This window comes from Parafrankia sp. FMc2 (assembly GCF_041008525.1).
GTDB lineage: Bacteria > Actinomycetota > Actinomycetes > Frankiales > Frankiaceae > Parafrankia.
The window spans coordinates 1-115,343 of record NZ_JBFLUG010000003.1 but is presented as its reverse complement, the minus strand read 5'-3'; the positions used below and the strand labels follow the sequence as shown (position 1 = coordinate 115,343).

At 72.4% G+C, this 115,343-nt stretch carries 92 protein-coding genes and 2 tRNA genes; 55 read left to right on the top strand and 39 right to left on the bottom strand.

What is annotated here, in order from left to right:
- Window positions 1-99: 99 nt before the first annotated feature.
- The gene (locus tag AB1460_RS02410) at window positions 100-606 is read right to left on the bottom strand and encodes a PPA1309 family protein (protein WP_071089294.1); all 507 of its coding nucleotides are present in this window, start codon (window positions 604-606) and stop codon (window positions 100-102) included.
- Between the two features lie 88 nt (window positions 607-694).
- Between AB1460_RS02410 and AB1460_RS02405 the strand changes: the two genes are divergently transcribed.
- A complete protein-coding gene (locus AB1460_RS02405) occupies window positions 695-3,781 on the top strand; it encodes a UPF0182 family protein (protein WP_368958881.1) in 3,087 nt (1,028 codons plus the stop codon).
- Window positions 3,782-3,998: 217 nt separating this feature from the next.
- Window positions 3,999-4,075 (top strand) — tRNA-Met (locus tag AB1460_RS02400).
- Here the strand turns inward: AB1460_RS02400 and AB1460_RS02395 are convergent.
- The 3 genes from AB1460_RS02395 to AB1460_RS02385 form a co-directional block, all read right to left on the bottom strand.
- Window positions 4,054-6,024, bottom strand: a complete 1,971-nt coding sequence (locus AB1460_RS02395; protein WP_368958880.1) for an ABC transporter ATP-binding protein — start codon at window positions 6,022-6,024, stop codon at window positions 4,054-4,056. The two genes, AB1460_RS02400 and AB1460_RS02395, sit on opposite strands and share 22 nt — an antisense overlap.
- Before the next feature lie 177 nt (window positions 6,025-6,201).
- Window positions 6,202-6,468, bottom strand: coding sequence for a DUF6907 domain-containing protein (locus tag AB1460_RS02390; protein WP_018634502.1), 267 nt, complete (start codon window positions 6,466-6,468; stop codon window positions 6,202-6,204).
- A 131-nt stretch (window positions 6,469-6,599) separates the two neighbouring features.
- On the bottom strand, window positions 6,600-7,088 hold the full coding sequence (locus tag AB1460_RS02385) for an Lrp/AsnC family transcriptional regulator (protein WP_368958879.1): 489 nt from the start codon (window positions 7,086-7,088) through the stop codon (window positions 6,600-6,602).
- Window positions 7,089-7,278: 190 nt separating this feature from the next.
- On the opposite strand from AB1460_RS02385, the gene AB1460_RS02380 reads away from it, so the two are divergent.
- Window positions 7,279-8,733, top strand: coding sequence for an aspartate aminotransferase family protein (locus AB1460_RS02380; RefSeq protein ID WP_368958878.1), 1,455 nt, complete (start codon window positions 7,279-7,281; stop codon window positions 8,731-8,733).
- A 65-nt stretch (window positions 8,734-8,798) separates the two neighbouring features.
- Here AB1460_RS02380 and AB1460_RS02375 read toward each other — a convergent pair whose 3' ends face one another.
- Window positions 8,799-10,193 carry an NAD(P)/FAD-dependent oxidoreductase gene (locus tag AB1460_RS02375; protein WP_368958877.1) on the bottom strand — a complete coding sequence of 465 codons (1,395 nt, stop codon included), beginning with the start codon at window positions 10,191-10,193 and terminating at the stop codon, window positions 8,799-8,801.
- Window positions 10,194-10,452: 259 nt separating this feature from the next.
- Here AB1460_RS02375 and AB1460_RS02370 point away from each other — a divergent pair, with 259 nt between their 5' ends.
- From AB1460_RS02370 to AB1460_RS02360, 3 genes are all read left to right on the top strand, one after another.
- Entirely contained in the window at window positions 10,453-11,967 is a 1,515-nt protein-coding gene (locus AB1460_RS02370) for a gamma-aminobutyraldehyde dehydrogenase (protein ID WP_368958876.1), read from the top strand.
- A gap of 24 nt (window positions 11,968-11,991) precedes the next feature.
- A complete protein-coding gene (locus AB1460_RS02365; RefSeq protein ID WP_368958875.1) occupies window positions 11,992-13,014 on the top strand; it encodes an alpha/beta fold hydrolase in 1,023 nt (340 codons plus the stop codon).
- 591 nt (window positions 13,015-13,605) lie between these two features.
- On the top strand, window positions 13,606-13,803 hold the full coding sequence (locus AB1460_RS02360) for a hypothetical protein (RefSeq protein WP_084691931.1): 198 nt from the start codon (window positions 13,606-13,608) through the stop codon (window positions 13,801-13,803).
- 459 nt (window positions 13,804-14,262) lie between these two features.
- On the opposite strand, the gene AB1460_RS02355 is transcribed toward AB1460_RS02360, so the two are convergent.
- The 6 genes from AB1460_RS02355 to AB1460_RS02330 all read right to left on the bottom strand — a co-directional run bounded on the left by AB1460_RS02355 (window position 14,263) and on the right by AB1460_RS02330 (window position 20,080).
- Window positions 14,263-15,051, bottom strand: coding sequence for a glycerophosphodiester phosphodiesterase (locus tag AB1460_RS02355; RefSeq protein WP_368958874.1), 789 nt, complete (start codon window positions 15,049-15,051; stop codon window positions 14,263-14,265).
- A 46-nt stretch (window positions 15,052-15,097) separates the two neighbouring features.
- Window positions 15,098-15,940, bottom strand: coding sequence for a histidinol-phosphatase (gene hisN, locus AB1460_RS02350; protein WP_018634494.1), 843 nt, complete (start codon window positions 15,938-15,940; stop codon window positions 15,098-15,100).
- A 9-nt stretch (window positions 15,941-15,949) separates the two neighbouring features.
- On the bottom strand, window positions 15,950-16,753 hold the full coding sequence (locus AB1460_RS02345; RefSeq protein ID WP_368958873.1) for a TetR/AcrR family transcriptional regulator: 804 nt from the start codon (window positions 16,751-16,753) through the stop codon (window positions 15,950-15,952).
- 131 nt (window positions 16,754-16,884) lie between these two features.
- Window positions 16,885-17,865, bottom strand: coding sequence for a ribosome small subunit-dependent GTPase A (rsgA, locus tag AB1460_RS02340; protein WP_368958872.1), 981 nt, complete (start codon window positions 17,863-17,865; stop codon window positions 16,885-16,887).
- Window positions 17,866-17,869: 4 nt separating this feature from the next.
- Window positions 17,870-19,255 carry a 3-phosphoshikimate 1-carboxyvinyltransferase gene (gene aroA / locus AB1460_RS02335; RefSeq protein ID WP_368958871.1) on the bottom strand — a complete coding sequence of 462 codons (1,386 nt, stop codon included), beginning with the start codon at window positions 19,253-19,255 and terminating at the stop codon, window positions 17,870-17,872.
- 24 nt (window positions 19,256-19,279) lie between these two features.
- Complete coding sequence (locus tag AB1460_RS02330) at window positions 19,280-20,080, bottom strand: methyltransferase domain-containing protein (protein WP_368958870.1); 801 nt, start codon at window positions 20,078-20,080, stop codon at window positions 19,280-19,282.
- A 173-nt stretch (window positions 20,081-20,253) separates the two neighbouring features.
- Between AB1460_RS02330 and AB1460_RS02325 the strand changes: the two genes are divergently transcribed.
- The 4 genes from AB1460_RS02325 to AB1460_RS02310 all read left to right on the top strand — a co-directional run bounded on the left by AB1460_RS02325 (window position 20,254) and on the right by AB1460_RS02310 (window position 23,405).
- Window positions 20,254-20,895, top strand: a complete 642-nt coding sequence (locus tag AB1460_RS02325; RefSeq protein WP_420497170.1) for an alpha/beta family hydrolase — start codon at window positions 20,254-20,256, stop codon at window positions 20,893-20,895.
- Window positions 20,896-21,158: 263 nt separating this feature from the next.
- The gene (locus AB1460_RS02320; protein ID WP_368958868.1) at window positions 21,159-21,983 is read left to right on the top strand and encodes a sigma-70 family RNA polymerase sigma factor; all 825 of its coding nucleotides are present in this window, start codon (window positions 21,159-21,161) and stop codon (window positions 21,981-21,983) included.
- Complete coding sequence (gene rsrA, locus AB1460_RS02315; protein ID WP_368958867.1) at window positions 21,980-22,264, top strand: mycothiol system anti-sigma-R factor; 285 nt, start codon at window positions 21,980-21,982, stop codon at window positions 22,262-22,264. Before AB1460_RS02320 ends, rsrA begins: the two co-directional genes overlap by 4 nt.
- Window positions 22,265-22,427: 163 nt before the next feature.
- Window positions 22,428-23,405 (top strand): NAD-dependent epimerase/dehydratase family protein, encoded by a 978-nt coding sequence (locus AB1460_RS02310; protein ID WP_368958866.1) that lies wholly within the window; start codon window positions 22,428-22,430, stop codon window positions 23,403-23,405.
- Between the two features lie 81 nt (window positions 23,406-23,486).
- Here AB1460_RS02310 and AB1460_RS38330 read toward each other — a convergent pair whose 3' ends face one another.
- Entirely contained in the window at window positions 23,487-23,561 is a 75-nt protein-coding gene (locus AB1460_RS38330) for a 50S ribosomal protein bL37 (RefSeq protein ID WP_369809780.1), read from the bottom strand.
- A gap of 105 nt (window positions 23,562-23,666) precedes the next feature.
- Entirely contained in the window at window positions 23,667-24,719 is a 1,053-nt protein-coding gene (locus AB1460_RS02305) for a DUF5317 family protein (protein WP_368958865.1), read from the bottom strand.
- 379 nt (window positions 24,720-25,098) lie between these two features.
- Here AB1460_RS02305 and AB1460_RS02300 point away from each other — a divergent pair, with 379 nt between their 5' ends.
- Complete coding sequence (locus AB1460_RS02300; protein ID WP_071089335.1) at window positions 25,099-25,317, top strand: biotin/lipoyl-binding carrier protein; 219 nt, start codon at window positions 25,099-25,101, stop codon at window positions 25,315-25,317.
- Window positions 25,318-25,358: 41 nt separating this feature from the next.
- Entirely contained in the window at window positions 25,359-25,547 is a 189-nt protein-coding gene (locus AB1460_RS02295) for a hypothetical protein (RefSeq protein ID WP_368958864.1), read from the top strand.
- Between the two features lie 72 nt (window positions 25,548-25,619).
- Here AB1460_RS02295 and bioB read toward each other — a convergent pair whose 3' ends face one another.
- The 3 genes from bioB to AB1460_RS02280 form a co-directional block, all read right to left on the bottom strand.
- Window positions 25,620-26,666 (bottom strand): biotin synthase BioB, encoded by a 1,047-nt coding sequence (gene bioB, locus AB1460_RS02290; protein WP_368958862.1) that lies wholly within the window; start codon window positions 26,664-26,666, stop codon window positions 25,620-25,622.
- 183 nt (window positions 26,667-26,849) lie between these two features.
- On the bottom strand, window positions 26,850-27,566 hold the full coding sequence (gene bioD, locus AB1460_RS02285) for a dethiobiotin synthase (protein ID WP_368958861.1): 717 nt from the start codon (window positions 27,564-27,566) through the stop codon (window positions 26,850-26,852).
- The gene (locus AB1460_RS02280) at window positions 27,563-28,981 is read right to left on the bottom strand and encodes an 8-amino-7-oxononanoate synthase (protein ID WP_368958860.1); all 1,419 of its coding nucleotides are present in this window, start codon (window positions 28,979-28,981) and stop codon (window positions 27,563-27,565) included. The genes bioD and AB1460_RS02280 overlap by 4 nt, the downstream gene beginning before the upstream one ends.
- Window positions 28,982-29,033: 52 nt before the next feature.
- Between AB1460_RS02280 and AB1460_RS02275 the strand changes: the two genes are divergently transcribed.
- Window positions 29,034-30,503: a sensor histidine kinase gene (locus AB1460_RS02275; protein ID WP_368958917.1), complete on the top strand. Its 1,470-nt coding sequence runs from the start codon at window positions 29,034-29,036 to the stop codon at window positions 30,501-30,503.
- A 493-nt stretch (window positions 30,504-30,996) separates the two neighbouring features.
- Here AB1460_RS02275 and AB1460_RS02270 read toward each other — a convergent pair whose 3' ends face one another.
- The gene (locus AB1460_RS02270; RefSeq protein ID WP_018634477.1) at window positions 30,997-31,245 is read right to left on the bottom strand and encodes a WhiB family transcriptional regulator; all 249 of its coding nucleotides are present in this window, start codon (window positions 31,243-31,245) and stop codon (window positions 30,997-30,999) included.
- Between the two features lie 639 nt (window positions 31,246-31,884).
- On the opposite strand from AB1460_RS02270, the gene AB1460_RS02265 reads away from it, so the two are divergent.
- Window positions 31,885-32,748: a glycerophosphodiester phosphodiesterase gene (locus AB1460_RS02265; protein WP_368958859.1), complete on the top strand. Its 864-nt coding sequence runs from the start codon at window positions 31,885-31,887 to the stop codon at window positions 32,746-32,748.
- A gap of 75 nt (window positions 32,749-32,823) precedes the next feature.
- Here the strand turns inward: AB1460_RS02265 and AB1460_RS02260 are convergent, their stop codons facing one another.
- Window positions 32,824-33,909 (bottom strand): diacylglycerol/lipid kinase family protein, encoded by a 1,086-nt coding sequence (locus AB1460_RS02260; protein ID WP_368958858.1) that lies wholly within the window; start codon window positions 33,907-33,909, stop codon window positions 32,824-32,826.
- Between the two features lie 128 nt (window positions 33,910-34,037).
- Between AB1460_RS02260 and AB1460_RS02255 the strand changes: the two genes are divergently transcribed.
- The gene (locus AB1460_RS02255; protein ID WP_368958857.1) at window positions 34,038-34,478 is read left to right on the top strand and encodes a hypothetical protein; all 441 of its coding nucleotides are present in this window, start codon (window positions 34,038-34,040) and stop codon (window positions 34,476-34,478) included.
- A gap of 138 nt (window positions 34,479-34,616) precedes the next feature.
- On the opposite strand, the gene AB1460_RS02250 is transcribed toward AB1460_RS02255, so the two are convergent.
- The 4 genes from AB1460_RS02250 to sodN all read right to left on the bottom strand — a co-directional run bounded on the left by AB1460_RS02250 (window position 34,617) and on the right by sodN (window position 38,039).
- Complete coding sequence (locus AB1460_RS02250) at window positions 34,617-35,714, bottom strand: RNA polymerase sigma factor SigF (RefSeq protein WP_368958856.1); 1,098 nt, start codon at window positions 35,712-35,714, stop codon at window positions 34,617-34,619.
- Window positions 35,711-36,247 (bottom strand): anti-sigma factor, encoded by a 537-nt coding sequence (locus tag AB1460_RS02245; protein ID WP_368958855.1) that lies wholly within the window; start codon window positions 36,245-36,247, stop codon window positions 35,711-35,713. Before AB1460_RS02245 ends, AB1460_RS02250 begins: the two co-directional genes overlap by 4 nt.
- A gap of 726 nt (window positions 36,248-36,973) precedes the next feature.
- Window positions 36,974-37,465: a GNAT family N-acetyltransferase gene (locus tag AB1460_RS02240; protein WP_368958854.1), complete on the bottom strand. Its 492-nt coding sequence runs from the start codon at window positions 37,463-37,465 to the stop codon at window positions 36,974-36,976.
- A 175-nt stretch (window positions 37,466-37,640) separates the two neighbouring features.
- The gene (gene sodN / locus AB1460_RS02235; protein WP_071089368.1) at window positions 37,641-38,039 is read right to left on the bottom strand and encodes a superoxide dismutase, Ni; all 399 of its coding nucleotides are present in this window, start codon (window positions 38,037-38,039) and stop codon (window positions 37,641-37,643) included.
- A gap of 154 nt (window positions 38,040-38,193) precedes the next feature.
- On the opposite strand from sodN, the gene AB1460_RS02230 reads away from it, so the two are divergent.
- Window positions 38,194-38,529, top strand: coding sequence for a S24/S26 family peptidase (locus AB1460_RS02230; RefSeq protein ID WP_368958853.1), 336 nt, complete (start codon window positions 38,194-38,196; stop codon window positions 38,527-38,529).
- A 53-nt stretch (window positions 38,530-38,582) separates the two neighbouring features.
- Here the strand turns inward: AB1460_RS02230 and AB1460_RS02225 are convergent, their stop codons facing one another.
- Window positions 38,583-39,206: a dTDP-4-dehydrorhamnose 3,5-epimerase family protein gene (locus AB1460_RS02225; RefSeq protein WP_368958852.1), complete on the bottom strand. Its 624-nt coding sequence runs from the start codon at window positions 39,204-39,206 to the stop codon at window positions 38,583-38,585.
- Between the two features lie 1,102 nt (window positions 39,207-40,308).
- On the opposite strand from AB1460_RS02225, the gene AB1460_RS02220 reads away from it, so the two are divergent.
- Window positions 40,309-41,583 carry an NAD(P)-dependent malic enzyme gene (locus tag AB1460_RS02220; RefSeq protein WP_368958851.1) on the top strand — a complete coding sequence of 425 codons (1,275 nt, stop codon included), beginning with the start codon at window positions 40,309-40,311 and terminating at the stop codon, window positions 41,581-41,583.
- Window positions 41,584-41,765: 182 nt separating this feature from the next.
- Here the strand turns inward: AB1460_RS02220 and AB1460_RS02215 are convergent, their stop codons facing one another.
- Window positions 41,766-41,909 carry a hypothetical protein gene (locus tag AB1460_RS02215; RefSeq protein ID WP_230204754.1) on the bottom strand — a complete coding sequence of 48 codons (144 nt, stop codon included), beginning with the start codon at window positions 41,907-41,909 and terminating at the stop codon, window positions 41,766-41,768.
- A 252-nt stretch (window positions 41,910-42,161) separates the two neighbouring features.
- Between AB1460_RS02215 and AB1460_RS02210 the strand changes: the two genes are divergently transcribed.
- Window positions 42,162-43,136 (top strand): zinc-binding dehydrogenase, encoded by a 975-nt coding sequence (locus tag AB1460_RS02210; RefSeq protein WP_368958850.1) that lies wholly within the window; start codon window positions 42,162-42,164, stop codon window positions 43,134-43,136.
- Window positions 43,137-43,173: 37 nt separating this feature from the next.
- On the opposite strand, the gene AB1460_RS02205 is transcribed toward AB1460_RS02210, so the two are convergent.
- Both AB1460_RS02205 and AB1460_RS02200 read right to left on the bottom strand, forming a co-directional pair.
- Window positions 43,174-43,353, bottom strand: coding sequence for a DUF6104 family protein (locus AB1460_RS02205; RefSeq protein ID WP_071089382.1), 180 nt, complete (start codon window positions 43,351-43,353; stop codon window positions 43,174-43,176).
- A 200-nt stretch (window positions 43,354-43,553) separates the two neighbouring features.
- Window positions 43,554-47,294 (bottom strand): multifunctional oxoglutarate decarboxylase/oxoglutarate dehydrogenase thiamine pyrophosphate-binding subunit/dihydrolipoyllysine-residue succinyltransferase subunit, encoded by a 3,741-nt coding sequence (locus tag AB1460_RS02200; protein ID WP_368958849.1) that lies wholly within the window; start codon window positions 47,292-47,294, stop codon window positions 43,554-43,556.
- Between the two features lie 437 nt (window positions 47,295-47,731).
- Between AB1460_RS02200 and AB1460_RS02195 the strand changes: the two genes are divergently transcribed.
- The 4 genes from AB1460_RS02195 (at window position 47,732) to AB1460_RS02180 (ending at window position 55,861) form a co-directional block, all read left to right on the top strand.
- The gene (locus AB1460_RS02195) at window positions 47,732-49,795 is read left to right on the top strand and encodes a hydantoinase/oxoprolinase family protein (protein WP_368958848.1); all 2,064 of its coding nucleotides are present in this window, start codon (window positions 47,732-47,734) and stop codon (window positions 49,793-49,795) included.
- Window positions 49,796-50,170: 375 nt separating this feature from the next.
- Window positions 50,171-53,410: an AAA family ATPase gene (locus tag AB1460_RS02190; RefSeq protein WP_368958847.1), complete on the top strand. Its 3,240-nt coding sequence runs from the start codon at window positions 50,171-50,173 to the stop codon at window positions 53,408-53,410.
- Between the two features lie 124 nt (window positions 53,411-53,534).
- Window positions 53,535-54,971, top strand: a complete 1,437-nt coding sequence (locus AB1460_RS02185) for an FAD-binding oxidoreductase (protein WP_368958846.1) — start codon at window positions 53,535-53,537, stop codon at window positions 54,969-54,971.
- Window positions 54,968-55,861 (top strand): NAD(P)H-binding protein, encoded by an 894-nt coding sequence (locus AB1460_RS02180; protein ID WP_368958845.1) that lies wholly within the window; start codon window positions 54,968-54,970, stop codon window positions 55,859-55,861. The genes AB1460_RS02185 and AB1460_RS02180 overlap by 4 nt, the downstream gene beginning before the upstream one ends.
- A gap of 7 nt (window positions 55,862-55,868) precedes the next feature.
- On the opposite strand, the gene AB1460_RS02175 is transcribed toward AB1460_RS02180, so the two are convergent.
- Window positions 55,869-56,999 (bottom strand): thiamine-phosphate kinase, encoded by a 1,131-nt coding sequence (locus AB1460_RS02175; protein ID WP_368958844.1) that lies wholly within the window; start codon window positions 56,997-56,999, stop codon window positions 55,869-55,871.
- A gap of 674 nt (window positions 57,000-57,673) precedes the next feature.
- Between AB1460_RS02175 and AB1460_RS02170 the strand changes: the two genes are divergently transcribed.
- A complete protein-coding gene (locus tag AB1460_RS02170; protein ID WP_368958843.1) occupies window positions 57,674-58,891 on the top strand; it encodes an acetamidase/formamidase family protein in 1,218 nt (405 codons plus the stop codon).
- 8 nt (window positions 58,892-58,899) lie between these two features.
- On the opposite strand, the gene AB1460_RS02165 is transcribed toward AB1460_RS02170, so the two are convergent.
- A complete protein-coding gene (locus tag AB1460_RS02165) occupies window positions 58,900-65,571 on the bottom strand; it encodes an AAA domain-containing protein (RefSeq protein WP_368958842.1) in 6,672 nt (2,223 codons plus the stop codon).
- 364 nt (window positions 65,572-65,935) lie between these two features.
- On the opposite strand from AB1460_RS02165, the gene AB1460_RS02160 reads away from it, so the two are divergent.
- A complete protein-coding gene (locus tag AB1460_RS02160) occupies window positions 65,936-69,304 on the top strand; it encodes a UvrD-helicase domain-containing protein (RefSeq protein ID WP_368958841.1) in 3,369 nt (1,122 codons plus the stop codon).
- 18 nt (window positions 69,305-69,322) lie between these two features.
- Here the strand turns inward: AB1460_RS02160 and AB1460_RS02155 are convergent, their stop codons facing one another.
- On the bottom strand, window positions 69,323-70,651 hold the full coding sequence (locus AB1460_RS02155; RefSeq protein WP_368958840.1) for an aminotransferase class I/II-fold pyridoxal phosphate-dependent enzyme: 1,329 nt from the start codon (window positions 70,649-70,651) through the stop codon (window positions 69,323-69,325).
- A 679-nt stretch (window positions 70,652-71,330) separates the two neighbouring features.
- On the opposite strand from AB1460_RS02155, the gene AB1460_RS02150 reads away from it, so the two are divergent.
- A complete protein-coding gene (locus AB1460_RS02150; protein WP_368958839.1) occupies window positions 71,331-72,152 on the top strand; it encodes a class I SAM-dependent methyltransferase in 822 nt (273 codons plus the stop codon).
- Window positions 72,153-72,183: 31 nt separating this feature from the next.
- On the opposite strand, the gene aat is transcribed toward AB1460_RS02150, so the two are convergent.
- Both aat and AB1460_RS02140 read right to left on the bottom strand, forming a co-directional pair.
- Window positions 72,184-73,155 carry a leucyl/phenylalanyl-tRNA--protein transferase gene (aat, locus tag AB1460_RS02145; protein ID WP_368958838.1) on the bottom strand — a complete coding sequence of 324 codons (972 nt, stop codon included), beginning with the start codon at window positions 73,153-73,155 and terminating at the stop codon, window positions 72,184-72,186.
- Window positions 73,156-73,168: 13 nt separating this feature from the next.
- A complete protein-coding gene (locus AB1460_RS02140) occupies window positions 73,169-75,541 on the bottom strand; it encodes a putative bifunctional diguanylate cyclase/phosphodiesterase (protein ID WP_368958916.1) in 2,373 nt (790 codons plus the stop codon).
- Window positions 75,542-75,935: 394 nt separating this feature from the next.
- On the opposite strand from AB1460_RS02140, the gene AB1460_RS02135 reads away from it, so the two are divergent.
- The gene (locus tag AB1460_RS02135; protein ID WP_368958837.1) at window positions 75,936-76,808 is read left to right on the top strand and encodes an LLM class F420-dependent oxidoreductase; all 873 of its coding nucleotides are present in this window, start codon (window positions 75,936-75,938) and stop codon (window positions 76,806-76,808) included.
- Between the two features lie 180 nt (window positions 76,809-76,988).
- Here the strand turns inward: AB1460_RS02135 and AB1460_RS02130 are convergent, their stop codons facing one another.
- The gene (locus AB1460_RS02130; RefSeq protein WP_368958836.1) at window positions 76,989-77,819 is read right to left on the bottom strand and encodes a patatin-like phospholipase family protein; all 831 of its coding nucleotides are present in this window, start codon (window positions 77,817-77,819) and stop codon (window positions 76,989-76,991) included.
- A gap of 275 nt (window positions 77,820-78,094) precedes the next feature.
- Between AB1460_RS02130 and AB1460_RS02125 the strand changes: the two genes are divergently transcribed.
- Together AB1460_RS02125 and AB1460_RS02120 are read left to right on the top strand one after the other, a co-directional pair.
- Window positions 78,095-79,339, top strand: coding sequence for a DNA methyltransferase (locus AB1460_RS02125; protein ID WP_368958835.1), 1,245 nt, complete (start codon window positions 78,095-78,097; stop codon window positions 79,337-79,339).
- Window positions 79,336-80,106, top strand: coding sequence for a hypothetical protein (locus tag AB1460_RS02120; protein WP_368958834.1), 771 nt, complete (start codon window positions 79,336-79,338; stop codon window positions 80,104-80,106). The genes AB1460_RS02125 and AB1460_RS02120 overlap by 4 nt, the downstream gene beginning before the upstream one ends.
- A gap of 39 nt (window positions 80,107-80,145) precedes the next feature.
- On the opposite strand, the gene AB1460_RS02115 is transcribed toward AB1460_RS02120, so the two are convergent.
- The 3 genes from AB1460_RS02115 to AB1460_RS02105 all read right to left on the bottom strand — a co-directional run bounded on the left by AB1460_RS02115 (window position 80,146) and on the right by AB1460_RS02105 (window position 82,595).
- On the bottom strand, window positions 80,146-81,348 hold the full coding sequence (locus AB1460_RS02115; RefSeq protein WP_368958833.1) for a hypothetical protein: 1,203 nt from the start codon (window positions 81,346-81,348) through the stop codon (window positions 80,146-80,148).
- A complete protein-coding gene (locus AB1460_RS02110; RefSeq protein WP_368958832.1) occupies window positions 81,345-81,860 on the bottom strand; it encodes a SigE family RNA polymerase sigma factor in 516 nt (171 codons plus the stop codon). The genes AB1460_RS02115 and AB1460_RS02110 overlap by 4 nt, the downstream gene beginning before the upstream one ends.
- Before the next feature lie 663 nt (window positions 81,861-82,523).
- Window positions 82,524-82,595 (bottom strand) — tRNA-Arg (locus AB1460_RS02105).
- 73 nt (window positions 82,596-82,668) lie between these two features.
- Here AB1460_RS02105 and AB1460_RS02100 point away from each other — a divergent pair.
- The 22 genes from AB1460_RS02100 (at window position 82,669) to AB1460_RS01995 (ending at window position 105,903) form a co-directional block, all read left to right on the top strand.
- Window positions 82,669-83,055: a response regulator transcription factor gene (locus tag AB1460_RS02100; RefSeq protein WP_018639294.1), complete on the top strand. Its 387-nt coding sequence runs from the start codon at window positions 82,669-82,671 to the stop codon at window positions 83,053-83,055.
- Window positions 83,056-83,159: 104 nt separating this feature from the next.
- Window positions 83,160-84,863 (top strand): arginine--tRNA ligase, encoded by a 1,704-nt coding sequence (gene argS, locus AB1460_RS02095; protein ID WP_368958831.1) that lies wholly within the window; start codon window positions 83,160-83,162, stop codon window positions 84,861-84,863.
- A 7-nt stretch (window positions 84,864-84,870) separates the two neighbouring features.
- A complete protein-coding gene (locus AB1460_RS02090) occupies window positions 84,871-86,208 on the top strand; it encodes a homoserine dehydrogenase (RefSeq protein ID WP_368958830.1) in 1,338 nt (445 codons plus the stop codon).
- Window positions 86,205-87,338 (top strand): threonine synthase, encoded by a 1,134-nt coding sequence (gene thrC, locus AB1460_RS02085; RefSeq protein WP_368958829.1) that lies wholly within the window; start codon window positions 86,205-86,207, stop codon window positions 87,336-87,338. The genes AB1460_RS02090 and thrC overlap by 4 nt, the downstream gene beginning before the upstream one ends.
- The gene (thrB, locus tag AB1460_RS02080; protein WP_368958828.1) at window positions 87,335-88,447 is read left to right on the top strand and encodes a homoserine kinase; all 1,113 of its coding nucleotides are present in this window, start codon (window positions 87,335-87,337) and stop codon (window positions 88,445-88,447) included. The genes thrC and thrB overlap by 4 nt, the downstream gene beginning before the upstream one ends.
- Window positions 88,448-88,976: 529 nt before the next feature.
- Entirely contained in the window at window positions 88,977-91,346 is a 2,370-nt protein-coding gene (gene rho / locus AB1460_RS02075) for a transcription termination factor Rho (protein ID WP_368958827.1), read from the top strand.
- 211 nt (window positions 91,347-91,557) lie between these two features.
- The gene (gene rpmE, locus AB1460_RS02070; RefSeq protein ID WP_368958826.1) at window positions 91,558-91,794 is read left to right on the top strand and encodes a 50S ribosomal protein L31; all 237 of its coding nucleotides are present in this window, start codon (window positions 91,558-91,560) and stop codon (window positions 91,792-91,794) included.
- A gap of 204 nt (window positions 91,795-91,998) precedes the next feature.
- On the top strand, window positions 91,999-93,069 hold the full coding sequence (gene prfA / locus AB1460_RS02065) for a peptide chain release factor 1 (RefSeq protein ID WP_368958825.1): 1,071 nt from the start codon (window positions 91,999-92,001) through the stop codon (window positions 93,067-93,069).
- 71 nt (window positions 93,070-93,140) lie between these two features.
- On the top strand, window positions 93,141-94,157 hold the full coding sequence (prmC, locus tag AB1460_RS02060) for a peptide chain release factor N(5)-glutamine methyltransferase (RefSeq protein WP_368958823.1): 1,017 nt from the start codon (window positions 93,141-93,143) through the stop codon (window positions 94,155-94,157).
- Window positions 94,157-94,807, top strand: coding sequence for an L-threonylcarbamoyladenylate synthase (locus AB1460_RS02055; RefSeq protein ID WP_018639303.1), 651 nt, complete (start codon window positions 94,157-94,159; stop codon window positions 94,805-94,807). The genes prmC and AB1460_RS02055 overlap by 1 nt, the downstream gene beginning before the upstream one ends.
- A gap of 44 nt (window positions 94,808-94,851) precedes the next feature.
- Window positions 94,852-96,117, top strand: coding sequence for a serine hydroxymethyltransferase (gene glyA / locus AB1460_RS02050; protein ID WP_368958822.1), 1,266 nt, complete (start codon window positions 94,852-94,854; stop codon window positions 96,115-96,117).
- 90 nt (window positions 96,118-96,207) lie between these two features.
- Window positions 96,208-97,317: an MraY family glycosyltransferase gene (locus AB1460_RS02045; protein WP_018639305.1), complete on the top strand. Its 1,110-nt coding sequence runs from the start codon at window positions 96,208-96,210 to the stop codon at window positions 97,315-97,317.
- Window positions 97,314-98,027: a hypothetical protein gene (locus AB1460_RS02040; protein WP_368958821.1), complete on the top strand. Its 714-nt coding sequence runs from the start codon at window positions 97,314-97,316 to the stop codon at window positions 98,025-98,027. The genes AB1460_RS02045 and AB1460_RS02040 overlap by 4 nt, the downstream gene beginning before the upstream one ends.
- Before the next feature lie 109 nt (window positions 98,028-98,136).
- The gene (locus tag AB1460_RS02035; RefSeq protein ID WP_368958820.1) at window positions 98,137-98,421 is read left to right on the top strand and encodes a hypothetical protein; all 285 of its coding nucleotides are present in this window, start codon (window positions 98,137-98,139) and stop codon (window positions 98,419-98,421) included.
- Between the two features lie 371 nt (window positions 98,422-98,792).
- Window positions 98,793-99,686, top strand: a complete 894-nt coding sequence (atpB, locus tag AB1460_RS02030; protein WP_368958819.1) for a F0F1 ATP synthase subunit A — start codon at window positions 98,793-98,795, stop codon at window positions 99,684-99,686.
- Between the two features lie 70 nt (window positions 99,687-99,756).
- Window positions 99,757-100,005, top strand: coding sequence for a F0F1 ATP synthase subunit C (locus tag AB1460_RS02025; protein ID WP_066068403.1), 249 nt, complete (start codon window positions 99,757-99,759; stop codon window positions 100,003-100,005).
- Between the two features lie 13 nt (window positions 100,006-100,018).
- A complete protein-coding gene (locus tag AB1460_RS02020) occupies window positions 100,019-100,597 on the top strand; it encodes a F0F1 ATP synthase subunit B (RefSeq protein ID WP_368958818.1) in 579 nt (192 codons plus the stop codon).
- 2 nt (window positions 100,598-100,599) lie between these two features.
- Window positions 100,600-101,442 carry a F0F1 ATP synthase subunit delta gene (locus AB1460_RS02015; RefSeq protein WP_368958817.1) on the top strand — a complete coding sequence of 281 codons (843 nt, stop codon included), beginning with the start codon at window positions 100,600-100,602 and terminating at the stop codon, window positions 101,440-101,442.
- Between the two features lie 111 nt (window positions 101,443-101,553).
- Complete coding sequence (gene atpA / locus AB1460_RS02010; RefSeq protein ID WP_368958816.1) at window positions 101,554-103,215, top strand: F0F1 ATP synthase subunit alpha; 1,662 nt, start codon at window positions 101,554-101,556, stop codon at window positions 103,213-103,215.
- Window positions 103,216-103,218: 3 nt separating this feature from the next.
- A complete protein-coding gene (locus AB1460_RS02005; RefSeq protein ID WP_368958815.1) occupies window positions 103,219-104,115 on the top strand; it encodes a F0F1 ATP synthase subunit gamma in 897 nt (298 codons plus the stop codon).
- Window positions 104,116-104,206: 91 nt separating this feature from the next.
- Window positions 104,207-105,646, top strand: coding sequence for a F0F1 ATP synthase subunit beta (atpD, locus tag AB1460_RS02000; protein ID WP_071089471.1), 1,440 nt, complete (start codon window positions 104,207-104,209; stop codon window positions 105,644-105,646).
- Complete coding sequence (locus AB1460_RS01995) at window positions 105,646-105,903, top strand: F0F1 ATP synthase subunit epsilon (RefSeq protein ID WP_368958814.1); 258 nt, start codon at window positions 105,646-105,648, stop codon at window positions 105,901-105,903. Before atpD ends, AB1460_RS01995 begins: the two co-directional genes overlap by 1 nt.
- 108 nt (window positions 105,904-106,011) lie before the next feature.
- Here AB1460_RS01995 and AB1460_RS01990 read toward each other — a convergent pair whose 3' ends face one another.
- Genes AB1460_RS01990 through AB1460_RS01980 form a run of 3 tightly spaced genes read right to left on the bottom strand, consistent with a single transcriptional unit; the run spans window position 106,012 to window position 108,472 of the window.
- Complete coding sequence (locus tag AB1460_RS01990; RefSeq protein WP_368958813.1) at window positions 106,012-106,584, bottom strand: cob(I)yrinic acid a,c-diamide adenosyltransferase; 573 nt, start codon at window positions 106,582-106,584, stop codon at window positions 106,012-106,014.
- Between the two features lie 4 nt (window positions 106,585-106,588).
- Window positions 106,589-107,485 (bottom strand): hypothetical protein, encoded by an 897-nt coding sequence (locus AB1460_RS01985; protein WP_368958812.1) that lies wholly within the window; start codon window positions 107,483-107,485, stop codon window positions 106,589-106,591.
- Window positions 107,486-107,491: 6 nt separating this feature from the next.
- Window positions 107,492-108,472 (bottom strand): hypothetical protein, encoded by a 981-nt coding sequence (locus AB1460_RS01980; RefSeq protein ID WP_368958811.1) that lies wholly within the window; start codon window positions 108,470-108,472, stop codon window positions 107,492-107,494.
- A 35-nt stretch (window positions 108,473-108,507) separates the two neighbouring features.
- On the opposite strand from AB1460_RS01980, the gene AB1460_RS01975 reads away from it, so the two are divergent.
- Both AB1460_RS01975 and murA read left to right on the top strand, forming a co-directional pair.
- Window positions 108,508-108,864 (top strand): NUDIX hydrolase, encoded by a 357-nt coding sequence (locus AB1460_RS01975; protein WP_420497165.1) that lies wholly within the window; start codon window positions 108,508-108,510, stop codon window positions 108,862-108,864.
- Between the two features lie 694 nt (window positions 108,865-109,558).
- Window positions 109,559-110,836 (top strand): UDP-N-acetylglucosamine 1-carboxyvinyltransferase, encoded by a 1,278-nt coding sequence (gene murA, locus AB1460_RS01970; protein ID WP_368958915.1) that lies wholly within the window; start codon window positions 109,559-109,561, stop codon window positions 110,834-110,836.
- 42 nt (window positions 110,837-110,878) lie between these two features.
- Here murA and AB1460_RS01965 read toward each other — a convergent pair whose 3' ends face one another.
- Window positions 110,879-111,850 (bottom strand): hypothetical protein, encoded by a 972-nt coding sequence (locus tag AB1460_RS01965; RefSeq protein WP_368958809.1) that lies wholly within the window; start codon window positions 111,848-111,850, stop codon window positions 110,879-110,881.
- A gap of 393 nt (window positions 111,851-112,243) precedes the next feature.
- Between AB1460_RS01965 and AB1460_RS01960 the strand changes: the two genes are divergently transcribed.
- The 3 genes from AB1460_RS01960 to AB1460_RS01950 all read left to right on the top strand — a co-directional run.
- Complete coding sequence (locus tag AB1460_RS01960) at window positions 112,244-112,714, top strand: STAS domain-containing protein (protein WP_368958808.1); 471 nt, start codon at window positions 112,244-112,246, stop codon at window positions 112,712-112,714.
- A 155-nt stretch (window positions 112,715-112,869) separates the two neighbouring features.
- Window positions 112,870-113,520, top strand: a complete 651-nt coding sequence (locus AB1460_RS01955) for a hypothetical protein (RefSeq protein WP_368958807.1) — start codon at window positions 112,870-112,872, stop codon at window positions 113,518-113,520.
- Window positions 113,521-113,965: 445 nt separating this feature from the next.
- The coding region (locus AB1460_RS01950) for a methylmalonyl-CoA mutase family protein (RefSeq protein WP_368958806.1) at window positions 113,966-115,343 on the top strand (1,378 nt) is incomplete at its 3' end.

Genomic DNA, 115,343 nt, shown 5'->3' with positions numbered 1-115,343 from the left:
CCGGTCACCGCGCGAGTGCCGTGACGGCCGGGGCGGGGAACCCTGCCGGTCACGGCACCAGGCCGCGCAGAGCAGGCACCCGGGCCCCGGCCCGGGGGTTCACCGGAAGGTCTCCAGCAGCCCGTCGACCAGGTTGTCGGCGAGGTCAGGGTCGATGACCAGCTCGTCGTCACCGCGCACCCGCAGGCAGGATGCGTGCATGCCGGCCCGGGTGACCCCGACCGCGAGCCGGACGTCCTGCCGCTCGGGATGGTTGGCGGCCCAGTGCTCGATGTCGCGCTCGTCGTAGGGGACCTCGGCCTCGGCGCTTGGCGGCAGGACGACGAGTTCGGTGACAAGGACGCAGCCGAGGACCTCGGGGGGCCAGCCGATGCCAGCCAGAACTTCGTCGAGCCGCCCGGCCGGGAGCGGTTCCTGCTCCACCGGCGTTAGGGAACCTGGTGGGGCGTCGCCGATATGGGGGGCCAGGCCAGGTTCGCGCATGAGCAGCTCGGAGGTGTCTGCCAGCGCGTACACCTGACTGGGCTGGTCCCACCCCAGCTCGGCGACGTGTCGTTCGACCTCCAGGACGACGGAGGTCAACTCGGTGATGCTCGGAGTGGTCACCGACCCATCCTCTCGGATCTAGCCGAACAGGGCTGGCGTAGGTTGCCCTGAAGGCGGGCAGCCGCGTCAGGAACGGACGGAGGAGCTAGTGGCAGGAACCAGTCGCAGACCGCTGCTGACACGGACACGCCTGCTCGTGCCGGTGGTGGGCGTCCTGGTCCTGATCCTCGTGGGAGTCGGCGTCTACACCCGTCTCTACACGGATCTTCTGTTCTACCGTTCGGTGGACTTCAGCAACGTCTTCAGAACCGTGGTGTTCACGCGAATACTGCTGTTCGTTCTCTTCGGTGCCGTGATGGCAATTGCCGTGGGAACGAACATAGTACTCGCGTACAGACTGCGCCCACCGATCCGCCCGCTGTCGACCGAGCAGCAGAACCTCGAGCGCTACCGGGTGGCCATCGAGCCGTTCATGCTGCCGGTTCTCCTGGCCGTCTCGGCACTGTTCGGCCTCGTCGCCGGGCTGTCGGCGTCCGGGCGGTGGCGCACGTGGCTGCTGTGGATCAACAGCGAGCGTTTCGGTGAGGTCGACGCCCAGTTCGGCCGCGACATCAGTTACTACACCTTCAGCTACCCGTTCCAGCGTTTCCTGCTCGCCTTCCTGCTGACCGCGGTGCTGCTTTCCCTGCTGGTCACGGTGCTCACGCACTACCTGTTCGGGGGCATCCGGCTGCAGTCGGCGGGGGAGCGGGTCGCGCCGGCGGCGAAGGCGCACGTCTCGGTGCTGCTCGGGCTGGTCGCGCTGCTGAAGGCCTGGGCCTACTACCTGGACCGGTTCGGTCTGGTCTTCTCCTCCCGCGGGGTGTCGACGGGGGCGTCCTACACCGACCTGCACGCCGTGCTGCCGGCGAAGCTGATCCTGCTGTTCATCTCGCTGGCCTGCGCGGTGCTGTTCATCTACAACATCTTCCAGCGGGGCTGGACGCTGCCGCTGCTCGGTGCCGGAATCCTCGTGCTCTCCTCGGTCGTCATCGGCGGCATCTACCCGGCGATCGTCCAGCAGTTCCAGGTGAAGCCGAACGAGGCCTCCCGCGAGGAGCCCTACATCACCCGCAACATCGCGGCCACCCGATCGGCCTACGGCATCCAGGACGTCAAACCGGAGCCCTATTCGGCGCGAACGGACGCGACCGCGGAGCAGATCGCGGCGGACAAGGGAACGGTGCCGAACATCCGGCTGCTCGACCCGAGCAAGATGTCGGGCACGTTCCAGCAGCTCCAGCAGATCCGCGGCTACTACGGTTTCCCACAGACCCTGGACGTCGACCGCTACACCACGACGGTCAACGGGAAGGACACGACCCGGGATTACGTCGTGTCGGTCCGTGAGCTCAACCAGGCCGGGCTCGGTGAGGACCAGCGGAACTGGATCAACGAGCACCTGACCTACACCCACGGGCGGGGCTTCGTCGCGGCGCCCTCCAACACCGCCGATGAGGGCCGTCCCGCCTTCACCGAGCGTAACCTCCCGGAGACGGGTGACCTGGACGTCGCCGAGAGCCGGGTGTACTTCGGCGAGATGTCGCCCGAGTACTCGATCGTCGGCACCCGCCAGGCGGAGATCGACGGCCCGGGGCCCAACGACACCCAGCTCACGACGAGCTACGACGGCGACGGCGGCGTCTCCATCGGCTCCAGCTTCCGGCGGGGGCTGTTCGCGCTCCGCTTCGGCGAGGCGAACATCCTGCTCTCCAAGGACATCACCGGCGACTCGCGCATCCTCTACGAACGCAACCCGCGCGACCGGGTCAGCAAGGTGGCGCCCTGGCTCACCCTCGACGGCGACCCGTACCCGGCGGTCGTCGACGGGCGGGTCACCTGGATCCTCGACGGCTACACGACGTCGGACGGGTACCCCTACTCGGCACGGCGGACGTTCGGGGACGTCACGGCGGACGCGGTGACAACCCAGAGCCGCAACCGCACCCAGCAGCCGCCGAACCAGGTCAACTACATCCGGAACTCGGTGAAGGCGACGGTGGACGCCTACAACGGCACGGTCACCCTCTACGCCTGGGACGAGCAGGACCCGGTGCTGCGGACCTGGATGAAGGCGTTCCCGGACACCGTCAAGCCGAAGAAGGACATCAAGCCCTCCCTCATGGCGCACCTGCGCTACCCGGAGGACCTGTTCAAGGTCCAGCGGGACCTGATCGGCCAGTACCACGTGGACAGCGCCCGGGACTTCTACTCCCAGGAGGACTTCTGGAACGTCTCGCAGTCCCCGGACGACACCGGTGAGCCGCAGCCGCCGTTCTACGTGTACAGCCAGCTGCCCGGGCGGGACGCTCCGTCCTACAACCTGACCTCGCCGCTGATCTCGGCCCGGTCGTCCAAGCTCGCCGCCTACATGGCGGTCTCCATGGATCCGGACAACTACGGCAGGTTCACCCTGCTCCAGCTGCCACCCGGCGACACGATCAACGGGCCGGTGCAGGTACAGGGGGCCATCGAGTCCAACGGTGACGTCGCCAACCGGCTCACCCTGTGGCGTGGTGCGGGCTCACAGACGATCGAGGGCAACCTGCTGACGCTGCCCGTCGCAGGCGGCCTGCTGTACGTGGAGCCCTACTACGTCCAGGCCCGCGGGTCGACGGGGTACCCGACACTGCAGGGGGTGGCCGTGGCCTTCGGGGACCGGATCGGCTTCGGCTCCTCGCTGGCCGACGCGCTGGACGACGTCTTCGGCCCCGGGGCGGGAGCGTCGGCGGCCGGCGCCGGGACCTCGGCGGCCCCGACCACCGGTGACGAGAGCGAGGAGGAGGGCGAGGGCGAATCCGGATCGGATCCGCCCGCCCCGTCCTCGCCCTCGAGCGGCGACCTGGCGGGTGCCATCGCCGACGCCGACGCCGCGTACCGGGCTGGCGAAAAGGCCCTGGCGAAGACCCCGCCGGACTTCGGCGCCTACGGCACGGCCCAGAGGGACCTGCAGGACGCGCTCGGTCGGCTCCGGGCTCTCGCGCCCACGGCGGCTCCGCCCACCACAGCGCCCCCGGCCTCACCTGGTACGGCGCAGCCCACCGCGGCGCCGGCGCCCACGGTCTCGGCGGCCCCGGCGGCCCCGAGGGACCCGGCGGAGCCGGTGCGTGGGACGGGTGGTGTCGTCGAGCAGGCGGTCGGCGCGGTGCCGGCGGCGATCCGCCCGGTGGCTGCGCCGACCGGCAGCCCCGGCTGAGCTCACGGCAGCGGATCGATCGGATCGACGGGCCGGCGGCCTGGCTCCAGCCAGGCCGCCGGCCCGTCGCCGTTCACTGGGGCCTGGGCCCGGACCCCGGACCCAGGACCAGCGGAGTACGGAGCGTCGGGTCGGGGGAGGGGAGGCCGGGAAATTAGTAGGCCCGCTCATTTGACACCTGGGCCAACCGTCCCTGTATAGTAAAGACACACACCGACGCGGGGTGGAGCAGCTCGGTAGCTCGCTGGGCTCATAACCCAGAGGTCGCAGGTTCAAATCCTGCCCCCGCTACCAAAGGGAATATCCCCCAGAAGCTCAGGCTTCTGGGGGATATTCTTTTTCGGCGTGTGTAGCGGGCTGGGCACAACCGGGCCCGCGGCCAGATCCCGGCCGCCGATCAGGCCACCGCTCTGCCGGTTCCACAGATGGTGGTAAAGCCCGGTCTGGGTGAGCAGCTCCTCATGTGAGCCCTGCTCGGCGATTCGGCCGCCCTCCAGCACCACGATCCGGTCCATCGTCAGCAGTGTCGACAGACGGTGCGCGATGGCGATCACCGTCCGGCTGGCCCACAGATCCTCCAGCGCGTCCTGGACGAGTCGCTCACTCTCGCTGTCGAGGGCGCTGGTCGCCTCGTCCAGCACCAGGATCGGGGCCGGGCTGAGGAACGCGCGCGCCAGCGCGATGCGCTGGCGCTGCCCGGTGGACAGCCGGATGCCCCGCTCGCCCACCAGCGTGTCGTACCCGTCCCTGGTGCTGGCGATGAACTCGTGGGCGTGGGCCCGGCGCGCGGCGTCCTCGACCTCCTCGGGCGCCGCCTCCTCGGCAGTGCCGTAGATGATGTTGTCCCGGATCGAGCGGTGGAAGAGCGTGATGTCCTGTGGGACGTAGGAGATCAGCCGGGCGAGCTGCCGGTCGTCGATGGGGGTGCCGTCGGCGCACAGCGTGCCGGGGGGCAGCGGGTAGTAGCCCAGCAGCAGTTTGAGCAGCGTCGACTTTCCGCTGCCGCTCCTGCCGACGATCCCGATCTTCTCGTTACGGGCGACCTCCAGGCTGATGGTGTCGAGGATCGGCCGGGCCGGGTCGTCCGGGTAGGCGAAGCGCAGGTTGTCGATCCGCAGCGAGCGGGTGTAGGCGGGCGGGTGGCTGGTCTCCTCCCGCGGTGCCGCCCGGCGGTGCTCGTCGATGATGTCGCGGGCGCCGAAAAGGTAGCGGTAGGCCTCCTCGACCCGGGCCAGCTGCAGGTTCAGCTGGGAAACGAACCAGACGGTGCCCCAGATGTACTCCGAGAAGGCCATCAGTGCGGTGAGGAACGTGGCGAACTGCGCGAGTGTGAGATTTCCGTTCAGATAGAGATGCAGATTGAACAGAATTGTCGTCGGCCACAGGACGTAGCGGACGACAACGCTCATCGCCCCGAAATAGAGGAAGTTCCACCGGTAGGACGAGGCGGCCACCCGGGACAGGCCACGCCGCCTGGCCCGGAGCCCGGCCGACTCGGCCGCCTCCCGCGTGAACGACTTCACTGCGACGAAGTTCGCGATCACATCGATCGTGTGGCCCTCGACGTCGGAGGACACGTCGGCGGCGGCCCGCTCCCGGGCAGCCACCCGTTGCACTGTCAGCCGGCCCAGCAGGAGCATCAGCGCCAGGCCGCCGGCGAAGGCGAAGCCGGTCGGCACGTTGACCGTGAACATGATCGCCGCGAGCGTCGGGAGCCGCACGATCTGCCCGCAGTACTCCCAGTACACCGAGTTGAGGAACAGCCGGTACTCCCGGCCGAGAGTCCCCGCGTAACTGCTGATCTTTCCGGTGAAGGTGCCAACGAAATAGGGGTACGGCTGCGTGATCACCTTGGTGAACACGAGGTCCTCGTACTCGTACCCACGATCGAGGATCAGGCGTACCCACAGCAGCTCGGCGCTGCGCCAGAAGATGTCGTGCAGAACGCCGAATCCGATGAGCACTCCGGCACCGAACAGGGCAGCGTCCCGGTCGACCGGTGTGGCAGCCAGTGCCGCGACGAGCCGGCCGGCGAAGATCGGCACGACCGCGAGCAACAGGTTGGCGATGGCGAAAACGCCCAGAACGGCCACCGCGCGCCATCGGAACGTCCAGATGTGGGCGAGGAACGAGTGCAAGCCGGCGTTGCGGCGGTCGCTCGGGGCCGCGGCCTGCTCCTCCTCGTCGCCGGAGTTGAGCGCGGAGCTGGTGGGACCGGCCAGGCGCGCGGACGACTCTGCCATTCCGGCAGCGTGGCGCGGATATCCGCTGACTGCACGTGAATTTCACCGTAACGGCAGCACTCGACCCCCACCCAGAACCAGCCGGGCGGCCAGGCGACGGGCGGCCAGGCGACGGGCGTCCGGGTGGCCGGGCGTCCGGGTGGCCGGGCGTCCAGGCGCAGCCGGGTGGCCGCGCGGTCAGCCGGTCGGGCGCTCGGGCGTCCGCCAGGGGCTGGCCGGGCGCAGCTGGTCGGCCGCCCGCAGCAGCGCGCGGGCCAGCGACCGGGCCTCGTCGGGGTCGAGGTAGGCGGCGGCCAGGCTTTCGAGCATCGGGGCGTCGACGCGCAGCAGGACAACAGGCGCGGCGCCGGTGCTGGCAGGCGGCTCAGGCCGGACGGTGATCTCCGCCTGCCCGATCTTCGTGATCAGGATGCCGTCCCGCGGGTCATGGTGGACGAGCGCCATGGTCTCCTCATCGTTCGAGCCGGAACCAACCAGTCTTCGCGACACGTTGGACTCCTGTTGGCTCTTCATGGTTGCTCGGTGTCTCCGTGCTTGCCTGGTGATGGTTCAGGTCGCGAGCCCGACACGTCCGGTCATCGTGCGCCCCAGGCGTAGGTCTGCTTGACCAGCCTCAGGTAGACGAAGGTCTCCGTCTCCCTGACCTGGGGCAGTGCGCGGATCTGGTCGTTGATCAGCGAGAGCAGGTGCTCGTCGTCCTCGGCGACCAGTTCGATCAGGATGTCGAACGCTCCCGCGGTGAGCACGACGTAGTCGACCTCGGGCAGCCGGGCGAGCTCCTCGGCAACCTCCCGGGTGTCGCCGGAGACCCGCACGCCGACCATCGCCTCGCGCCGGAAGCCGACCCGCAGCGGGTCGGTGACGGCGACGATCTGCATGATCCCGGCGTCGAGCAGGCGCTGGACCCGCTGACGGACCGCCGCCTCGGACAGCCCGACGGCCGTGGCCATCGCCGCGTAGGAACGGCGCCCGTCCTGCTGGAGCTGCTCGATGATCGCCTTGTTGATGTCGTCCAGCAGCGGCTCAGGCGCCTGGCGCTGACCGGACGACCTGCGTGACTGCACGCGACATCCTCCTGGATGCTTCGTCCGACGGACGCCGATCGTGGGGCGGGTACTCGCTGCGCGTCATCGTATGGCCGGGTGGGGGCTGATCTGGATGCGGTCTTTGTGACGCTTGCTTTCTATCGATTCCATCGCAAAATGTGCTCCGGGGCTACGCTTTCGGTAGTCGAGAGCAGGGAAGGGTGCGGTGATGGTGCCGAACGCGACGTCCACGACCCCGCAGGCGACCCCCCGGGCGATCCCCCGGACGGACCGTCCGGCAGCCCCACCTCCGGGTGGGCCCGACGACATCGCCGTGCGCCTGCGGGAGCGCGAGGAACGTGCCCTGCAGGAGCGCACCCCGGGTTCGCGCGCCCTGCACGCCCGTGCCGCGCGGACGATGACGGGCGGCGTCCCGTCCTCCTACCAGGCGCGTGATCCGTGGCCGATCTATCTCACCCACGGCCGGGGCTCGCGGGTGTGGGACGTCGACGGCCACGAGTACGCCGACTTCCACAACGGCTTCGGTTCCATGGTGCAGGGCCACGCCCATCCGGCGATCGTGCGCGCGGTCACCGAGCGGATCGCCCTCGGCTCCCACTTCGCGATGCCGACCGAGGACTCGGTCATCGTCAGCGAGGAGCTGGCCAGCCGCTTCGGGCTGCCGCAGTGGCGGTTCGTCAACTCCGGCTCGGAGGCGACGATGGACGCGATCCGGATCGCCCGCGGGGTGACCGGTCGTGACCACATCGTCAAGATCTTCGGGTCGTACCACGGCCACCACGACTACGTGATGGTGTCGATCGGCACCCCCTACGCCGACATCGGCCCGGCGGACCGGATGAACTCCCTCAGCTACGGCGCCGGAATCCCCGAGGCGGTCGTGGAGCTCACCGTGGCGGTGCCGTTCAACGACGCCGCGGCGATGGAACGCCGGATCGAGGCGCTGGAGGCCGAGGGGAGTCCGCCCGCCTGTGTGATCATGGAAGCGGCGATGATGAACCTGGGCGTGGTGCTGCCCGAGCCCGGCTACCTCGAGGCCGTCCGTGAGATCACCCGGCGGCACGGCATCGTGCTCATCTTCGACGAGGTCAAGACCGGCCTGTGCGTCGCCGCGGGCGGCGCGGTCGAGCGGTTCGGCGTGACGCCGGACATGGTCACTCTGGCCAAGGCGCTCGGCGGCGGGCTGCCGACCGGCGCCATCGGTGCCACCGAGGAGCTGATGGCGGTGGTGGCCGAGGACAGGGTGAAGCAGGTCGGGACGTACAACGGCAACCCACTGGCGATGGCGGCGGCCCGGGCGAGCCTGCAGGAGGTCCTCACCGGCGACGCCTATGCGCACCTGGATCAGCTCAACGACCGCCTGCTGGCGGGCTGCGAGGAGATCCTGGCCCGGCACGGCCTGGCCGGCTACGCGGTGGGGATCAGCTCCAAGGGCTGCGTCCACTTCACCGACGCGCCGATCCGGGACTACACCTCCTTCATGGCCCACCAGAACGCTGCTCTGCCGGAGCTCGCCTGGCTCTACAACGCGAACCGGGGGGTGCTCATGGCGCCCGGCCGGGAGGAGGAGTGGACCCTGTCCGTCCAGCACACCGACGCGGACGTCGACCGTTACCTGGACAGCCTCGACGCGATGGCGGGAGACCTCGCGGCCCACGGCTGACAGGCCCCACGGCCGGCAGACCAGCCGGTGGCCGTGGCCGGTGGCCGGTGGCCGGTGGAACGCTGTCAGCGGCCGCTGGTGAGAGCTGTGACGACGGTGCCGAGCCGGGACGGGTGGCCGGTGCGGTTCTCGCGGGCGTCGGCCGCCGCGGCCAGCAGCGCACCGCCGTTGACGCCGAGCCACCGCAGCGGCTCGGGTTCCCAGCGCCGCCGGTCGCGCCCGACCCAGGGCAGGCCGGTGCGTTCCGAGCTGCGCCCGGTGATCAGCTCGGCCAGCGTCCGGCCGGCGAGCGCGCTCGCCGTCACCCCGTCGCCCACGTAGCCGCCGGCGTGGGCCAGGCCGGTCCCGCGGTCGAGGTGGACGACCGGTGTCCAGTCCCGGGGGACGGCGAGCGGCCCGCCCCAGCGGTGGGTGACCCGGGCCTGCGCGGCGGCGGGGAACAGCGTTGCGAGGGTCCGGCGGAGCTGGTCGAAGATGGCCGGCTCGACGTCGAAGGAGGGACGGACCCGCGACCCGAAGTGGTAAGGCGTGCCGTGGCCGCCGTGGCCGCCGTGGCCGCCGTGGCCGCCGAGGACGATCCGGCCGTCGGCGGTCCGCTGGGCGTAGCTGACGGTGTGCCGGGCATCGCCGACGGTCATGCGGCGTTCCCAGCCGATCTCGTCCCACACCGCCGGTGGGAGCGGCTCGGTCGCGACCAGCAGCGAGTACACCGGTACGACGTCGCGGCGGGCGCCCGGCAGCGCGGTGGTGTACGCCTCGGTGGCCCGCACGATGACGTCCGCCCGCACGACGCCGTCGTCGAGAACCACCCGCCCGGGCACGATGCGGCGGGCCCGGCTGCGTTCGAACAGGGTCACCCCGCGGCGCTCGACGGCGTCCGCGAGCCCGCGTACGAGGCGGCCGGGATGCACGGCGGCGCAGTCGGGGTCCAGAACCCCGCCCTCGGCACCGGCCACGCGGACGAGGCGGGCGACCTCGGCGGCGCCCAGCCAGCCGGGGCCGGCCTCCCGGCGCAACCGGGCGGCCTGCGCCGGGGTGGTCGCCACGGTGAGCAGCCCGGCCCGGGTGAAGTCGCAGTCGATGCCCTCCTCCCGGGTGACAGCGCCGATCTCCTTGACCGTGTCGGCGAGGGCGGGGCGCATCTGCGCGGCCAGGGCGGTGGCGGGGAACAGGGCCGAGCACCAGCCGCCGTTGCGGCCGGAGGCCCCGAAACCGACGGTCTCCTTCTCCACCACGACCACCCGCAGCGCGGGATGGGTGATGGCCAGGTAGTAGGCGGTCCACAGGCCGGTGTAGCCGGCGCCCACCACGCACACGTCGGCGGTGAGTGCGCCGCGGGCCCTCGGCCGGGGCGGGCGCGGCTGGCGGGTCGGGGTCGGGGTCGGGGTCGGGGCATCGGACCACAGGGACCACCCGGTAGGGCTGACGAGCGTGTCCGTGCGTGTCTCGCTGTCGCTCACGGTGCCGTCGTCTCCCACTGCCCCGGAGCGGCCACCATGCTCTGATCGGCGCGCCCGGGACGACGCGGGCCGAGACACCGCCCAGGGTCGCACCATTCGTCCGCGGGCCTCGCCCCGGGGCCGTCTGCAAGGCCGCGACCGGGCAGAAGCCGGGCGGACGCGCTGCCGGTGCGCGACGGACCGTGGAAGCATCGACTGCGGTGGGTAGAAGCCTCAGGACCCGAGGTGCACACGGGTCCGTGGTGGAGGGAGAAGGCCCATGGTGCGGACGTTGTACAACCTCGTCGGCGGGAAGTCGGTGCCGGCCGTGGACGGTCGGGTCGCGCCGGTGCTGGACCCCTCCACCGGCGAGCTCCTCGCCCACGCGCCCGCCTCGGGGGCCGCGGACGTCGACGCGGCGGTCCGGGTGGCCGGCGAGGCCTTCGAGGAGTGGCGCCGCACGACGCCCGCCGAGCGCTCCCGTGCGCTGCTGCGCCTGGCCGACGCGATCGAGAGCCGGGCGGCCGAGATCGCCGCGGTGGAGTGCGCGAACACCGGCAAGCCACGCCAGCTCACCCTGGACGAGGAGATCGCGCCGTCGGTCGACCAGGTCCGGTTCTTCGCCGGTGCGGCCAGGCTGCTGGAGGGGCGCTCGGCGGGGGAGTACCTCGCGGGCCACACCAGCTATGTCCGGCGGGAGCCGGTCGGCGTCTGCGCCCAGGTCACCCCGTGGAACTACCCGTTGATGATGGCGGTCTGGAAGATCGCGCCCGCGATCGCCGCCGGGAACACCGTCGTGCTCAAGCCGGCCGAGACGACGCCGCTCAGCTCCCTGCTGCTCGCGGAGATCGCTGGTGAGTTCCTGCCGCCGGGTGTGCTCAACGTGGTCTGTGGGGGCCGGGACACCGGCCGCGACATGGTCGCCCACCCCGGCCCGGCGATGGTCTCCGTCACCGGCAGCGTCCGGGCCGGCATGGAGGTCGCCCGGGCGGCCGCGGACACGCTCAAGCGGGTGCAGCTCGAACTGGGCGGCAAGGCCCCCGTCATCGTCTTCGACGACGTCGACCCCACCGCCGTCGCGACCGCGATCGCGGGCGCGGCCTACTTCAACGCCGGTCAGGACTGCACCGCGGCCACCCGGGTGCTCGCCGGTCCGGGCATCGCCGACGAGCTGGCGGCCGCGCTCGCCGCAGCCGCGCGCGGCACCGTCACCGGCCCGCCCTCCCGACCGGGTGCCGGCGCAGGCGCGGGCGCGGGCGCTGACGCCGGTGCGGCCACGGGCGTCACTGCCGACGCGGATTTCGGGCCGTTGAACAGCGCCGCCCAGCTGGAGCGGGTCAGCGGCTTCGTCGAGCGCCGGCCGGAGCACACCAGCCTGCTCGCCGGCGGGGCGCCGCTGGGCGGGCCTGGCTACTTCTACCCGGCCACGGTGATCACTGGGTTGCGACAGCAGGACGAGCTGGTGCAGCGGGAGGTGTTCGGCCCGGTTGTCACGGTCCAGGCGTTCACGTCCGAGGACGAGGCCGTCGCCTGGGCGAACGGCGTCGAGTACGGGCTCGCGTCCAGCGTCTGGACGAGCGACCACTCCCGCGCGATGCGGGTGGCCAACCGGCTCGACTTCGGGTGCGTGTGGGTGAACACGCATATTCCGATCGTGGCCGAGATGCCGCACGGGGGTTTCAAAAAGAGCGGTTACGGAAAAGACCTGTCAGTCTACGGCCTGGAGGAGTACACCCGCATCAAGCATGTGATGCACAACGTCGAATTCCAGGGCCGGGCGGCGGTGGCGGGGTGACGGACAGTGGCCGGGAGTCGGGAAGTGGACCAGGTGGTCGCACGGAAGCCCAGGGCGGTGGGGAGCGGCCTGGCGCCGCGCTTCGTGACCGTGCACGGATATCGCCGTGCCTATCTGCGGGCCGGCCGCGGCCCGGCGCTGCTGCTGATCCACGGCATCGGCGACAACTCGGGAACCTGGCGTGAGCTGATCCCCGCGCTGGCGCGCAACCACACGGTCGTCGCGCCCGACCTGCTCGGGCACGGCGCCTCGGACAAGCCGCGGGGCGACTACTCCGTCGCCGGCTATGCCTGCGGGATGCGGGATCTGCTCACCATCCTCGGTATTGAGCGGGTGACCGTCGTGGGCCATTCGCTCGGCGGGGGCGTGGCGATGCAGTTCGCCTATCAGTTTCCCGCCCGGTGCGAACGGCTCGTGCTGGTCTCCACCGGCGGCGTCGGGCCGGACCTGCACCCGTTGCTGCGGGCCGCGACCGCGCCCGGTGCCGGGCAGGCGCTTTCGCTGCTTGCGAGTCCGCCGGCCCGCCGGGTCGGGTCGGTTGTCGTCAACGCGCTGCGGCTGGCGCACACCGATGTCGGCCGGGACGCCGATGACCTGATGCGTGTCTTCGCGTCCCTCGAGGTCCCGACGGCACGCCGGGCGTTCCTGCGCACGCTGCGCGCCGCCGTGGACGGGCAGGGTCAGGCCATCACCATGCTGGACCGGTGCTATCTCGCGGCGGGAATGCCCTCCCTGATCGTGTGGGGGGAACACGACGGCGTCATCCCGGTGGAACACGCCCGGATCGCGCACCAGGCCATGCCGGGAAGCCGGCTGGAGATCTTCCCGGACTCCGGTCATTTTCCGCACCATGCCGACCCGGCGCGGTTCCGGGCGGTGCTGGAGGACTTCCTCTCGACGACGAGTCCCGCCAGCCATTCGGACCGGCAGTGGCGGACGCTGCTGCGCTCGCACGGTGGCGAGGGGGACGAGCCGCAGCCGGCCGCCGGGGCCGGCCGCCAGTACAGGCCGGGTGGCACCGGAGGCCCAGGCCTGTCCGGCAGATAGGGCCGGTCCGTCGGGCAGCCGGGGCCGGTCCGAGGGGGAGGGCGGGCGGTGGCGGAACCGACGGCCCGGCAGGTGACCTCCGGCCGACACTGCGGCGGCGGCTCCGGCGGTACTGTGCGGCATAGGTACCCGCGGCCTGAGGTGGCTGCGGGCCCGGGTCGGCCGTGGGAAGAGGAGCCTGCGGGATGAGGGCTGGGGCGTGAGGGCTGCGGGATGAGGCGCCGTTGATGGCGCCTGACTCGGTCGGAGTTGTCCTCATCCGTCTGGGACCGCCCGTGGACATTACCGGACAAGAACTGACCGGACAAGTACCGACCGGACAAGTTAAGTGGACATGTCCATCAGACATCCCACCGCGTGACCCGCCTCGCCCGCAACACTTGTCTCACTCCCGTGTTGTCGGCAGGGCCAGGTGGCTTGCGTGTCCGGTGACAGCGATGATGGTGCCAGGGCGGCCGGGTGTCGCCGGTGCCCGGTTGCGCATTACTCCGGTGCGGCCGCTATCGCGAAGTTCATGGAGCGGGAAGGTGCGTATCTGGCTTATCCTTGGTTCGTAACGCGAATGTCCGTCAAAACTTCGGAGGTCGACCGTTGGCACGCCGTGCGCGACTGAGCTGGCCGCAGGAACATCATCAGGCGAGTGAGGTGGTCGTCCGTCGGGTGGATCCCGGCCGGGGCTGGACCCTCGAACAAGCTCGTGACCTCGTGGAGCAGGGCTACTCCGTCGAGAACGTCGCGGAACGGACAGGCTTTCCCGCGCAGATGCTCAAAGTGGCGGGAGAGGACTGACCGGTCGTTCATCCGGCAGTCGTGATGTCCTCGTGATGTCACGGACTCTTGCCGGTCGGCCGGGTTCCGCGCGCCCGGGCCGACATGGTCGTGGTTGTAGTGCGGGGCGTGTGGTACTGGTTGCCGACGGTGTCAACAATACGTCCCTGCGTGTCGGTCCCTCGGTGTCTCATCGTGTACGGCGTCAAGGCGTGCGGTTCGAACCCACGCCCATCCGAGTACTTCGCCGAATTGGGCTGGCCAGGTCAATCGTTCGGGTAGTGGAACAGTCACATTCAGACTGCGTCACCGCAATCGGGTGACTCTTTGCTCGTCGGCGCGTGGCCACGGTCTATTACGGGTGTGCGCTTCCGGGCGACCGGGATTCCCCGTGGCTCCCCGGTGCCGTGGTGCGCAGGCGCCCGTGCGGGGGTAGGCCGTCGCGCTGACCGAGCCGTCACTGACACAGCCGCCGCTGACTCAGCCGTCGCGGGCGGAACCCGGAGACGACGGTGCCTTCCGGGCGGGCGGCTCCTGCGGCATGGGCGGTGCCGCGGTGACATCGACCAGGCGCTGCAGACGGTCCGAGTACAGACCGTCCAGGCCGTACCCGCGCAGCCGACGCAGCGTCGCCGTCGACTGCGCGTCCCAGCCGAAGGCGGCCACACCGGCGGCGTGCAGGTCGGCCACGATCCCGGCGCGAGCCGGCGCCCACTCCCGGGCACGCAGGTTCAGGGCGTCGACGCCCGCCGCCCGCAGGACGGCCGCGTACGCCGCGCCGCCACCGTGCCTGGCCACCTCTGCGGCGGAGGTGGAGTTGACGAGCCTGACGTCACTGTCGATCCGCCGCCACGCCCGCAGCTCGGACAGCGGTCCACAGAGCCACAGCCGGGTGACGGCCGCGGTGCCACCGGCGGCCCGCGCGGCGGCGAGGGCCGCGTTCACCGCATCCGTGGTGGACATCCCCGCCGGGTGGCCCTTCAGATCGAGGCTGAGGTCGTAGCCCCAGCCCACGTCCTGGTACAGCTCGGCCAGGCTCGGTATCCACCCGGGCAGCGCCTCGCGGCGCAGGCTGGTCACCCGCCGCCGCCGCGGCCCGGGCGGGCCCAGGGCAGCGTCGTGCCGCAGCACCGGGATGCCGTCGGCGGTCAGCCAGACGTCCGACTCCAGGCCGTTCGCGCCCGCGGCCAGCGCCCGCCGGAAGGCGGGCAGGGTGTTCTCCCGCTGGAGCCGGCCGGGGGAGCCGCGGTGCGCGAAACCGATCACCATCGCCGGATGGCCCCTCGCGCCACCACGTGCCCCGCCGCCCGGCCGGTCACCTGGTGAAGTGCCGCAGCGCGAGGTCGTGCAGGTGACCGTTCGTGGTGAGGATGGTGCCCCCCGCCGGCCCGCGCTGACCGCGCAGATCGGTGAACCGGCCGCCGGCCTCCTCGACGATGATCTGCAGAGCGGCGAGGTCCCACAGCGAGACCTCCGGCTCGCAGGCGAGGTCGACGGCGCCCTCGGCGACCATCATGTGCGACCAGAAGTCGCCATAGGCGCGGCTGCGCCAGACCTGCTCCGCCAGGCTCAGGAACTCGGGCAGGCGGTCCGCTGTGCGCCACCCCTCGATGGAGGCGAAGGAGAGGAACGCGTCCGAGAGCCGGGCAACGGAGGAGACCCGCAGCGCCCGGGTGTCCCCGGTGGCGTCGCGGGTGAAGGCGCCCGTGCCACGGGCGGCCCACCAGCGGCGGCTCATCGCCGGGGCGCTCGCGACTCCGACGACGATCTCGCCGTCGACCTCGAGGCCGAGCAGCGTGCCCCACACCGGCACGCCGCGCACGAAGTTCTTGGTGCCGTCGACCGGGTCGAGGATCCAGCGCCGCCGGGTGTTCTCACCGACGAGGCCCTCCTCCTCGCCGAGCACCCCGTCCCCGGGGCGCGCGGCGGCCAGCCGTTCTCTGATCATGGACTCGACGGCGGTGTCCGCGTCCGAGACCGGGGTGTTGTCGGGCTTCGACTCGACGTGGAGGTCCACCGCCTGGAAGCGGGAGAGGGTGATCCGGTCGGCGGCGTCGGCGAGGCTCAGAGCGAGGGCGAGGTCATCGGCGATCCAGCCGGCGGGGTCGACCGCCCCGACCGGGTTGGTGCTGACGGGGCTCGGGTTTGACGGAGTCACGAGGGAAGACTACGAGTTTCGACGTCCGGGGATCGGCCGCGGTGCTCCGGCCTCATCAGGCCCCGCCGGCCCGGCCGGCGGCGGCACCGGCTCATCGGAGGGTCGCATTGTGCCAGGGGCGCCTGTTCCAGCGGTTCCGGCGCGCGCCGGCGGGGCGTACCCGTCGGCGGGCGCCCGTCCGTAGAGCGCCTGGGTCCAGACAAGCGTGAGCGTTCTCACCACGTCGACGGGGTCGGCCCGGGGGTGGCGGCCGAGAGTTTCGCGCAGGTAGGCATCCGTCATCGCCATCAGCGCCCGCGCGCTCTGCGGCTCCTGCTCGGCGGTGACCCGCCCACGGGTGTGTTCCCGGCTGATCCGCTCCGTCACGGCGTCCGCGAACCCGTCGACGGCCATCTGCCGGTAGCGGGCCGCGAGGTCGGGGTCCGCGGCGGCGGCTTCCGCGATGGCGCTCAGCACCAGGCCGTGCCGCCGGTGGACGCCGACGAGGACGCTGGTGGAGCGCAGGCAGTCCTCGACCGGGTCGCCGGTGCCGTCGAACCAGCCGGCGGACGTCGCGGCCAGCTCGCCCTCGATCTCATGGAGGAGTCGGCGCAGCAGGTCCGGGAGGTCGCGGAAGTAGGCGTAGAACGCCGAGCGGCCCAGGCCCGTCCGGGACATCAGCGCGGCGACGGTCATCGGGGCGCCCGTGTCGGATCCGATCATCTCGGTGGCGGCGCGGAGGATCTCGCGTTCGGCTTCCATCGGCTGCCGGCGCCGGCGTCTGGCGACGCGGGCGAACTCGGCCGCGCGCGGCAGCGTACCTTGATCAATCACAGCCCGAGACTAGGTGCCGCCATAGCATGATCACTCTGTCCGGGGCAGGGTTTGTTGATCACATGACCGACGCTAGCCCTGCTGGGCCGCGTGCTGTGCTGGGACGCCCGGGGTTGTGTGGCCGCAGAGGCTTAGCCGGGCGTCACCCGGGCGGTGAGCAGCCGCCGCAGGCTCTCCACCCGCGTGGGGTCGGCCCGGCCCTGGCGGACGGCCTCGTCGAGACCGCAGTCCGGCGAGGTCAGGTGATCACAGCCGGGCTCACAGTCGGCCGTCGCCGCCGCGAGATCGTCGAAGGCGAGCAGTACCCGGTTGAGCTGGACGGCTCCCAGCCCGAACGACCGGATGCCCGGGGTGTCGACGACCGTCCCCCCGTCGGGGAGCTGCAGCGCGACGGCGGCGGACGAGGTGTGCCGGCCACGTCCGGTCACCGCGTTCACCACGCCGATCGCCCGGTCCGCGTCCGGGACCAGGCGGTTCACCAGCGTCGACTTGCCGACTCCGCTGTGGCCGAAGAACACGCTGGTCGCGTCCTGCAGCAGGGCGAGCAGCGGGCTGAGATCGCCCGCTGGCCGGGTGGTGACGACGGGTAGCCCGAGCGGCTGGTACGACTCCCGGACCGGCCCGGGGTCGGCCAGATCCGCCTTGGTCAGGCACAGCACCGGGGTGAGGCCGCCGTCGTACGCGGCGACCAGGCAGCGGTCGATCAGCCCGGTGCGCGGCGGGGGATCGGTCAGGGCACAGACGATCACCAGGAGATCGGCGTTGGCGACGATCGGCCGCTCGACCGGGTCGGTGTCGTCGGCGGTGCGCCGCAGCAGGCTGCTCCGTTCGTCGCGGCGCACGATGCGCGCCAGCGAACCCGGCTGACCCGACAGGTCGCCGACCAGCTCGACCCGGTCGCCGACGACGACGGATGTCCGGCGCATCGACCCGCCGCGCACCGCGGCGACGAAGGGAGCGCCCGTCGCTGGCCGGCAGGTGTAGCGGCCCCGGTCCACGGCGACCACGACGGCTCCCGCCGCGTCCGCGTGGTCGGGGCGTAGCCGGGTCCGCGGCCGGGATCCCCGGCCCGGCCGGGTCCGGACGTCGTCCTCGTCCAACTCGCGTGCCACGGTGTCAGCCGGCCAGCATCGTCGTCCACATCCGGGCGAAATCGGGGACGGTCTTTCCGGTCGTGGCGATGTCGTCGACGGTGACGCCCGGCACCACCAGGCCGACGACGGCGAAGGTCATCGCCAGCCGGTGGTCGGCGTGCGGGTCGAGGCGGGCGCCGTGCAGCGGCGCCGGGTCGATCCGCAGACCGTCCTCGGTGACGGCGACCCGGGCGCCGAGCCTGCCGAGCTCGCTGGCCAGCGCGGCCAGTCGATCCGTCTCCTGCAGGCGCAGGTGGGCGATGCCGCGCAGTCGCGACGGCGACTCCGCCAGCACGGCGAGCCCGGTCAGAACCGGCGCGGCCTCCCCGAAGTCGGACAGGTCGACGTCGATGCCGTTGAGGCGCCCGCCGCCGGTGACCCGCAGGCCCTCGGGGCCCAGTTCCGCCTGGCAGCCCATCGCCACCAACAGGTCGGGCAACATCCGGCCGGGCTGCTCGGTCCGCTCCGGCCAGCCCGGAATCGTCACCTGGCCGCCGGTGGCGGCCGCCGCGGCGAGGAAGGCGGCCGCGCTGTTGAGATCCGGCTCGATCACCCGGTCGCGTGCCTGCGGCCCGCCCGGCTCGACCCGCCAGCGCCGGGTCGACGGCGCCGCGCCGGGGTCGGCCTCGGCACCGCGGCCACCCGCGGCGGTCGGATCATCGACGTGCACCACCACACCGGCAGCGCGCAGGTCGGCGACCGTCATGTCCAGGTACGGCCCGGACGGCAGCCGGTGGCCCGCGTGCGTCACGGTCGCCCCGCGCTCGAAGCGGGCCGCGCCCAGCAGCAGCCCGGACACCAGCTGGCTGGACGTCGACGCGTCCACGGTCACCGTTCCACCGGGGATGCCGCCGCCGCCCCGCACGGTGAAGGGCATCAGGTCGCCGTCGATGCGCGCCCCGAGGCCGCGCAGCGCCGCGAGCAGCGGGGTGAGCGGGCGTTCCCGCATCCGCGGATCGCCGTCGAAGTGGACGTCGCCGCGGGCCAGCGTGGCCAGTGCCGGCGTGAAGCGTGCGACGGTCCCCGCGTTCCCGCAGTCGACCGTGGCCGCGCCGCCGCTGATCACGCCGAGAGGCCCGGTGACGACCAGATCCGCCTCGGCGGGGCCGGCGGAGGCGCCCGGCGCCCCGGGCGCGTCGGTGACCTCCGCGCCGAGCGCCCGCAGCGCGCCCGCCATGAGCAGGGTGTCCCGCGAGCGCAGCGGCGCCCGCAGCCGGGACGTGCCATCGGCCACCGCGGCCAGGACGAGCGCCCGGTTCGTACCCGACTTCGAGCCCGGGACGGCGACAGTGGCCCGGATCGGCCCGGTCGCCACCGGTGCCGGCCACGGGTCGATCTGCTCACGCTGCGCGTGGGTGGTGGTGGTCACCCTGCCAGCATGCCGGATCGGGCGTCAGTCGGGCCGGCGGGCCGACGCGATCAGATGGATGCCGATCGACTCGCCCTCGCGCTCGGCGGCGAGCTCCACCTCGGTGCGGACGAGGGTGGGGAAGCAGGAGACGTCCTCGGCCACGGCCCGCCGGACGGCCTCCGCGGAGAGCACCGTGCGCGGACGGATCCAGTCGACCTCCAGGCCTGCGCTGGTCAGCAGGGCACGCAGCTCCTCGGGCCAGAAACAGCGGGTGATGGTCCCGTCCTCGGCCGGGACGAGCACGACGTCCGCGCGCGGGACGTCTGACAGCTCTGCCCACCGGTGCTGCTCGGCGAGCCGCGCCAGGCCGAGCAGCAGCGAGTCGACGCACAGCAGCAGGCGGCCGCCGGGCCGCAGCATGCGGTGGATCTCCTCCAGCGTGGTCTCGGTGGCCAGGCAGAACGACAGCGCGCGGGCCTCGGCGAGGACCGCGTCGAAGGCGCCGGGGCGGAACCAGTCGAGCGAGCGGGCGTCGCCGACGACCCGCCGCAGCCGGCCCGGACCGGGCGCCGGTCCGCTCTCGCCGGGCGCGTCGACGCTGCTCAGGCTGCCGACCACCCGCACCACCTCGTGGCCGGCGGCGACCATCTGGCGTGCGAATCTGGCCCGTGGGCCCGAGACATCGAGGACACGGACCGGCTCGGTGGGCAGCCACTCCCGCAGCTGCGCCGAGGCGACCTCCTCGTAGAAGGCCCAGTAGGGGTCGTCACTGTCGGCCGGGGCCTCACAGACCAGCGTGTTCGCCCGGGACGAGTGAGCGTCGGCTTCGGCGCCAGACAGCATTGACCGTTCCTACCCTTCGAGGGGTAATGATGCGAGGCAAGTCACACACGCACGGTGAAATTCTGACAGATGTTCAGCCCGACCACGCAGTGTCCCTCCGGAGTGGCTCGGGCAACGGAGAACACGGCGTGGCACTACCCGCCGTCTCCGTGGATGTCGAGTCCCCCGTAGATGTGGACGGAGGACGCCTGCGCACGGTTCCCGCGCTGGCCGCCGGCCCGACCCGGCCCGGCGCGACGGTGGTGCTGCTGCACGGAGCGGGCAGTGGCACCGACACTCCGGTGCTGACGGCGCTCGCGGGCCGCCTCACGGCCGCCGGTGTGCGCGTCGCCGCGCTGGAGATGCCCTACCGGGTGGCCGGCCGGCGTGCCCCGGACCGCCCGGCCCGGCTGGACGCCGTGCTCACCGCCGCGATCGAGGTGCTGGGCCGGCCCGCGGTGCTGGGGCTGGCCGGCGCCTCGATGGGATCGCGGGTGGCCGTTCGGTGCGCCCGCGCCGTCGGGGCCCGCGCCGTGCTGGCGCTGGGTTTTCCCCTGCTGCCACCGGGTGGGCGGCCCTCGCGTGCCCCCGAGCTGGCCGGCGCGGGTGTTCCGGTGCTGGTGGTCCAGGGAGAGCGGGACGCGTTCGGCACCCCCGAGCCCGCCCCGGCGCCGGCCGACCCGGCCCACGCTGTGTCGCTGCACGTCGTGGCGGGCGCCGACCACTCGTTCCGCGTACGGCTCCGGGACGCCCGGACCGTGGACGACGTGACGGTCGAAGCCGCGGACGTCGGTGCCACCTGGCTGCTCGGCCACCTGCTCGCCGCCGGAGCCTGAGCCCGGCCGGGTGGCAGAACCAGGCCCGATGACAGGACCAGGCCCGGTGACGGGGCCTGCCCGTGGGCAGGTGCCTGGGAGGCGGGCAGGCCACACCCCCGATATGCGCTCACGTTTACCTCTGATACCCAGCTTCGCGGCGGGGAACCGGGAATTGCGGCTGACGTTCGCGGGTTTGCCGAGGAGGAAGCGCTTGATGCCTGGTCCGGCCGGGCCGCACCGAGGTGGTGTGGCCCTGGGCGGGCCCGCGGCACGGAGGTTCGATGAGGTACCACCACGGCATTCCGGCGTCGCCGCCGGCAGAACACCGCGCGGCCAGACCCTCGCACGCCGGCCCCCCCGGCGGACCGGGACGCGCGCGGCCCACGGCGGGGGTATCGTCCGGCGCGGAGAGAAGGTTCGCCCGGGCGGTCACCGGCGGGGCGGCGTCCGGCCCACGGGCCGGCGCACGGCATGGTGAGGAAGTGATCCTGGTCGACGGGACCAACGACGAGACCGTGGAGGAGCGGGGCGCGCGTTTCGAACGCGACGCGCTGCCGTTCCTCGATCAGCTGTACGCGGCCGCGTTGCGCATGACACGCAATCCCGCCGACGCGGAGGATCTCGTTCAGGAGACCTTCGTGAAGGCGTTTGCGGCGTTCCACCAGTTCCAGGAGGGCACGAACCTCAAGGCCTGGCTTTACCGCATCCTGACGAACACCTTCATCAACACCTACCGGAAGCGGCAGCGGCAGCCGTTGCAGAGCCCGACCGAGCAGGTCGAGGACTGGCAGCTGGCCGAGGCCGAGTCGCACACCTCCACGGGGCTGAAGAGCGCCGAGGCGGAGGCGCTGGAGCACCTGCCCGACAGCGACATCACGCAGGCGCTCCAGGCACTTCCCGAGGACTTCCGGATGGCGGTCTACCTCGCCGATGTCGAGGGGTTCTCCTACAAGGAGATCGCCGAGATCATGGGCACGCCGATCGGAACGGTCATGTCCCGGCTGCACCGTGGTCGGCGGGGTCTGCGCAAGTCGCTCGAGCACTACGCACTGGAGCGGGGCCTTGTGCCGGCCGGGACCGGCGAGAACGAGGGCGGTGGGTCGTGAGCTGCGGAGCTTCCCACAACATCGACTGCCGGAAGGTACTCGATGCGGTCTTTCTCTATCTGGACGGCGAGTGCAACGGCTCCGACCACAACCTGATCCGCGCGCATCTGGACGAGTGCTCGCCGTGCCTGCGTGAGTTCGGCGTGGAGCACGAGGTGAAGATGCTCGTCGCCCGCACCTGCGGCGGCGAGCGCGCGCCGGACTCGCTGCGGCTCAGCGTCATGGCCCGGCTGCGGGCGGCCCGCTCGGGCGCCGACGCGGTCGAGTTCCGCCCGGAGTAACCGCCGGGCAGCGGGCCGGAGTCACCGGGCCGAGTCACCGGGCCGGGTCCCGGCCCCGGGGACGCACCCGTGGCCGCCGGGTCGCCGAGGCCGTCCAGGGGCTCCGGATGGGCTGCGCACCGCGGGCGCAGGCCACCCGAAGGTGGCGGTTAGGCTCCGGGGCGTGCGTATCCTCGTCACCGGCGCGGCCGGTTTCATCGGTTCCACCGTCGTCGATCGGATGCTTGCTGACGGTCACCAGGTCGTCGGCCTGGACGACCTGTCGTCCGGGCGGCTGGAGAACCTGGCGCAGGCCGCGTCGGACGCTCGCTTCTCGTTCGAGCGTGGCGATATCACCGCTTCCGACCTGGCGGACTTCGTCGCCCGGGTCCGGCCGGATGTGATCGCGCATCTCGCCGCGCAGATCGACGTCCGGATCAGTGTGGCCGATCCGCTGCACGATGCGCGCCTCAACGTCCTCGGCACGATCAACGTGCTCGAGGCGGCCCGGCTGGCCGGGGTGTCGAAGGTGATACACACCTCGTCCGGTGGCTCGATCTACGGGACTCCGACGGTGCTCCCGGTCGGCGAGTCGGCCGCGCCCGCGCCGGAGTCGCCGTACGCGGCGGGCAAGGCCGCCGGGGAGCTGTACCTCAACGTCTACCGTGCGACCTACGGGCTCGGCACCACAGCGCTCGCCCTGGGCAACGTCTACGGCCCGCGGCAGGACCCGCACGGCGAGGCCGGGGTGGTGGCGATCTTCGGTACGGCGATGCTGGAGGGGCGCCCGACGAAGATCTTCGGTGACGGCAGCACCAGCCGTGACTACGTCTACGTCGGCGACGTAGCGGACGCCTTCGCCCGCTGCCTGCCGGCCGAGGCTGCCAACGGCCGGCGGCTCAACATCGGTACGTCGGTCGAGACCACGGTCCGTGACCTGCACCGACGGGTCGCGCGCCTGGTCGGCGTGCCGGACGAGCCGCAGTTCGCCCCGGCCCGCCCCGGCGAGCTGCAGCACATCTCGCTGAACGTCGACCTCGCCGGGCGCGAGGTGGGCTGGCGCCCGCAGGTCGGCCTCGACACGGGGCTCGGCAACACCGTCGACTGGATCCGCGGCCGGCTCACCGCCGCGACCGCGACGGCCGACGCCGGCGGCGCCTGACCCGGGGACGGGTGGCGCAGCGCCCGGGCGGGCCTGGCCGGGCACAGCACAGCTGCCGCCCCGGCCCGCCCGGGCCGCCTGTCAGGTGTTCGGACGCTTGCCGTGGTTGGCCTTGTGCTTGGCCCTGGCGCGCCGCTTGCGCTTCTTCTTCGCCATGGTGGCCTCCTTTCCTCCGTCGGCCACATACTGCCAGCTCGCGGCTGCGGGTCGTCAGGACGGGCTCAGTCGACGGGCTGGCGGGTGTCGCCACCGCGGAATCCCTCAGGCTCGGCGTCCCTCGGGCTCTCCCGGCGGACCGCTGACGGCGGTGCTGCTGGTTCCGGGACGGCCGCCAGTGCCAGCGTCATCCGCCCCAGCGCCGCTCTCGGGGCTTCCGTCGCCTGCGCCACCGTCGGCAGAGAGGCTGGCCGCGGGGCGGTCGCCCCCGGGACCGGCGGCTGACCGGCCGTCATCGGCCGCGGTGGCACCCACGGGAACGGCACCGCCCACGGGAACGGCGGCGCCCCGGACACCCGGCGGCGGCTCCTGGTCAGGCACCATCCCGGACGGCTCGTGGCCGACCGGTGCGAGGTGGTCTGGTCCGAGGTGGCCTGGCCCGTCGCCGACGGGATCGTCCTCGAGAACGATGGCATCGGCCGGGTCGTCGTCGTCGGCGGGGTCGTCGTCCAGTTCGTCGTCGTCCAGCTCGTCGTGCGGGTCCTCGTCGAGGCTGTTCCCGTCGTGCGGGCCGGGCGCGCGGCTGTCGCTGTCCCCGTATCCCTGCGGATCCGGGTCGAAGGGGGCCGGCGTGGTCCGGCGCGGCCGGCCGAGGTTGGCCGCCAGCCGTGCCTGCAGGGTCCGGCGTGCCCGCGCCGGGGCCACCCCGCCGAACAGCCCCAGGCCGGCGGCCATCAGGACGTCTCCCAGACTGACCACCGCCGGAACGGCGGGGGTGGGCAGCGGGAGGATGTCGCTGAGGAGGCGCAGCGACGTGCCCGAATCCGCCACCGTGTGGAAACCGGAGGACCTGATGTCCTCGACGGGCACTCCGGCGCGGTCGGCGCCCCACTCCGAGACGGGCATGTCCCCGCCGTTCGCGCTGATCACGACCGCGTTGAGGACCACGCCGGCGCACAGCAGGGGGAGGCCGGGGAGCCGGCTGTTGGTCAGGGCGAAGGCCAGCAGGCCGGCCGAGGCGAGGATCCAGGCCGGGCTGTGCAGGGGGCCGACGAGCCGGCCGAAGGCCAGCACCGCCACCACTCCGACGAACAGCAGGGGCCGGGCGATGTACACGCGGCTGAGGGCGTCCAGGGTTCCGCCCCTCGCGAGACCCACGGCCAACCCGCACAGGAGGGTCAGGAGGAGGAGTACGAGCACATCCGTAAGTGTGGACGGTGCGGGCCCGGGCGCGCCGCACGGGCCGCCTGTGTGACCCGTCCGCCGCGGGCGCGGGCTGCCCGCACCCCGCCGACGTGGGCGGTGTCGCCCGCGGCGCCGCGGGCGGCGGGTGCCCCTGCCCCCCGACCAGGCCCGTGGGTGTGGTCGGGGGGCAGGGGCGGCGGCGGGCAGGTGGCGGCAGGCAGCTGGGGAGCCGCCCGGCGGCGAGTCGCCGGACTCGGGCCCGGGGGCCGGGCGGCGGCCACTACGCTCACATTGTCAGTGCCGCAACGTGGTCGAGGCCATGCGCGTGGCCGAGGCGAAGAGGAGATCTGCGATGGCGGAGGAAGTCCGTGCCGAGATGGTCGCCAATGTCTGGAAGGTCGTCGTCGGCGTGGGTGACTCCGTCGCCGCCGGCGACGCGCTGGTCATCCTCGACTCCATGAAGATGGAGATCCCGGTGATCAGCGAGGATGGCGGCACCGTCGCCAGCATCGCCGTGAACGAGGGTGACGTCGTGCAGGACGGTGACCTGATCGCTGTCGTCGAGTCCTGACCCGGCCGCGGCGGGCGGTTCGTGCCATAGGCTGACGTCTCATGGAGGCCTCGTTCTGCGACCGCTGCGGTCAGGTCGCGAGTATCGGCAGCCATGAGGCCTGTGCGCGTGCCCGGGCGCTCGAGCCCCCGCGTTACTGCGCGTCCTGCCGGCGCCGCCTCGTCGTTCAGGTGACCCCGCTGGGGTGGACCGCGCACTGCGCGGAGCACGGCACGTCCACGGGGTCCTGAGACCCGGGCGACGCCGTCGGCGTCGCCCGGGTGGCCCGGCAGCGCTGTGGTGCGGGTGTCCGGTGCGGGTGTCTACAGGGTGGCCTGCAGCGACTTGATCGGCATGCGGAGCTCGGCGAGCATGGCCAGGTCGCCGTCGGGGTTCTTGCCGAGGGTCGTCAGGTAGTTGCCGACGATCACCGCGTTGATACCGCCCTGCATGCCCTGGACATCCAGGTCGCCGAGGGTGATCTCCCGGCCGCCGGCGTAGCGCAGGATGGTGCGCGGCAGCGCCAGCCGGAAGGCGGCGATGGTGCGCAGTGCCTCCCGCGCCTCGACCGGCGGGAGGTCGCCGAACGGCGTGCCCGGCCGCGGGTTGAGAAAGTTCAGCGGTACCTCGTCCGGCTCCAGGGCCGCGAGCTGGGCGGCCAGCTCGGCGCGCTGTTCCAGCGTCTCGCCGACGCCGATGATCGCCCCGCAGCACAGCTCCATACCCGCGGCCCGGACAAGCTCGCAGGTCTCCCAGCGCTCCTCCCAGCTGTGGGTGGTGACCACCTGGGGGAAGTAGGAGCGGGCGGTCTCGAGGTTGTGGTTGTAGCGGTGGACGCCGAGGTCGGCGAGCTCGTCCACCTGCTCCTGCGTCAGCATGCCGAGCGAGCAGGCGACGTTGATGTCGACCGCCGCCCGGATCGCCGCCACGCCCTCGCGGATCTGCGCCATCAGCCGCGCGTCGGGTCCGCGGACCGCGGCGACGATGCAGAACTCGGTGGCTCCGGTCGCCGCCGTGGCCTTCGCGGCGTCGACGAGGGACGGGATGTCCAGCCACGCGGAGCGCACGGGGGAGTCGAACCGCCCGGACTGCGAGCAGAAGTGGCAGTCCTCCGGGCAGCCGCCGGTCTTCAGGCTGATGATGCCCTCGACCTCGACCTCCGGCCCGCACCAGCGCAGCCGCACTTCGTGGGCCAGCGCGAGCAGGTCGGTCAGCGTCTCGTCGGGCAGCTGGAGCACCGCCAGGACGTCATGCTCGCCGAGCCCGCGGCCCTCCTCGAGGACCTGCTGCCGGGCCCGGGCGAGCAGGTCACCGGCGGCTGTCCCGGCGGCCGTGGGCGTTTCCACTGTCGTGGTCACAGGTGCGGTCACAGGTTGGTCCTCATCGTGAGGTCGTGCCGGCGGCGTGGTGGTGTCCACCGGTCGGGCTTGGAGTGTCCATTGTTCAGTCATCCGCGGGGCGCGCGCGCGTGTTGTGACGTGCGTCCGCCCGGTGCCGCCCGCCGTTGCCCGGCGCTGTCGTTCGTCCGGCACCGTCCTGGGGCCGCGGCACCGTCATGCAGTGTGCCGGGAGCGGAACCGTGCGGCGTTGAACGCACCGCCGAGGGCTGGTTCCAGCGAGGCACGCGCGACCTCCCGGAACCGTGCGGTGTCGAGCAGGCCGGCGCCGTCCGGGACGGCGCCGGCCAGCGGGCGGGCAGCCAGCAGTTCCAGGTCTGTGATGTTGCTGCGGGCGGCCAGATCCGGCTCGGCGGGCCAGGCGCCGATGACGATGCCGGCCAGATCCAGCCCGCGGTGTGCGATGGCCTCCAGGGTCAGCGCGGTCGCGTTGAGCGAGCCCAGGCCCGCCGTCGTCACCACCAGGACCGGCGCCCGCAGCTCACGGGCCAGGTCAGCGAGGGTGGATCCGTCGTCGTCGTACCGGACGAGCAGCCCGCCAGCGCCCTCGACCAGCACCAGCCGGCGGTCCGCCTGCAGCTTCCGGACGGTTCCGGCGACGGTGGCCAGGTCGAGGGTGGGCAGGCCGGCCCGCCGAGCGGCGCTGACCGGCGCGAGCGGGTCGGTGTACCGGGCGAGCTCGTGGACGTCGTCGACGCCGGAAAGATCGCGCACCAGGTCCACGTCACCGAGCTCGCCGGCCTGCACACCGGTCTGCGCCGGCTTGACCACCGCCACCGTGCTGCCGCGGTCGGCAGCCAGTGCCGCCAGCGCCGCGGTCACCACCGTCTTGCCCACCCCGGTCCCGGTTCCTGTGACGACAATCACGCTCACGGCGCGGGGATCCGGGCGATGGCGCTGGTGATCACGCCGACGGCGCGCTCGATGTCCCCGTCGGTGAGGTCGGCGCGGGCGGCGACCCGCAGCCGGCTCGTCCCGGGCGGGACCGTCGGTGGCCGGAAGCAGCCGACGGCGACTCCGTCCTCCCGACAGGCGGCGGCGACCGCGACGGCGCGCTCAGGATCTCCGAGCACCACGGAGACCACCGCCCCGGCCGGCTCCGGGGCGCCGGTCGCCTCGGCGATCTGCCTGGCCCGACGCCGGACCTGGCCGGGCAGCTCCGGCCGTGTGGTCAGCAGCCGCAGGGCGGCCAGCGCGGAACCGGCACACGCGGGCGCCAGACCGGTGTCGAAGATGAAGGTGCGGGCGGTGTCGATGAGATGGTCGCGCAGCGCCGCCGGCCCCAGGACCGCCCCGCCCTGGCTGCCCAGCGACTTGGACAGCGTCACCGTCGCGACCACATCCGGCTCACCGGCCAGCCCGGCGGTGGCCAGTGCGCCGCGCCCTCCCGGGCCGACGACCCCCAGCCCGTGCGCCTCGTCGACGAGCAGCACGGCGCCGTGGCGCCGGGCGACCGCATGCAGGGCCGGCAGCGGAGCCAGGTCGCCGTCCGCGGAGAAGACCGAGTCGGTCAGGACGAAAGCCCGCCGCCAGGCCCGGGTGGCCAGCGCCTCGTCGACGGCGGCGACATCCGCATGTGGGGTGACCAGGACCTCCGCCCGGGAGAGGCGGCAGGCGTCGACCAGCGACGCGTGGTTGCGCTCATCCGAGACGACCAGGTCACCTGGTCCCGTGAGCACGGTCAGCATCGCCAGGTTCGCCGCGTAGCCGGAGGAGAAGACCAGCGCGACGGAGAAGCCGAGGTGCGCGGCCAGCGCCTCCTCCAGCTCCCCGTGCAGGGTGGTGGTGCCGCTGACCAGCCGGCTCCCGGTCGACCCGGCACCGAACGCACGCAGTGCCGCGATCCCGCCCTCGACCACCTCGGGATGGCGGGCCAGACCGAGGTAGTCGTTGCCGGCGAGGTCGAGCAGCAGATCGCCGTTGGTCCAGGGCTGCAGGGAGCCCTGGACCGGCAGCTCGGCCGGCCCGCCTGCGATCCCAGGTGTTCCCGCGGTCCCCGCGGTCCCCGCGGTCCCCGTGGCTCGGGGGGCGCGGGGACGCAGCACGCGGTGCAGCCCGGCGGCCGCGCGCAGCCGCGCGGCCTCGTCCAGCCAGCCGAGCGGGTCCGACGCCGCCGCCGGACCGGTCGTGCCAGCCGGGGCGGGTGCGGGCGGGGCGGGCGAGACAGGCGGGCCGCCGGCGAGCGTGTCCGTGTCACTGCTGGCCAGAGGGTCGGGGGGGCCGACCAGGGCGGCGGATGACGTGGTGCGGGTGGGATCGGGCGTCACGTCGGCGAGCGTACGGTGCATTCCGGCCCGGCCGCCCGGCACGCCGCGGGTGGCATCTGGCAGTCTGCGTGCCGTGGGAACCCTGGCCGACGCCCTGCGGGCGAGTACTGATCTCGCCGGCGACGACATCGACCATCTCCATGCCCTCGTCGAGGACTGGGCGCTGCTGGCCGACCTGTCGTTCGCCGACCTGCTGCTGCTCGTGCCCGTGCGGTCCGGCGCGGTCCGGGCCGGCCATGCCGGCGGCATGGAGTTCCAGGTCGTGGCGCAGGTACGGCCCACCACCGGTCCGACGGCCTACCACAACGACGAGGTGGGCAGCGTCGTCATCAACCGGTGGGTGGTCCAGAACGCCTGGCGCGAGCACCGCATCGCCCGGGAGGGCGAGCCCGAGTGGGATGGCGGGGTCCCCGTTCGTACCGAGGCGATCCCGGTGCGGCACGGCGACAGGGTGATCGCTGTCCTCGCCCGCGACACCAACCTCGCGACGACACGTACGCCGAGCGCGCTGGAATCGGCCTATCTCCAGGCCGCGAACAACCTCGCGCTCATGATCGCCGAGGGTGCGTTCCCGTTCCGTGCGGGTTCGGCGGAGCTGCCGGAGCCGCCGCGGGTCGGCGACGGAATGATGCGCCTGGACGGCGCCGGCAAGGTCATCTTCGCCAGCCCGAACGCGCTGTCCGCCTACCGCCGCCTCGGCTACACCGGGAACGTCACCGGTGAGGACCTGCGCACCGTGCACCGCGCCCTCAACCTGCCGGCGACGACGCCCGCGGTGTGGCATGCGATCAGCCGGCGGCGGCCGGTCGAGGTCGAGCTCGAGGTGGGCAGCACGGTGGTGCTCCTGCGGGCGATCCCGCTGTACCCGGGTGCGATCCGGGAGGTGCTCGTCCTGGTGCGGGACGTCTCGGAGCTGCGGCGCCGGGAGGCCCAGCTGCTGAGCAAGGACGCGACGATCCGTGAGATACATCACCGCGTCAAGAACAACCTGCAGACCGTGGCCGCGCTGCTGCGGCTGCAGATGCGGCGGACGAAGGCGGACGAGGCGCGGGACGCCCTGCGGGAGTCCGTGCGGCGGGTCACCTCGATCGCGGTCGTCCACGAGACGCTCTCGCAGACGCTTGGGGAGTCCGTGCCGTTCGACGAGATCGCCGACCAGATCACCTCGGTGACGGTCGACCTCGCCTCGACCGGGACGCGCGCCACGACGCGGCGCACCGGGTCGTTCGGGCAGCTGCCCGGCGAGCTCGCCACGCCGCTGGCCCTTGTGCTTTCGGAACTTCTGCAGAATGCTGTCGAACATGCGTTCGACGGATCGGCCGGGGCGATCGAGCTCCGCGTCCGGCGGGAGCTGGACCGCCTCGACGTCGTGGTCGCTGACGACGGGGCGGGCCTGCCGGAGGACTTCCAGCTCGAGCACTCGCCGCGGCTGGGCCTGCAGATCGTGCGGCAGCTGGTGCTCGGCGAGATGCGCGGGACGATCCGGCTGCAGGCCGGTCCGGCCCGGGGGACGGAGGCTCTGCTGTCGATTCCACTTTCCTGAGGTTGCGTGTTTGGGGCTCGCATGGCCGGGTATGAGACCCGACGTGCCCTCTGACCGCCGCCAACGTGCGCTGGTTGCGTCATCTCCCGCGGACGGCCGGAACGGGTTCGCCGCCTTCGATGGTGCGGGTGCCGCGGGTCGATCAGCCGCAGGTGGCACGGATACCGAAGGTGGGGATCCGGAAGATTTTTCGGCCGCTCCGTCCGAGCCCGCACGTAGTGCAACGGCGGACCAGCGGACAGAGCGGCCGATGGTGTTACTTCTCGTGCCGTCCGCGCTGAGCGCGCACGGGATCCACTCCGCAGGAACGGGCATGGAGCACCTCGTTGCAGCGAGGCGTTGGCCGGGCTCGTCCGTGCGCGGAACGGCTGTTCACGGTCATTGTTCGGTTGTGATCAGCCCACCGGCGGTGGGCCAGTTCGGTGCTGTCGCCGTACGGCTTGCTGCCGCCCCGGGCAGGGCGCCAACAGGCTCGGGCGGTTCGGGCCCAGGCTCAGGCGGTGCGGACCCGGAGGCGAACCTGACGCTTCAGCGCCCGTCGTTCGTCCTCGCTCAGCCCACCCCAGACCCCGGAATCCTGCCCGGTGTCGAGAGCCCAGTTCAAGCAGTCACTCGTGACCGCGCATCGCCTGCAGACGGCCTTCGCTTCTTCGACCTGGCGTTCTGCCGGACCGGTCGTACCGATCGGGAAGAAGAGCTCGGGATCCTCGTCACGGCAGAGCGCTCGGTGGCGCCAGTCCATGCGTACTACTCCCTCTCTCGTCTCGGACCACACTGCACATCAGACGCTCGGTGAGCCGCCTTGGTTGCGTCGCGTCCCGAAAGAAATTCTGGATGTCGCGTCGGGCGCGGCGGCGGAGGCTTGTGCGAGTGCATGCGCGTGGTCCCAGGTGCACGTGCATCTACCTCGGACATTCGCCACCCTCCCACCGGAACGGGCAGGGGCGCAAGAACCTACCTGTGGTGTGACGGCGGTTCTGGCCGGTCCCTGTCCGCCAGGGACACGGCCGGACCACGGGTAACGCGACCGCCCATCGGGCATTGGCCATCGGGAGAGAGTCCCGTGGCCATCGGCACTTCCAGGCTCTCCGGATCATGTTGGACCGTTGTGGGGTGCCCGAACGTCGGCCGAGGCGGAAGCGCTCGGCGATGTTCATCTGGCGGCCATGCCGCCTGGTCATTCTGTGCTGCGTTGTCGCTTTGGTGTTGATTCTGGAGGCGTAGGGGCCATTCTGGCGCATCGCGCCGCGCGGTGCGCGCCGGGGGCCCGCCGGGCCGGCCCGGCGGGCTGCCGCCACCGACGGGATCCGCTCGGTGGCCACCGAGCGTGGTGGTGATGCTGCGGTGGAAGTGCGAGGAACAGTCCGTGCAGGATGGGGCGATGGAGGTTCTTGGCCACCGGGGCAGCCGGACACCTGGCCCCGAGAACACGGTCGAGGCTGTCGACGCCGCGTTACGAGCCGGCGCCGACGGCGTGGAGCTCGACATCCGGCGCAGTGCCGACGGTGATCTGGTCTGCGTGCACGACGCCCGGCTCCCGCGCCTCGGTGGTCGCGCCGTTCTCCGGCGGTCGACCAGGGAGCTGGCGAGCCGCGGGATCCCGACACTGACCGACGTGCTGGACGTGTGGGCGGGCCGTGGCCGGCTCATCCTCGAGATCAAGAACCAGCCGGGCCAACCCGACTTCGACGCGCCGCGGGAGCGCACCGCCCGGGCGCTCATCGAGCTCCTGCGGGCCCGGGGCCTCCCCGGGCCTGGTCCGACCCTCTCTGAGCCGGGTCCGGTCATCCCCGGGCCGCTGGACGCGGCGGAGAGCCCCGCCGGCGAACCCGTCGAACCCCGGTTGCACCCCGCATCCACGCCGGACGCGCGGGCGAACGGCGGTGGGGCGGGTGCCGGCTCCGCGTCCCAGCCGGGGATCACGGTGTCATCCTTCGACTGGTTCGCGATCGAGGCGGTCCGCGACGCCGGCCTCGGGGTCGCGACCGCGTTCCTCACCATGCCCCGGATGTCGGTCAGCGGCGGGATCGCCTATGTCCGCTCCGCCGGCCACACCGAGCTCCACGCGCACGTGTCGGCCGTCCGCGGCGTGCCGGACGCGGTGCCGCGGGCACGCCGGGCCGGTGTCCGCCTGGTCACCTGGACGGTCATCGACCCGGCGGCGGCGCTCGAGCTGCGTGACGCCGGCGTCGACGGGATCATCTGCGACGACCCGGCCGGCATCACCACGGCACTCGGGAGATGATCGTGGCCAGGCGATGATCGCGGCCAGGCGACGACGGCGGTCAGGAGATGATGACCGTGCGGGCGATGCCGGCGGTCAGGCGATGACCCGCAGGGCCCGCGGGTGGTGGGTGAGCTCGACCGAGGTGAACAGGCCCAGCACCTCGCCGTCCATCTGCACGGCGACCGGCTCGTCGGAACGCAGCGTGATGGACGTCGCGTCGTGGAGCCCGTAGACGTTGCGACCCCGCGGGTCGGCGTCCTCGCCGAGCATCTTCAGCCCGGTCCGCAGCACGCGGGTGAGCCGCGCCCGACGCAGGCCCAGCAGGTCCAGCCCGGTGTCGAAGGAGGCAGCCGGACAGGCTGCCACCGGGCGGTTGTTCAGGTAGGTCCAGGGCCGGGTGTTGCACACGATCGCCAGCGACACCTCGGCCGGTGCGCGGCTGCCGTCGCCGCCCGCCTCCGACCCGCCGTCACCATCGCGGTCGCCGTCGCCGAACGCGGCTTTGGCCTCGTGGCCCGTAGCGTCCGCGGGAGCCGTGCTCTCGGGAGCGCCGTCCGCCTCGTCGAGGATTCCGCGCAGGTCCGGCACGCCGCCGGTCGAGCTGACGGAGATCGTCGGGCCGGACCGGCCGGTCCGGCGCAGCAGCTCCGTGACCGCGCAGCGCACGAACAGCCCCGGGGTGCTGCGCCGCCCCTTCTCCCGGCGCCGCTCGACGGCGGCGACCACGTCGGCGTCCAGCCCGACACCCAGGCAGAAGGCGAAGTACCGTTGCTGGTCGCCGTAGTGGGCCAGCCCGACGCTCACCTCGCGGCTGCGGCCCTCCCGCAGGGCGGCGAGCAGCTCACCGGTGGCCTCGACCGGCGACGACGAGTACCCGAGAGCCCGGGTGAAGACGTTCGTGCTGCCGCCGGGAACCACGGCGAGCGCGGGGCCGCCGGCGGCGGGGCCGCTGCTCACCAGGCCGTTGACGATCTCGTTCACGGTGCCGTCACCGCCGAGGACGATCACGACGTCCACGCCCATCTCGCGGGCGTCGGCCCCGAGCTCGACCCCGTGGCCGCGGCCCTTGGTGACAACCGTCTCCAGGTCGACGTCAGCGGCGAGTGCGGTGACGAGAACGTCGCGGACCCGCTCCGTAGTGGTGGTCGCAACCGGATTGACGACCAGCAGCCCGCGCATGGCAATACGGTAGCCTGCGCAGGCATTCAGGGCGTCGGCTGGGAAAACTCTCACACCGTCCGTGCTGACCCGGCGCCGCCACGCGGCCGGGTGGCGGGCCCGCCGCCGCGGGCACGTAATCTCGACGGATGGGTACCAACCGCGGCGTCGCGGGGGAGCCAGGCGGCGGTCCGGCGCAGCAGACGCGTGCCGTGCCGCGGCCCCTGCTCGTCGCAGGAGCGCTGCTCGGGCTCCAGACGGTGGTGCTGACCGGCCTCGGAGTGCTGCTGGTGGTCCGGGGGTTCGGCTCCGACATCGACGACGTCGGGCGGGCGGAGACAGGCGGCCTGCTGGCGCTGGTCGGCGCGGCCGGTCTCGGCCTCGTCACCTGGGGGGTGCTGCGCGGGCGGGAGGGGTTCCGCTCACCCGCGCTGGTGACCCAGGTGCTGTGCCTCCCTGTTGCCTGGGGGCTGCTCCAAGGGGGTCTCTACGGCTACGGGGTGCCGCTGGTCGTGGTGCCGATCGTGATCATCGTCGCGATCGCCCTCGGTGGGGGATACGCCCGTCCCGGCGCCGGCCAGGAGCAGTAGCTCCGGCCTCGGGCAGGAGCGCCGGCTTGGCCTGTGCCAGCGCCGGCCCGTGGGGCGGTGGCGAGCCGGGGTCAGGAGGGCACGGAGAGAGTACGGGGCTGGACCGACCCGGGCCCGGGGGTCGGTCGTCGGTCTGGTTCAGCCGTCCTCGAGCAGCCCGCGGCGCAGCTGGGCCAGCGTGCGGGCCAGCAGGCGGGACACGTGCATCTGCGAGATCCCCAGCTCGTTCGCGATCTGTGACTGCGTCATGTTGCCGAAGAACCGGAGGAGCAGGATGCGCTTCTCCCGCGGCGGGAGCTTCTCCAGGAGCGGCTTGAGCGACTCCCGGTACTCCACGCCCTCGAGCGACTCGTCCTGCACGCCGAGCGTGTCCGCGACGGCCGGTGCCTCGTCGTCGCCGGAGTCGGGCGCGTCGAGGGACACCGCGGAGTAGGCGTTCGCCGACTCCAGCCCCTCGAGGACCTCCTCCTCGGTCATCTCCAGGTGGCGGGCGATCTCGCTGACCGTCGGCGAGCGGCCCAGCGACTGGGAGAGCTCGGAGGTCGCCTTCGTCAGCGAGAGCTTCAGCTCCTGGAGCCGGCGGGGCACCCGGATTGCCCAGCCCTTGTCCCGGAAGTGGCGCTTGATCTCGCCGACGATGGTCGGGGTGGCGTAGGTCGAGAACTCGACCCCGCGCTCGGGGTCGAACCGGTCGACCGACTTGATGAGGCCGATCGTCGCGACCTGCACCAGGTCGTCGAGAGGCTCGCCGCGGTTTCGGAAGCGCCGGGCGAGGTACTCGACGAGCGGGAGATGCATGCGGACGAGCTGGTCCCGCACGGCGGCCCGCTCCGGATCGCCCTGCGGCAGCGAGACCAGCTGCGCGAACAGCGCCCGGGCACGGACGCGGTCCGGGGAGGTGCTGCGCTCCGGTGCCGCATCCGCCTCGGGACCGGCCGTCTCGGTGGCCTCGGCAGTCCCGGTGGCCTCCGCGGGGCTCTCCGGGTGCGCCTGTTCGCCCAGCGCCGGGGGCGCCGGGCGGCCCGTGGCGGACCCGCTCCCGGCGGCGGCGGGCGGGGCGTGGCCGTTCTTCTCCCGGCCCGCTCCCGGCCCGCTCAGGGTGACGCCGGCGACCTCGCCTGCGTTGCGTTGGCTGATGGCCGCGACCGGATCGCCCGCGCCAGCGGGATCGTGGCTGCCCGCGTGGCCCACGGGTGCCGATCGGGGCGTGGTGGGTGTTCTGCCGGCTGAAGTCACAACGTGCCTACCGTGTCGCCGAGGGCCGCCGCGGAGGCCGCACCTGAGCCGCGGACATGCCCGGCCGGGGGCTCACCCAGGTCGGCCCGGACGCCGCGACGCTTCTGGAGGGCAATGCTGACCCGGGAGCCCGGGCCCGTCGAGCTGGAGACGTCACCGGCCAGCGCGGTCAGCACCGTCCACGCGAACGTCTCCTTGGACGGTGGTTCGCCGTCGAGGCTCTCGACCGTGACCAGGACCTTCATCACGCCGGGTTCCAGGGCGAAGTTGCATTCCAGGGCGGATCCGGGCACCGCGGAGACGAGCAGCAGCGCGCACGCCTCGTCCACCGCGATACGGAGATCCTCAATGTCGTCGAGAGTGAAGTCCAACCGGGCCGCGAGGGACGCTGTGGCCGTCCGCAGGACGGTCAGATAGGCGCTCGCGGCGGGCAGGGTGAGCTGGACGACGTCGTGCGGGCCGCCGTCGCCGGTGGCGCCGCCCGAGATGCCGTCCGAGTTCTCCGCGCCGCCGGTAGAAGGCGTCGGATTCACGTTCCTACCCCCAAGAGCCCGGGTCGTGCGAGGAAGGTCCTCGTCGATGATGTCTGTCGCGTGCCTGGTGTCTGTCTCGTGTCTGGTGCGTCGTGTCTGGTTCTTCATGCCTGGTGCCGTGCGGACGGTGCGTCGTGCTGTTCCCCTTGTGTTCCGCTGTGCCGCGTGAGCCGCCGACCGCCCCGCTGATGGTGCCGCCGGCCCTGGATGTGACCGCCGGCCTGCTCGTTGCGCCCGGTGCTCGTCGCCGCCTTGGATTCTCGCCGTACCAGCTGCCGTTCGTGCGTGGATCTCGCCCTTCGTGCGCCCGAACTTCCCGTGCCGGGCGCCCTCGGCGCGTCGGTGCCAGATACCAGAGCGCTGTCACCACGGCGTGACAGCCTCCGGCCGGGGTGTGATGTCCGTTTCCGGACGACACTCCGGTGGTGGGCCCTGCCCTGTTCCGCGGGGCGCTACTCCGATGATGGCCCTGCCCGGGTTGACCACCTGGCATGGCCTCCCGTCGTTCACCACCGTACCCAGGCTGCCTGGTGTGTCGCAGGTCGGGTGATCAGAAGACGCGCGTCGGGCCCACGTGGTCGTGAATGGCCGGTTCATGCCGGCCACCTGGGAATTCGTTGCCCGGCGCGAGGCGCTGGAAGAGCGCGAGCACAGGCCTGATGACCACTTCGTGTGGACGTTCGGACCACGGCACGTTGCCGTCAAGGTGCATCTCAGCCGACATCGTCACCGGGGCGGTCGCCGGTGCGCCAGCGCGTCGATGGCCGCTGCGTCGAGGCGCCAGGTGGTCCACTCCTCGGTGGCCGTCGCCCCCACCGAGTGGTAGAAGTCGTGCGCGGGCGTGTTCCAGTCCAGCACGGCCCATTCCAGGCGCTGGTAGCCATGCCGCGCGCACAGCCGGGCGAGTTCGCGCAGCAGCGCGCGGCCGTGCCCTTCGCGGCGATGTTCGGGCCGGACGAAAAGGTCGACCAGATACATCCCGGCCTGGCCGGTCCAGGTGGAGAACGTCGGGTGCCAGAGCGCGCATCCGAGGACGTCGCCTCCCTCGCCCGGAGCGGTCGCGACCAGGCAGTGCACCGCCGGCGGGTCGCCGAAGAGAGCGACGGTGAGGTCGTCCGGGGTCATGGCGACCGCGTCCGGCTCCCGCTCGTAGGCGGCGAGGTCGCGGACCAGGCCGAGGACGGGAACGACGTCCGCGCGTTCAGCCGTTCTGATCATGTCAGCTCCGGCGCAGGGCGGGCACGGTGGCAGGGCAGCGCAGGCGCGGTCGGGGCAGAGGGCAGGCGCGGTCGGGCCAGGCGGGGTCGGCGCAGGCGGGGCTGGAAACGGGGACGTCCCCACAGGGTGGCTTCGCACCACCCGGCAGGGACGTCCTCGCTGCAGGTCGCCGACGTCAGGCGGCGGCCTTGGTCTCCCAGAAGATCGTGGAGATCTCGTCGATCAGGTCGAGCAGCTGCTGGCCCTGCGCCGGGTCCACCGAGCCCTTGGCGCCGGCGGCGCCGGCGGCCTTGGTGGCCTTCCAGAACAGGTCGTGGAGCTGGGGGTACTTCTCCAGGTGGTTCGGCTTGAAGTAGTCGGTCCACAGCACCCAGAGGTGGTGCTTCACGAGTTCGGCGCGCTCCTCCTTGATGACGAGCGCCCGGGCCCGGAACTCGGGGTCGGCGTTGCCCTGGTACTTCTCCTGGATGGCCTTGACCGACTGGGCCTCGACCTTTGCCTGGGCCGGGTCGTAGACGCCGCAGGGCAGGTCGCAGTGGGCACTGACGCTGGTCGCGGGATTGAGCAGGCTCATGCCGCTGTCCTCTCTGTACGCCTTGGGACTTCAGTCGCCCCAGGGCGACCGTGCCCGCGCCGGGTGGCCGGCCCTGGGTGATGCGATCGCGGGCCGGTGAGCCGCGAGTGAGCAGCTCGCGGACCGGTTTCCCGCCTTCTGGCAACCTACCCCTGTGAGCCCGAACATTTCTCCGCGGGCGGTCGGCGTGCGTGGCGAGTCGATGCGCCCGACCCTGCGCGACGGCGACGCCTGTCTGGTCCTGTGGGGCGCACCGCCCCGGCCGGGGGATGTGGTGGTCGCGCGGCTGCCGGGCCGTGGCCTCGGCATCAAACGGGCGGAGTTCACCGACCCGGACGGATCCTGGTGGCTGCGGTCGGACAACGTGGGGGTCGGCACCGACAGCGCCGCGTTCGGCATGGTTCCCGCCGGGGACGTTCTGGGCCGGGTGGTGGCGCGTTACTGGCCGCGCCCCCGGGTGTTGCGCCGCAGCCGCCCGCCACGGGCGTAGCGGGCCCTGAGGCTGCTGCCGTGGCACCGGGGCTCGGTGCCACGGCAGCAGCCTCAGGAACGAACGGCGCCGCTGCCCAGGGGGCGCAGCGAGTCGTAGAAGGCCCTGCAGTCGGCGTAGCTGGGCAGGATCCCGGCGGCGGCGGCCTGGTGCAGGCTCGGCGCCGCGATGTCCTTGTCGGACAGCAGCGGGGTCAGGCCCGGCGGCCAGGGCAGGTCGAGATCCGGGTCGAGCGGGTTGATGCCGTACTCCCGTGCCGGCGTGTAGGGCGTCGAGCACAGATAGGCGATGGCGGCGCCGTCGGTCAGCGCCATGAACGCATGCCCGAGACCCTCCGACACGTACAGGCCCCGCCGGTCGACATCGTCCAGGACGACGGCCGCGTGCGCGCCGAACGTCGGCGAGCCGATCCGGATGTCCACGACGCAGTCCAGGATCCGCCCGCTGACGCAGGTGACGTACTTGGCCTGGCTGGGCGGCACCTGGGCGTAGTGGACTCCGCGCAGTGTTCCCGCGCGGCTGACACTGGCGTTCGCCTGGGCAAGTTCGAGACGATGCCCGGTCACCGATTCCAGCGCGTCGGTACGGAACCATTCGAGGAATGTTCCGCGTGGATCGGCGTGCTTGCGCGGGGTGAACAACCAGGCATCGGATATCGGCAGCTCGGTGACCTCCACGACAACACACGCTACTAGGTTTAGGCGGCCGATTCCCTGACGGGACCGCCCAGGAACCCGCGCTCAGGGTGAACATGATGACACCGGTCGCTGTCGTATCACCGGCCTCCGGCGACCGTCATCCGTATCCGTATGTTCCTGGTGGACGTGTGGTGACCTGGGGCGCGGCTTCCTGGCCGCCGGATCCCGCCCCAGTCGCCAGGTGCACTCCGGAAACCCACGGACGGACAACATCCGCCTTGGGCGTGAATCGTCTCACGATTCATCTGTGATGGGTGTGTCGCGAAGTCACGATCATTGGCGTGTGGCCGGGAGGAAACTCCGGGGAAACGCGGTGGAATCGGGGTCCGGGAGTGCTCGGGCATTCGGGCCGATTCTGGAAACCCGGGCGACACGCCGGCCACGGGAGTCCGCGTGGGAACGCCCGCCCACGGGTCCCGCTCCCAGGCGTCTCCTGTCGTGCTGCCTGCGCCGGCGGTTGCGTCTGTCGCCGCCTTCGCCGCCTTCGCCGCCTTCGCCGCCTTCGCCGCCTTCGCCGCCTTCGCCGCGGCCACTGCTCTGCGCAACCGCTCCCTCACCCGTCAGACCCGGCGCCGAAGCAGGGCCGGGAGGCCAGGGTGCCGCGCCGGTGCCGGGGGTGCCGGACCCGGTGGCCAGGCACCGGCGAAGCGGGCGGACCGAGTCGGATGGCCGACAGCCCACGCCGCACGGGCTCGCCGGAGGCGGTGGACAAACGGTGCCTGGACCCGTCCTGGCCCCTCCCGGAGGCCTCCGGGGCCCGCGCATGTCACGGGCTGGCAACATCCATGGGCCCGTCCGGCGTCCGCGGGTTTCATTCGGAAGACATCTGGGGTTTGTCGGTGGTGAATCAGACAGGCAGGCCCGGGGCCCTCGGCGTGCCATATTGGAAGCTGTGGCGGGCCACCCCCGCCGCAGGCACCCTGGCACACCAGTCGCCTCACACGTCCGAGGCGGCGCCGCATGCCCGCCGCCCCGCGAACGCCCGATCTTCGCCGGGGCCCCGGGAACGTCCTAGCCACGTCCGGTCAGTGACACCGTTCGCCGGACGGTACCGCCGTGGCTTGTCCGAGGAGCCCCTTTCGTGACCGCAACCACCGACCACACGACCCTCGACCCGTCCACCGTGGCCCCGGCCGGAGGGCCCGGCTCGGCAGAGTCCTCGGCAGCGTCGCCGGGATTCGACGGCCCGAGCCCACGCCCGTCCGACGACGACCCCGCCTTCGCGCTCCACCGGGGCGGGAAGATCGGAATCGGTCTGACGGCGCCGCTGAACAACCGGGAGGACCTCTCGCTCGCCTACACCCCGGGTGTCGCCCGGGTGTGTGTCGCGATCGCGGAGACACCCGCGCTGGCCGACGAGTACACCTGGCGCGCCAACACGGTGGCCGTGGTGACCGACGGGACGGCGGTGCTCGGCCTCGGTGACATCGGGCCGGCCGCAGCGCTGCCGGTCATGGAAGGCAAGGCCGCGCTGTTCAAGCACTTCGGCGGGGTCGACGCCGTCCCGATCTGCCTGGACTGCACCGACACCGAGGAGCTCGTCGACACGATCGCCAGGCTGGCCCCGGGTTTCGGTGGCATCAACCTGGAGGACATCTCGGCGCCGCGGTGCTTCGCGATCGAGAGCATGCTGCAGGACCGCATCGACATCCCCGTGTTCCACGACGACCAGCACGGCACCGCGATCGTCGCGCTCGCCGCGCTGGAGAACGCCGCGCGGCTGACCGGGCGGGAGCTGTCGGACCTGCGGGCCGTGGTGTCGGGAGCCGGCGCCGCCGGAGTCGCCGTCACCCGGATCCTGCTTGCCGCGGGTATCGGTGACATTGCCGTCGGTGACAGTCGGGGCATGATCTACGCGGGCCGGGACGGCCTCACGCCGGTCAAGGCCGCGCTCGCCGCCGAGACGAACAAGGCGGGGCTCAAGGGCTCCATCAACGAGGCCCTCGCCGGGGCGGACGTCTACCTCGGCCTCTCCGCGGGCAAGGTGCCCGAGGACGCGGTGGCCACCATGGCCCCGGAGGCGATCATCTTCGCGATGGCGAACCCGGACCCCGAGATCGACCCGGAGGTCGCGCACAGGTACGCCCGGATCGTGGCGACCGGTCGCAGCGACTACCCGAACCAGATCAACAACGTCCTGGCCTTCCCCGGTGTCTTCCGGGGTGCGCTGGACGTGCGCGCCAGCCGGGTCACCGAGGGCATGAAGCTCGCCGCCGCGCGGGCGCTCGCCGACGTGGTCGCCGACGAGCTGTCCGAGGACAACATCATCCCGAGTGTCTTCGACAAGCGGGTCGCCCCCGCTGTCTCGTCGGCGGTGGCCGAGGCCGCCCGCGCCGACGGGGTCGCGCGCCGCTGACGCTGCCGCCGCTCGTGACGTTGACGCGCCGCTGACGCACCGGCCGCGCCGTGGCTGCCAGGCTATGAGGGTTCTGGCAGCCGCGGCGGGCCTCGGGCCGGCCGGGCTTGGCCGGGGGCCGGGCCGGTAGCCGCGTCAGGCTGCTCGGGACCTTCGCCCGGGACTTCGGGCCGGCTGGTGGGTCAGACCCGGCCGCAGCCCGGGCACGGCCGGTTCTCGCTGGCCTCGGTGAGCGGGCGCAGGGCGCCACACCCCTTGTAGGAACAGCACACGAAATCCGCCAGCGGCACGACGATGACCGGGTAACCGTCGGTCGCCGGGACCACCGGCGGTTCCGGGACCGGCACCGGCCGCCGCCGACGCCACCCGAACCGACGACCGCCCCCGTCCCGGCCAACCGCAGCCGGCGTTCCTCCCTGTGTCACCACGGGACTGAGTTCAGCACATCTGCTGGGCGAGCGCGACGGCCGGGCCGACGGGACCAGCCAGGGACACGCACATCCCGGCCAGGTCGGTGCCCACCGGGTCGATGCCCCGGGCGGCAACATCCGTGCCCTCACCGGCACTACAGTTGCCTGATGCTTGCCGCCGCTGCTGTCTCGATCAACCCGGACAGTCCGCTTGCCGGCCTTGAGGTCGGCGAGCAGCCCGAGCCGGCTGTCCCCGAGGGCTGGACCACGGTCTCCGTGCGCGCGGCGGCGCTCAACCACCACGACCTGTTCAGCCTGCGCGGTGTCGGGCTGCCGGCCGACCGCCTGCCGATGATCCTCGGCTGTGACGCCGCCGGAGTGAGCGAGGACGGCGCGGAGGTCGTCGTCCACGCGGTGATCGGTGACCCGGCGCGCGGCGGCGGGGACGAGACCCTCGACCCGAGACGGACGCTGCTCTCCGAGCTGCACCCCGGGACGCTTGCCGAGCGGATCGCGGTGCCCCGCGCGAACCTCGTGCCGAAGCCGGCCTCGCTGTCCTGGGAGGAGGCAGCCTGCCTGCCCACCGCCTGGCTGACCGCGTACCGCATGGTCGTCAGCCGCTCGGGCCTGCCCGCTGACGGCGGCGGGACGATGCTCGTCCAGGGAGCCGGCGGGGGGGTGGCCACGGCAGCCCTGCTCATCGGCAAGGCCGTCGGGCACACCGTGTTCGTCACCTCGCGGGACGAGGCGAAGCGTCAGCGCGCCCGTGACCTCGGCGCCGACCTGGCGGTCGGGTCGGGAGAGCGGCTGCCGACCCGGGTCGACGCGGTGATCGAGACTGTCGGCGCCGCCACCTGGTCGCATTCGGTGCGGTCGCTGCGCCCGGGCGGGCGCATCATCTGCTCCGGCGCTACCAGCGGCCCGAACCCGCCGGCCGAGCTGAACCGGATCTTCTTCCTGCAGCTGTCGGTGATCGGCACCACGATGGGCACCCGGGCGGAGCTCGCCGCGCTGGTGGACCTGCTGGACCGCACCGGCACGCGCCCGCTCGTGGACGATGTCCGCCCGCTCGCGGATGCCCGGACCTCGTTCGAGCGGCTGGCGGGCGGCGAGGTGTTCGGCAAGCTCGTGCTCACCGTGTGACGGCCCGGTCCCGGCACCAGTGTCGTGACCGGGAGCACTAGAGATCGGGGTCGTCGTCCGGCCGGGCCAGCCAGGTGGCGAGCTGTTCGACCGCGTCCTCGTACTGCGGATGCAGGTCGACGAAGGTGCGCAGGGCATCCGCCAGCCAGTCGAACGACACCGACTCCGCCCCGCGCCGGCTGGCGAGCTCTTCGATGCCACGGTCGGTGAAGTACATGGCCGAACGGTATCCGGCGCCGGGCCCTGAGCGGCAGGGTGCACCCAACCGCGCTCGGGACGGAGCGCGGGAGCGGGGCGTGCGGAAACGGGACGAGGCGGTGGGCCTGCCCGCGGTTCGCGGGTCGGCTCACCGCCTCGTCCGTATGCCCTGCATGCCTGCCGAGACCAGCCCGTTTCGCCGGGCGGCCCGGCATGGGGTCAGTCGGCGAAGGCGGCTTCGACCAGTGCCGCCTGCTCCCGCTCGTGCACCTTGGACGACCCGGAGGCCGGGGCGGCCGACGCCCGCCGCGAGACCCGCCGCAGCCGCAGCCCGTCGGGCAGCGACTCGGGCAGGTTCAGCGCCATGTGGGGGTAGGCGCCCTGGTTCGCCGGCTCCTCCTGGACCCAGACGATGTCGGTGACGTTCGGGTACCGCGCCAGCAGCGTGGCGAGCTCCGGCCCCGGTGTCGGGTACATCTGCTCGACCCGCAGCAGAGCGAAGCGCTGCGAGTCGTTGCGCTTCTCCCGCGCCGCGGCCAGGTCGTAGTAGACCTTGCCGGCGGACAGCAGCACCCGCCGGACGCTGGCCGGGTCGCCGACTGCCGCATCGTCGATGATCGGCTGCCAGGCTCCGCCGGTGAGGTCCTCGACGGCGCAGGCCGCCGCCTTGAGCCGCAGCATCGACTTCGGCGTGAAGACGATCAGCGGGCGGCGCACCGGCGACAGCGCCTGCCGGCGCAGCAGGTGGAAGTAGCTGGCCGGGCTGGACGGCGCGGAGACGGTCATGTTGCCGTCCGCGCAGAGCGCCAGGAACCGCTCGGGGCGGGCGGACGAGTGGTCCGGCCCCTGACCCTCGTACCCGTGCGGGAGCAGCAGCGTCAGCGACGACCGCTGGCCCCACTTCGCCTCACCGGCCGAGATGAACTCGTCGATGATCGACTGTGCGCCGTTGGCGAAGTCGCCGAACTGCGCCTCCCACAGCACCAGGGTGTCGTCCCGGGCCACGGAGTAGCCGTACTCGAAGCCCATCGCCGCGAACTCGGAGAGCAGCGAGTCGTAGGTGTAGAAGGTGCCGACCTTCGAGTCGTCCTCGTTACGCAGCGTGCGCAGCGGGGTGTGCTCCGCGGCGGTGTACCGGTCGACGAGCACCGAGTGCCGCTGGCCGAAGGTGCCGCGGCGGCTGTCCTGGCCGGTCAGCCGGACGGAGGTGCCGTCCAGCAGGAGGCTGCCGAACGCGATCGTCTCGGCGAGCGCCCAGTCGATGGTGCCGCTCTCGATCATCTGTGGGCGGCGCTCGATCTGCGGCCGCAGGCGCGGGTGCATGACGAACCCGTCCGGCAGGGTGACCTGGGCGTCGACGATCTTCTTGACCGTCTCCAGCGACACCGCCGTGGTGACTGCCGCCGCGGCCGCCGCCTCCGCCGGGGTGGTGACGATCCGGGGCAGCGGGGTGGGCCGGGGTGTGGTCTCCCGGGTCTCGGTGAAGGCCTTCTCCAGCTCGGCCCGGTAGGTCTTCATCGCCTGCTCGGCCTCGTCGCGCGTGATGTCACCGCGGCCGATCAGGGCCTCCGTGTAGACCTTGCGCACCGAGCGCTTCGAGGCGATGGTGTCGTACATCAGCGGCTGGGTGAAGGACGGCTCGTCCATCTCGTTGTGGCCCCGCCGGCGGTAGCAGACGAGGTCGATCACCACGTCCTTGTTGAACGCCTGCCGGTAGGCGAACGCCAGCGTCGCGACCCGCACGCACGCCTCCGGGTCGTCCCCGTTGACGTGGAAGATCGGCGCCTGCACCATCCGCGCCACGTCGGTGGCGTAGACCGAGGAGCGGCTCGACGTCGGTGACGTCGTGAAACCGACCTGGTTGTTGATGACGACGTGCACGGTGCCACCGGTGCGGTAGCCGCGCAGCTGGGAGAGGTTCAGCGTCTCGGCGACCACGCCCTGGCCGGCGAAGGCCGCGTCGCCGTGGATCAGCACCGGCAGGACGGTGTACCCCGCGAAGCCCTTGTCGAGGACGTCCTGCTTCGCCCGGGCGACACCTTCGAGGACGGCGTCGACCGCCTCGAGGTGGGACGGGTTCGCCACCACCGAGACGGGGACGGTGCGCCCCTCCCGGTCGGTGTAGACGCCGTCGGCGCCCAGGTGGTACTTCACGTCGCCGGAACCGTGCGCGGTCTGCGGGTCGACGTAGCCCTCGAACTCGTCGAAGATCTGCCGGTACGACTTGCCGACGATGTTCGCGAGCACGTTGAGCCGGCCGCGGTGCGCCATGCCGATGACGACCTCGTCGAGGGTCGCCTCCGCCGCCCGGCCGAGGATCTCGTCGAGCAGCGGGATGGTCGACTCCGCGCCCTCCAGCGAGAAACGGCGCTGGCCGACGTACTTGGTCTGCAGGAACGACTCGAAGGCCTCGGCGGCGCCGAGACGCTCCAGCACGTAGAGCTGCTCGGCCGGGTCCGGCCGCTCCGCGGAGCGTTCGACCCGGGCCTGGATCCAGGTGCGCTCCTCGGGCTCCTGGATGTGCATGTACTCGATGCCCACCCGGCGGCAGTACGAGTCGCGCAGCACGCCCATGACGTCCCGCAGTGACATGGTGCGCTGCCCGGCGAAGCCGCCCACCGGGAACTCGCGGTCGAGGTCCCACAGGGTGAGGCCGTGCCCGTTGATGTCCAGGTCGGGGTGGCTGCGGATGGCGAACTCGAGCGGGTTCGTGTCGGCCATCAGGTGGCCGCGGACCCGGTAGGCGTGAATCAGCTCGAGCACCCGGGCGCCGTGGTCGAGGTCGCCCTCGTGGTGCGCGGAGATGTCCGGCAGCCAGCGGACCGGGACGTAGGGCACGCGCAGCGACTTGAAGATCTCGTCGTAGAACCCGTCGGCGCCCAGGAGCAGCTGGTGGATGCGCCGCAGGTACTCGCCGGACTGCGCGCCCTGGATGATCCGGTGGTCGTACGTGCTGGTCAGCGTCATGATCTTGGAGATCGCGAGCTTCGTCAGGGTCTGCTCGGCGGCGCCCTGGAACTCGGCCGGATACTCCATGGCTCCGACGCCGATGATCGTGCCCTGACCCTCCATGAGGCGCGGGACGGAGTGCACCGTCCCGATACCACCGGGATTGGTCAGACTGATCGTGACGCCGGCGAAGTCGTCCATGGTCAGCTTGTTCGTCCGTGCCCGGCGGACGAGGTCCTCGTAGGCCAGCCAGAACTGGCTGAAGTCGAGGGTCTCGGCCTTCTTCACCGCGGCGACGACAAGCTGGCGGCCCTTGGGCGTGACCAGGTCGATGGCGAGCCCGAGATTCACGTGCTCGGGCTGGACCAGCGTCGGCTTTCCGTCGACCTCGGCGTAGGAGGCGTTCATCGCCGGGTGGTCGACCAGGGCCTTGACCATGGCGTAGCCGATGACGTGCGTGAAGGAGATCTTCCCGCCGCTGGACCGGGCGAGATGCCGGTTGATGACGATCCGGTTGTCGGCCAGCAGCTTCGCGGGCACTGCGCGGACGGACGTCGCGGTCGGGATGTGCAGCGAGGTCTCCATGTTGGAGACCACGCGGGCGGAGGCGCCGCGCAGCGGCGTCCGGGCGCCGGCCGCGACGGGCGCGGCCGGGCGGGGCGCCGCCGGTGCCGGCGCCTGGGGCTTGGGCTGGGCTGGTGTGGCGGCCGTCGCCGCCCCTGCCGCGGGGGCCGCTGCCGGTGCCGGTGCCGCGGGTGCCGCCGTCGCCGCTGGCGCGGCGGGGGCCGAGGGCGCCGGTGCCGGCAGCGGTGACGCGGAGCCGGGGGCGGCGGCTTCACTCGCCTGCGCGTCCCCGGTGGGCGGGTTCACCGGACGGTAGTCCGAGAGGAACTCGCGCCACTCAGGGGAGACGCTCTCCGGGTCTTCGAGGTACTGCTGATAGATCTCGAAGACCAGCCACTCGTTGGGGCCGAAGTCAGGTTCTGACGCGGGTACCGTCGGTGCTGTCACGGGGCCAATCGCCTCTATCCACGGTGTACATCTCAGCCTGTTCGCAGGCCCTTCGCTACCGTCTGCTCAGGTTACCCGCTGTGGACGGACCCCCAGAAGCTGGGCCGCTCGGCGTCGCGTCACATTTGACGTTTTCCGTGCGTATTGCGCATTGATGCACGGAGTGTCGCCCCGGCCGGCCGCCGCCGGTAATCTTCCCTGTGCCAGCGGCAATGGCCAGGTCACGGTCCCGGCCCGCGGCGCGGCACCGGTCGGTGCGGGGAAGGCCACGAAGAGACTCTTCGGGGGGTTCTGTACCAGGCCGCAGCGCCGGGTCCGCCAGCCGTCCGGGACGCTGTTGATGTTGCTCTGGGTAACAGTTGACGCAGCTGGCAGCCATGGCCGCCGGTGCACCGGGAGCGTGGAGCTGCCGCACGTCTGGGAAGCCGGGAGGCCGAGTGCCCGATCACGAGGAGTCATCGACCGGGCGGGTCCGTCTCGGGGTCGACGTCGGCGGCACCTTCACCGACCTGGTCGCCGTCGACCGGGACGGGGCGCTGCGGTTCGCCAAGGTGCCCTCGGTGCCCGCCGACCCGTCCAGCGGTGTGCTGGCCGCGGTGGCCGCCGCCGCACTGGCCGGGCCCGAGGTCGGCGCGTTCGCCCACGGGACGACCGTCGCCACGAACGCGCTGCTGGAGCGGGCCGGCGCGCGCACGGCGCTGGTCACCACCCGTGGCTTTCGCGACGTGATCGAGATCGGGCGGCAGAACCGGCCGTCGCTCTACGACCTGACCAGGGACCGGCCGCCGAGCCTGGTTCCGCGCGAGCTGCGCTTCACCGTCGCCGAGCGGTGCGGCCCGGACGGAGTGATCGAGCCCCTGCTCGCGGCCGAGGTCGAGCGGGTGGTGGCGGAGGTGGCGGCCGTCCCCGGCCTGGAGGCGGTCGCGGTCTGCCTGCTGTTCTCGTTCGCCCACCCCGGGCACGAGCGCATCCTCGCGGCCGCGCTACGCCGCCGGCTGCCGGCGATCACGGTGGTCGCCTCCAGCGAGATCCTGCCGGTCTTCCGCGAGTACGAGCGGTTCACCACGGCCGCCGCCGACGCCTACCTGACCCCGCGGCTCTCCTCCTATCTAAGGCGGCTGGAGCGGCGGTGCGCGGGCCACGGCCTCACCGTCCCGGCGGTCATGCAGTCGTCCGGTGGGGTAACCGAACTGTCCGAGGCCGCCAGCCATGCCGCCCGGTGCGTGCTCTCCGGACCGGCCGGTGGAGTGGTCGGAGCGGCCTACATCGCCGGGCTGTCCGGCGTGCGCGATCTGCTGACCTTCGACATGGGCGGGACCTCCACCGACGTGGCGCCGGTCCTCGGCGGCCAGGCGCTGACCACCTCCGAGTCGGTGCTCGCCGGCGTCCCGGTCATGCTGCCGGCGGTGGACGTCCACTCGGTGAGCGCGGGCGGCGGGTCCATCGCCTGGGTCGACGGTGGTGGGGCGCTGCGAGTCGGCCCGCGCTCGGCGGGCGCCGACCCCGGCCCGGCCTGCTACGGCCGGGGCGGAACCCGGCCGACCGTCACGGACGCCGACCTCTACCTGGGCTACCTGGCTGACGGTGCGGGGCTCGGCGGCGAGCTCACCCTCTCCCGGGCGGCGGCCGAGGTGGCGCTGCGCGAGCTGGGGCAGCCACTCGGCCTCACCCCGGAACAGGCCGCGGCGGGTGTCGTCGCCGTCGCCGACGCCGAGATGACCCGTGCGCTGCGCGTGGTCTCCGTCGAGCGCGGCATCGACCCGCGGGAGCTGGTCCTGGTCGCCTTCGGAGGCGCGGGCGGCACACATGCCTGCGCGCTCGCGGACGAGATCGGCATCACCCGGGTCCTGGTGCCGCTGGCCGCGGGGGTCCTGTCGGCCCTGGGGCTGGCGATCGGCGACGTCCGGCGCGACCACACCCGCCCGCTGCTCGGGCGGCTTGGCGCGGTCGACCTGGCGGGCGCGTTCGCCGAGCTCGTCGCAGGCACCGAGCCGCCCCGGTCGGGTCCCGACGCCGCGCCCGCGCCTGCGCCCGGGCCCGCGGGGGAGGTCACCCTGCAGCGCCGGGTGGACTGCCGGTACGTGGGCCAGTCCCACGAGCTGACGATCGACGTCGACGAGGGGGCGACCGCCGGCCGCGTCGCGGAGGCGGTCCGGACCGCCTTCGAGGCGGAGCATCTGCGCCGATACGGGCACATCGCGCCGGAGCGCGAGATCGAGACGGTCGCGGTGCGGCTCGTGGCGACCGTGCGTGGCCCGCGTCCCGCCCCGGTCGCGCCGCCCGCCGACCCGTCGGCGCGCCGTGGCCACCGGCAGGCCTGGACCGACGGCGAGTGGCACCGGATCGAGGTGATCCCGCGGGCCGCGCTGGGGGCGGGCGAGGCGGTGACCGGCCCGGCCGTGGTGGAGTTCGCCGAGTCCACCTGCCTGGTCCGCCGCGGCTGGACGGGGACGGTCGACGAGGTCGGCACCCTCGTCCTCACCCACGGAGGTACGGCCTGACCAGCCCGGTCGCCCCAAAGCGGCGGATCCGCCCGGACTTCTGCCGGGAGTTCGCGGACGGGAACAGCAACGGCCGGTGCGGCGTTAGACTGGGCAGTGCCGGTCCGTATCATGGCCCCCGGACCCATAATTGAGTCGCTACGTGCGACGTCGCGCCGCGAGGCGACCTGGCGGGCCGGCACCTACTTCACGTACCCCGCCCTCCTTCGGGAGGGCGGGGTACGTTGCTTCCCGCGCCCCGGCGGCGGCCGGACCCCGGCGGTGTGGTCAGGGCTCGGCCTGCGCCCTGCTCGTGACGCGTCGGGCGCCACGCACCGTGGGGCGAGCCGGGTGGCAGCGCAGGTTTCCCGCCGTCGGCGAGGAGAGGCTGGTGCCATGGTGGCGACGCCGGCGGGGGCTCCCGTTCCGGGGGTGCGGGTCCGCCTGCTCGGCGAGTTCGAGATGGGCGTGGCCGGGGCACCCGCGATGGAGCTCGAGTCGGCGCGGGCCGCGTCACTGCTGGCGTTCCTTCTGCTCAACCGAGAGGCGCCGCAGAGCCGTCAACGGATCGCATTCCTGCTGTGGCCCGACTCGACCGAGGCCCAGGCGCGGACCAACCTGCGCCACGTCCTCCACAAGGTGCGCCGGGCATTCGGCGACCTCGACCACTATGTGGAGGTCACCCCCCGCACCCTCAGATGGCGGCCGGGGGCCCCGCTGTGGCTGGACGTCGCCGCCTTCGAGGACGCGCTGAGCCGAGCCGCCGCGACGGTTGCGGATGCGACGACAGGTGACGCGGTCACCGCCGACGGGGCGACGGCCGCGTTGCGGGAGGCCACCGAGCTGTACCGGGCGGACCTGCTCGAGGGGAACTACGACGACTGGCTGGAGGTCGAACGGCAGCGGCTGCGCAGCCGGTTCCTCGATGCGTCCCGCCGACTGGCAAACCGGCTGGAAGCGCGAGGTGACCCGGCCGCGGCCGCCGCCGCCGAGCTTGTGGTACGCCACGACCCACTCTACGAGCCGGCCTACCAGATCCTGATGCGGCACCACGAGGCGTCCGGCGATCGCGCGAGAGCGCTGCGTGCCTACCATGCCTGCGCGGCCGTGCTGGAGGCCGAGCTGGGCACCAGGCCTTCGGCATCCATCCGACGGCAGTTCGAGGCACTGCTGGCAGCCGACCGCGGGCCCCGCTCGGCAGCGTTGGCCGCAGCGCCCGGGCTGGTCGGCCGCAACCGGGAACGCTCGGCACTCACAGCCGCCTGGCAGGCGGCGGCGGGAGGCGAAGCCCGGCTCGTCCTCGTGACCGGCGAACCCGGGATCGGGAAGACCAGGCTGGTCGCCGAGTTCCGCGCCTGGTGCGCCCATCGCGGCGCACTGACCGCCGAAGCCGCGGCCTACGCGGCCGAGGGGGCGCTGGCCTACGGTCTGATCGTCTCGTGGCTGCGTTCCGACACCCTCGGCCGCCGGTTGCGCCGGGCCGCACCTGACCAGCTCACCGAGCTGGCCCGGCTGCTGCCGGAGCTGCTGACCGAGCTGCCGGGGCTGCCCCGCCCGCAGGCGCTGGCAGAGGACGAGCTGCGGCAACGCCTGTTCGACACCGTGGCCAGGACGGTCCTGGCGGCCGGTGCCCCGGTGCTGCTGGTCGCCGACGACGTCCACTGGTCCGATCAGGAGTCGCTGCGGTTCCTCCACTACCTGCTCCGGCCCGGGACCGAGGCACGGTTGTTGGTCGCGGCGACCGCGCGGCCGGAGGAGCTCACCGACCGCCATCCGCTCGCCGGGCTGGTCGGCGCGCTGCGGGCTGCCGGGCTGGTCGTCGAACTGGACCTCGACCGCCTGGATGCCGGGCAGACCGCGGCGCTGGCCCGGCAGCTCACGAGTACCGCGCTGGACGACGCCACCTGCCGGCGGCTGTTCGACGAGACCGAGGGCAACCCGTTGTTCGTCGTCGAAGCGCTGCGGGCGGGGTGGGACCGGCCCGGGGCGGCCGGGCTGAGCCGGAAGGTGCAGGCTGTGATCGAGTCCCGGCTGGCGCAGCTGTCGCCGGCCGCCGCCGAGCTGGTAGGCGTCGCCGCGACGATCGGCCGGGACTTCACCGCCGACATGCTGGCCGAGGCTGCCGGCACCGACGCTGACGCCCTCGTCAGCGGTCTTGACGAACTGTGGCAGCGGCGGATCGTGCGGGAGCACGAAGCGGACGGCTACGACTTCTCACACGACAAGCTTCGCGCGGTCGCCTACGAGGCGTTGCAGCCGGCGCGGCGCAGGCACTACCACCGGCAGGTGGCCCGGGCGCTGGAGCGCCGGTCGTCCGGGCACGCCGGCACGGTGGACGCCAGGCTGGCGCTGCACCTCGAACGGGCCGGAGACGTCGACGGCGCACTGGTCTGGTACGGCCGGGCGGCGGCGGCTGCCGGCCAGCTCTACGCGCACGTCGAGGCGCTGCGGCTGCTGGACCGGGCACTCGACCTGGTGCCGTCACTGCCATGGTCGACCGAGCGGGACGTCCGTGAGCTGGCGCTGCTGGAGGCGATCGCGGCTCACCTCGTGGGAGTGGAGAGTTTCGCCTCGCCGCGGCTCCCGGCCGTGCACGAGCGGGCACTGGTGCTGGCTGCGACGCTGGGGGCCGACCTGCCGTCGCCGCTGTTGTGTTCGCTCGCGGTAGCCAGCCTCGCCCGGGGCGAGTTCGCCACCGCCCGGCGGCTCGGAGCCGAACTGCTGGGCCGGGGCTCGCCGGGAGCGGGCGCGGCGGAGCTGGACGACATCCTGGACGACATCGTGGTCGTCGAGGCCGAGTACGTGCTCGGGATCGTCGAGTTCTGGCAGGGGAACTTCGAGGCGGCGCGCCTGCGGTTCGAGGCCGCGCTCGCCCGGTATCGACCGGCCGACCAGAAGGTCTACCTGGTCAGGTACTGGCTGGACCCGAAGGTGGTCTGCCTGAGCCGGCTGGCCAGCTGCTGGGACGTGCTCGGTCAGCCGGCGGCCGCGGCGCGGGCGCGGCAGGCAGCGCTGCTCTGGGCCGAGGAGGTCGGCCATCCGGCCACCGCGGCCTCGGCGCAGGTGTTCGCCGCCGTCGGGTGCCTGGAACTCGGCGACGTCGAGGGCCTTCGCCACCACACGACGGCGCTGGTGGCCGCGCACGACCCGCACGACGCGCCCTCCGCCGCGGGAATCATGGCGCAGGCGCTCCAGGGGTACGTCAACGTGCTCGACGGCGAGGTCAGCGGCGGTCTGGCGGCGATCCGCCGGCTGCTCGACCAGCTGAGCAGCGTCGCGCCGGCGCCGGGAGCGCGGGCCGTCGTCCTGCGGGTCCTCCTCGCCGCGGCGGTGGCGGCGCAGGACACCGGCACCGGGCTCGCCGCGGCCGACCGGCTCGTCGCCGCCGAGGACGGTGTCGCCACCTGGGAGTCCGAGGCCCGCCGGTGGCGCGCGGAGTTCCTCGGCCGGCGCGGCGAGCCCGCCGGGGTGGTGGTGGCCGAGCTCCAGCGGGCGAGGGAGGTGGCGCGGCGCCAGGGTGCTCAGCTGTTCGAGCAACGGGCGACCGCGGCGCTGCGCCTGGCGATGACGCCGCCAGCCGCGGCGGCAGCGGCTCCCGCGTCCGCAGCCTCATCCGGAGCCGCCTCCGACGACTGATCTCGCGCGGAACGCACCGGGCCGGTGCGGAACGGCAGCGGGAACGGTCGGGGAACGCCTCGCCGGCGATGGTGGGTCCCGAGGCCGCCACCACTCGGCGGCAGACAGCGACGTGGGAGCTGACATGCCCCTGACTTCCCTGGAACCACCCCGATCGGTAGAGATCGTCACCCTGCGCAGCCGTTTCCGGGGCGCTCTGCTGCGACCCGGCGAGGAAGGCTACGACGAGGCGCGTCGGGTCTGGAACGGCGCGATCGACCGCCGGCCGGCCCTCGTCGCCCGGTGCGCAGGTGCCGACGACGTCGTCGAGGCCGTCCGGTTCGCCCGCGAGCACGAGCTGCCAGTGACGGTGCGCGGCGGCGGCCACGCGGTCGCCGGGCATGCGGTGACCGACGGCGGACTGATGATCGACCTGTCGATGCTGAAAGCCATCCGCGTCGACCCGGCCGCCAGGACCGCACGGGCGGCGGGCGGACTGCTGTGGGGCGAGTTCGACGCCGCGACCCAGCAGCACGGGCTCGCCACGACCGGCGGCCTGGTCAGCCACACCGGGGTCGGCGGCCTGACGCTGGGTGGTGGTCTCGGGCACCTCATGCGCAGGCACGGGCTGACGGTGGACAACCTCCTCGCCGTCGACCTGGTCACGGCCGACGGCCAGCGGCTGCTCGTCGACGGCGAGCACTCCCCGGACCTTTTCTGGGCGCTGCGCGGCGGCGGTGGCAACTTCGGGATCGCCACAGCGCTCACCTACCGGCTCCACCCGGTCGGGCCGATGGTGCTCGGCGGCCCGGTGTTCTGGCCCGTCGAGCAGGCCGACGGGGTCCTGCGTCTCCTCCGGGACTTCGCCCCGACCGCGCCGGACAGCCTCGGCATCACGTTCTCGATGATGCTCGCGCCGCCGCTACCGTTCCTGCCGCCGGACCGGGTCGGGACCCCCGTCCTCGGGCTGGTGCTGGTGTGGACCGGCAACCCCACGGAGGGCGAGGCCGTCATGGCGCCGCTGCGCCGGCTCGGCACGCCGATCGCCGACGTCGTCAGCATGGTGCCTTACCAGTTTCTCCAGTCGATGCACGACGCGGGCGCTCCGCACGGTCGGCACTACTACTGGAAGTCGCACCGGTTGCCGACGCTGTCGGACGCGACCATCGGGGAGTTCCGCAGGCTCCTCGGTTCGTCGAGGTCGCGGTACTCCCAGATCAACGGATGGGCCATCGGCGGCGCGGCGAGCCGCGTCGCCCCCGAAGCCACGGCGGTGGGGCCGCGCGCCGTCGGGTTCGACGTCAGCCTGATCGCGGCCTGGCAGCCCGGCGATCCCGACGGCGAGAGCCATCAGGCGTGGGTCCGGGGCGGCTGGGAGGCGCTGCGACCGCAGAGCGCCGGGGTGTACGCGAACTTCATCTCCGACGAGGGGGAGGCCGGTGTCCGGGCCGCCTACGGCACCCGGCTGGCCGGACTGACCGCGGTCAAGGACCGGTACGACCCGACGAACGTCTTCCGATTCAACGCGAACATCGCGCCGAGCGGCAGCCACGGCGAGTACGGAGCAGAGGCGGTCCGATGACAAAGATCCTGGTCACCGGCGCGACCGGGACCGTCGGCTCGCATCTCGTCCGGGCGCTGCGGGACCGGTCGGTGCCGGTCAGGGCCTATGTCCGGGACGCCGGACGGGGCATCGAGCAGCTCGGCGACGACGTCGAACTGGTCGTCGGGGACTTCGGCGACCAACGGGCGCTGCGGCGGGCGATGCACGGCGTCGACGGGGTGTTTCTGGCCTCACCGAACGGCCCTCGACAGGCGGAGTACGAATGCGCGGTCATCGACGCCGCGGCTGCGGCCTGGGTGCAGCGCATCGTCAAACTGTCGGCGCTGGGCGCCGAGATCGGCTCGCCGCTGACGTTCTTCGACGTGCACGGCCGGGTCGAGCAGCACCTGTGGGCATCCGGCGTGCCGGCCACCGTACTCCGGCCGGCGTTCTACCTGTCGAACCTGTTCGCCACGGCGGAGTCGGTCCGCACGGCCGGCCGCGTGTTCGGCTCGCTCGGGGACGCCCGGATCGCGATGGTCGACCCGCGGGACGTGGCGGCGGTCGCCGCCACTGCTCTGCTCGCCGCACCTGGCACGCCGGGCGTCGCGGGTGGCACCGGGCACATCCGGCAGGTCCACACCCTGACCGGGCCGCTGGCCGTCACGTTCACCGAAGTCGCCGAGGTGTTGGCGACCGTGCTCGGGCGTGAGGTCACCTTCGTCGACGTGCCGGACGCCGCGGCACGAGCCGCGCTGCTCGACGCCGGCGCCCCGGTGTGGCTCGCGGACTCGTTCGTGACCCTGTTCGCAATGCTGCGCTCAGGGATTCATTCCACCCCCACCGATGGCATAGCCGGGCTGACGGGCCGGCCGCCCCGCCCCGTGGCCGAGTTCGTCCGCGATCACCTGGCCGTGTTCGGCGGCTAGCGGTCGGCTAACCCTGGGCGTGGCCTGCGGGCCCACCGTCCTGACCCGGGTCCTCCTGACCCGCGCTGGCCCGGCGGGTGTCATTCGCCTCGGCGACCTGGCCGAAATGGTCCCAGCCGGCGCCGTCCCGACGGCCGCGTCCGTCGACGAGGACGACGCCGCGCTCCGGGCCGAGGCCGGAATGGTCGGCGTGGGGGAGAACCCGGCCGATGACCGCGCAGCCGGCGGGCAGCTCGGTGGCGGGGGGCACGCAGGCGACCAGCGCGTGGTCGTCCCCGCCGGTCAGCACCCACACCAGCGGGTCGGCGCCGAGCGCCGCGGCCGCGGCACGCAGCGGCCCGGGTACCGGCAGCAGGCCGCTGTCCAGGTCGACGCGGACGGCCGAGGCGGTGGCGATGTGACCGAGATCGGCGAGCAGGCCGTCGGAGACGTCGCACATCGCATGCGCGCCGGCGGACGCCAGCAGCGGCCCGGTGGCGTAGGGAGGGCGTGGCCGTCGGTGCGCGTCCATCAGCTCGGCCCGGCCGGGGATGTCCGGTCCGTGCGGTGGCCCGGCCGGGCCGTACTTCCGCAGCAGCGCGAGGCCTCCCTCGGCCCAGCCGATCCGGCCCGCGAGGACCACCAGATCCCCCGGACGGGCGGTGTCACGGCGGACGGGCGCCCGTCCGGCCAGGTCGCCGAGGGCGGTGATACCGAGCAGGACGCTGTCCGCGGAGCTGACGTCGCCGCCGGCAACCGACGCGCCGGCGAGGTCGCACTCGTCCCGCAGCCCGTCGGCGAGCCGCTCGGCCCAGGCAACGGGAAGGGACGGGGGCGCCCCGAGGCCGACGACCAGCGCGGTCGGGCGGGCGCCCATCGCGGCGATGTCGGCGAGGTTCTGCGCCGCGGCCTTCCTGCCGACCTCGTAGGGAGAGGACCAGTCGCGGCGGAAGTGCCGGCCCTCGATGAGCAGGTCCGTGGTGACAACGACCCGGCCGTCGGCGGCTGCGACGACCGCGGCGTCGTCACCCGGGCCCAGCAGGACGTCCGGGCCGGCCGGCAGGCGGCGGGTGATCGCGCGGATGAGGCCGAACTCGCCGAGATCCGCGACTGTCGGTGCCGCGGTACCGACCGGAGCGGCGGCGGGACGGGCTGCCACGTCGGGATGGTTCGGTGTGTCGGGGTGGTTCGCTGCGGCCGCGCGGCCTGGTGACGCAGCGCTGTCAGCTGCGGCGGAGCCACCGGTCGGCGCGGAACCGTCCGCGCCCGGTCCAGAAGTGCACATCAATGGCCACGCTAGCCGGCCGGCGGGCGCCGGGGCCGAACCCGGGAACCAGGGCAGGACCGGGAGCAGGGTTTACCGAGGAAATGACGTCGACTGCAACATCGGGGACATCTCGCCGTCATGTGCCGCTGCGACTCTGACGCGCGTGCAGCGCCCATATCGCCGTCATCGGCGACCGGCCTCCGGCCCGGTCGCGCGGGCCACCCGGTCGCCCGCTGTAACCGCCACCGGGCGCCCATCCAGCCCGGGATGCCCGGCGGCGACCCAGCTGTCCAGCGCCCGCGCAGGCCGCCGGCCCGGCCCGGCCATGCGCCGGCGCGGGTAGAGCGCGAGTGGCCCTGCAGCCAGGACGAGGAAAAATCGAGGGTCGGCACTATCTGCCCTCGACCCCGGAGACGGTCAGCTGGGGTGCTCTCCCGACCGCACGCACGCGGCCGGTGCTGAGTGTTGACTCTGGCACTTCCGTCACTATTGACACGGTAAGCCAGGAAGGCATTCTCGAAGATCAGGGCCGCGACCCGGATGTCTTTCTCGGTGGATTCGGAGTCGTGTCGTCGGAAGTACTCGAGGATGCTCGCGCGATCGCCGCGTCCGGCATTCCGCATCGTTACGGGATAGATGGGTCGCATGTCGTGACCGGCCCGGTGTCCGTGCGCGGCGCCGAGCCGGGCGACGTCCTGCGGGTCGACATCCTCTCCCTGCACCCACGGGCCCGGTACGGGATGATCTCGACCCGGCACGGCTCCGGCCTGCTCGCGGGCGAGTTCCCCGAGACCGCGGCCCCCGCCCTCGACGCCGACGCCCGGCGCTGGCAGGGCTTCCGGACGGTCACCACGTTCTGCGCGGTCGAGCGCCGCCGGGGCCGGCTGTTCGCGGCCCTGCCGGGCGGCGGCCACGGCCGGGTCCGGTTCCCGCTCAACCCCTGCCTGGGCATCATGGCGGTGGCTGCGGACGTCGCCGACGGCACCGTCACCTCCCTGTCGGCAGGCGTCTACGGCGGGGCTCTGGACTGTGGCGACCTCGGGCCCGGGACGCATCTCTACCTGCCCGTCCAGGTCCCGGGCGCGCTGTTCGCGGTCGGCGATCCGCACTATTCGCTGCGGGACGGGATGATCGGCGCGACCGCGCTGGAAGGGCCGCTACGCGCCACCCTGCGGCTGATCACCCTGCGGGACGCCGCCGCCACCAGCGCGCTCGGTGCGCTGCGGGAGCCGTTCATCGAGACCGACGAGCTGTGGATCACCGCCGGTTTCGACCCGGATCCGCGAGAGGCGACACGCCGGGCGGCCCGGGCGGCGGTGACGTTCCTGCAGACGAAGGTCGGTCTGGACCGGGCGGACGCGATGGCCTACCTGGCGGCCGCGGCGGACTTCGGCGCCGGTCGGCTGGCGGCCGGCTACGGGTCCGCGTTCTGCCGGATCCGCCGCGCGGACTTCACCGAGCCGGCCCCCGTCAAGGCACGACTTCCGCGGGCCGGCTTCGCCCGCATCGTCGGTGGCTCCGACGCCGAGCCCGACCGTGACCAGATCCCGCCGGCCGGCGGCCTGGCCGAGCCCTCCGGCTCGGCGCGGCTGCCGGAACAGAGCGGGCCGTCGGGCCAGGAGCAGGCCGCCGCCGCGCAGCAGAGCCGTGCGGAGGAGGCGCCGGGCCGCGGCGGAGTCGCTCCGGACCAGTCGCCGGCCGCGGACTCCGCCGGCCCCGCCGCTCCTGCCACTCCTGCCGGTCCTGCGGGCAGTCGCCCGTCCGGTGGTGCGCCGCCCCGCTGACCGCGAGGTCAGGGTGCGGTCGGGGGAGCGTCGTCCAGGCCCTCCAGCTCCGAGAGGGGGATGGGGCGCCAGCGCTGGCGGCGCTCGTCCGCGTCGGCGTGCACCGAGGGTGCCCCGGCTGGGCTGGTGCCCCCTGGCCCGGAGGCGGGGCCGGCGGTCCCGGGCGTGCCGGGTGCCGGCAGCGGGGGCACCTCGGGGGCCGGCGGCACCGGGTCGGTGGTCCTGGGCTGCTCGGACGGTGTCGTTCCGGCCGCCTGGGTGCTTTCGGCCCCCCCGGTGGACGCCTCCCTGGCGGACGCCCCCGCGGCCGACGGCCTGGCGATGGCACCCCCCGAGGGGGGCATACCGCCGTAGGGCTGGATGCCGCCGTGGGAGCGGGCAGGCATCTCCGGTGCGGAGGGCACCCCCGGCCAGGAGTCCGCTCCTGAGACCAGGTTGCGCATCCCCGGATAGACGCTGGGCGAGGTCCCGACCGAGGCCCAGCCGGTCGGCGAGCCGCCCGACGTCGGCCACCCCGCGCCGAGCTGGCCGGGCGTGCCGAACGTTCCGTGGGCCGCCGGAGGAGGTCCGTCCTGACCAGGGCCGGTGCCCGTGGCGGAACCAGGAGACCACCGCTCGGGTGGGGCCGGCTCGGTGTTGCCCCCAGGGGTGTCGTGACCGGGAGCCGAGGTGCTCGGCAGCAGCAGGCCCGGCCTGGCCTCATCACCCGCTCCGGGGCTGCCGGACGCGGCGGAGGGGCCCGGTACCCGTGGGGCTGCCGGTTCGGTCCCGGCCGCGCCGGGCGGAAGGGCGGCCCGCGCCTGGGGCGCGGCGGGGAGGGCCGGCCCGGCCGGCGCAGCCGAGGCCTGCGCGGCCTCCCCGGCGGGGGGCACCGGACGGGCCTGCGCGGGTGCGGCGAGGAGCTGGGTCACCAGCATGGACGGGTCCGCGTGCGCCGGCGGGAACACCGTCGGCGCCGTGACGGCCGGGAGGATCCCCGCCGCCGCGAGCCGGGGCCACAGCGGCGCGAGCGCCGCCTCCTGGTCGATCTCGAACTCGGACCGCCGGACCCGCCAGATCCGCCAGCCGACCCGGCGCAGCTCACGCTCGCGGCTGAGGTCCCGCTCGACGTCCTCGGTGGAGCGGGTGGTGTCTCCGTCGCACTCGACGGCGAGCCGGGCCCGTCCACCCGAGACGACCAGGTCGAACCGGCGTCCGTTGATCTCGACCTGGGGCGTGACGTGGTATCCGCGGGAGGCCAGGGCCAGGAAGACCCGCTGCTCGAACAGCGAGTCGAACCGCGGGTGCGGCAGCACCGGGCTCACCTCGGACGTGGTGAGCGGTGCGGCGGCACCGTCCAGCGGCGCCGCCGCCGAGTGGGCGAGGACGTAGCTGAGGTAGCTGTGCCGCAGGTCGCCGGGGTCCAGGTCGGTGGTGGAGACCGAGTGGAACAACCACACCTGGTCGCGGGCCCGGGAGGCGGCCACGTTGAACCTGCGCTGGTACTCCAGCCGGGTCAGCGAGGTGGTGGACGTGCCGGGTGCGATGACCAGCGAGAGGAAGACGACGTCCCGCTCGTCGCCCTGGAAGTCCGGCGGTGAGCCGACCCGCAGCTGGCGGCGCAGCTGCTCGGCGGCGGACATCCGCGCGGTGAGCTCGGAACGGATGAGCTCCGCCTGCGCGGTGCCCTGCAGGACGACGATCCCGAAGCTCAGGCCGCGGTAGCGCGGGTCCTCGGCACACCGCAGCACCTGGGTGACCAGGGCCTCCGCCTCGATCGGGTTGCGCGGGCCGTCGGCGGTGGCGGTGGTGTAGGCGTGCGGGACGAACTGGGCGCGCAGCGGGGCCAGCCGGTCCACCCCGAACTGGCGCAGCGGCACCAGCGGGGCGTCGCGGTAGAACATCGCCGACGACCACTCGATGATCTCCGGCATGCAGCGGAAGTGCTCCCGCAGCCGCACGACGTCGCCGAACCTGGTCCGCAGCAGCGAGAACAGGCTCGACCGCGGGGTGAAGCCGACCCGCAGCCAGCTCGGGACGTCCGGCAGGAGAGTGTCGAGACGGTTGAAGACCGGCTCGAGCTCCTCGACGGAGGCGTCCGGCGGGGTGCACTGCCGGTCGTCACCGACGACGATCACCCGGGGTGCCAGCCACAGCAGGAAGAGGCTCTCCAGCCCGGCCTGGCTTCCCTCGTCGACGATCACCACGTCGAAGCTGTCGCGGACCGCCGGGATGGTCGACAGCACCTCGCTGATCGGCATCACCCAGGCCGGGACGGCCGTCTGCGCGATCCGCATCGCCTCCCGGGCGGCCTGCCGGTACCGCTCGGAGTGCCGGCCGGTGAACCGGCCGCCGGCGGCCATCGCGTCGGCGTAGGCCCGCAGGGCGGCGGACTGTTCCGTGCCCATCCGCTCCAGGCAGTGCTTCCAGGCCAGCGCCCCGGCGAGCTCGGCGGTCGCCGAGGCGACCAGCTGGTCGGCGGCATCCAGGCCGGCGTCCAGATCGGCCTGGTCGGTGGCACGGACACGGGTGAGCCAGGTCGCCGCGACGGCGTGGGACCACGCCCGCCCGAACGACTCGAACTGTTCCGGGGTGACACCTGCCAGCCGGCGGCCGGCAACCAGCATCTCGGCCAGCATCGGGTGTGCCTCCCGGACCCGCCCCAGCAGCTCGTCGCGGCGACGCGCGCGGGCGCGGCCGTTGAGCGCGTCGGCCGTCGCCTCCAGCGCGCCGACATAACCGCCCGGATCACGGGCCTCGACCGCGATCGCGAGGAGCGCCAGCTCGTCGACGGCGTCCGGTTGCGCGGCGGCCGCGACGAGTTCGGCGGTGAGGTCCCGCAGCTGGGAGCCCGCGGCGGTCGCGGCGTGGCGCAGCCGGTGAGCGTTCGCCGCCGCGCCCACGTCGACGCAGGCGCCGGGGGAGTCGAGCGCGATGCCCCAGGCACCGAGGGCGTCGAGGAGCGCGGCCAGCCGGTCGCGCGCGGCCACGGCAGCGTCGATGGCACGTGCCGCGTCCTGCGCCTCGGTGAGGCGGGCGAGGCGCACCTCCAGCTCCGCGGTCGGGTTCGGGCTGACGCTCAGCAGTGACCAGGCCCGGGTCGCCGCCTCGAGCGCGACCTCGGCCCGCAACCGGCACAGCGCCAGGTCGAGCAGCTCCGGGGTGCGCGGCGGGACGCCGTCCACCGTCGTGTGCTCGAGCAGCAGGCCGGCGTCCTTCTGGGCCTTCGAGCGGAAGAAGCGGCGCAGCGCGCCGCCGGCCTCCATGTGCTCACGCAGGGCGAGGCCGCAGGTGAGCAGGGCGGTGGCGTCGGGGCCGGCGCCCTCCTCGTCGAGCGGGAGCTCCACCCGGTGCAGGCCGAGCTCCACCACGGCCGCGGTGGCCTCGGCGATCGCGGGAGCGGCGGCGGCGACCTTCGTCCACAGCACGGCCGCGCGGCCGGAGAAGGCATCCGCGAGCGCGTCGGTGACCCAGGGCTGCCGGACGGCGAGGCGGCTGATGATGTCGGCAGCCCGCAGCACGGCGTCCACGCCGGCGGCGAGCCGGTCGGCGGCCTCGTCGCCCGCGCGGGTCAGCACATCGGCGAGGACCGGGACCATCGCGGCAGCCTGCCGGGACAGAGAGTGCTCGGCGGACTCGGCGGCGTGCAGCGCCCCCCGTTCGGCGTAGGCGAGCGCCGTCAGTTCGGACCGGGTCGGGAGCTCGCCCAGTTCGGGGGGGAGCCCGAAGGCCCGCTGCTCGCGCAGCGCCGACAGCGCGATCGCCGAGGTGATCGGGGATGGCACGGTCGGGGGATCGGACGGTCCGCCGGTACTGGCCAGATCGGTCGAGGAGGCCCCCGGCCCGCCCTGGTCGGACGAGCCATCCCGGCCCGCTCCCTGCACAGGATGGGCCGGCATCCCGGGTGCCGTTGTCCGGACGAGTCGACCAGCAATAGTGATCATGAGGGGAGAGGTCGGCGGGGACGACGGGTCGCCGGGCCCGCCCGAGGCGTCGGCCCCGCCCGGCTGGCCCGCGGCGGCGGCACGGGCCGCCGCCGCGGGCTGCGGGTCGGGCGTGGTCAGCAGCCGCCAGAGCTCGGCGGCCTCCGCGTCGTTGAGGGGGGTCCGGGGCCAGCCGCCACCCTCCGGGCCGGGCACGGGCACGGGTATCCAGCCGTGCTCGCCCGCCTCGTCCCGCAGCCGGGCGGCGATCTCCGCCCGGGTTCCCGACCAGCCGGCTCCCACCTCGTAGGTGCCGTGGCGACGCCACTCGGCAGCCCGGCGCGCCGCCACCGCGGTGGCGATGCGATCCCGCTCGGCCACGGCCGAGTCGCGCCGCTGGCGCGCCGTCCGGATGCGCTCGTCCTGGGATCCGGCGTCGTAGACGGCCTTCTGCGCGGCCAGCGCGCTCACACTGGTGGCGAGTTCCCCGGCGCCGCTGTCGGCGTCCTCGGTGAGGGAGACGCACAGCCGGCGCAGCTCCGGCGGGAGCTTCTCCTGCAGGACCCGCAGCGCCTGGCCCTTCTGACTGGTCACCAGGACCCGGCGGCCCTCAGCCAGCAGCGCGCTGATCAGGTTGGCGATGGTGTGGGTCTTGCCGGTGCCCGGCGGGCCCTCGACCACGACGCCGTTGTCCATGCGCAGTCGACGCATGACCCGGGCCTGCTCCGGGCTGATCGGGAGCGGCGAGAGCCACTCGTCCGCAGCCGCGGCGCCCGCGGGGAGGGCCGGCGTGCCGGTCCCAGCGGTCCCGGCGGCCGCGGCGGTCCCAGCGGTCCCGGCGGCCGCGGCGGCCGTGGCGAGCCAGGCCAGTCGTTCGGTGGTGTCCAGGGTCTCGACGAGCTGGGCGAGGCCCAGCGGCGGCAGGCCGTCGCCGCGCAGCGCGTCCAGCATCTGCTCGTAGTAGTTGAGCAGCGCCGCATGCCCCCGGCTGCGCAGGACGAGCGCGGGCGCAAGCGTCACCGAGGCGCTGGGACCCCCCGGTCCGGGTGGTGGCCAGTTGGGCCGGTATCCCGCGGTCGGACCGTCCAGCGCGAGGGTCAGCCAGTCCCGCAGCAGGCGTTCGTCGTCGGCCCCCAGCGGGGTGGCGTCCCGCGAGCGCAGGCGTTCGTGCAGCGCGTTGGTCCGTTCGGGGCGGAACATGGCGATGCCGTCCAGGAAGGCGCTGTCCTCCAGCCGGGTGGACGTCCCCGCCGGCACCCGCAGCCGGACAGCGGAGGTCATCGGGTCTGTCTCCACCACCAGCCGGGTGACGAGCAGATGCCGGCGGACCGGGCGGGGCAGCCACCAGGTGAGCAGACCGGTGGCCAGCACCAGCTCCAGGGTGTCGCCCTCCTGGGCCAGCCGCTGGGCCACCCCGTACAGCGTCGTGTGCAGGTGGCGGCGGTCCGCGTCGGCGCGCGCCCGCGAGCTCCACACCTGCCAGGCACCGGCCCATTCCGCGAAGGCCGCGGCGACGTCGGCGGGAATCTGCCCCACCCGGGCCGGGCCGGCAGCGTCGGCGTCAGCGTGCTGACCTGGCCCGCCCGGACGGTTGGCTCCCGCGCCGTTCGAGGCGGCCGTGCCGTTGGCGGAAGGCATGCCGGCGGTCGACCCGGTGCCGTTCGCGGGGGCTCGGCCGTTGGTGGGGGCTGAGCCGTTGGCCGGCCCCACTCCGTTCGCTGATGCCGTGCCCTTGACGAACGCTGCGCCGTTGGCGGACGCGGAGCCGTTCGCCGAGCCGTTCGCCGAGCCGTTCGCGGGAGCACCCGGCCTGCCGGGCGCCGGCGTGTCGCCGGAGGAGGGCCGGGTCCCGCTGGGGCCCTGGCCGTTCGGTGAGGTGTGCGCCCGGCCGTTCGGGGACGGTGCGGCGCCGTTGCGGCCGCGGGCCGGCCCGTGGCCGTCGGTCTCCCCCGATCCGGTGGGGTCGTCGTGGTCCGGGCCGGCCTCGTGCCGGCCCGATGGCCCGGCCGGCCGCTCCGGCGGTGCCGGCGGCAGCGGGGGCAGGTCGTACACGAGCACCGGCGCCGCTGTCAGGTCCACGTCGGCCGGCGGCACGGGGCCGCGCAGAATGATGCCGTCCTGCGGCAGCCCTGAGGCGGCGTCCGCGCCGCGGACGGGCAGTCGTACCCGGCCGCGGAGGATCTCCGGCAGCGGCGGGGCCGGCGGGAGGAGAGCTGCCGCGGGGGCCTCGAGCAGAACCTCGCCGGCCCCGGCGTGCTCGAACAGGGACAGGCCCGCCGGGAGATCGGCAAGCCAGATCACCAGCGGGTTCTCATGGACGTCGACGACCTGCTCGGACTGGGACACCGCGACCTCGTGCAGGAAGCGCACCAGGCGGTGGCAGCGGTCGGTCAGCGCCACCTGCCGCTCGTGGCGCGCCGCCGCCAGCGCCTGGAGGTCGACGGTGCTGCCCGGCACGCCGTCCGCGGGGGCCTCGGCGCCGTCTGGTGCGCTGTCCGTGCCGGCGGCGTCGGCCGTGCCGGCAGGGGTGGCCGCGGCGGCCGTGCTGGTCGCGTCGTCGGCTCTGCGGGCGGCGTCGGCAGGGCCGTCGGGGGTGGCGTGGGCGGTGTCGGCGGCAGGTTCGTCGCCCGACCGGGGAGTGCCGCCTGTCTCGCGCGCAGCCTGCCGGGCAGGCGCACGGGCGGGACGGCTCTCCGTGCCGTCCGTCGTGCCTTTCGGCGCATCCGTGGCCCTCGCGCCCACCACGCCCGAATCCGCCGTTCCCGAGTCCGTCGTCATATCTCCTCCGATTCCGCCCGGCGCCTGCCGGCGGCGGAACTCGTGACGGGGCGTCGCGAACGCCCTGTTCCGATCATTCCGGTACCGGAGCAACCAGTACGGGAACTTGTGCAAGCCTCCCGGACGAACCAGGACGGTGCGTCCGCGACCCGCTGAATGCGGCACTCGTCCGCATGCACGGTTGGCTCAGGGGGCGGGATGGCCGAAGGCGATGGCCGGGGGTGGCGCAGCGGGGTCGCCCGCGGATCGGCGTGGCTGACCGTGGTCTGGCTGTGGTCGCTCCCTGCGCCGGGTGCGTCCGCCGGCGTGCCCACCGGCGTGCCGCTGCCTGGCCCGGAAGTGGGATGCGACAACATACGCATCCGTGAGGTCACGGTTCTTTGCCGACACCCACGTCCACTCCAGGTACTCGCGGGCGTGCAGCCGCGACTGCGACCTGGAGCACCTGGCGTGGTGGGCGGCCCGGAAAGGCATCCGCGTCGTCGGCACCGGCGACTTCACCCATCCGGCCTGGTCGCAGGAGCTGGCGACCAAACTGGTGCCGGCGGAGCCCGGGCTGTTCCGGCTGCGGCCGGACCTGGAGCGCGACGTCCTCGCGACGCTGCCGGCCTCATGCCGCACCGCGACGCGATTCATGATCTCCACCGAGATCTCCACGATCTACAAGCGTGGTGAGCGCACCAGAAAGGTCCATCACCTTCTCTACGCACCCGATCGCGAGTCGGCCGGACGGATCACGTCCGCACTGGCCCGAATCGGCAACCTGGCCGCCGACGGACGTCCGATCCTCGGCCTGGACTCCCGCGACCTGCTGGAGATAACCCTCGGCGGCGGCGAGGACTGCTACCTGGTCCCGGCGCACGTCTGGACGCCCTGGTTCGCCGTTCTCGGCTCGAAGTCGGGTTTCGACGCGGTCGAGGACTGCTATGCCGATCTCGCGGACGAGATCTTCGCGCTGGAGACCGGGCTCTCCGCGGATCCGGAGATGTTCTGGCGGATCTCCGGGCTGGACCGGTACCGGCTCGTCAGCAACTCCGACGCGCACTCCCCGCCGATGCTCGGCCGGGAGGCGACCGCCTTCACCTGCGAGCCCGACTACTTCTCGATCCTGCGCGCGCTGCGCACCGGCGACGGTTTCGGCGGCACCGTCGAGTTCTTTCCCGAGGAGGGGAAGTACCACCACGACGGGCACCGCAAGTGCGGCGTCGCGCTCACCCCGGAGGAGACCCGTGCGCTCGGCGGCATCTGCCCCGCCTGCGGGCGGGGTCTGACCGTCGGGGTGCTCAACCGGGTCGACACGCTCTCGGACCGGACCGAGTCACGGCGGCCCGACACGGCCGGCGACGTCACCTCGCTCGTCGCCCTGCCCGAGATCGTCGGGGAGATCCTCGGCGTCGGGCCCAAGAGCAAGTCCGTCGCGACCCAGGTCACGGCGTTGGTGTCCCGGCTGGGGCCCGAACTCGGCATCCTCTCGGACGTCCCGCTCGACGCGATCGCCGAGGCTGGTTCGCCGACGCTGGTGGAGGGCATCGGGCGCCTGCGCCGCGGTGAGGTGATCCGCGAGGCCGGCTACGATGGCGAGTACGGCGTCATTCGGCTGTTCCAGCCCGGCGAGCTCGGCGCCGACGCCGACGCCGGGACCCTCTTCGACGCCGGCCCGCCGGTTCCGGGTCGTGGCCGGCGGAGCCGGGGCGGCGGACGACGCCCCAGTGCACTCGCCGCCGACGTGGGGGAGGCCCCGGAGCCACCCACCCCCCGACCGGGGGAGCCACCGCGGTCGCTGCCGACCGGCGCCGCCGGCCTCGACAGCCCGACCGGCCTCGACAGCGCCCTCGGTGCCGACGGTGCCGTGTTGGACACTGCTGTCGGATCCGACGAGGGCCATCCCTCCGTCCTCGACGGGCTGGACCCGGACCAGCGCCGAGCGGCCGAGCATGCCGGCGGGCCGCTGCTGGTCCTCGCCGGGCCGGGCACCGGAAAGACCCGCACGCTGGTGCACGCCATCGCCCACCGGGTGCGGGAGCTGGCGGTGCCCGCCGAGCAGTGCCTGGCCGTGACGTTCACCCGCCGCGCGGCCGGCGAGCTGCGGGAGCGGCTCGACCCCCTGGTCGGCCCGGACGGAGCCGGGGTGACCGCCACGACGTTCCACGGGCTCGGGCTTATGATCATCCGTGAGCGGCACGGGGCGCTCGCGCGTTCCCCACAGGTGCAGGTGGCCGACGACGCCGTCCGCGCCGAGCTGGTGGACGAGGCGCTGCACGGCGCCGGCAGCGCCCTGGCCCGCGGCCGCGCCATCACCGCACTGGCCGACCTCAAGCGGCGGCGCGCGCTTGGCCAGCCCTACCGGGAGCACCCGTCCGCCGGGGCGCTCGCGCGGTACGACGCCGCCCTGCGCGACCGCAACATGGTGGATCTCGACGACCTGGTGACCCTCCCGCTCGGGCTCCTGCGGTCGGCGCCGGACCTGGCCCGTGAGTACCAGCAGCGGTGGCGTCACCTCTGGGTCGACGAGTTCCAGGACATCGACGAGGTGCAGTACGGGCTGCTGCGCGAGCTCTGCCCGCCGGAGGGCGACCTGTGCGCGATCGGCGATCCCGACCAGGCCATCTACAGCTTCCGCGGCGCGGAGGTCGGCTTCTTCCTGCGATTCGCGCAGGATCGCCCCGGCACCCGGCGGGTCTCGCTGACCCGCAACTACCGTTCGACCCCGACCATCGTCGGGGCGGCGCTGGACGCGATCGCGCCCAGCACGTTCGTGCCCGACCGTGAGCTGCGCGCGATGACCGGGCTGGACGAGGACAGCCCCGTCGTGGTGCGGCGATGCGCGAGTGAGGCGGACGAGGCCAATGCCGTCGCCGAGCTCGTCGAGGAGGCGCTCGGCGGCACCTCGTTCCACGCTCTCGACTCGGGTGTCGACGGCTCGGAGCGGGGCCGGTTGTCCTTCGCCGACATCGCCGTCCTCTACCGGACGTCCCGGCAGGCCGAGCCGATCGTCGACGCACTGCTGCGGCGCGGGTTCCCCTTCCGGCAGCACTCGCACACCCCGCTCGCGGACCTGCCGGCCGTCGCGGCCCTGCTGGCCGACCTGCGCGGCGGCAACGAGGGGGCACCGCGTGCCGTGACCGCGCTGCTGCGGGACGCAGCCGCCCGTCTCGCCGACCTCGCGGCCGCGGCGGACTCCGTCCTCGGTGCCGCGGGGACCGCGGCCGCGCCACAGCGGGAGCCGGGTCCGGGCCGGCTGCCGACCGCGGCGGAGATCCGCCGTGCCGTCGAGCTGCTGACCCCACCCGCCGCGGCTGCGGGCGACGATCTCGCGGCCTTCCTGACCGCGGTCACGCTCGGCACCGAGGTGGACGGGCTCGACCCGCGCGCCGACCGGATCTCCCTGCTGACCCTGCACGCGTCCAAGGGCCTGGAGTTCGACATGGTGATCATCGTCGGCTGTGAGGAGGGCCTGCTGCCGTTGCGGTGGGGCGCCGCACCCCCCGCTGCGGAGACGGACGAGGAGGCGGAGGAGCGGCGCCTGTTCTTCGTCGGGATCACCCGGGCCCGCCGCCGGCTGGTCCTCACCCATGCCGCGCAGCGCCGCCGCGGCGGCGAGCCGGTGGAGACCGGCCCGTCGCCGTTCCTGGCGGCGATCGACGGCCGGCACCTGGAGAAGCGGGCGGGCTCGCCGGCCGACGCCGCCCGGGCCCGGCGCCGCTCGGCCGGCCGGCAGCTGCGCCTGATCTGACGTCCTCTCCGCCTGCGCTCAGTCGAGGCGGCGCAGGGGGAAGAGCCGGGCCGCGTCGTCGAGGACGTCCAGCAGGATGTCGATCTCGTCCTCGGTGTTCGCGGCCGTCACCTGGACCCGGACTCCGACCTGGTCCCGTGGCACCACCGGGAAGGGCGCCACGGTCACGTAGATGCCCCGGTCGTAGAGGTGGGCGCCGAGCGCGTCCGCGTGGGCGGGGTCGGTCAGCGGTACCTCGATGATCGGATGGCCGGAGCGGTTCAGGGTCGCCAGCCCGAGCGAGCGCAGCCCGGTGAGCACGCGGGCGGTCAGTGCGTGGAGCCTCGCCCGGGCCTGCTCGCCGCGCTCGGCGTTGACCCGCAGACCGACCTGCGCCGTCGCGAGCGAGGCCACCGGGGGCGGCCCGGAGAAGATGTACGGGTTGGCCATGGTCTTCAGGTAGTCCTTCAGCTCGGTCGGGCAGGTGGCGAACGCGAGCAGCGAGGAGTACGACTTCGAGAACCCGCCGACCATGACGACGTCGTCGTAGCTCTGCCCCAGGTGGCGGACGATGCCGTTGCCGCGCAGGCCGTACGGCGTCGGCTCGGCCGGTGAGCGCTCGCCGAGGACGCCGAAGCCGTGCGCGTCATCGACGTAGAGGACCGCCTCGTGCTCCCGGACGAGTGCGACGAGCTCGGCCAGCCGCGGCCCGTTGCCGGTCATGCTGTTCACCCCGTCGACGGCGACGACCCGCGGGTACAGGGTGCAGGCGCGTAGCGCGCGCTCCAGCCGGTCCAGCCGCTCCTCCCGGAAGCGGCGCACGGTGGCGCCCCGGCCGACCGCCATCGTGGCGCCGTCATGAACCGAGCTGTGCGCGTGCAGCTCGACGAAGAGCGCGCCCTGGCCGACAAGTGCGGGCAGCACCGACAGGTGGATATGACTGACGGTCGGCAGCAGCAAGGTGTCAGGTGCGCCGAGCAGCTCGGTGAGAGCCTCTTCAATCTCCACGAACAGTCGTGGATTAGCAATGATACGTGACCAGCTCGGATGCGTTCCCCAGCGATCGAGATACTCGGGAACGGCGGCGATGATCTCACGGTCCAGATCGAAACCAAGATAGTTGCACGAGGCGAAATCGATCAGCCAACGGCCACCGATTCGAATGCGGCGCTGATCGATTTCATCCACCTGCGAGTCGTAGAACGGTGACTGGCGGCGCATGCGGTCCAGCTCGGCCATGACCCCGTAGGGCCGGGCAAGTACCCGTCGCAGACCCGCGCCCGGCGCCGACCCGGGTATCGGAGCGCTGGCGATCGGTGTACGGATCGGTTCGATGGTCGGGGGCAGGGAATCCGAGGTCTGCGTCATTCGGGCCCGACTTCCGGGCCCGGTCGGCACACCGGGGGTGTCATCGCCGTCACCGGCCTCTCAAGATCCCCGAAAACATTGTCTCCGGGGGCACGGGAAACAAGAAGAATCGACGAAAGACCGCCCGGGCCGCCGTACGGCAATGCGGTGGGCGCAACGCGTGGCGAAGAACTACATACGCACAATAGCTGCTGCCGTCGGTGCTTTCCACTTGTTTCCTGTTTTCTCCGGCGCCACTGCGCGGGGGCGCCCGCGAAGGTGGCGCGCGCGGTGCGGGGTCGGGTCGGCCGAGCCCCGGGGCCCGGGCGTCCGGCCTGCGGATTCGCGGCTGTCCGGCTGGCGAGTTCCGATCGTGCGGTCAGCCGTCGGTCATCCGGGCGGGTGGTCCGGCGAGCTGGACGGGTGGTCCGGCGAACGCGGCAGGTAGCCGATCGGCAGGGCGGAAGGCAGCTGCTCGGCCAGGCGGCTCGGCGGGGGCGGAAGACCGCGCCCGGTCCCCCGGCCGTTCCGGTGGGGTCCGGCCGTGCGGTGGGGTCCGGCCGTGCGGCGGGGTGGATCCGCCCGGGCGGGAGAACCGGTTGCCGGGATGTTCCAGGCGGCTGGGACCTTCCGGGAAGGGAGCCGCCGGTGCGGCCACGGCCGGAACATCCCCGTGCGGGCGTGGTGTTATCGTCCCCGCATGCCTGAGACCGCCTCCGCTTCGGACAGCGCGACATCGAGCGCGTCGGCTCCGACCAGGCCTGCCTCCGAGGGCCCGCCGGTTCTACGTAACCTGCCCTATTCCGGCTTCGGCCTGTCCCGGTCGGTCACCCTTTTCAAGGCACACCGCAAGGAACCGGTCGACCCGGCCGGCTTCTACTCCCTGATCGCGGCCGACTCCGTCCGCCAGCTGGCCCGGTACACGTCGCTTTCCGGCCAGCTCGTGCTGGACGTGGGCGGTGGCCCCGGCTACTTCCGGTCGGCCTTCCTCGATGCGGGCGCCCGCTATTACTGGGTCGAGCCCGACGTCTCCGAGATGGAGGCCGGCGGTATCGAGGTGCCGGGCCGAATCCGCGGGAGCGCCCTCGAGCTGCCGTTCCGCTCAGGATCGATCGACCTGTGCTACAGCTCGAACGTCCTCGAGCATGTTCCGGACCCGTGGCGGATGTGCTCGGAGCTGGTCCGGGTCACGCGCCCCGGCGGGCTCATCTTCCTGAGCTACACCAACTGGCTCTCGCCGTGGGGCGGGCACGAGACGGCGCCGTGGCACTACCTGGGTGGCCACCGGGCGGCGGAGCGTTTCCGGAAGCGGGAGGGGCACGCGCCGAAGAACCGGTTCGGCGAGACACTGTTCCCGGTGTCGGTCGCCGGCACCCTCGCCTGGGCCCGCCAGCGCTCGGACGTCGTCGTGGTCGACGCGATGCCGCGCTACCTCCCGGACTGGGCGAAGGTAATTCTGCGGGTCCCCGGCGCCCGTGAGGTCGTCACCTGGAACCTCGCGATGGTTCTGCGCAAGGTCTGACCCGGCGGCAGCGGCCCGGCGGGCGCTCCGGTCACCCGCCCGGGGGGTCGGCGTGCCGCAGCCGGGCCGGGGGCGGCTTGCGCGGCGGCGCCAGCCGGGAGACGGGCAGCCGCCCGCACTCCAGGCGAACCTCGTCGTCACGCACGGCCCGCAGCGTCGCGAGGAACTCGGCCCGCGGTACCTCGCGGGCACCGAGCGATGTCAGGTGGGACGTCGTGAGCTGCGCGTCGAGCAGCACTCCGCCGGCCCGGCCGAACCGGTCGAGGAAGTCGACCAGGGCGACCTTCGAACCGTCCGAGGCACGATGGAACATGGACTCGCCGGTGAAGATCCGCCCGACGAGCACCCCGTACATCCCGCCGACGAGGCGGTCGTCGTCCCAGATCTCGATGCTGTGGGCCCAGCCGAGGGCGTGCAGCTCCGCGTAGCCCTCGACCAGCTCGTCGGTGATCCACTGATGCGGGCCCTCGCGCCGGCAGTGGCGGACGACGTCCACGAAGCACTGGTTCACCGTGCTGGTCCAGCTGCTGTTGCGCATCCGGATGACGAGCGAGCGCCGAATCCTCATCTCGCCCGGGGCGAGCACGGTCCGCGGGTCGGGGCACCACCACGGCGGATCCAGCAGATCAGCGTCAGCCCCGCCCCCGCCCCCGCCCCCGTCCACGTCCTCCACGCCTCCGCCTACGTCTCCGGTCCGCGGACCGTCGATCACCCCGGGCGGCCTCGACGGCGCCGGCGGTGGCGCCGGAACCGGAGCGGGGATGCGGGGGATCATCCCGCGGGCGATCGCCAGGCCGAGGGCGGCACGCAGCTCCTCCGACGCCTCGGGGTCGTCGGTGGGCCAGGGGAAGGCGCCCTGGCGGTAGGCGCCGACCAGCGTCGCCGGCGCCATGCCACCGCCGGCCGCCACCGGTCCGTCCGGCGGAGCCTGGTCGAGGTAGCGGCCGAGCAGCGGATGGTCCCAGCCGGACCGCTCGGGCCTGGGGGCGGGCGGAGTCAGCATGGGGCGAGCGGGCTCAGCACTGCACCGGTGGGGTCAGCACCGTGGACGAGGGCATCGCCACGGCCGCGGGCCTGGCAACCCCCACGGGCGCCGTGGCAGGTGCGGGCGCCGGGGCGGACACAGGCGCGGGAGCGGAGACAGGCGTGGGAGCGGAGACAGGTGCGGGAGCGGGCACAGGTGCGGGAGCGGGAACGGTCAGCATCGGCGTGACCTCGGCCGCGGGACGCGGGCGGCCGATGAAGTAGCCCTGGGCGAGGTCACACCCGTAGTTCCGCAGCTTCGCGAGCACACTGGCGCTGTCGACCCCCTCGACCACGATCCGCAGGCCGAGCTCGTGCGCGAGCCCGATCGTGGACCGGACGATCGCCTCGGCCTTCTGCCGGCGGGCCCGGGAGCCGTCCTCCAGCTTCGTGACGAACGATCTGTCCATCTTCAGGATGTCTACGGGAAGCTCCTGGAGGTATGCGAGCGACGAGTACCCCGTACCGTAGTCGTCCACGGCGATCTGTACGCCGAGCTCACGCAGCTCGCCGAGCACCGCCGCGGAGCGCACCAGGTCGCGCATCAGCGTGGTCTCGGTGATTTCCAGCTCCAGCGCCGAGGGGGGTAGCCCGTACTGGCCGAGCAGCCCGCGGACCTGGTCCGGGAACGCGAGGTCGAGCAGGTCGGACGCCGCCAGGTTGACGGCGACGGTGATGTCCAGGCCGGCGTCGCGCCACGCCCGGCACTGGGCGAGGGACATCTCGAGCACCTCGATGGTGAGCATGCGCATCAGCCCCGCCTGTTCGGCCAGCGGGACGAAGGCCTCCGGGGTGAGCAGCCCCCGGCTCGGGTGGCGCCACCGGACGAGTGCCTCCACCCCGTGCGGCCGGCCGGAGGCCAGGTCGATCTTGGCCTGGTAGTGGACCTCCAGCTGGCCGGTGCCCAGCGCGGAGCGCAGTGACTCGATCATGTCGAGGCGCAGCAGCGTGTCGGCCTCGGTGCCCGGACGGTAGTACTCGACCCCGGTCCGCCCGGACTTCGCTCCGTACATGGCGACGTCCGCCCGCTGCAGCAGCGTCTGCGCGTCGGGTGCGTGCTCCGGGTAGAGGGCGGCCCCGATGCTCGCCCCGACGTGCACGGTCATCCCGCCGACCTCGAACGGCCCGGACAGCGCGTGCAGGACCCGGTCGGCGACCCGGCGGGCGGTGTCGGTGTCGGCGTTCTCCAGCAGGACGGCGAACTCGTCCCCGCCCAGCCGGGCCTGGACGTCCCCCGGCCGCAGCGCCCCGGAGATACGGGAACCGACCTCGACGAGCAGCGCGTCACCCATGTGGTGGCCGAAGGAGTCGTTGATCTCCTTGAACCGGTCGAGGTCCAGCAGGAGTAGCGCGGACGAGTCGCCCTGCGAGGCGTGCGCCTCCATCTGGGACAGCCGTTCGAGGAACCCGCGCCGGTTCGTCAGACCGGTCAGATCGTCGGTGTGCGCGAGGATCTTGCTCTCGGCGAGCTGCTGCACCTCGACGAAGGTCAGCGCCGCGCGGGCCAGCGCGGTGAGCACCGTCGCGGCTGCCAGCACCACCGTCACGAACGGCAGGTCGACGGTGGAGCCGAGGACGAGCAGCGCCAGCGCCACGACCGTCAGCACCAGCGGGACGGTGATCACGTTCCAGCCGGACATCCGGGCTGGTCGGCGCCAGGGCTGGCGCTGCCAGGCGGCGAACGCCGGGGCGAGCAGCGAAAGCACCCAGACGATGTCCAGCAGCCCGCCGGGGGAGTACTCGTCGTTCGTGATCAGTACGAGCACGCACGAGTCGGCGACCGCGAAGCCGCCGAGGCCGCCGCCGACCAGCCACCACACCCGGCCCGGGCGCCAGCGCAGAAGACCGAACGCGGTGACCACCAGCAGTAGGAGCAGCAGGTCGGCGAGCGGGTAGATGAGGCCGAACGCGATCGCCGCGGTGTCGCCCTGGCCGGCACCGATGATCCACGGCCCGATGCCGCTGCTGAGCGCGGCGACCCCGAGGACACCGACCAGTGCGTCGAGCCACACACTCGGGTGGAAGGCGATGAGCCGCTGACGCAGCAGCAGGATGACGGCGACGTAGCAGGCGGGGTAGAACAGCAGCCAGCCGGCGTCCGCCGCGGAGGCCGCGCTCGCGGACCCTGCCGCGGCCGGCTCGACCGCCAGGCTGAAGTAGACGCCGGCCGTGCCGTAGCTGATGATCCCGGCGCCGAAGAGCGCCCACGGCGCCCGCTCGCCGCGCAGAAACGCGGCGCGCAGGATGCACAGCAGGCCCGAGACGAGAATGACGGACGCCCGCAGCGCCACGACCTCCGGTTCGCCGCCCTCCGTCCCGGCCAGGGTGACCGCGGTGAAGAGCCCGGCAGCCAGCACAAGCGCCATCTGCACCAGCCGGATCGCACGGAACCGGCGCGGTGCTGGCGGGGAGGTCGTCAAGCGCCCCTCGCCCGGCCCGTGCCCGCCGGGCCGCCCGCCCACCCGGGGCATCCCGCGGAAGCTCCTGGCGCAGGCGCGGAACAGGAACAATGCAAAGGGCTGCAACCAGCGCGGAGACGGACTAGCCCGGACATGAGAGGAATTCTCATACATGCCGGCCGGCCCGCTGCGCGGGGTGGTGGTCCGTGGCCGCCGGTCTGGGTACATGTTGTGCGGGTCGTACCGCTGTGTGACCCGAGGTGCCCGTGGTGTCGTCGCGGCAGCGTGTCGGCCCGTATCTGGTCCGGACGTGTGACGACACTCCGAACGAGACCTGCTACTTCAGCGAGGAGACGAAGACGTGCGACTTGGGGTGCAGATTCCGGACTTCACCCGGCCAGCCGGGCCCGCGGACCTGGGCCGGGCGCTTGCCGAGGTTGCCAGGGAGGTGGACGGGGCGGGATTCGACTACCTGGCGGTCATGGACCACTTCTTCCAGATCGAGCACGTCGGCCCGGCGGAGCACGACATGCTTGAGGCCTACACCACCCTGGGTTTCCTGGCGGCACATACCAGCCGGGTCACCCTGCTCACTCTGGTGACCGGAACTATCTACCGCGAACCGGGCATTCTGGCGAAAATCATCAGTACCCTCGACGTTCTGTCCGGCGGCCGGGCCATGCTCGGAATCGGAGCGGCCTGGAACGAGGAGGAGTCCGTCGGCCTCGGTATTCCCTTCCCACCGGTCGCGGAGCGTTTCGAGCGCCTGGAGGAGGCCCTGCAGATCTGCCTGCGGATGTGGTCGGACGACGAGAGCCCCTGGAGCGGGAAGCACTACCAGCTGGCCCGGCCGCTGAACGTTCCCGCCCCGCTCACCCGCCCGCATCCGCCGATCATGATCGGTGGTTCGGGGGAGAAGAAGACGCTGCGCCTGGTCGCGCGGTACGGGCAGGCCTGCAACCTGTTCAACGGCCCCGATCTCAAGCACAAGCTGGACGTCCTGCGCCAGCACTGTGACACCGAGGGGCGCGACTACGACGAGATCATCAAGACCTGCTACTACGCCTTCGACGTCGGCCGGTCCGGCGAGAACGTGGACCGCATCCTGGACGATCTCGGGACGCTGTCCGAGCTCGGCATCTCGGTGGCGCTCGGCGGCGTGGCGAACGTGTGGGACGTCGAGCCGCTGCGGATCCTCGGCGAGCGCGTCGTCCCCGCCGCCGCCGACCTCTGAAGCCCGACCTCTGACAGCTTCTGCCTCGCACAGCGGACTTCTGCCTCGCACGGCGGATGTCGGCCTCGGGCCGCGCTGGACGTCCAGCGCGGCCCGAGGCCGAGGATCCCCGGTCAGGCCCCCGGTTCACGGCCTCCGGCAGACCTGCCGGGACCACGGTTCGGGTTCACCTGTCCCGCATCAGCCCTTCCACAGATCGCGGACACTGTCCGCCACCGCGGCGGCCTGCGCCCGGCCCGCGGCCGCGGCCGCGGCCCGGATCGCCGGATCGAGAATGTTCGAACCGAACGCGGCCCGGGACGCCTCGTCCGCGGTCACGACCAGCACCCGGCTGCCGGCGCGCTCCAGGCGGCGCACCTCGGTCGGAATGCCCATGCTGTTGACCGGGGCGAGAACCAGGACCCGTTCGTGGCCTTCCGCCAGGTCCGCATTGATCACGGACCGCATGCCCCCGTCCACGTACCGGCGATGGTCCACCGTCACCGGCGGGAACACCCCGGGCAGCGCGGAACTGGCCGCGACCGCGTCGACCAGGTGGACCCCGGAGTCGCGGTCGAAGGCCACCCAGTCACCTGTCTCGGCGTCGACCGCCACCACTATCAGGCGGCGCCGCGGCCATTCTCGGACGGGAAGCCGCCCGGCGACGATCTGCCACCGATCCTCCTCTGAGGGAACATCGGCGACCAGCGCGTACGCCCCGATCCGGGAGCGCGCGTCACGCGCCCCCCGGGAGCCCGCGGTGACCTGGGCCAGGGTCGACATGAGTTCGCTGTAGTCGAAGTCGACCGTCGGTTCCGCGGCCGGGTCGGCGGGGGCGATCTGCCGCGCGTAGAGCAGATCCAGGTCCGCGCCACTGCTGACCATCGCCCCCACGGCGGAACCCGCCGAGGTCCCGACGACCAGATCGGCCTCGGTGACGTCGATGCCTGCCTCGGCGAGACCGACCAGCAGGCCGATCTCCCAGGCGATACCGGCCACGCCTCCGCCGCCGAGGACCAGCGCGTGCCGCATCCAACACACCTCTCCGCGAGGGTCCTCGTCAGGGCCCGTCGCTTTCCGAAGGGCTTTTGGGAAGTACGCACCGGAGGTGGCAAGGCACCGCCGAAATCACCCGAACGTGCCATGCCATTGCGGCATCGAGATCGCGCCGCGGCACCCGGGGGGACGGTGACCTGGGCATATTGTTCCCAAAGTCCTTGTGCCCCCGCGCAAGCCGCTGGGGCACCGGCGCGGATACTGCGGTGCGGCGGTTCCACGCATCCGCGGGATCATCTGCTGGAGGCACCATGACGGCGGCAATCGACCGGACCTCCCTGGCACGTAACGAACACCTGACCTTTCGGGCGAACCGGGAGGTCGGCCGGCACGGTTGGCTGCGTCTCACCCCCGCGTACGGCGTCCGGCTCGTGCGCGGCCGAATGCGCGGGCTGCCACCCGGTTCGGTTGTCACCGATCCCTTCTCGGGAACCGGGACCACCCCGCTGGCCGCCGCCGAGCTCGGGCATGTGGGCCAGAGCACCGACGTGAACCCGTTCCTGGTCTGGCTGGGCCGGGCAAAGGTCCGGCACTACCCGCATCGCACGCTCGACGAGGCACGCGTCGCGGCGCTGGATGTCATGGCAGGCGCCGCCCGGACCGATCCGGATGGCGCCCTGTGGCAGCCGGGCCTGCACCAGATCGAGAAATGGTGGAGTCCCGGCGAGCTCCACGCGCTCAAGGCACTGAGGGCCGAGATAGACGCCTATTCAGGCCCGGTCGCGGACCTGCTGCAGATAGCGCTGTGCCGGGTGCTCATCGCAGTCAGCAGCGCCGCGTTCAACCACCAGTCGATGTCCTTCGCCACCCGGCCGGACCAGTCGCCGGCCCGCTTCGACCCGGCCGTGACCGCCACCACCGTCGCGCACTTCGGCGCCGAGGCGGCAGCGCTGATCGAGTCCGCCCGGCATGACCTGCCAGGCACCGCCACCGTGCACCAGGGTGACTCACGGATGTGCGCCAGCGGCCTGCGCGCAGCGGATCTCGTCCTGACCAGCCCGCCCTACGCGAACCGGATGTCCTACATCCGGGAGCTGCGCCCCTACATGTACTGGCTGCGTTTCCTCGACGAGGCCGGCGACGCCGGCCGGCTCGACTGGCAGGCGATCGGCGGCACCTGGGGCAGTGCGACCTCCAACCTGCGAGGATGGAAACCCACGACCGCGACCCCGGTCGACGACGACATGGGCGTCGTCTGCGCGAGAATCGCGGCCGACGGCGGCCGCAGCGGCCCGCTGCTCGCCGCCTACGTCCACAAGTACCACCATGACATGTGGCTTCACTTCCAGGCCGTCGCTGGGCTCGTGCGGCCCGGTGGGAAGCTCTCCTACATTGTCGGAAACTCAAGCTTCTACGGGCACGGCGTGCCCGCCCAGGAGTGGTACGCGTGCATGCTGCGGGAGCTGGGCTACGTTGACGTCGACGTCGAGGTGATCCGGAAGAGAAACTCGAACAAGGCGCTGTTCGAGTTCGACGTGCGCGCCAGCCGGCCGTGACGGCCCCCACGACCAGAATTCCGCCGAGGGCGACAGCCGCGGCCCGCGCCGCCGCCGTTCTGTGCGAGATCGCCGCACCCGCCGTCCTCGTCACCGCGCTGCTGGTGCACATCAGTCTGGACGACGCCCCCGACACCTGGACCGGCCTGCTCTGGGCCGCCATGTCGATCGCTTTCGGCACCATCATCCCGATGGCCTTCGTCTTTCACGGAGTCCGCGGCGGAAAATGGTCCGACCATCATGTTCCCGAGCGCAGCAGGCGCCTGGCACCGATGCTGTTCGGCGCCGCGTCGGTGACCGCCGGTCACCTTCTCCTGCAGGTGGCGGGCGCCCCGACCACGCTGATCGCCGTCTACACCGCCATCCTCGCCGAAACCCTCGTCCTCGCCGCGATCACGAAGTTCTGGAAGATCAGCGGTCATGTGGCGGCCGCCGCCAGCTGCGCCACCGTCCTCACCCTCACCGACAGCCTGCTGTCCCTCCCCGCCTGGCTGCTCGTTCCCCTCATCGCCTGGGCCCGTGTCCAGATCCGCGCCGCCCGCCTGGAAGCCCTCTCGACGTCAGCGGGCCCTGCCGTGCCAGCGGGCCCTGCCGTGCCAGCGGGCCCTGCCGTGCCAGGGGGCCCACTCCGCCAGCCATCCCTTCAGGACCTCGACGAACTGGACGGTCACACCCTCGCCCAGACCGCCGCCGGCGCCCTCGTCGCCACCGTGCTGGTCACCGCGACCTACCTCGCCGTCGTCCACCTCGCGGCCCCCGGTGCCTAGTGCCGCCAGACCGGGGCGCCACGGGATGAGCAGGCGCGGTCAGGACGGGGGAGACGTCGATGGCGCGGCGGCGGGACTGGGCCGGGTCGTGGCGAGCGGGCACACGCCGAGGGAGAGCTGGCAGAAGGTGTCCCGGCTCACCTGCCATCCCTCCCCGGTCCGGACCAGCACGGCCAGGGCGTCGTACGCCGCGGGTCGGTCCCGGTCCGGGACGCTGTCTCCTCGCGCTCCAAGCAACGGCATGGTCGGGTCGGTGTAGGTGAGCGAGATCAGGGCCACGGCGTGCGCGGCGTCCCGTGGCGCCACCCCGTGCACCGTGACCCGCAGCGTGCGCGCCAGCCCGGGGTGTTGGGCACGGTAGCGCTCAAGACCGGGCGCGAGCTGCTCGCCGTTCTCGACCGCGGCAAGTGTCCGTTCGGTCGATGTCCCGCCGGTGAACACCTGGGCCAGGGCCGCACGGACGGCCCGGTCGACGGTCGGATCGACGTGCGGCCGCGATCCGACCGTGAGTTCCTCCGCGACCCGGCGCATGTCGTCCTCGCTGGCGGGCGTGCCCGCGGCGACGCTGAGCACAAGTCCGTCCCGCTCGATCCAGACCAGGCTGAACTCCTCCTTGGCGTCCATGCGAGTGAGCAGGGCGGATCTGCCTCTGACCGTCGTCCGGGCGAAGGTTCGCTGCGGCTGCGCGGCGCGCATGTCGTCCTCGACCGCGGCGAGAGTCGGCACGTTCCCCCACTGCGCGGTGACGGCGACGAACCCGACCCGCCCGCCCGCCATCATCTGGAAGTTGGAACGGTAGGCCAGAGCTCCGGGTGTGAACGGGCTCAGTGCCGCGGCGGACGGCCCGGCCGAGCTCGTGCCGGCGGGCAGCCAGGTGACGCCGACACCACCCACGTCCCGGCCCGACGACGGCGGGAAGGCGGTGCCGGCCGCACCGGTGGTCACGGTGACAGGAGTGGGTGTCCCGACAGGAGTGGTCACGGCGACCGGGGCGGTCGCGGTGGCGGGCGACGGGCGGGCCGGCCTGATCTCCGCGGTGTCCGCGCCGGAACGGGCCAGCGTGAGGCCGGCGGACGACACGACCACGAGCACGGCCACCGCCGCGCCGACGGCGGCCCGCCGCCGTCGGCGGTGTCGACGGAACCGTTCCCGGACAGCTCCCGCCAGGTTCGGCCCGGCTGTGACCCGCACTGTCTCGTCGCGCATGGCAGCCCGCAGGTGGCTCTCGAGATCAGCGCTCACGGCGTCCTCCCCGTCATCGGTAGGGAGCTGTGGAGGTCGACACTCGCCCGCAGCCGGGCGAGCCCGCGGGAGGCCTGGCTCTTGACCGAACCGACGCTGCAGCCCAGGACAGCAGCCACCTCGGCCTCCGGCAGGTCGTCGAAGTAGCGCAGCACGAGCACCGCCCGCTGGCGGGCCGGCAGGGTCATGAGCGCGCGGATCAGCTCGTCGCGCGTCGACAGCCGATCTGCGTGGTCGGTCGTCCCAGCCTGGTCGTGTGGCCCCAGCGGTACCTCCCTGACCCGGCTCCGTCGCCATCTGCTCGCCGCCGCGTTCACCAGAGCGCGGCGCACGTATGCCTCCGGATGGCCGGCTGACACCCGCGGCCAGTGCCGATAAGTGCGCTCCAGCGCCCCCTGGACCAGATCCTCGGCCGCGGCGTGGTCCGCGACCAGGAGGACGGCGCAGCGCAGCAGCCGGTCACCGGTGCGCGCGACGAACTCCTCGAACGCACGTTCATCGCGTTCCTGCACCCGACACGTCCTCTCCGCGCTCCTGCCCCTTCTGAACGCCACGGAGGCGCCCCAGGTTGACAGGCCCGGCCGACTTCCTCGTCGCCCGAGGCGGTTCCGCGTCACCGCGGCTCGGAGAACTCTCGTGTTGCGCTCGACGACGCAGGGGACAGTCGTCCGTAACCGGATGAACGGCCGTGCGCACGTCGAAGAGGACGTGCTGGCCTGCAGTCGGGAGATCTGCGGAGAGGAGCACTCACCTGACCGGGCGATCAGCCGAGCCGTGGTCCGCATGGAGAACGCCGCGGCCGAACAGCCGAAACGTCGGCGAGCACACCGCCGATCAACAGCTCTCGGCAAACCGCCCGACAGAGCCGGCGAGCCTTTGCCAGGAGCCCCTCGAGCGAGCCCGGCCGCGCCGAGGCCCCACCCGTCACAGAGCACACTGAACGCCAGGAAACCGCGTCCACCCAGAACCCCTGGCCCCGCAAGCCGTCAGGCCTGCGCCCAGCCCCATCCATCAGAAGGACGCCAAAGGCCAAAAGACCGCAACCGCCCCCAGAAACCCACATCCCCCAGCCACACCAGCCCACTCGGGGGGTATGGGGGGCTAGGCCCCCCAACCACAATGACACGACGCCCCGGTGAAGCGCCCCAAGCTGAACACACGTACCCCAAGTCGTGTGCCCCCGGCAGGATTCGAACCTGCGCACCCGCCTCCGGAGGGCGGTGCTCTATCCCCTGAGCTACGGGGGCTCCAGGGCAAGCAGGCATACCGTACCAGGTGGGATCGGCAGACTGCGCAACCCGGTGCCCGTAAGCTTCGCCCGTGTACTTCACCGCCCCCAGGGTGCTCGTCGTGGACGACGATGCCGTGATCCGTCAGCTCGTGGTCGTCAACCTCGAACTGGAAGGCTTCGAGGTGCACACCGCGGTGGACGGGGCTGACTGTCTCGAGCGGGTCCACGAGATCGCGCCGCAGGTGATCACGCTGGACATCATGATGCCGCGGGTGAACGGCTGGGACGTCGCCGCGCGGCTGCGGGACGACCCGGCCACCGCCGGCATCAAGGTGATCATGCTGACGGCGCGCGCCCAGGAGGCGGATGTGAAACGCGGCGCCCGCCTGGGTGTGGACTACTACCTGACGAAGCCGTTCGATCCGGACATGCTGATCGGCGTGGTCAGCCGGCTCGCGGCGGGTCAGCCGGTCTGACGTCCGGGCGTGGCCTGGTGCGGCGTGCCGCCGGTTGCGGGGTCGGGGTCGAGCCGGGGGCGCGCGGCGACCGGATTGGTCGGGCGCGCCGATAGCATCGCGACATGACCCCCGCCGAGCTGGCCGACTCCATCGTTGCGGCCGTTCGTGATGCCGTCGCCAACGGCGAGCTCGACGTGGCCGTGCCTGCCGCGGTCACCGTCGAGCGCCCGCGGCAGCCCGAGCACGGCGACTACGCGTCGCCGGTCGCCCTGCAGCTCGCGAAGGCGGCTCGCCGCCCGCCGCGGGCGGTGGCTGATCTGCTCGCGGCGCGGCTGCGAACGGATCCGGGTGTGGCCGCGGTCGAGGTGGCCGGCCCGGGGTTCCTGAACATCCGGCTGGCCGGCGCGGCGATGGGCGACATCGCCCGGTCGATCGTGGGCGCCGGTGCGGCGTATGGCCGGGCGGCTGCCGCGCGTGGTGTCCGGGTGAACCTGGAGTTCGTCAGTTCGAATCCGACGGGCCCGGTGACGCTGGCGTCGGCGCGCTGGGCGGCGGTCGGTGACGCACTGGCCCGGGTGCTGGCGGCGGCCGGTTTCGAGGTCGGCACCGAGTACTACGTGAACGACGCCGGGGTGCAGGTCGAGCGGTTCGGCGCGTCGATCCTGGCGGCGCTGCGCGGCGAGCCGGCGCCCGCGGAAGGGTACCACGGCGCCTATGTCGCCGAGATCGCGACGAGAGTCCAGGCGGCGAATCCGGCGCTGGAGCAGCTGGTCGGGGCGGGTTCCGACGGGGCTGGCGCCGACGACAAGGCACTGGCGGTGTGCGCCCGCGACGGCGTTGAGATCATGCTGGCGGAGATCCGGTCGACGCTTTCCGGGTTCGGTGTCGAGTTCGACCTGTGGAAGTCGGAGCGCAGCCTGCACGACGCGGGTGAGCTGACCGCCGCGGTGGCGGAGCTCCGTGCGAAGGGCCATGTCTTCGAGGCGGACGGCGCGGTCTGGCTGCGTACCACCGACTTCGGTGACGACAAGGACCGGGCGCTGGTCAAGAGCGACGGGCGGCCGACCTATTTCTGCGCCGACGCGGCCTACTATCGGGACAAGCGCCGCCGGGGGTTCGACCGGCTCTGCTACCTGCTGGGTGCCGACCACCACGGCTACATCGGCCGGCTGCGGGCCATCGCGGCGTGTTTCGGGGACGATCCCGAGCAGACCCTCGATGTGATCATCGGTCAGATGGTGACGCTGTCCCGAGGCGGCGAGGCCGTCAAGATGTCGAAGCGGGCCGGAACGTTCCTCACCCTGCACGACCTCGTGGACGCGGTCGGGGTCGACGCGGCGCGCTACTCGCTGGTCCGGGCCTCGATGGACTCCGCGCTCGACCTGGACCTCGATGTGATCGCCCGGCAGACCAGCGACAACCCGGTCTTCTACGTCCAGTACGCGCACGCGCGGATCAGCTCACTGATCCGCAACGCGGCCGCGCTGGGCCTGGCGACGTCGGCGGACGAGGTGTTCGACGCCGCTTCGGTCGACGTCTCGCTGCTCAGCCATCCGCGGGAGGTCGATCTGATCCGGGCACTGGGTGAGCTGCCGCGGGTCGTCGAGACGGCGGCGACGCTGCGCGCCCCGCACCGCATAGCCCGGTACCTGGAGGAGACAGCCGGGACGTATCACCGTTTCTACGACTCCTGCCGGGTGCTTCCCCAGGGCGACGAGGAGCCCACGGCGGTGACGGCCGCCCGGCTGCTGCTGGTTGAGGCCACCCGGGTGGTCCTGGCGAACGGGCTGCGTCTGCTCGGCGTCAGCGCGCCGGAACGGATGTGAGGGGCGAATGACGACTGACGGGGGCCGCGGGGCCGACAGCCCGGTGAGTGCCGACCGCCCGCTGAGGATCGCGATGCTCGGGTGCGGCGTCGTCGGTTCCGAGGTGGTGCGCCTGCTGGGCATCCACACCGACGAGCTGGCCGCCCGGGTCGGCACCCCGCTGGAGATCGCCGGGATCGCGGTTCGCGACCCTGGTCGTATCCGCGGGGCGGCCGTCGACCGGGAGCTGCTCACCACCGACGCGGACGCGCTGATCGCCCGGGACGACGTCGACATCGTGATCGAGGTGGTCGGCGGGATCGAGCCGGCGCGCACCTGGCTGCTGGCGGCGCTGCGGTCGGGCAAGTCGGTGGTCAGCGCGAACAAGGCGCTGCTCGCCACGCACGGCTCGACGCTGCACGACGCGGCGGCCGCGGCCGGCGTCGACCTCTACTACGAGGCGGCGGTGGCCGGCGCGATCCCGCTGCTGCGCCCGTTGCGCGAGAGCCTGGCAGGGGACCGGATCCGCCGTGTCCTCGGCATCGTCAACGGCACGACGAACTACATCCTGACCCGGATGGACGAGACCGGGGCCTCGTTCGCCGAGGCGCTGGCCGAGGCCGGGGAGCTCGGGTACGCGGAGGCTGATCCGTCCGCCGACATCGACGGCTTCGACGCAGCCGCGAAGGCCGCGATCATCGCCCAGCTCGCCTTCCACACTCCGGTGACCATCGACGACGTCTACCGGGAGGGCATCGGCGCGGTGACCGCCGCCGACATCGCCAGCGCCCGGGAGCTCGGCTGCACGATCAAGGCGCTGGTGATCGCGGAGCGGGCTGGCGACCGCCCCGGCATCAGCCTGCGGGTCCACCCGGCGATGATTCCCCGCTCGCATCCGCTCGCCGGGGTGCGTGAGGCGTTCAACGCGGTCTTCGTGGAGGCGGAGGCCGCCGGGCAGCTGATGTTCTACGGCCGCGGCGCGGGCGGCGCACCGACGGCGTCGGCGGTGCTCGGCGACGTGGTAGCGGTCGCCCGCAACCGCGTCGCCGGCAGGCAGGGGCCGGGGGAGTCCGCATACGCGGCGCTTCCGATCCTGCCGATGGGCCCGGTGGTGACCAGCTACCACCTGCAGCTCGACGTCACGGACAAGGCCGGCGTGCTGGCCGCGGTCGCCGGTGCGTTCGCACGGCACGATGTCTCCATCAGAAGTGTTCGGCAGGACGGCCGTGGCGACGACGCCAGCCTGGTCCTGGTCACCCATCCGGCCGCGGACGCGGCGCTGTCCGCCACCGTCGAGGACCTGCGGGTTCTCGACGGGGTGCGGGCCGTGTCGGGCGTGGTGCGGGTCGAGGGAGTTGAGTCATGACCGCGGTGTCGTCGACGCCGGTATCGAGTGGACCGGGCACGCCGGGTGGGTCGGATGCCTCCGGGCACCTTCCCCGGGCCTGGCGAGGAATCATCGAGGAGTACCGGCACCGGCTTCCGGTGACCATGGACACGCCGGTGGTCACCCTGCGAGAGGGGGGCACCCCTCTTCTGCATGCGGATCACCTCTCCGAGCTGACCGGATGTGACGTTCACCTCAAGGTGGAAGGCGCCAACCCCACCGGCTCCTTCAAGGACCGCGGGATGACGGTCGCGATCAGTCGCGCGGTGGGGGAGGGCTCCCAGGTCGTCATCTGCGCCTCGACCGGGAACACCTCCGCCTCCGCCGCCGCCTACGCCGCGCGGGCCGGGCTCACCTGCGCGGTCCTCGTGCCCAGCGGCAAGATCGCGCTGGGCAAGCTCGCCCAGGCGCTGGTCCACGGGGCACGGCTGCTCCAGGTCGACGGATCGTTCGACGACTGCCTGCGGGTCGCGCGTGAGCTGGCCGACACCTTCCCCGTCACCCTGGTCAACTCGGTCAACCCCTACCGTCTGGAGGGCCAGAAGACCGCGGCCTTCGAGATCGTGGAGGCGCTCGGGCAGGCACCGGACATCCACTGCCTGCCGGTGGGGAACGCGGGGAACATCACGGCCTACTGGCGCGGTTACGTGGAGGACGACACCCGGGCCGGTACCGGGCGCCCGCGCATGTTCGGCTTCCAGGCCGCCGGAGCGGCGCCGATCGTTCGCGGCGAGGTGGTCACCTCGCCGCAGACCATCGCCACCGCGATCCGTATCGGCAATCCGGCGTCCTGGGATTTCGCGACTGACGCGCGGGACGCCTCCGGAGGCCTCATCGACGCCGTCAACGACCGCCAGATCCTGGCGGCCTACCGCCTGCTCGCCCGCCGGGAGGGCGTCTTCGTGGAGCCGTCGAGTGCCGCGAGTGTCGCCGGGCTGCTGGCAGTGCATGCCGACGGCCGGCTGGACCCGGGCCAGCGGGTGGTGTGCACGGTCACCGGCAACGGTCTGAAGGACCCCGACTGGGCCATCAGCGGTGCCGCGAAGCCCGAGACCATCCCGCCGACCGTCGCCGGGGCGGCCGTGGCCCTCGGCCTGCGCGGCCTGTGACGGCCGTCGACCGTCGCGGCGCTGGTTCCACCGACGCCGCCAGCTCCACCGACGCCGCCGTCACGGCCGGTGCCGCCGGGATCCCCGCTCCCACCGAGCCGCTCTCCGGGCCCCGGCCCGACGGCGCGGCGCAGGTCGGGCCGGTGCGGGGGGCGGCGGAGACCGACCCGGCGGCGGGGGAGGCACCGGCCGGTGCGGTCCGCCTGCTCGTCCCGGCGTCGAGTGCGAACCTCGGGCCGGGCTTCGACGCCCTGGGTCTCGCGCTGGGCCTGTACGACGACGTGTCCGTGCGGCTGACGTCCACCGGCCTCACCGTCGAGACCGTCGGGGCGGACACCGTCCCGGCCGACGAGGCGCATCTCGTGGTGCGGTCCATCCGCGCCACCTTCGACGAGCTGGGGCTGCCGCAGCCCGGCCTGGCGCTGCGGTGTGTGAACCGGATCCCGCACGGCCGGGGGCTCGGCTCCTCGGCCGCCGCCATCGTGGCGGGCGTGGTGGCTGCCGACGCGCTCGCCGGCTCCCGGCTGGGCCCGGCCGGGCTGCTGCGGGTGGCGACGGCGATCGAGGGCCATCCGGACAACGTGGCGGCCGCGCTGCTGGGTGGCCTCACCGTGGCCTGGTACGAGGCCGGGGTGCCGAGGGCGGTGCGGGTCGCGCCGCCCGCCGAGGTGCGGCCCGTGCTTTTCGTCCCGTCGGTCCGGCAGTCGACCGAGCAGGCCCGGGGTGCGCTGCCGGAGCGGGTTCCGCACGCCGACGCCGCCGTGAACGTGGGCCGGGCCGCCCTGCTCGCCCTCGCGCTCAGCGCCGCCGAGCCGGCGGCGGGTGAGGGCACGGAGCGTTCGAAGCTGCTGCTGGCCGCCACCGAGGACCAGTTGCACCAGCCGTACCGGCTGCCGGCCCAGCCCGCCTCGGCCGATCTGGTGGCGCGGCTGCGCGCGGAGGGCGTTCCCGCGGCGCTCTCGGGGTCCGGGCCGTCCGTGGTGGCGCTGGCGGTCGGCGGCGGCCAGGCGGCCGCGGCGATCGGGGTGCCCGCGCCGGGCTTTTCCGTGATCCCGCTGACAGTCGACACCGAGGGTGCGCGGCTCCAGCCCCTCGACTCCAAGGGGTAGCGCCTCCGCTTCACATGGTGTACTAATGGCGCCGTCCGGGTGGGTTCAGAGCCGCGGAGGGGTGCCGGGCGGTCATCGGAGAGTCCCTCGTGGCGTCATCGAGAGATCCAGAGGTCTCTAGGTTGTTGCCGACGTGTCTCCGTCTGGATAGTCTGATGACTGCACCCGCTGCCGCCGCGGCGCGTGCTCGCCCCGCCAGCCTGATCTGGTCCGCAGTTTTGATCAGGTCCGCAGTGGCGGCCAAGCTGCAGTGGAGCCTCACGGCAGCGGTCGGCCGCACACGGTGGCCGGTCCTGGTCAGGGATCCCGGTGCTTCAAGCCTCGTCGCCGTTGCCTCGGCTGGCGTACCGGCACCCGTCGGCGGGAAATCGGGTTCGCTCGCGGCTGTCGGCCGTCAGCGCCTTTGATGGGCGCGATGCTCGCCGTTCAAAGGGTGCTGCATCTCCTTACATCCGGCATGCGCGCAGGCGAAGAAAATCCACACGCTACGCCCGGCCCGAGAAGCCGGTTCCTTCCAGGAAGGAAAACCTTGAGCGACACCACCGACGTGCTGCCCGACAGCGCACGTGAGTCTGCGGCGCCTGCCTCGCCCGTCGACAGTTCCGCTGCGGCCGGCCTGACGTCCGTAGACACCTCCGGTGCGGCCGGGGCGAACGGCAACCATGCCGTCCTCTCTGGGCCGGCCGGTGCTTCCGCCGATGCGTCCGCGCCTCGGCGTCGGCGGTCCGGCACCGGCCTGTCCGCCATGCTCCTGCCCGAGCTGCAGGCGATGGCCTCGCAGATGGGCATTCCCGGGGTCGGCCGGCTCCGCAAGGGCCAGCTGATCGCGGCCATCCAGAACGTCCAGAACGGGGAGGTGGCAGCCCGGCCGGAGCAGCGTTCCGCCGAGCCGTCGGGGCAGGCCGATTCGTCGGCGCCCGCGCCCGCCGCGCAGCCGGTGCAGGAGAGCCCGGGCACCGCCCCGGCGTCTGCGCCCGTGCAGGGAAGCGGCGCGGCGGAGCCGGTCCAGGCCGGCGCCGCCGGTCCGGCTGTCTCCACCGAGTCGGCGCCCACGACGACCCGGGTGCGCGGGCGGCGTGGCTCCTCCCGTGGGGTGACGAGTCCTGCGGGAGAGCAGCAGACCCTTCCCGCCGCCGCGCCGCAGGGTGCCACCGAGCCCGCCGAGGACGCCCCGCGTCCCCAGCCGGCCACCGAAGGCGCCGCGGCGCCGGTCGCCGCGGTGAGCGCCCCGGCCCGGGTCGGGGCCAGCGGATCCGAGACCACGGCCCGCGGTCGTGACCGCTCCGGCGACCGCGAGCGCACGGGTGACCGTGACCGCTCCGGTGACCGGGACCGGTCCGGCGAGCGGCCTGACCGGTCCGGCGAGCGGTCCGAGCGGTCCGAGCGGTCAGCCGACCGGGAGCGGTCCGGTGACCGGGAGCGGTCCGGCGAGCGGTCGGAGCGCGCCGAGCGTCCCGAGCGGTCTGACCGGTCCGAGCGGTCCGACCGTTCCGGGGATCGCGCGGACCGAGCCGGCAGCGACCGCGGGGGGCGCACTGCGCCCGCTGACCGCGAGCGTGACCGCGGCGGCGCCGACAGGTCGAGGTCCGGTGACCGGGCCCAGCCGGGTGACCGGCCGGCCGACCGCACGCCGCAGGGCGACGCGGGTCAGGGCGACGACGAGTTCGGCGGGCGCCGCCGGGGTCGTTTCCGGGAGCGCGGTCGCAACCGCGGGCGCGGCGGCCAGGGCGGTACGACCGAAACGGAGCCGACGGTGCGGGAGGACGACGTCCTCGTGCCGGTCGCCGGCATCCTCGACGTCCTCGACAACTACGCGTTCATCCGGACCAGCGGGTACCTGACCGGTCCCACGGACGTGTACGTCAGCCTTGCCCAGGTGCGGCGCAACGGCCTGCGCCGCGGTGACGCCATCACCGGCGTGGTGCGCGCGCCGCAGGAGGGCGAGCAGCGCCGGGACAAGTACAACGCGCTGGTCCGGCTGGACACCATCAACGGGATGGAGCCGGACGAGGCGCGCGGCCGGCCCGAGTTCCACAAGCTCACCCCGCTGTACCCGCAGGAGCGGCTGCGCCTCGAGACCGAGCCGCACATGATGACCACCCGGGTCATCGACCTGGTGATGCCGATCGGCAAGGGCCAGCGCGCACTGATCGTGAGCCCGCCGAAGGCCGGCAAGACGATGGTGCTGCAGGCGATCGCCAACGCGATCACCACGAACAACCCGGAATGCCACCTCATGGTCGTGCTCGTGGACGAGCGCCCCGAGGAGGTGACCGACATGCAGCGGTCGGTGAAGGGCGAGGTCATCGCCTCGACCTTCGACCGGCCGCCGGCCGACCACACCAACGTCGCCGAGCTGTCGATCGAGCGGGCCAAGCGGCTCGTCGAGCTGGGTCATGACGTCGTGGTCCTGCTGGACTCGATCACGCGGCTCGGCCGGGCCTACAACCTGGCGGCGCCGGCGTCCGGGCGCATCCTGTCCGGTGGTGTCGACTCGACGGCGCTCTACCCGCCGAAGCGGTTCCTCGGCGCGGCGCGCAACATCGAGAACGGCGGCTCCCTGACGATCATCGCGACCGCGCTGGTCGAGACCGGGTCCACCATGGACACGGTCATCTTCGAGGAGTTCAAGGGCACCGGTAACGCCGAGCTCAAGCTGGACCGCAAGATCGCCGACAAGCGGACCTTCCCGGCGGTGGACGTCGACGCCTCCGGAACCCGCAAGGAGGACATCCTGCTGGCGCCCGAAGAGCTTGTGATCATGCACAAGCTCCGGCGCGTCCTGCACACCCGGGAGCCGCAGCAGGCACTCGACCTGCTGCTCGACCGGCTGAAGCAGAGCCGGACGAACTACGAGTTCCTGATGCAGATCGCCAAGACCGCGCCGCCGCAGGACTGACCGCACCGCGGGCCCGGCACGTTCCGGGCCCTGGCGCACCGTGGGCATCACGGCCGGCGGGACCCGGAACACCGGGTCCCGCCGGCGGTGTTGTACCTGGTGGCGGGCCAGGCCCGGTCGGACGGGTCTGGCACACTGGCAAACCATCGGCTCCGGTTCACGCTGTCCGCGCCCGCGGCAGCGACCCGGCGGCCACATCGGAAGAGGGACCATGAGGGCTGACATCCACCCCACGTACAACGAGACCGTGGTGACCTGCACCTGCGGGAGCACGTTCACCACGCATTCGACCAAGGACGACGGTGCCATCAGCGCCGAGGTGTGCTCGCAGTGCCACCCGTTCTACACGGGCAAGCAGAAGATCATGGACGTCGGCGGGCGTGTGGAGAAGTTCGAGCGGCGGTTCGGCCGGCGCCGCCCCGGCGACGCGGCCGGCGGCGCGAAGTAGGTATCCAGCGGCGCCCGCACCGGGTCTCCCCGGGCGGGCGCCGTTCGCGTCCTGCCGTTCGCGTACCCGGGGTGTTCCCGCGTCCCGTGTTCCCGCGTGCCGGCCGGCGCCGCGCGCCGCCGCTCGCGAACTGGCGGTAACGTCGCCACAGCCTTCGCGGCCGCGGGGCCCGCGACGCCGGTCCTGACGACTGAAGGAACTGTGATGACCTCCCCGCTCGCGAGCATGATCGCCGAGCACGCCGACATCGAGAAGCGGCTGGCGGACCCGGACCTGCACAACGACCCGTCGGTGGCGCGGGAGCTGACCCGCCGGTACGCAGAGCTCGCGACACCGGTCGACCTCGCCCGGCAGCTGGAGAGCGTCGAGGGCGACCTGGAGGCCGCCCGGGAACTCGCCGAGCAGGACGTCTCGTTCCGCGACGAGGTCGTGGCGCTGGAGGAAAGCCTGGTCGAGCTCAACGGCCGGCTGCGGGCCTACCTGGTGCCGGTCGACCCCGACGACAGCCGTGACGCCATTCTCGAGGTGAAGGCCGGCGCCGGCGGCGAGGAGTCCGCGTTGTTCGCGGGCGATCTGCTGCGCATGTACCTGCGCTATGCGGAGCGGCGTGGCTGGCGCACCCAGGTGCTGGACGCGAACCCGAGCGACCTCGGCGGCTACCGGGACGTGAGCGTCGCGGTGAAGGCCCGCGGCTCCGCCGCGCCCGGCCACGGGGTGTTCGGGCGACTGCGTTTCGAGGGCGGCGTGCACCGGGTGCAGCGCGTGCCGGTGACCGAGTCCGCGGGGCGCATCCACACCTCGGCGGCGGGCGTGCTCGTGCTGCCCGAAGCGGCCGATGTGGATGTCGAGGTCGACCCCAACGACCTGCGGATCGACGTGTTCCGGTCCTCCGGGCCCGGTGGGCAGAGCGTCAACACGACCGACTCGGCGGTGCGCATCACCCACCTGCCGACCGGCGTGGTCGTGTCCTGCCAGAACGAGAAGAGCCAGCTCCAGAACAAGGAGTCGGCGATGCGCATCCTGCGCGCCCGGCTGCTCGCCGCGGCCCGGGAGAAGGCCGACTCCGAGGCGGCGGCGGCCCGGGCCAGTCAGGTCCGCACGGTCGACCGCTCGGAGAAGATCAGGACGTACAACTTCCCCGAGAACCGGATCAGTGACCACCGGATCAACTACAAGGCCCACAACCTCGAGCAGGTGCTCGACGGCGACCTCGACTCCCTGATCGACGCGCTGACCGAGGCCGACCAGGCCACCCGGATGGCAGGGTCTCCGTGACCACCCGGCCGGAGACCATCCCTTCGGGGACCGTCCTTCCGGAGACCGCCCCTCCGGAGACCATCGCGCCGGTGAGGACTCCGCCGGCCGCGGTGACGCCGGAGGACCAGGTGCCCCTGGCCGGCGAGCTCGCCGCCGCGGCGGCGCGGCTGGCCGCCGCCGGCGTCGCCAGCCCGCGGGGAGATGCCGAGCAGCTCGCCGCGCACGTCCTCGACGTCTCCCGCGGGCGGCTGGCGCTGGTCGAGGTCATCAGCACGTCGGCGGCCCAGGAGCTGCGCCACCTGGTCGAACGGCGCGCGGACCGGGTCCCGCTGCAGCACCTGACCGGTCTCGCCGGTTTCCGGCGGCTGGACATCGCCGTCGGGCCGGGGGTCTTCATCCCGCGCCCGGAGACCGAGTGGGTCGTGGAGGAGGCCATCCGCCTGCTGCGGGCCTCCGGCGCGGTACGTCCGATCTGCGTCGACCTGTGCGCCGGGTCCGGAGCCATCGCGCTGTCGCTGGCGGACGAGGTCCGCGGCGCCGAGGTCCATGCGGTCGAGCTGGAGCCGGCCGCGCTCGACTGGCTGCGCCGCAACGTCGGGCGCACCGGCCTGCCCGTGCGGGTGCACCAGGCGGACGTGGGTGTCGTCGGTGCCGGTCTTCCGCCTGCCTCCGCAGCCTCGACTCGATCGGCGGTGGAGCCGGTGAACGGGGTTCTCGCGGTGCTCGCGGAGCTGGCCGGGCGGGTCGACCTGGTGGTCAGTAATCCCCCGTATCTTCCTGACCATGAGCGGTCCCGTGTCGAGCCCGAGGTCGGCCGGCACGACCCGCCCGCCGCGCTGTGGGGCGGGCCGGACGGCCTGGACGGCCCGCGGGCCGTGGTGACGGCCGCGGCCGGGCTGCTGCGTCCCGGCGGCCTGCTCGTCATGGAGCACGCCGACGAGCACGGGCAGGCGGTTCCCGCGCTGCTCGCGAGCGGCGGCCCGTGGTCCGGTTCGTGGTCCGACATCGTCGATCATCCCGATCTCGCTGGGCGGGACCGGTTCGTCACCGCCCGGTGGGATCCGCCGGGCCGGGGCCGGCCGGGCAGCGCCGGAGAGGACGTCTGATGCTGGTTTTCGACTGCTCCGACGAGGGGCAGCGCGCCGCCGGGCTGGATGCGGCCGCCGACGCCGTCCGCCGGGGCAGGCTCGTGGTGCTGCCGACCGACACCCTGTACGGCCTGGGTGCGGACGCCTTCGACCGCGACGCGGTGGCCGGGCTGCTCGCGGCCAAGGGCCGTGGCCGGGACATGCCCGTGCCGGTGCTCGTCGGCTCCTGGCGGACGCTGGACGGGCTCGCCGAGCAGGTCACGGGGCAGATCCGTGACCTCATGCGTGCCTTCTGGCCGGGCGGTCTGACCCTGGTCATCAACCACGCGCCGTCCCTGCGGTGGGATCTGGGTGACGCCCGCGGCACGGTCGCGGTCCGCATGCCGCTGCACCCGGTCGCGCTGGAGCTGCTCGCCCGGACCGGTCCGATGGCCGTGTCCAGTGCGAACATCAGCGGGCGCCCGGCGGCGACGGACGCGCAGGACGCGATGATGCAGCTCGGTGGCGCCGCGGAGGTGTACCTGGACGGAGGCCCGACACCGGTCGGTACCGCGTCGACGATCCTGGACTGCACGGGCCCCGTTCCGGTGGTCGTGCGGGAGGGCGCGGTCGGGCTGGCGGCACTGCGCTCCGTGCTGCCGCTCGTCCAGGAGCCTGCCCGCCGCTGAGACGTCCTATCCTGGGCCTCATGGCGGCGGGAGGTGGAGACAGCATGAGCACCCCGTTCTGGGGCCCGGACTTCGACCTGCTGCGGGCCACCGATCCCGAGATCGCCTCGGTCGTGCTCGACGAGCTGAGCCGGCTGCGCGGGGGGCTCCAGCTGATCGCGAGTGAGAACCTCACCTCGCCGGCGGTACTGGCGGCGCTGGGCTCGACGCTGTCGAACAAGTACGCCGAGGGCTATCCGGGGCGCCGGTACTACGGCGGCTGCCAGGTGGTGGACCGCGCGGAGGAGCTCGGGATCGCCCGGGCCCGGGAGCTGTTCGGAGCCGACCACGCGAACCTGCAGCCCCACTCGGGCGCCCAGGCGAACTTCGCCGCCTACGCGGCGCTGCTCACCCCCGGCGACACCGTCCTGGCCATGTCACTGCCGCACGGTGGGCATCTCACCCACGGCAGCCGGGTGAACTTCTCCGGCCGCTGGTTCGACGTGGTGGGCTACGGCGTCCGGGAGGACACCGAGCTGATCGACTACGACGAGGTGCGCCGGCTCGCACTCCAGCACCGACCCAAAATGATCATCTGTGGCGCGACGGCGTACCCGCGGCAGATCGACTTCGCCGCGTTCCGGGCGATCGCCGACGAGGTGGGCGCCTGGCTGCTGGTGGACGCGGCGCACTTCATCGGCCTGGTCGCCGGCGGGGCGCTGCCCAGCCCCGTGCCCTACGCCGATGTCGTGACCTTCACGACCCACAAGGTTCTCCGCGGCCCCCGGGGCGGCATGATCCTCTGCCGAGCCGAACTCGCCGCCCGTATCGACAAGGCGGTCTTCCCCTTCAGCCAGGGCGGGCCGCTGATGCACGCCGTCGCGGCCAAGGCGGTCGCGCTGCGGGAGGCCGCGAGCCCCGCGTTCGCCGCCTACGCACGGCAGGTGATCGCCAACGCGCGGGCGCTCGCGGACGGTCTGGCCTCCGAGGGCCTGCGGCCGGTCGGTGGTGGCACGGACACCCACCTCGCCCTGCTCGATCTGCGGGAGCTCGGCGTGACCGGGCGCGATGCCGAGGCCCGCTGCGACGCGGCGGGGATCACCCTGAACAAGAACGCGATCCCGTTCGACCCGCAGCCGCCCGCGGTCTCCTCCGGCATTCGGGTGGGCACCCCCGCGGTGACGACCCAGGGCATGCGCGAAGGTGAGATGAAGGAGATCGCCGGGCTGATCTCCCGCGCCGTCCGCGACCCGGGCGCGGTGGGGGAGGTGGCGGCGGCGGTGTCGACACTGGTCGACCGCTACCCGGCGTACCCGGCCCACCCGAGATAGCCGGGCACCTGGCGACGGGCTGGAATGCCGGTGATGGTCTGGTCTGTCCAGGTCCGCCCAGGCGAACGATGAACTGCGGGATGGGTTGACATGCGTGAGTACGTGCTCGTCTTCGCGGTCGCGGCCGCGGTCACCTTCCTCACGACCCCGATCGCCCGCTGGATCGCTTTCCGCGTCGGGGCGGTCGCCCGACCGCGCGCCCGGGACGTTCACGCGACGCCGACACCGCGGCTCGGCGGCCTGGCGATGCTCGCCGGGCTTTACGCCGGCCTGGAAGTGGCAGACCATCTGCCATTTCTGTCCGTGGTCTCCCAGGACTGGTCGGAGACGCGCGCAGTACTGGTCGCCGGCACGCTGATCTGCCTTCTGGGCGCGGCGGACGACCGCTGGGAACTGGATTCGCTGACCAAGCTCGCGGGTCAGGTAGCCGCTGCGGGCGTGATGGTTCTGCTGGGCGTGCAGTGGTCCTTCGCCATCGACAGGGACAGTCAGACCACGCTCAGCTTCGGCCCGGAGACCGCCGTACCGCTGTCCATTCTCGCGACGCTCATCCTGGTCAACGCGATGAACTTCATCGACGGCCTGGACGGGCTCGCCGCCGGTGTGGCTGCGATCGCCGCCGGGGCGACCTTCTATTTTGCGTACCAGATAGCGGTGATCAACGGCTTCTACCGTGCGTCGCCCGCGGCCCTGCTGGCGGCGGTCACCGCCGGCGTCTGCGTGGGCTTCCTGCCGCACAACTTCAATCCGGCCAGGCTGTTCATGGGCGACTCGGGATCGATGCTCATCGGCCTGCTGTCGGCCGCCTCGATGATCTCGGTGACGGGGCAGGTCGCGTACGGGGGTTACGCTGGACCCTCCAGGCAGCTACCGTCGCTGATCCCGCTGGCGATTCCACTGGCGGTGCTGGCTGTTCCGGTGCTCGACCTGGGGCTCGCGGTCATCCGGCGCACGAAGGCCGGCCGCTCGCCGTTCGCGGCCGACAAGATGCACCTCCACCACCGGATTCTCTCCATTGGAAACTCCCATGTCAGGGCGGTTCTACTGATGTACTTCTGGGCCGCGCTCGTCGGATTCGGAGGCGTGGCGGCGTCCTTCTCCGACTCGCCGCTCCCGATCCTCGCCGCCACCGTCGGTATCGGGTTGCTGGCGCTGGTGGCGCTGCTCCTGGGCGGGCAGCGAGCGGCGCGTCGGGCATGATCGCAACGGCGCTCCCGGCATTGCGGGCCGGCCTGTGTGTGATGGCGGCACTGCTGGCGGTCGTGCTGGCAGTGGCCGGCGCGGTGCGCGGCGCCGCCGGCGCGGCCGGTGCGGCACTCGCGGTCGGCCTGGTGGCGGCGTTCTTCGCGCTTGGCAAGCTCGCGCTGGTCGCGGTCGCCCGCCGCGGGGCCACCACGATGCTGCTGCCGGCCGCTCTTGGGGTCTACGCGGCGAAGGTCTGCGTTCTCGGCGTCGTTCTGCTGGCTCTGCGTGATGTGACCGCGATCGACCTGCAGAGTTTCGCCTGGTCGATCATGGCCGCGACGCTGTGCTGGGTGGGAGCCGAGGTCTGGGTCGCCGCCCGCCTGCGGGTTCCGTTCTACGATCCGGCGACCTTCGACCCGGCGCGGGTCGCGCCGCTGCTCGCCGACCGGGGGGACTCTCCCGGGGCGCCCCGCAGAGCCACGAACGCGTCCCCGAGCAGCCCGGCGGCACCGCCCACCCGGCCGAGCCAGGCCGCGCGGCCCGGCCAGTCGGGCCAGATCGGCCAGGCGGATCAGGCCACTCGGGCCCAGACCGGTCAGGCAGGTCAGCCTGGTCAGGCAGGTCAGCCCGGCCAGGCAGATCAGATTGGCAAGGCGAGCCGGACCAGTCGCCAGGGGCAGGCGGGACCGCCGGCAGTGGCCGGCGAGCAGCCGCGGGTGCTGTAGGTACCGCAGGGACTGTCAGGCACCGCGGGCAACGGCAGCCAGCCGCCGGCGGACCGGAGCGGTCGTGGGTGGGGAACCGCCGTCGGCCAGGATTAGGAACAACGTGACGGTGAGCGACACCAACGGGCCCTCTCGCGGCCATTCGGGCAAAAAGGACAATGCGAAAAGGGAGGAAAGACTACGATCAGGCTCGGCCCACTCGCCGAATCCTCCGCCCGGTGAAGCGTGGGGCATCATCGGAACGATCCTCGGCGGCGGGGGGTTCTGGGGGCTCGTGGGCCTCGGGGCTGACCGCCTGCTGGGCTTCGAGGCCCTGTTTTTTCCGATCGGTCTGATCGTTGGTGTCGTCGCGGCGCTGTATCTGGTCATCTATCGGTTCGGGGCGCCCCGTTGACGGAGCGTTGCGCGACGCATCGACAACGTAGTGTGACAAGATGTCCAAAAACCCAACGGATGATGAACGTTCGACTGTCCGTCGGAGATCTTAGTCCTGCAACGAGTGCTCTCCAGCGTCCAGCCGGATAGCATCTGCCCTGTCGAGGAGCGTCGTGTGGATGCGATCGGCACTGGACGCCTCCGCTTCGACCGCGCCGGGTCCGGGACAGTGAGTCCCTTGCCGCCGGAGCTGTGAACGGATCGCATCCAGCGATCATCCGCTTGTCTTCGATTGCCTGGGGCAGCGGCCCACCCGTATAGGGTGAGGTCGATCCAGCCCTGGGTGGATCGCGAACTTTGTCAGCATAAATGATCTTGGAGGTATCGGAAGTGCCGAGCGGATCGCTGCTCGCGGTGGCCGACGACGGCTTCCATGGGCCGACGCCCGATGTCTTCAAGCCGAAGAGCTGGTTTGAGTTCGACCTAGGACCGATCGACTTCTACTTCAACAAGTGGTCCGCGCTGACCCTGTTCGTGGCGCTCTTCGTCGGAGTCTTCCTCTGGCTGGGGTTCCGCAAGGCGACGCTCGTACCTCGTGGGCTCCAGAACTTCTGTGAGTCGATCTACGACTTCGTCGACATCTCGATCGCGCGAAACGTGATCGGGGAGCGGGGCAGGACCTTTGCTCCGTACCTGACCATTCTCTTCTGCTTCATCCTGGTGTCGAACGTCATGGCGATCATTCCGGTCGCCCAGTTCCCAACCACGTCGCGGATCGCGCTGCCGCTCATCCTCGCCCTGACGAGCTGGTTGATCTTCAACATCGTCGGTATCCGTGAGCACGGATTCGGCGGCTACTTCAAGGACATGCTCGTCCCGGCGCCGACCGCGCCGCTGTTCGTGAAGATCATTCTCGCGCCGATCGAGTTCGTCTCGACCATCGTCGCCCGTCCCGCCACGCTTGCGATCCGGTTGTTCGCCAACATGTTCGCCGGTCACATGCTCCTGCTCGTGTTCGCCCTCGGCGCCGACTACCTGCTGCCCAAACCGCAGTTCATCTTCGGTGCGGTGTCCGGCCTGGTGGCGATCGGCCTCACCGCCTTCGAGTTGATGATCGATGTCCTGCAGGCCTACATCTTCACGGTCCTGACAGCCGCCTATATCGGCGGAGCGATCTCCTCGCACGGCGGCGACCACGGCGACCACAGCGCAGAGCATTCCCCGGCGCACGGCCACGAGGAGAGCGCTGCGCTCACTCCGGCCGCCGCGGCGGCGCGGGCCTGAAGCCACCCGACCAACGCGCACCGTGGGAGAGCCCCTCGGTGCATCGACCACAGAAGGACGGATCTCTACGATGTCTCTTTCCGCGGCCGCGGTTCTCGCCGCTGATGACGCCATCAGCGGCAACATCGGCACGGTTGCCTACGGCATCGCCACCCTTGGTCCCGGCATCGGCGTCGGCATCATCTTCGGTCTGGGTGTGCAGGCGATCGCCCGCCAGCCCGAGGCCGAGCAGGTGGCCTTCCGATACATGCTGATCGGCTTCGCCGTCGTCGAGGCGCTGGCCCTCATCGGCTTCGTCGTGCCGTTCGTCTTCACCTGAGCCGGAGCGCCTGGTGCTGCAGACACTCATCCTTGCCGCCGAAGAAGGAGCGGAGCACGAGGACAGCGTCCTCATGCCGCCGCTCGCCGAGCTGATCGTTGGCCTGCTGGCCTTCGGCCTGCTCGTCGGCTTCTTCTTCTGGAAAATCTATCCCCAGATCCGCAGGACCTATGCGGAGCGGGCCGACCGTATCGAGGGTGGCCTCAACCGCGCCGAAGTTGCGGAGCGTGAGGCCAAGGCCCTGCTCGAGCAGTACCGCTCCCAGCTCGCTGAAGCCCGTACGGAGGCCGCCCGCATCCGCGAGGACGCGCAGGCCCAGGGGCGGCAGATAGTCGAGGAACTGCGCTCGCAGGCACAGCAGGAAGTCGCCGAGATCAAGGAACGGGCCGACGCCGCGCTGGTGGCCGAACGGGCCCAGGTCGTCGCGTCGATCCGCCGCGAGATCGGCGAGATCGCGCTTGAGCTCGCCACCCGCATCGTCGGGCACGAGCTCCAGAGCGACGCGCGTCAGCGTCAGCTCGTCGATGACTTCATCGCGGGCCTCGACGAGGCGCCGCGTCCGGCGGCCGCCCCGGCCGGGCCGGGAGTCTGACGATGGAGGGAGCCAGCCGGCAGTCACTTGCCGCCGCCCGGTCGGTCCTCGACCAGGTGACGGCGGTGCCGACCGGCACCGTGGCCAGCCCGGCGGCCTCGCCCGACGCGCGGCGGGTCGCCGATGACCTCGGCGCCGTCGCGGCGCTGATCGGCCGTGAACCGACGGTGCGGCGCGCCCTCACCGATCCCGGTGCGCCGCCGCAGTCGCGGGTGAGTCTGGTCGGTCGCCTGTTCGGGACGCAGATCGGCCAGGGGTCCCTCGCTGTGGTGTCGGCGGCGGTCGCAGGCCGCTGGTCGCGGCCGGTCGACCTCCGCCTCGCGCTGGAGGAGCTCGCGGTCGAGGCCACGCTGGCCGAGGCCGAGGCCGCGGACGTCCTCGACGAGGTGGAGGACGAGCTGTTCCGGTTCGGCCGCATCCTGGGCCAGAACCCGCAGCTCTCGCTCGCACTCACCGACCCGGCCGCGCCAGCGTCGGCGAAGGTCGCTCTGGTGGACCGGCTGCTGGCCGGTCGCGCCCACCCGGTGACCGTCCGGCTGGCTCAGCAGACGACCGCGGACCCCTCCCAGGGGGACATCGAGCGGCGGCTGGAGAGCCTGAGCCGGATCGCGGCCGCCCGCCGTGGGCGGGTGGTCGCCGTCGTCCGGACCGCGACCATGCTCGACGATGACCAGACTGCCAGGCTGAAGGCGGCGATCAGCCGTTTCTTCGGCCGTCAGATCCAGCTCCAGATCGACCTCGACCCGTCCGTTCTCGGTGGTCTGTCCGTGCGGGTCGGTGACGAGGTCGTCGATGGCACGGTCCTGCGCCGGCTCGCCGCGGCCCGCCGCGGGCTGACCCGTTAGGCCCGGACGCACGATGGGTGAGCGCAGGCCGGGCCCGGGGCCAGCACGGGTGCAGGGCACGGCAGTGACGACCGATGACCAGATCCACGCCAGCCATGAAGGACCAACGCGATGACTGAGCTGTCCATCCGGCCGGAGGAGATCCGCGACGCCCTCCGGGAGTACGTCGACTCCTTCCAGGCCACCTCCGGTGACCGGGAGGAGGTCGGCCGCGTCGTCGTGACCGGTGACGGGATCGCCCGGGTCGAGGGCCTTCCGCACACCATGACCAACGAGCTGCTCGAGTTCCACGGCGGCGTGCTGGGCCTGGCCCTGAACCTCGAGGTCGGCGAGATCGGCTGCGTCATCCTCGGCGAGGCCGAGCACATCGAGGAGGGCCAGGAGGTCCGCCGGACCGGCGAGATCCTCGCCGTCCCGGTGGGCGACGGCTTCCTCGGCCGGGTCGTCGACCCGCTGGGGCGTCCGATCGACGGCCTCGGCGAGATCGTCGCCGAGGGCACCCGCGCCCTGGAACTGCAGGCGCCGTCGGTGGTCGAGCGCCAGCCGGTGAAGGAGCCCCTCCAGACCGGCATCAAGGCCATCGACGCGATGACCGCCATCGGCCGGGGTCAGCGTCAGCTGATCATCGGCGACCGGCAGACCGGCAAGACGACGGTCGCGATCGACGCGATCATCAACCAGCGTGACAACTGGCTGTCTGGCGACCCGAAGAAGCAGGTCAAGTGCGTCTACGTCGCCATCGGCCAGAAGAAGTCGACGATCCGCGAGGTCGTCAACACCCTTGAGGAAGCCGGCGCGCTGGCCTACACGACCATCGTCGCCGCCCCGGCGGACGAGCCGGCCGGCTTCAAGTACATCGCCGCCTACACCGGTTCCGCCATCGGGCAGCACTGGATGTACAACGGCCAGCACTCGCTGGTGGTCTTCGACGACCTCTCCAAGCAGGCGGAGGCCTACCGGGCCATCTCGCTGCTGCTGCGTCGCCCGCCGGGCCGCGAGGCCTACCCGGGTGACGTGTTCTACCTGCACTCCCGCCTGCTGGAGCGCTGCGCGAAGCTCTCCGACGAGCTGGGTGGCGGATCGCTGACCGGGCTGCCGATCATCGAGACGAAGGCCAACGACATCTCGGCCTACATCCCGACGAACGTCATCTCGATCACCGACGGCCAGATCTTCCTCGAGTCCGACCTGTTCAACCAGGGTGTCCGACCGGCGATCAACGTCGGTACCTCGGTCTCCCGGGTCGGCGGCAGCGCCCAGGTCAAGGCGATGAAGTCGGTCGCCGGCCGGCTGCGCCTCGACCTCGCCCAGTACCGCGAGCTGGAGGCCTTCTCGGCCTTCGGTTCCGACCTGGACAAGGCGTCGCGTGACCAGCTCGCCCGCGGTGCCCGGCTGGTCGAGCTGCTCAAGCAGCCGCAGAACAAGCCGTTCGCCGTCGAGCGTCAGGTCGTCTCCATCTGGGCCGGCACCACCGGCCGGCTGGACGACGTCCCGGTCGCGGACATCCGCCGCTTCGAGGCCGAGTTCCTCGACTTCGTCGGGCGGGTCCACAGCGGCGTGTACGACACGATCGTCAACACCGGCAAGCTCGGTGACGACACGATCGGGTCGCTTGAGTCGGCGATCGCCGAGTTCAAGCAGCAGTTCACGCTGTCGGACGGCACCCAGCTGGTGAACGAGGCCACTCCCGACGCCCTCGACCCGTCCGCGGTCGAGCGCGAGGAGATCGCCGTCCACCGCCAGAAGCCGTCCTCCGAGACCACGGGCCGCTGACCCATGGCGGGCCAGCTTCGCGAGTACCGGCGGCGCATCAAGACGGTCAACTCGACCAAGAAGATCACCAAGGCGATGGAACTGATCGCCGCCTCGCGGATCGCCAAGGCCAGGGCGCGGGTCACCGCGTCCCGGCCGTACGCGGAGGAGATCACGCGAGTGATCACCGCCGTGGCGTCCCAGACGACGATCACCCATCCCCTCACCACCGAGCGCCCGACGCCGACCCGCGCGGCCGTGGTCATTGTCACCAGTGACCGCGGCCTGGCCGGCGGCTACAGCTCCAACGCGCTCAAGCGCGCCGGTGAGCTGGTCGAGCTGCTGCGCGAGGAGGGCAAGGAGCCGCTGCTCTACGCGGTCGGCCGCAAGGCGGTGGGCTACTACCGCTTCCGTGGCCGGACGCTCGCCGGCGAGTACACCGGCTTCACGGAGCAGCCGACGTACGCCAACGCCAAGGAGGTGGCGGACGCCCTGATCCAGGCGTTCACCACTCCGACCGAAGAGGGCGGCGTCGACGAGATCCACCTCGTCTTCACCGAGTACCACAGTGCGATGACCCAGACCCCGGCGGCGCACCGGCTGCTCCCGATGGTGCTGCGCGAGCACAACGAGCCGCCGCCCGGCGGCCCGTTGCCGAACTACGAGTTCGAGCCGTCCGCCGAGGCCGTGCTCGACGCGCTGCTCCCGCGGTATGTCGAGAGCCGGCTCTACGCGGCGCTGCTGGAGGCGGCGGCCTCCGAGTCCGCCGCGCGCCAGCGCGCCATGAAGTCGGCGACCGACAACGCCGAGGAACTGGCCAAGACCTACACCCGCGCCGCGAACCGCGCACGCCAGGACGCGATCACCCAGGAGATCTCCGAGATCGTGGGTGGCGCGAACGCTCTGGCGTCCAGCAACTAGGGGCAGGGGTGAGACTCCGGCCCGTCGACACCGCAGAACGTCAAGCCCGAAGCCCGCGGCGGCGGGCAACGACAGTGAAACCGAGGACGCCATGACCGTCACCACCAGCTCGCCGGCCACGGCGGAGGGCCGGACTCCGGGGATCGGCCGAGTCGCCCGAGTCATCGGACCGGTCGTCGACGTCGAGTTCGCCCCCGACGAACTGCCCGAGATCTACACCGCCCTGCACGTCGAGCGCACCATCGACGGCCAGACCGCGGTCCTCACCCTCGAGGTCGCCCAGCACATCGGCGACAACACCGTCCGCGCCATCTCCATGCAGCAGACGGACGGCCTCGTGCGGGGTGCCCCGGTCCGCGACACCGGCGCGCCGATCTCGGTGCCGGTCGGGGACGCGACCAAGGGCCACGTGTTCAACGTGCTCGGCAAGCCGCTCGACGTCGAGAGCGTCGACGCCGGCACCTACTGGCCGATCCACCGCTCGGCGCCGACCTTCGACCAGCTCGAGTCGAAGACCGAGATGTTCACCACCGGCATCAAGGTCATCGACCTGCTCGCCCCGTACGTGCGAGGCGGCAAGATCGGCCTCATGGGCGGTGCCGGTGTCGGCAAGACCGTCATCATCCAGGAGATGATCCGCCGGGTCGCCAAGGAGTTCGGCGGTGTGTCGGTGTTCGCCGGTGTCGGCGAGCGCACCCGCGAGGGCAACGACCTGTTCCTGGAGATGACCGAGGCCGGCGTCATCGACGACACCGCGCTGGTCTTCGGCCAGATGGACGAGCCGCCCGGCACCCGGCTGCGGGTCGCCCTCGGCGCCCTCACCATGGCCGAGTACTTCCGGGACGTGCAGAAGCAGGACGTGCTCCTGTTCATCGACAACATCTTCCGGTTCACCCAGGCCGGCTCCGAGGTGTCGACGCTGCTCGGCCGGATGCCCAGCGCCGTCGGTTACCAGCCGACGCTGGCCGACGAGATGGGCGCCCTGCAGGAGCGGATCACCTCGACCCGGGGTCACTCGATCACCTCGCTGCAGGCGATCTACGTCCCCGCCGACGACCTGACCGACCCGGCCCCGGCGACGACGTTCACCCACCTCGACGCCAACACGGTGCTCGACCGTGCGATCTCCGACCTCGGTATCTACCCGGCCGTGAGCCCGCTCGACTCGAACTCCCGGATCCTGGACCCGCGCTACATCGGCCAGGCGCACTACGACACCGCCCGCGAGGTGCAGCGGATCCTGCAGCGTTACAAGGACCTGCAGGACATCATCGCCATCCTCGGCATCGACGAGCTCTCCGAAGAGGACAAGATCCTCGTCAACCGGGCTCGCCGGATCCAGCGGTTCCTGTCCCAGCCGTTCTTCGTGGCGGAGCAGTTCACCGGCATCCCCGGCAAGTTCGTCCCCCTCGAGGAGACGATCGAGTCGTTCCGCCGGCTCACCCAGGGCGACTACGACCACCTGCCCGAGCAGGCGTTCTTCATGTGCGGCGGGATCGAGGACGCCGAGAAGAACGCGGAGAACCTGTAATGCCGATGCGGGTGGCGATCGTCTCGCCCGAGCAGGAGGTGTGGTCCGGCGACGCCGACATGGTCGTCGCCCGGACCGTCGAAGGCGACATCGGCATCCTGCCGGGCCACGTCTCGATGCTGGCGGTGCTGGTCCGCGACCAGACCGTCCGCGTGAAGGTCGGCTCGCAGGAGATCTCCGCCGGAGTCGACGGAGGCTTCCTCTCGGTCACCAAGGAGGGCGTCAGCATCCTCGCCGAGAGTGCGACGATCGCCTGACCTGGTTCGCCACCTGGTGCTTCTCCCTGGCCCGGTTCCGGTGCCGACAGCTGTGGCTGTCCGCCTCCGGACCGGGCCAGCGTCATGTCCGAGCTCGCGCGCCCGGCCTCAGCTGCCGGCGCCGGGCTTCCACAGCACGTCGCCGTCCGGGTTCGCGACCCGGGAGAGAATGAACAGCAGGTCGGACAGCCGGTTCAGATAGCGGGCCGGCAGCGGGTTCGTGGTCTCCGGCTCCGTCTCGAGCAGGGCCCAGCAGGACCGCTCGGCCCGCCGCGCCACCGTGCGCGCCACATGCAGCAGCGCCGCCGCCGGAGTACCGCCAGGCAGGATGAACGAGTTCAGCTTCGGCAGTGCCTCGTTGTACCGGTCGCACGCCTCTTCCAACCGGTCGACGTACACGTCGGTGATCCGCAGCGGTGGGTAGCGCGGCTCGGCGACCACCGGAGAACACAGATCTGCGCCCACGTCGAACAGGTCGTTCTGCACCTGCGCCAGGGTCTCGCGGACGTCCGCGCCCACCTCGCCCAGCGCGAGCGCCACGCCGATCGCCGCATTCGTCTCGTCGACGTCGGCGTAGGCGGCGAGCCGCGCCGAGGTCTTCGGCACCCGTGACATGTCACCCAGGGCCGTCGTTCCGTCGTCGCCGGTCCGCGTGTAGATCCGGGTCAGGTGCACCGCCATGCCGTCACTGTAGGGGTACGGCTGCGCGGGTGCCTGTGGTTGTGCCCTTCGCCTGGCCGACCGGTTCGAGGACGGCGTGCAGGACGCTCGCGTCGTCGCTGACCCCGAACCGGGGATACCGGACCCGGTCGGGGTCCGCCAGCTCCGCCTCCCGCAGCCGGGCCACCAGGTGCTCGGCGGCGCCCGCGCGGACCGCCGCCAGCAGGGCGCCGTAGCCGTCCACCAGCCCGAACGGTTCGACCAGGCGGCCGAAGCCGTCCGAACAGATCAGGACGTCCCCGACGCCGCTCAGCGGGACGCTCAGACTCCGTGCGTGGCGGGCGGCTTCCGGGACGTCGCCCAGTATCCAGGATCCGGCTTCGGTGTTGCGCCGCGCACGGTGATCCAGCAGGATCGCGTGGATCCGTCCGTACGCTGTGGCCGGACTGTCGCCTCGGTCGAGGTCCGCCCGCACCGTGCTCAGCAGCTCCTGCTCGACGGTGTCGTACTGCGGGTCGGTGAACACGGTCGGCCCCGCACCGGCGAACACCACGGGGGCGTCCCCGAGAAGGCACATGTCGAGCACGTCAGCGCGGCGCCGGACGAGCGAGATCGCGGCGGTGGGAAACCCGGACGAGCGGCTCGTCCCAGCCTCGGTCAACCCGGCCCGCCGTCCGCGTTCGACCAGATGGCCGATGAGGTCGGCCAGGACCTCCGGGAGGGTCATCCCGTCCCAGTCGACGTTGCCGAGGTAACGGCTGGCGAGTGAACTCACCCAGGCTGCCCCCGGCAGGCCCTCGACGTGCGGCCCGGCTTCCAGAGCCGACGCGCCGTCGACGACCCACGCCCCGTCGGCGCGGCATCCGACGGCATCCTCGTTGTGGGCCTTCAGCGACCAGCTCCTCGCCACCGTGACGCGCATGCCCGTTCACCTTCCCGCCAGTCCGAGTCCGACTCCGAGGAGTATCGCCCCGAGTACCAGTGGTAGCAGGTGCCGGGTTCCTCCACCACCGATGATCAGGACGTGGAAGCCCCAGAAAATCAGCAGGGTCACCCCGCCGGCCGTGGTGAGCAGGCCCGCCGCAGGGCCTGGTGGCTGACCGGCCGCAATGTTCGCACCGGTGGTGATGAAGGCGATCACCGCGGCCAGCAGCCCCATGATTTCGAGAATCTGGGTCCGGATCCGCCGCAGTTCCGAGGTCGCCTCCTCCTGGCCGGCGCGGAGCGCCTCGGCCTGCTGCGCATACTGGATGCGGGCGCGGATCAGCTGGTAGTCGCCGATGCGAAGCGCATACTCGGCGCTGGAGCTGTCCTCCTCCTCGATTGCTCGCGAGACGCTCGCCCGCGCCGCCCCGTACGCCCCGCGAAGGGTGGCGATGCGTGCGTGCGTGGCGTGGTAGCGCGGATAGCTGCCGTGGCTCAGCGCGATCGCCTGCCGGACCAGCCGCTCGCCCTCCAGCAGCAGACGCGGATCGGCGTCGGAGTCGGCCTCGTGATGGTCGGCGATGATCGTGGCCGCGAGGTTCAGCACGCCCGGGATCGACGGCAGCTGCTGGACGGCCTCCAGCGCGAAGGTCAGCGCTGCCTGCCGGTTCGCAGGCTCGCCGTCCAGAGAGGAGTAGTACTCGGCCTGCATGAAGTAGAACATCGGATGCGTGCCGAACTCCGCCTGGTAGCGGTCGACATTTGTCCGGTGTGACCGATGGTCCCGCCGCCGCCAGGCGCGGGCCTGCAGGCAGTAGAGGGCATTGAACCTGACCTGCTCCGGGCGACTCGGGTCCGCCAGTACGGCAGCGAGAGCCTCGTCGGTGGCTGCCGGATCTCCGAGCAGGGCGCGGGCCTGGACGCCGTAGGAGGCATCCGTTTCGCGGGGCAGGGCGCCGAGACGCGCTACGAGCACTGCAGTCATCGAGGTTGCTTGATAGTAATTGGTAACTTCCTCGCATGCATTCCGTGAGCGTAGCCGGTGTGGTACGCAGCGACGACGGTCTCGTCCTCTGCATCCGGCGGCGGGACAACGGGGCATGGCAGATTCCCGGTGGGGTCCTGGAGCAGGGGGAGACCTTCTACGAGGCGCTCATCCGTGAGGTTCGCGAGGAGACGGGAATCGCGGTCGAACCGGTGCGTCTCACCGGGATCTATCCGAACCTGCCACGGGCGGTCGTGGCGCTGGTGTTCCTGCGCCGGGTTGCCGAGGTCGGGGTGGTGCCGGCGACCGAGACGGAGGAGGCCACTGCCGTCGAGTGGCTGGCCGTCGACGAGATCGTGCGGCGGTCGGTGCCCGCCTTCGCCGTGCGGTGACCGATGCGCTGGCCGACCAGCGGGAGCCGGTGCTGCGCCATCATGACGGCGTTCACCTGATGACGTCCGGCTGAAGTGACAACGGTGTCTGAAAACGGCCCAGGCCGTTCGCTCGGCGGACGAACGGACGTCGGGGCTGTCGGTCCGGAATGGTGCCCGGAAGCGGGCGATCCCCTTGTCGGGTGTCGGTGGTGTGGGTGCAGAAGTGGTGGTCCTCCAGGGTGCCGTTCCCCCGCCGTTGTCGGGCCCTGAGAGGGCTCATGGGGCCCTGAACAGCGGTTCTCCTGCCCTCGCCAGGGATAGGGATGTTGCGGAAACGGAAACTAAAGGTCTTTCCATGTCTCTTCGGGAAAACAGGCCTCGAAGGCTTGCGAAGCTGGCATCTTATATTTTGTCAAGAGGTGTCCAGGGGTGGACACCATGAGCTCTTTAGTTTCGCGAACGCAACACCTTCGCCTGCGGCGAAAGAATGGTCGCAGTGTCAGATTGCGGGCCCCGGCCCACGGCACGGGGCGGGATCATCTCCTCGCTGGTCGCTGGTCGCTGGTCGCTGGTCGCTGGTCGCTGGTCGCTGGTCGCTGGTCGCTGGTCGCTGGTCGCTGGTCGCTGGTCGGAGGGCGGAGGGGTGGTCCGGGCCGTCCAAATCTCAGGGTTGTTCTGAAGATCCACGTCGGAGCACCTAGCATCGGTGCCCGTGGAGCGCTTCGTCGTGACAGGCGGGACCAGGCTGGTCGGCGAGGTTGCCGTTCCGGGCGCGAAGAACTCGGTGCTCAAGCTGATGGCGGCGAGCCTGCTCGCGCCCGGCCGCACCACCCTGGAGGCGGTGCCGGACATCCTTGACGTGTCCGTGATGGCGGACGTCCTACGTGGCCTCGGTGCCGACACGCGGCATGACCGGGACGAGGGGCAGGTCGTCATCGACGTGCCCGACACGATCGAGTCGACCGCCGACGCGGACCTGGTGCGCCGGATCCGGGCTTCGGTGGCGATCCTGGGGCCGCTGGTCGCGCGCTGTGGCGAGGCCCGGGTGGCGCTGCCCGGTGGGGACGCGATCGGCGCGCGGGCGCTCGACATCCACATGAACGGCCTGGCGAAGCTGGGCGCGGTCGTGGACGTCGAGGCCGGCGTGCTGGTGGCGCGTTCGTCCGGGCGTCTGCAGGGGGCGTCGATCTGGCTCGACTTCCCGAGCGTGGGGGCGACCGAGAACCTGGTGATGGCCGGTGTGCTGGCCAAGGGCACCACGGTGATCGACAACGCGGCGCAGGAACCGGAGATCGCGGACCTGTGCGCCCTGCTCACGGCGATGGGCGCGCGGATCGACGGTGCCGGCACGTCGACGCTGGTCGTCGACGGGGTCGAAGGGCTGCGTCCGGTGGTGCACCGGACGGTCCCGGACCGGATCGTCGCCGGCACCTGGGCGATCGGCGCGTTGATGACCGGTGGGGACATCATGATCCGCCACGGCCGCGCCGAGCATCTGGGGATCGTGCTGGAGAAGCTCACGGCCGCCGGGGCGTCGGTGGAGCTCGGCCCGGACGGCTTCCGGGTCAGCGCCGAGGGCCGCCCGCGGTCGATCGACGTCGTCACGCTGCCCTACCCGGGCTTCCCGACGGATCTGCTGCCGCAGGTGATCGCGCTGGAGGCGATCAGCGAGGGCACCTCGCTGATCACCGAGAACGTGTTCGACAGCAGGTTCGTCTTCTGCCGGGAGCTGCACAAGCTCGGCGCGGACCTGCGCACCGATGGCCACCATGTGGTCATCCGGCCCACCCCGCGGCTGGCGGGTGCCTCGGTGCTGGCCTCGGACGTCCGCGCCGGCGCGGCGCTGGTCCTCGCGGGCCTGGTCGCCGAGGGCACGACGGAGGTCCGGGACGTCCACCACATCGACCGTGGCTACGCCCGGTTCGTGGAGACCCTCACCGCGCTGGGCGCCGGGATTCGCCGCGAACCGTCCACTGTCGCCGCCGCCTGACCCCGCCGGCCCCACCCGCTCGGCGCCGGCGCCTTCAGGAGGCTAGGCCAGCCGCAGGATGCGCCGGGCGCGGGCGAGGTCGTCGGTGAAGACCAGGACATGCCTGCGCTGCGGCGCGGGCAGGCGTTGCGGCTGGTCGTCCTCTGAGCCCCCGTCGGACGACGTGGGCAGGACAGGGGGAGGGCTGGCCTGTCCCAGGGTGGCACGGACCCCCTGGGCGCCCAGCAACGCCCGCAGCTGGGCGGCCCGCGCCTCCGGCGCCGTGGCGACCGGTACGAGCAGCCCGAAGTCCTCCACGGGACCCGTTCTGTCCGTCGCACCCGTCAGGTCGGTCGCACCCGTCAGGTCGGTCGCGCCTGTCGTGTCAGCAGGGTCGGCCAGGCCGGTCACGTCGGTCGCGTCGGTCGCGTCGGTCGCGCCCGACAGGCTCGCCGGCCACTCCGGCATCTCGTGCGAGTCCTGCCGGCCAGGCCAGTCCGACGCGCGGTACGGGTCCGACCCGCTCTGCCAGTCCGTCCCCCGGTACGAGTCCGACCTCTGGTACGAGTCCGAGCCCTGGTAGGAGTCCGAGCCCTGGTAGGAGTCCGACCTCTGGTAGAAGTCCGGCAGGCTCTGCGGGGTCGGACTCCGGTACGGGTCCGACCGGTTCGGCCAGTCCGGCAACTGGTACGTGTCCGATCCGCTCTGCGGGTCGGAGCTTCGGGACGGGTCCGGCCTGGTGTGCGAGTCCGGCCGCCTGCGGCGGTCCGGTCCGGTCGACCAGGCAGGTCGGCCGCTCCGGTCCGGCCCGTCGGCGCCGTACCGGTTCGCCCCGCCCGGGGCATGCGTCCCGTCTGGCCTGCCTGGTCCCTGTCGCCTGCCTGATCCGCCTGGCTCGTCCGGCAGGTCATCGACCGCGAGGCCGCTTCCGGCCGGCGCGGAGGCCGACATGAAGCGCGTGGCGATCACGAGTGCGCCGACGGCGAGGAGTACCAGGGTCGGTCCGTAGAGGAATCCGAGCGCAGTGGTCTCCACGAGCATCCCCCTGGGTTGCCGGACCTGCTGCTGGGCCATTCCGCCCAGGACTGAGGTTCGTCGTTGGAGAGCCCATGGTCGCACCGCAGACGCCCAGGGAGCGGGCACTTGGGCCCACATCCGCCGGATGGACCGGTCAAACGGAACATATGGGCGGCTTTGGTGAGATCATCCGCTTGGGTGGGCTGCGCGTGGCCCACTCCTGTGATCAGACGTCGGCGTGGTGGCGGGCGACTCGACCGCAGCTGCAGGTGCCCAACGGCGGGCCCCGACGCGACAGGCCTCGGGCAGCCGACGCAAGGCGGATCGGAGGCCACAGTGGACGTGGTGTCGACGGCACAGGTGACGCGCACGGCGCGATCGGTGCGGAGGCCGGGCCGGGAGCCGCACCCGATGTCAGGCCGCGCGCCGGGCGCCGAGCCGGGCCGGGAGTCGGGCCGGGCGTCGGGCCGGGAGCCTGACCGGGTGCGGGCGGTCGACGCGGAACTGGCCGAATCCGGCGGGAGCCAGACACTGCGGATCGTCGGCACGGTGGACGTCCGGTCCGTCGGCGAGCTGCGGACCCTTCTCCATGCCGCGATCGACACGGGCCGCGGCCCGCTGCACGTGAACGTCGGAGGCCTGGAGCTCACGGACCATGCCGGCGTCGGGGTGCTGCTCGGCGGAGCCCGCCGGGCACGGTCGATCGGCCGCTCACTGGTCCTGCTGGACGTCTCCGCGGGGCTGTGGCCGCTGCTCGCGGTGGACCGTCTGGGTCGGCTGCTCCGGGTCCGTCCGGCGGCCGATGCCGGCGGACCGGCCGGAACACAGGCGGGGCGCCGGTCACCCGGTCCCGTTCCGGCGGTGGTCGGCGGCGTGGCCTGACCCGTGCGGAGCGGCCGTGAAGTTCGTCACCAGGAACGACCGGCGGCGAACATTGAGTGATCGAGGTATGCCCATCGGCGGACGCCGAGGCGCCATAGGGCATGCTTTCCCGATAATCAGGCCGGGCCGTGGCATGGTGGAGGGCAGACACAGACATGCTGGACGTGGAGGTGCCCGCAGGGGTGAACCCAGCCAGTGGCCGCATGGCCGGAGCCGGCGCCGCGACATGGGCCCAGCAGAACCGGTCTGTCCTCGTCGCCGGGTCGTTCGTCGTCGCGGTGGTGCTCGGCGTGGTCCTCGGTCTCGCCTGGGCCTCCGACACCTCGGCTCCGCCCGGTACCACCGCCACCGGGCAGCCTGACGAGCCGATCCTGCTGCAGCCCCCGCCGCCGACCATCCCCTGGGACTCCCAGAACCCCCCGGTCGCTCTCGGCAACGCGCTCTCCCTCAGCCTGCAGCCTGCCGAGCGGGAGGCGTTGCGGGAGCCGTTGGGCTGGCTCGTCGCCTCCGAGGTCCGCGAGCGCACGGGCGCGGAGATCCCTGGGCCCGCGGACGTCAAGATCACCGAGAACACGCTGTTCTACGGCGCGGTCCGCGGTGCGGACGTCCAGCAGGACGAGTTCTGGGCTGTCGGGATGACCGAGATCAACGGCGTCTCCGGGGCCGAGGCCCCCAACCCGCACGTCTGGAAGCGCGTCCGCAGCGGTCCCTGGACGCTCGTCGACAACGGCCCCCAGGCGTGCGCGAAGATCCCCCTTGTCCTGCGAACCGTGTGGGGCGGTCCCAGCTCCTGCACCGCAAGCTGACGAGGCCCGGCCTCTCGCCGCGAACAGCCCCGTTCTGATCACATCGGGCTGAACCGCGTTCCGGTGGCTGTCGCCACATTGCCGGACGGGCGTCGGAGGGCTGTCCAGCGGGCGTCCTCCCGGTGTCGTGCGGGGACCCGGTCCAGGAGCGGGCGGCGTCCGGGCCGTGACCGCCGGACGTCCGAGGGGTGACCGGGGGGCGTCCGGCCGGGAGTCGGGACGCTCACATCCCAGGCGTCCGAGGGGCTCCGGCCGTTACTCTGCTCCGGTCGCCGACGGCTGGAGATGCGGCCGGCGAACAGCGTCCCTGCCCCCGTCCGGCGAAGGTGACCACCACACGACGATGCGCTGGCGTGGGCCAGCACGTTCGCAACTGCTGGTGCAGCCACCTGTGGTCGCTGGTTCGCGGGCACCCCCGGGCCGCACGGAGCGCGAGGAGACGGCGATGACGGACAGTGCCCTGCCGGAGCGGGATCGGCCGTGGATTATCCGGACGTACGCGGGTCATTCGAGTCCGGCGGAGAGTAATGCGTTGTATCGGCGGAATCTGGCGAAGGGGCAGACGGGGTTGTCGGTGGCTTTTGATCTGCCGACGCAGACGGGGTATGACCCTGATCATGTGCTGGCGCGGGGTGAGGTCGGCAAGGTAGGGGTGCCGGTCGCGCATCTGGGTGATATGCGGGCGTTGTTCGATCGGATTCCGTTGGGCAAGATGAACACGTCGATGACGATCAACGCGACGGCGATGTGGTTGTTGGCGTTGTATCAGGTGGTGGCGGAGGAGCAGGGGGCTGCGCCGGGGGAGCTGACGGGGACGACGCAGAACGACATTGTGAAGGAGTATCTGTCGCGGGGGACGTATGTGTTTCCGCCGGGGCCGTCGTTGCGTCTGGTGACGGATCTGGTGGCGTACACGGTGACGGAGGTTCCGCGGTGGAACCCGATCAATATCTGTAGTTATCACCTGCAGGAGGCGGGGGCGACGCCGGTGCAGGAGCTGGCGTTCTCGTTGTGCACGGTGATCGCGGTGTTGGATGCGGTGGTGGCGTCGGGGCAGGTGCCGGTGGAGCGGATGGGGCAGGTGTGTGCCCGGATGTCGTTCTTCGTGAACGCCGGGGTGCGGTTCGTGGAGGAGCTGTGCAAGATGCGGGCGTTCGTCGAGTTGTGGGATGAGTTGTTGCGGACGCGGTACGGGGTGACGGATCCGGCGCATCGGCGGTTCCGGTACGGGGTGCAGGTGAACTCGTTGGGGTTGACGGAGGCGCAGCCGGAGAACAACGTGATCCGGATCGTGTTGGAGGCGCTCGGCGTCACCCTGTCGCGGGATGCGCGGTGTCGGGCGTTGCAGTTGCCGGCGTGGAACGAGGCGTTGGGGTTGCCGCGGCCGTGGGATCAGCAGTGGTCGTTGCGGATCCAGCAGATCCTGGCCTATGAGACGGATCTGTTGGAGTACCCGGACTTGTTCGAGGGGTCGGTCGTGGTGGAGAGGCGGGTGGGGGAGCTGGTCGCGGCGGCCCGGGAGGAGATCGATCGGGTGCAGGCGATGGGTGGGGCGATCGCGGCGGTGGAGAGCGGCTATATGAAGTCGGCGTTGGTGGCGTCGCAGGCGGCGCGTCGGGCGCGGATCGAGTCGGGGGACGAGGTGGTGGTGGGGGTGAACCGGTTCACCGAGTCGGAACCGAACCCGCTGCTGGCGGATCTGGACGCGGCGGTGCAGACGATCGATCCGGCGGGGGCTGCAGCAGGATCGGCTCGTCAGGCTGCCCGGTGGCGGTGGTACCGGGCGGAGCCGAGGTGTCGGAGGCCCAGGCGAGACCGAGGAC

Bases quoted from the DNA above. Each gene is read 5' to 3' on its own strand.
- AB1460_RS02395 (WP_368958880.1), bottom strand. From the start codon at position 6,024: ATGGCAGAGTCGTCCGCGCGCCTGGCCGGTCCCACCAGCTCCGCGCTC.
- AB1460_RS02390 (WP_018634502.1), bottom strand. From the start codon at position 6,468: ATGGCGCTCGTCCACCATGACCCGCGGGACGGCATCCTGATCACGAAG.
- AB1460_RS02380 (WP_368958878.1), top strand. From the start codon at position 7,279: ATGGTGCCGAACGCGACGTCCACGACCCCGCAGGCGACCCCCCGGGCG.
- AB1460_RS02370 (WP_368958876.1), top strand. From the start codon at position 10,453: ATGGTGCGGACGTTGTACAACCTCGTCGGCGGGAAGTCGGTGCCGGCC.
- AB1460_RS02355 (WP_368958874.1), bottom strand. From the start codon at position 15,051: ATGGTGATCGGTTTCGCGCACCGCGGCTCCCCCGGCCGGCTCCAGCGG.
- AB1460_RS02330 (WP_368958870.1), bottom strand. From the start codon at position 20,080: ATGCTGTCTGGCGCCGAAGCCGACGCTCACTCGTCCCGGGCGAACACG.
- AB1460_RS02320 (WP_368958868.1), top strand. From the start codon at position 21,159: ATGAGGTACCACCACGGCATTCCGGCGTCGCCGCCGGCAGAACACCGC.
- AB1460_RS02300 (WP_071089335.1), top strand. From the start codon at position 25,099: ATGGCGGAGGAAGTCCGTGCCGAGATGGTCGCCAATGTCTGGAAGGTC.
- AB1460_RS02295 (WP_368958864.1), top strand. From the start codon at position 25,359: ATGGAGGCCTCGTTCTGCGACCGCTGCGGTCAGGTCGCGAGTATCGGC.
- AB1460_RS02280 (WP_368958860.1), bottom strand. From the start codon at position 28,981: ATGCACCGTACGCTCGCCGACGTGACGCCCGATCCCACCCGCACCACG.
- AB1460_RS02270 (WP_018634477.1), bottom strand. From the start codon at position 31,245: ATGGACTGGCGCCACCGAGCGCTCTGCCGTGACGAGGATCCCGAGCTC.
- AB1460_RS02265 (WP_368958859.1), top strand. From the start codon at position 31,885: ATGGAGGTTCTTGGCCACCGGGGCAGCCGGACACCTGGCCCCGAGAAC.
- AB1460_RS02260 (WP_368958858.1), bottom strand. From the start codon at position 33,909: ATGCGCGGGCTGCTGGTCGTCAATCCGGTTGCGACCACCACTACGGAG.
- AB1460_RS02255 (WP_368958857.1), top strand. From the start codon at position 34,038: ATGGGTACCAACCGCGGCGTCGCGGGGGAGCCAGGCGGCGGTCCGGCG.
- AB1460_RS02240 (WP_368958854.1), bottom strand. From the start codon at position 37,465: ATGATCAGAACGGCTGAACGCGCGGACGTCGTTCCCGTCCTCGGCCTG.
- sodN (WP_071089368.1), bottom strand. From the start codon at position 38,039: ATGAGCCTGCTCAATCCCGCGACCAGCGTCAGTGCCCACTGCGACCTG.
- AB1460_RS02210 (WP_368958850.1), top strand. From the start codon at position 42,162: ATGCTTGCCGCCGCTGCTGTCTCGATCAACCCGGACAGTCCGCTTGCC.
- AB1460_RS02205 (WP_071089382.1), bottom strand. From the start codon at position 43,353: ATGTACTTCACCGACCGTGGCATCGAAGAGCTCGCCAGCCGGCGCGGG.
- AB1460_RS02190 (WP_368958847.1), top strand. From the start codon at position 50,171: ATGGTGGCGACGCCGGCGGGGGCTCCCGTTCCGGGGGTGCGGGTCCGC.
- AB1460_RS02185 (WP_368958846.1), top strand. From the start codon at position 53,535: ATGCCCCTGACTTCCCTGGAACCACCCCGATCGGTAGAGATCGTCACC.
- AB1460_RS02180 (WP_368958845.1), top strand. From the start codon at position 54,968: ATGACAAAGATCCTGGTCACCGGCGCGACCGGGACCGTCGGCTCGCAT.
- AB1460_RS02165 (WP_368958842.1), bottom strand. From the start codon at position 65,571: ATGACGACGGACTCGGGAACGGCGGATTCGGGCGTGGTGGGCGCGAGG.
- AB1460_RS02155 (WP_368958840.1), bottom strand. From the start codon at position 70,651: ATGACGCAGACCTCGGATTCCCTGCCCCCGACCATCGAACCGATCCGT.
- AB1460_RS02150 (WP_368958839.1), top strand. From the start codon at position 71,331: ATGCCTGAGACCGCCTCCGCTTCGGACAGCGCGACATCGAGCGCGTCG.
- aat (WP_368958838.1), bottom strand. From the start codon at position 73,155: ATGCTGACTCCGCCCGCCCCCAGGCCCGAGCGGTCCGGCTGGGACCAT.
- AB1460_RS02140 (WP_368958916.1), bottom strand. From the start codon at position 75,541: ATGGCGCTTGTGCTGGCTGCCGGGCTCTTCACCGCGGTCACCCTGGCC.
- AB1460_RS02130 (WP_368958836.1), bottom strand. From the start codon at position 77,819: ATGCGGCACGCGCTGGTCCTCGGCGGCGGAGGCGTGGCCGGTATCGCC.
- AB1460_RS02125 (WP_368958835.1), top strand. From the start codon at position 78,095: ATGACGGCGGCAATCGACCGGACCTCCCTGGCACGTAACGAACACCTG.
- argS (WP_368958831.1), top strand. From the start codon at position 83,160: ATGACCCCCGCCGAGCTGGCCGACTCCATCGTTGCGGCCGTTCGTGAT.
- AB1460_RS02090 (WP_368958830.1), top strand. From the start codon at position 84,871: ATGACGACTGACGGGGGCCGCGGGGCCGACAGCCCGGTGAGTGCCGAC.
- thrC (WP_368958829.1), top strand. From the start codon at position 86,205: ATGACCGCGGTGTCGTCGACGCCGGTATCGAGTGGACCGGGCACGCCG.
- rpmE (WP_368958826.1), top strand. From the start codon at position 91,558: ATGAGGGCTGACATCCACCCCACGTACAACGAGACCGTGGTGACCTGC.
- prfA (WP_368958825.1), top strand. From the start codon at position 91,999: ATGACCTCCCCGCTCGCGAGCATGATCGCCGAGCACGCCGACATCGAG.
- AB1460_RS02055 (WP_018639303.1), top strand. From the start codon at position 94,157: ATGCTGGTTTTCGACTGCTCCGACGAGGGGCAGCGCGCCGCCGGGCTG.
- glyA (WP_368958822.1), top strand. From the start codon at position 94,852: ATGAGCACCCCGTTCTGGGGCCCGGACTTCGACCTGCTGCGGGCCACC.
- AB1460_RS02045 (WP_018639305.1), top strand. From the start codon at position 96,208: ATGCGTGAGTACGTGCTCGTCTTCGCGGTCGCGGCCGCGGTCACCTTC.
- AB1460_RS02040 (WP_368958821.1), top strand. From the start codon at position 97,314: ATGATCGCAACGGCGCTCCCGGCATTGCGGGCCGGCCTGTGTGTGATG.
- AB1460_RS02025 (WP_066068403.1), top strand. From the start codon at position 99,757: ATGTCTCTTTCCGCGGCCGCGGTTCTCGCCGCTGATGACGCCATCAGC.
- AB1460_RS02015 (WP_368958817.1), top strand. From the start codon at position 100,600: ATGGAGGGAGCCAGCCGGCAGTCACTTGCCGCCGCCCGGTCGGTCCTC.
- atpA (WP_368958816.1), top strand. From the start codon at position 101,554: ATGACTGAGCTGTCCATCCGGCCGGAGGAGATCCGCGACGCCCTCCGG.
- AB1460_RS02005 (WP_368958815.1), top strand. From the start codon at position 103,219: ATGGCGGGCCAGCTTCGCGAGTACCGGCGGCGCATCAAGACGGTCAAC.
- atpD (WP_071089471.1), top strand. From the start codon at position 104,207: ATGACCGTCACCACCAGCTCGCCGGCCACGGCGGAGGGCCGGACTCCG.
- AB1460_RS01995 (WP_368958814.1), top strand. From the start codon at position 105,646: ATGCCGATGCGGGTGGCGATCGTCTCGCCCGAGCAGGAGGTGTGGTCC.
- AB1460_RS01990 (WP_368958813.1), bottom strand. From the start codon at position 106,584: ATGGCGGTGCACCTGACCCGGATCTACACGCGGACCGGCGACGACGGA.
- AB1460_RS01985 (WP_368958812.1), bottom strand. From the start codon at position 107,485: ATGCGCGTCACGGTGGCGAGGAGCTGGTCGCTGAAGGCCCACAACGAG.
- AB1460_RS01980 (WP_368958811.1), bottom strand. From the start codon at position 108,472: ATGACTGCAGTGCTCGTAGCGCGTCTCGGCGCCCTGCCCCGCGAAACG.
- AB1460_RS01975 (WP_420497165.1), top strand. From the start codon at position 108,508: ATGCATTCCGTGAGCGTAGCCGGTGTGGTACGCAGCGACGACGGTCTC.
- AB1460_RS01960 (WP_368958808.1), top strand. From the start codon at position 112,244: ATGTCAGGCCGCGCGCCGGGCGCCGAGCCGGGCCGGGAGTCGGGCCGG.
- AB1460_RS01955 (WP_368958807.1), top strand. From the start codon at position 112,870: ATGCTGGACGTGGAGGTGCCCGCAGGGGTGAACCCAGCCAGTGGCCGC.